The 110,510-nt window shown below is 67.6% G+C and carries 105 protein-coding genes and 1 tRNA gene (1 of these 106 only partly in view); 67 read left to right on the top strand and 39 right to left on the bottom strand.

Going from position 1 to position 110,510, the window contains the following annotated elements; genetic code table 11:
• The 3 genes in view from CA234_RS04650 to gspL are tightly spaced (each overlapping or abutting the next) and all read right to left on the bottom strand, a layout consistent with a single transcriptional unit that may run on beyond the window.
• On the bottom strand, positions 1-154 hold the beginning of the coding sequence (locus tag CA234_RS04650) for an ATPase, T2SS/T4P/T4SS family (protein ID WP_125971946.1). Its footprint begins 1,313 nt before the window's first position; 154 of the gene's 1,467 nt are visible here — the first part of the coding sequence; the start codon lies at positions 152-154; its stop codon lies off the left edge, out of view.
• A complete protein-coding gene (gspM, locus tag CA234_RS04655) occupies positions 151-651 on the bottom strand; it encodes a type II secretion system protein GspM (RefSeq protein WP_126001029.1) in 501 nt (166 codons plus the stop codon). The genes CA234_RS04650 and gspM overlap by 4 nt, the downstream gene beginning before the upstream one ends.
• On the bottom strand, positions 648-1,763 hold the full coding sequence (gene gspL, locus CA234_RS04660; RefSeq protein ID WP_126001030.1) for a type II secretion system protein GspL: 1,116 nt from the start codon (positions 1,761-1,763) through the stop codon (positions 648-650). The genes gspM and gspL overlap by 4 nt, the downstream gene beginning before the upstream one ends.
• Before the next feature lie 45 nt (positions 1,764-1,808).
• Here gspL and gspG point away from each other — a divergent pair, with 45 nt between their 5' ends.
• The 5 genes from gspG to gspD are packed head-to-tail and all read left to right on the top strand — an operon-like array spanning position 1,809 to position 6,023.
• Positions 1,809-2,279: a type II secretion system major pseudopilin GspG gene (gspG, locus tag CA234_RS04665; RefSeq protein WP_125971940.1), complete on the top strand. Its 471-nt coding sequence runs from the start codon at positions 1,809-1,811 to the stop codon at positions 2,277-2,279.
• Positions 2,279-2,782: a prepilin-type N-terminal cleavage/methylation domain-containing protein gene (locus CA234_RS04670; protein WP_126001031.1), complete on the top strand. Its 504-nt coding sequence runs from the start codon at positions 2,279-2,281 to the stop codon at positions 2,780-2,782. Before gspG ends, CA234_RS04670 begins: the two co-directional genes overlap by 1 nt.
• Positions 2,779-3,129, top strand: a complete 351-nt coding sequence (gene gspI, locus CA234_RS04675) for a type II secretion system minor pseudopilin GspI (RefSeq protein ID WP_126001032.1) — start codon at positions 2,779-2,781, stop codon at positions 3,127-3,129. Before CA234_RS04670 ends, gspI begins: the two co-directional genes overlap by 4 nt.
• Positions 3,126-3,920, top strand: a complete 795-nt coding sequence (locus CA234_RS04680) for a type II secretion system protein N (RefSeq protein ID WP_125971935.1) — start codon at positions 3,126-3,128, stop codon at positions 3,918-3,920. The genes gspI and CA234_RS04680 overlap by 4 nt, the downstream gene beginning before the upstream one ends.
• Before the next feature lie 15 nt (positions 3,921-3,935).
• Complete coding sequence (gene gspD / locus CA234_RS04685) at positions 3,936-6,023, top strand: type II secretion system secretin GspD (protein WP_241213242.1); 2,088 nt, start codon at positions 3,936-3,938, stop codon at positions 6,021-6,023.
• Here gspD and CA234_RS04690 read toward each other — a convergent pair.
• From CA234_RS04690 to CA234_RS04700, 3 genes are read right to left on the bottom strand one after another with little or no spacing between them, the layout of a single operon-like run.
• Complete coding sequence (locus CA234_RS04690; RefSeq protein ID WP_126001033.1) at positions 6,017-6,448, bottom strand: hypothetical protein; 432 nt, start codon at positions 6,446-6,448, stop codon at positions 6,017-6,019. The two genes, gspD and CA234_RS04690, sit on opposite strands and share 7 nt — an antisense overlap.
• Positions 6,445-6,900 (bottom strand): hypothetical protein, encoded by a 456-nt coding sequence (locus CA234_RS04695; RefSeq protein ID WP_125971931.1) that lies wholly within the window; start codon positions 6,898-6,900, stop codon positions 6,445-6,447. Before CA234_RS04695 ends, CA234_RS04690 begins: the two co-directional genes overlap by 4 nt.
• Complete coding sequence (locus CA234_RS04700) at positions 6,897-7,451, bottom strand: hypothetical protein (protein WP_125971929.1); 555 nt, start codon at positions 7,449-7,451, stop codon at positions 6,897-6,899. The genes CA234_RS04695 and CA234_RS04700 overlap by 4 nt, the downstream gene beginning before the upstream one ends.
• 160 nt (positions 7,452-7,611) lie before the next feature.
• On the opposite strand from CA234_RS04700, the gene CA234_RS04705 reads away from it, so the two are divergent.
• Entirely contained in the window at positions 7,612-10,077 is a 2,466-nt protein-coding gene (locus CA234_RS04705; protein WP_126001034.1) for a PhoX family phosphatase, read from the top strand.
• A 77-nt stretch (positions 10,078-10,154) separates the two neighbouring features.
• Here the strand turns inward: CA234_RS04705 and CA234_RS04710 are convergent, their stop codons facing one another.
• From CA234_RS04710 to CA234_RS04720, 3 genes are all read right to left on the bottom strand, one after another.
• On the bottom strand, positions 10,155-10,523 hold the full coding sequence (locus CA234_RS04710) for a hypothetical protein (protein WP_125971925.1): 369 nt from the start codon (positions 10,521-10,523) through the stop codon (positions 10,155-10,157).
• Positions 10,524-10,632: 109 nt separating this feature from the next.
• The gene (locus CA234_RS04715) at positions 10,633-11,943 is read right to left on the bottom strand and encodes an amidohydrolase family protein (RefSeq protein ID WP_241213243.1); all 1,311 of its coding nucleotides are present in this window, start codon (positions 11,941-11,943) and stop codon (positions 10,633-10,635) included.
• On the bottom strand, positions 11,940-13,340 hold the full coding sequence (locus CA234_RS04720; protein WP_125972165.1) for an amidohydrolase: 1,401 nt from the start codon (positions 13,338-13,340) through the stop codon (positions 11,940-11,942). Before CA234_RS04720 ends, CA234_RS04715 begins: the two co-directional genes overlap by 4 nt.
• A gap of 263 nt (positions 13,341-13,603) precedes the next feature.
• Between CA234_RS04720 and CA234_RS04725 the strand changes: the two genes are divergently transcribed.
• Together CA234_RS04725 and CA234_RS04730 are read left to right on the top strand one after the other, a co-directional pair.
• Complete coding sequence (locus tag CA234_RS04725) at positions 13,604-16,270, top strand: PAS domain S-box protein (protein WP_125971923.1); 2,667 nt, start codon at positions 13,604-13,606, stop codon at positions 16,268-16,270.
• Positions 16,270-16,884: a response regulator gene (locus CA234_RS04730; RefSeq protein ID WP_125971921.1), complete on the top strand. Its 615-nt coding sequence runs from the start codon at positions 16,270-16,272 to the stop codon at positions 16,882-16,884. The genes CA234_RS04725 and CA234_RS04730 overlap by 1 nt, the downstream gene beginning before the upstream one ends.
• Position 16,885: 1 nt before the next feature.
• Here the strand turns inward: CA234_RS04730 and CA234_RS04735 are convergent, their stop codons facing one another.
• The 3 genes from CA234_RS04735 to CA234_RS04745 form a co-directional block, all read right to left on the bottom strand.
• Positions 16,886-17,233, bottom strand: a complete 348-nt coding sequence (locus tag CA234_RS04735) for a hypothetical protein (RefSeq protein WP_241213244.1) — start codon at positions 17,231-17,233, stop codon at positions 16,886-16,888.
• 120 nt (positions 17,234-17,353) lie between these two features.
• Positions 17,354-17,635, bottom strand: a complete 282-nt coding sequence (locus CA234_RS04740; RefSeq protein WP_125971919.1) for a hypothetical protein — start codon at positions 17,633-17,635, stop codon at positions 17,354-17,356.
• Positions 17,636-18,231: 596 nt separating this feature from the next.
• Positions 18,232-18,618 (bottom strand): flagellar biosynthesis regulator FlaF, encoded by a 387-nt coding sequence (locus tag CA234_RS04745; RefSeq protein WP_125971917.1) that lies wholly within the window; start codon positions 18,616-18,618, stop codon positions 18,232-18,234.
• 113 nt (positions 18,619-18,731) lie between these two features.
• On the opposite strand from CA234_RS04745, the gene CA234_RS04750 reads away from it, so the two are divergent.
• The 14 genes from CA234_RS04750 to CA234_RS04815 all read left to right on the top strand — a co-directional run bounded on the left by CA234_RS04750 (position 18,732) and on the right by CA234_RS04815 (position 30,797).
• Positions 18,732-21,152 (top strand): HAD family hydrolase, encoded by a 2,421-nt coding sequence (locus tag CA234_RS04750; RefSeq protein WP_125971915.1) that lies wholly within the window; start codon positions 18,732-18,734, stop codon positions 21,150-21,152.
• A 93-nt stretch (positions 21,153-21,245) separates the two neighbouring features.
• Positions 21,246-22,130, top strand: coding sequence for a flagellar motor stator protein MotA (gene motA / locus CA234_RS04755; protein WP_066720968.1), 885 nt, complete (start codon positions 21,246-21,248; stop codon positions 22,128-22,130).
• On the top strand, positions 22,105-22,425 hold the full coding sequence (locus CA234_RS04760; protein ID WP_066720975.1) for an STAS domain-containing protein: 321 nt from the start codon (positions 22,105-22,107) through the stop codon (positions 22,423-22,425). Before motA ends, CA234_RS04760 begins: the two co-directional genes overlap by 26 nt.
• A complete protein-coding gene (locus CA234_RS04765) occupies positions 22,422-22,787 on the top strand; it encodes a response regulator (protein ID WP_064313997.1) in 366 nt (121 codons plus the stop codon). Before CA234_RS04760 ends, CA234_RS04765 begins: the two co-directional genes overlap by 4 nt.
• Positions 22,784-25,069, top strand: coding sequence for a chemotaxis protein CheA (locus tag CA234_RS04770; RefSeq protein WP_126001035.1), 2,286 nt, complete (start codon positions 22,784-22,786; stop codon positions 25,067-25,069). The genes CA234_RS04765 and CA234_RS04770 overlap by 4 nt, the downstream gene beginning before the upstream one ends.
• Positions 25,066-25,560, top strand: a complete 495-nt coding sequence (locus CA234_RS04775; RefSeq protein ID WP_125971911.1) for a chemotaxis protein CheW — start codon at positions 25,066-25,068, stop codon at positions 25,558-25,560. The genes CA234_RS04770 and CA234_RS04775 overlap by 4 nt, the downstream gene beginning before the upstream one ends.
• Positions 25,557-26,435 (top strand): protein-glutamate O-methyltransferase CheR, encoded by an 879-nt coding sequence (locus CA234_RS04780; RefSeq protein ID WP_125971910.1) that lies wholly within the window; start codon positions 25,557-25,559, stop codon positions 26,433-26,435. Before CA234_RS04775 ends, CA234_RS04780 begins: the two co-directional genes overlap by 4 nt.
• Positions 26,436-26,440: 5 nt before the next feature.
• Entirely contained in the window at positions 26,441-27,493 is a 1,053-nt protein-coding gene (locus CA234_RS04785) for a chemotaxis response regulator protein-glutamate methylesterase (RefSeq protein ID WP_125971909.1), read from the top strand.
• A 2-nt stretch (positions 27,494-27,495) separates the two neighbouring features.
• Positions 27,496-27,885 (top strand): response regulator, encoded by a 390-nt coding sequence (locus CA234_RS04790; RefSeq protein ID WP_064314002.1) that lies wholly within the window; start codon positions 27,496-27,498, stop codon positions 27,883-27,885.
• A gap of 1 nt (position 27,886) precedes the next feature.
• Entirely contained in the window at positions 27,887-28,411 is a 525-nt protein-coding gene (locus CA234_RS04795; protein WP_125971908.1) for a chemotaxis protein CheD, read from the top strand.
• Positions 28,411-28,743 carry a hypothetical protein gene (locus CA234_RS04800; RefSeq protein ID WP_125971907.1) on the top strand — a complete coding sequence of 111 codons (333 nt, stop codon included), beginning with the start codon at positions 28,411-28,413 and terminating at the stop codon, positions 28,741-28,743. The genes CA234_RS04795 and CA234_RS04800 overlap by 1 nt, the downstream gene beginning before the upstream one ends.
• Before the next feature lies 1 nt (position 28,744).
• Positions 28,745-29,590 carry a flagellar motor protein MotB gene (locus tag CA234_RS04805; protein WP_125971906.1) on the top strand — a complete coding sequence of 282 codons (846 nt, stop codon included), beginning with the start codon at positions 28,745-28,747 and terminating at the stop codon, positions 29,588-29,590.
• Between the two features lie 10 nt (positions 29,591-29,600).
• Positions 29,601-30,047, top strand: a complete 447-nt coding sequence (locus CA234_RS04810; protein WP_125971904.1) for a hypothetical protein — start codon at positions 29,601-29,603, stop codon at positions 30,045-30,047.
• 108 nt (positions 30,048-30,155) lie between these two features.
• Positions 30,156-30,797 (top strand): PilZ domain-containing protein, encoded by a 642-nt coding sequence (locus CA234_RS04815; protein ID WP_125971902.1) that lies wholly within the window; start codon positions 30,156-30,158, stop codon positions 30,795-30,797.
• Positions 30,798-30,871: 74 nt separating this feature from the next.
• Here CA234_RS04815 and CA234_RS04820 read toward each other — a convergent pair whose 3' ends face one another.
• The gene (locus CA234_RS04820; RefSeq protein ID WP_125971900.1) at positions 30,872-31,288 is read right to left on the bottom strand and encodes a flagellar assembly protein FliX; all 417 of its coding nucleotides are present in this window, start codon (positions 31,286-31,288) and stop codon (positions 30,872-30,874) included.
• An 84-nt stretch (positions 31,289-31,372) separates the two neighbouring features.
• Here CA234_RS04820 and CA234_RS04825 point away from each other — a divergent pair, with 84 nt between their 5' ends.
• The 4 genes from CA234_RS04825 (at position 31,373) to CA234_RS04840 (ending at position 33,997) form a co-directional block, all read left to right on the top strand.
• Entirely contained in the window at positions 31,373-32,476 is a 1,104-nt protein-coding gene (locus tag CA234_RS04825; protein ID WP_125971898.1) for a flagellar basal body P-ring protein FlgI, read from the top strand.
• Positions 32,476-32,787 (top strand): rod-binding protein, encoded by a 312-nt coding sequence (locus tag CA234_RS04830; protein WP_126001036.1) that lies wholly within the window; start codon positions 32,476-32,478, stop codon positions 32,785-32,787. Before CA234_RS04825 ends, CA234_RS04830 begins: the two co-directional genes overlap by 1 nt.
• A complete protein-coding gene (locus CA234_RS04835; RefSeq protein ID WP_126001037.1) occupies positions 32,784-33,209 on the top strand; it encodes a flagellar protein FlgN in 426 nt (141 codons plus the stop codon). Before CA234_RS04830 ends, CA234_RS04835 begins: the two co-directional genes overlap by 4 nt.
• A 278-nt stretch (positions 33,210-33,487) precedes the next feature.
• Positions 33,488-33,997: a PEPxxWA-CTERM sorting domain-containing protein gene (locus tag CA234_RS04840; RefSeq protein ID WP_126001038.1), complete on the top strand. Its 510-nt coding sequence runs from the start codon at positions 33,488-33,490 to the stop codon at positions 33,995-33,997.
• Positions 33,998-34,081: 84 nt separating this feature from the next.
• On the opposite strand, the gene CA234_RS04845 is transcribed toward CA234_RS04840, so the two are convergent.
• Complete coding sequence (locus CA234_RS04845; RefSeq protein WP_125971890.1) at positions 34,082-34,498, bottom strand: flagellar basal body protein; 417 nt, start codon at positions 34,496-34,498, stop codon at positions 34,082-34,084.
• A gap of 3 nt (positions 34,499-34,501) precedes the next feature.
• Positions 34,502-37,291, bottom strand: a complete 2,790-nt coding sequence (locus CA234_RS04850) for a hypothetical protein (protein ID WP_125971888.1) — start codon at positions 37,289-37,291, stop codon at positions 34,502-34,504.
• A gap of 90 nt (positions 37,292-37,381) precedes the next feature.
• On the opposite strand from CA234_RS04850, the gene CA234_RS04855 reads away from it, so the two are divergent.
• The 3 genes from CA234_RS04855 to CA234_RS04865 all read left to right on the top strand — a co-directional run bounded on the left by CA234_RS04855 (position 37,382) and on the right by CA234_RS04865 (position 40,240).
• Positions 37,382-38,416: a flagellar motor switch protein FliG gene (locus tag CA234_RS04855; protein WP_126001067.1), complete on the top strand. Its 1,035-nt coding sequence runs from the start codon at positions 37,382-37,384 to the stop codon at positions 38,414-38,416.
• Between the two features lie 13 nt (positions 38,417-38,429).
• Positions 38,430-39,077, top strand: coding sequence for a FliH/SctL family protein (locus CA234_RS04860; RefSeq protein ID WP_126001039.1), 648 nt, complete (start codon positions 38,430-38,432; stop codon positions 39,075-39,077).
• 68 nt (positions 39,078-39,145) lie between these two features.
• Positions 39,146-40,240: a catalase family protein gene (locus CA234_RS04865; RefSeq protein WP_125971884.1), complete on the top strand. Its 1,095-nt coding sequence runs from the start codon at positions 39,146-39,148 to the stop codon at positions 40,238-40,240.
• 43 nt (positions 40,241-40,283) lie between these two features.
• On the opposite strand, the gene CA234_RS04870 is transcribed toward CA234_RS04865, so the two are convergent.
• Positions 40,284-41,057, bottom strand: a complete 774-nt coding sequence (locus tag CA234_RS04870; protein WP_125971882.1) for a polysaccharide deacetylase family protein — start codon at positions 41,055-41,057, stop codon at positions 40,284-40,286.
• A 193-nt stretch (positions 41,058-41,250) separates the two neighbouring features.
• On the opposite strand from CA234_RS04870, the gene fliF reads away from it, so the two are divergent.
• The 6 genes from fliF to CA234_RS04900 all read left to right on the top strand — a co-directional run bounded on the left by fliF (position 41,251) and on the right by CA234_RS04900 (position 48,855).
• Positions 41,251-42,855, top strand: a complete 1,605-nt coding sequence (fliF, locus tag CA234_RS04875) for a flagellar basal-body MS-ring/collar protein FliF (protein ID WP_125971880.1) — start codon at positions 41,251-41,253, stop codon at positions 42,853-42,855.
• Between the two features lie 11 nt (positions 42,856-42,866).
• Positions 42,867-43,226, top strand: a complete 360-nt coding sequence (fliN, locus tag CA234_RS04880; protein ID WP_125971878.1) for a flagellar motor switch protein FliN — start codon at positions 42,867-42,869, stop codon at positions 43,224-43,226.
• Positions 43,226-44,557, top strand: coding sequence for a sigma-54 dependent transcriptional regulator (locus tag CA234_RS04885; RefSeq protein WP_125971876.1), 1,332 nt, complete (start codon positions 43,226-43,228; stop codon positions 44,555-44,557). Before fliN ends, CA234_RS04885 begins: the two co-directional genes overlap by 1 nt.
• A gap of 23 nt (positions 44,558-44,580) precedes the next feature.
• Positions 44,581-46,662, top strand: coding sequence for a flagellar biosynthesis protein FlhA (gene flhA / locus CA234_RS04890; RefSeq protein ID WP_125971874.1), 2,082 nt, complete (start codon positions 44,581-44,583; stop codon positions 46,660-46,662).
• A 76-nt stretch (positions 46,663-46,738) separates the two neighbouring features.
• Positions 46,739-48,178: a flagellar hook-length control protein FliK gene (locus CA234_RS04895; protein WP_125971872.1), complete on the top strand. Its 1,440-nt coding sequence runs from the start codon at positions 46,739-46,741 to the stop codon at positions 48,176-48,178.
• Positions 48,179-48,195: 17 nt separating this feature from the next.
• Complete coding sequence (locus CA234_RS04900; RefSeq protein WP_126001040.1) at positions 48,196-48,855, top strand: flagellar hook capping FlgD N-terminal domain-containing protein; 660 nt, start codon at positions 48,196-48,198, stop codon at positions 48,853-48,855.
• A 690-nt stretch (positions 48,856-49,545) separates the two neighbouring features.
• Here CA234_RS04900 and CA234_RS04905 read toward each other — a convergent pair.
• The 6 genes from CA234_RS04905 to CA234_RS04930 form a co-directional block, all read right to left on the bottom strand.
• Complete coding sequence (locus CA234_RS04905; RefSeq protein ID WP_125971867.1) at positions 49,546-49,947, bottom strand: hypothetical protein; 402 nt, start codon at positions 49,945-49,947, stop codon at positions 49,546-49,548.
• A 142-nt stretch (positions 49,948-50,089) separates the two neighbouring features.
• A complete protein-coding gene (locus tag CA234_RS04910; RefSeq protein WP_125971865.1) occupies positions 50,090-50,944 on the bottom strand; it encodes a flagellin in 855 nt (284 codons plus the stop codon).
• A 235-nt stretch (positions 50,945-51,179) separates the two neighbouring features.
• Positions 51,180-51,929: a flagellar basal body L-ring protein FlgH gene (gene flgH / locus CA234_RS04915; RefSeq protein ID WP_125971863.1), complete on the bottom strand. Its 750-nt coding sequence runs from the start codon at positions 51,927-51,929 to the stop codon at positions 51,180-51,182.
• Between the two features lie 11 nt (positions 51,930-51,940).
• Complete coding sequence (gene flgA, locus CA234_RS04920) at positions 51,941-52,369, bottom strand: flagellar basal body P-ring formation chaperone FlgA (protein ID WP_125971861.1); 429 nt, start codon at positions 52,367-52,369, stop codon at positions 51,941-51,943.
• Positions 52,369-53,151, bottom strand: coding sequence for a flagellar basal-body rod protein FlgG (flgG, locus tag CA234_RS04925; RefSeq protein ID WP_125971859.1), 783 nt, complete (start codon positions 53,149-53,151; stop codon positions 52,369-52,371). The genes flgA and flgG overlap by 1 nt, the downstream gene beginning before the upstream one ends.
• 22 nt (positions 53,152-53,173) lie before the next feature.
• Positions 53,174-53,914, bottom strand: a complete 741-nt coding sequence (locus CA234_RS04930) for a flagellar hook-basal body complex protein (protein WP_125971857.1) — start codon at positions 53,912-53,914, stop codon at positions 53,174-53,176.
• Positions 53,915-54,031: 117 nt separating this feature from the next.
• Between CA234_RS04930 and CA234_RS04935 the strand changes: the two genes are divergently transcribed.
• Genes CA234_RS04935 through CA234_RS04950 form a run of 4 tightly spaced genes read left to right on the top strand, consistent with a single transcriptional unit; the run spans position 54,032 to position 56,586 of the window.
• The gene (locus tag CA234_RS04935) at positions 54,032-54,589 is read left to right on the top strand and encodes a flagellar basal body-associated FliL family protein (protein WP_125971855.1); all 558 of its coding nucleotides are present in this window, start codon (positions 54,032-54,034) and stop codon (positions 54,587-54,589) included.
• Complete coding sequence (fliM, locus tag CA234_RS04940; RefSeq protein WP_125971853.1) at positions 54,586-55,599, top strand: flagellar motor switch protein FliM; 1,014 nt, start codon at positions 54,586-54,588, stop codon at positions 55,597-55,599. The genes CA234_RS04935 and fliM overlap by 4 nt, the downstream gene beginning before the upstream one ends.
• Before the next feature lies 1 nt (position 55,600).
• On the top strand, positions 55,601-56,008 hold the full coding sequence (locus CA234_RS04945) for a DUF6468 domain-containing protein (RefSeq protein ID WP_125971851.1): 408 nt from the start codon (positions 55,601-55,603) through the stop codon (positions 56,006-56,008).
• Complete coding sequence (locus CA234_RS04950) at positions 56,005-56,586, top strand: hypothetical protein (protein ID WP_164521708.1); 582 nt, start codon at positions 56,005-56,007, stop codon at positions 56,584-56,586. The genes CA234_RS04945 and CA234_RS04950 overlap by 4 nt, the downstream gene beginning before the upstream one ends.
• Positions 56,587-56,689: 103 nt before the next feature.
• On the opposite strand, the gene CA234_RS04955 is transcribed toward CA234_RS04950, so the two are convergent.
• Positions 56,690-57,106, bottom strand: coding sequence for a hypothetical protein (locus CA234_RS04955; protein WP_126001042.1), 417 nt, complete (start codon positions 57,104-57,106; stop codon positions 56,690-56,692).
• A gap of 89 nt (positions 57,107-57,195) precedes the next feature.
• Between CA234_RS04955 and CA234_RS04960 the strand changes: the two genes are divergently transcribed.
• Both CA234_RS04960 and CA234_RS04965 read left to right on the top strand, forming a co-directional pair.
• Complete coding sequence (locus CA234_RS04960; protein ID WP_241213245.1) at positions 57,196-57,411, top strand: hypothetical protein; 216 nt, start codon at positions 57,196-57,198, stop codon at positions 57,409-57,411.
• Positions 57,411-59,234, top strand: coding sequence for a hypothetical protein (locus tag CA234_RS04965; RefSeq protein ID WP_126001043.1), 1,824 nt, complete (start codon positions 57,411-57,413; stop codon positions 59,232-59,234). Before CA234_RS04960 ends, CA234_RS04965 begins: the two co-directional genes overlap by 1 nt.
• Here CA234_RS04965 and CA234_RS04970 read toward each other — a convergent pair.
• Positions 59,224-61,386, bottom strand: coding sequence for a TonB-dependent receptor (locus CA234_RS04970; protein WP_125971843.1), 2,163 nt, complete (start codon positions 61,384-61,386; stop codon positions 59,224-59,226). The genes CA234_RS04965 and CA234_RS04970 overlap by 11 nt on opposite strands.
• Positions 61,387-61,571: 185 nt before the next feature.
• Here CA234_RS04970 and CA234_RS04975 point away from each other — a divergent pair, with 185 nt between their 5' ends.
• The 7 genes from CA234_RS04975 to CA234_RS05000 all read left to right on the top strand — a co-directional run bounded on the left by CA234_RS04975 (position 61,572) and on the right by CA234_RS05000 (position 67,839).
• Entirely contained in the window at positions 61,572-61,973 is a 402-nt protein-coding gene (locus tag CA234_RS04975; RefSeq protein WP_206431086.1) for a DUF2846 domain-containing protein, read from the top strand.
• Positions 61,974-62,266: 293 nt separating this feature from the next.
• Positions 62,267-62,446, top strand: coding sequence for a transposase (locus CA234_RS24735; protein ID WP_241213250.1), 180 nt, complete (start codon positions 62,267-62,269; stop codon positions 62,444-62,446).
• The gene (locus tag CA234_RS24740) at positions 62,389-62,646 is read left to right on the top strand and encodes a hypothetical protein (RefSeq protein WP_241213246.1); all 258 of its coding nucleotides are present in this window, start codon (positions 62,389-62,391) and stop codon (positions 62,644-62,646) included. Before CA234_RS24735 ends, CA234_RS24740 begins: the two co-directional genes overlap by 58 nt.
• 425 nt (positions 62,647-63,071) lie before the next feature.
• Positions 63,072-63,311 carry an acyl carrier protein gene (locus tag CA234_RS04985; RefSeq protein ID WP_206431087.1) on the top strand — a complete coding sequence of 80 codons (240 nt, stop codon included), beginning with the start codon at positions 63,072-63,074 and terminating at the stop codon, positions 63,309-63,311.
• A gap of 64 nt (positions 63,312-63,375) precedes the next feature.
• A complete protein-coding gene (locus CA234_RS04990) occupies positions 63,376-65,286 on the top strand; it encodes an HAD-IIIC family phosphatase (RefSeq protein ID WP_206431088.1) in 1,911 nt (636 codons plus the stop codon).
• Positions 65,283-66,401 (top strand): hypothetical protein, encoded by a 1,119-nt coding sequence (locus tag CA234_RS04995; protein WP_126001046.1) that lies wholly within the window; start codon positions 65,283-65,285, stop codon positions 66,399-66,401. Before CA234_RS04990 ends, CA234_RS04995 begins: the two co-directional genes overlap by 4 nt.
• Before the next feature lie 4 nt (positions 66,402-66,405).
• Entirely contained in the window at positions 66,406-67,839 is a 1,434-nt protein-coding gene (locus CA234_RS05000) for an MBOAT family O-acyltransferase (protein ID WP_126001047.1), read from the top strand.
• A 97-nt stretch (positions 67,840-67,936) separates the two neighbouring features.
• Here the strand turns inward: CA234_RS05000 and CA234_RS05005 are convergent.
• Both CA234_RS05005 and folK read right to left on the bottom strand, forming a co-directional pair.
• Positions 67,937-68,012: transfer RNA gene (locus CA234_RS05005), tRNA-Lys, on the bottom strand.
• Positions 68,013-68,024: 12 nt separating this feature from the next.
• Positions 68,025-68,501: a 2-amino-4-hydroxy-6-hydroxymethyldihydropteridine diphosphokinase gene (folK, locus tag CA234_RS05010; protein ID WP_125971831.1), complete on the bottom strand. Its 477-nt coding sequence runs from the start codon at positions 68,499-68,501 to the stop codon at positions 68,025-68,027.
• A gap of 23 nt (positions 68,502-68,524) precedes the next feature.
• Here folK and CA234_RS05015 point away from each other — a divergent pair, with 23 nt between their 5' ends.
• Positions 68,525-69,130, top strand: coding sequence for a uracil-DNA glycosylase family protein (locus tag CA234_RS05015; RefSeq protein WP_125971829.1), 606 nt, complete (start codon positions 68,525-68,527; stop codon positions 69,128-69,130).
• On the opposite strand, the gene CA234_RS05020 is transcribed toward CA234_RS05015, so the two are convergent.
• From CA234_RS05020 to CA234_RS05030, 3 genes are read right to left on the bottom strand one after another with little or no spacing between them, the layout of a single operon-like run.
• Positions 69,117-70,022, bottom strand: coding sequence for a flagellin (locus CA234_RS05020; RefSeq protein ID WP_126001048.1), 906 nt, complete (start codon positions 70,020-70,022; stop codon positions 69,117-69,119). The genes CA234_RS05015 and CA234_RS05020 overlap by 14 nt on opposite strands.
• Before the next feature lie 13 nt (positions 70,023-70,035).
• Positions 70,036-72,141 (bottom strand): flagellar basal body rod C-terminal domain-containing protein, encoded by a 2,106-nt coding sequence (locus CA234_RS05025; protein ID WP_125971825.1) that lies wholly within the window; start codon positions 72,139-72,141, stop codon positions 70,036-70,038.
• A gap of 28 nt (positions 72,142-72,169) precedes the next feature.
• On the bottom strand, positions 72,170-73,486 hold the full coding sequence (locus CA234_RS05030; RefSeq protein WP_125971823.1) for a flagellar hook protein FlgE: 1,317 nt from the start codon (positions 73,484-73,486) through the stop codon (positions 72,170-72,172).
• A 197-nt stretch (positions 73,487-73,683) separates the two neighbouring features.
• Between CA234_RS05030 and CA234_RS05035 the strand changes: the two genes are divergently transcribed.
• The 10 genes from CA234_RS05035 to CA234_RS05080 all read left to right on the top strand — a co-directional run bounded on the left by CA234_RS05035 (position 73,684) and on the right by CA234_RS05080 (position 82,659).
• Positions 73,684-74,088, top strand: a complete 405-nt coding sequence (locus CA234_RS05035; protein ID WP_125971821.1) for a flagellar biosynthesis repressor FlbT — start codon at positions 73,684-73,686, stop codon at positions 74,086-74,088.
• Positions 74,089-74,101: 13 nt separating this feature from the next.
• Positions 74,102-75,475 (top strand): flagellar protein export ATPase FliI, encoded by a 1,374-nt coding sequence (fliI, locus tag CA234_RS05040; protein WP_125971819.1) that lies wholly within the window; start codon positions 74,102-74,104, stop codon positions 75,473-75,475.
• The gene (locus tag CA234_RS05045; RefSeq protein WP_125971817.1) at positions 75,472-75,903 is read left to right on the top strand and encodes a hypothetical protein; all 432 of its coding nucleotides are present in this window, start codon (positions 75,472-75,474) and stop codon (positions 75,901-75,903) included. Before fliI ends, CA234_RS05045 begins: the two co-directional genes overlap by 4 nt.
• Positions 75,900-76,970 (top strand): peptidoglycan-binding protein, encoded by a 1,071-nt coding sequence (locus tag CA234_RS05050; RefSeq protein WP_125971814.1) that lies wholly within the window; start codon positions 75,900-75,902, stop codon positions 76,968-76,970. Before CA234_RS05045 ends, CA234_RS05050 begins: the two co-directional genes overlap by 4 nt.
• A gap of 237 nt (positions 76,971-77,207) precedes the next feature.
• Positions 77,208-78,263, top strand: coding sequence for a sigma factor-like helix-turn-helix DNA-binding protein (locus CA234_RS05055; protein WP_126001049.1), 1,056 nt, complete (start codon positions 77,208-77,210; stop codon positions 78,261-78,263).
• Between the two features lie 95 nt (positions 78,264-78,358).
• Entirely contained in the window at positions 78,359-78,835 is a 477-nt protein-coding gene (locus CA234_RS05060; protein WP_241213247.1) for a hypothetical protein, read from the top strand.
• A gap of 237 nt (positions 78,836-79,072) precedes the next feature.
• Entirely contained in the window at positions 79,073-79,729 is a 657-nt protein-coding gene (locus CA234_RS05065) for a dTMP kinase (RefSeq protein WP_125971810.1), read from the top strand.
• Between the two features lie 116 nt (positions 79,730-79,845).
• On the top strand, positions 79,846-80,958 hold the full coding sequence (locus CA234_RS05070) for a fumarylacetoacetate hydrolase family protein (RefSeq protein WP_126001050.1): 1,113 nt from the start codon (positions 79,846-79,848) through the stop codon (positions 80,956-80,958).
• An 8-nt stretch (positions 80,959-80,966) separates the two neighbouring features.
• Positions 80,967-81,764 (top strand): SDR family oxidoreductase, encoded by a 798-nt coding sequence (locus CA234_RS05075; protein WP_125971806.1) that lies wholly within the window; start codon positions 80,967-80,969, stop codon positions 81,762-81,764.
• A 1-nt stretch (position 81,765) separates the two neighbouring features.
• Positions 81,766-82,659 carry an SMP-30/gluconolactonase/LRE family protein gene (locus tag CA234_RS05080; RefSeq protein WP_126001051.1) on the top strand — a complete coding sequence of 298 codons (894 nt, stop codon included), beginning with the start codon at positions 81,766-81,768 and terminating at the stop codon, positions 82,657-82,659.
• Positions 82,660-82,705: 46 nt separating this feature from the next.
• Here CA234_RS05080 and CA234_RS05085 read toward each other — a convergent pair whose 3' ends face one another.
• The 4 genes from CA234_RS05085 to CA234_RS05100 all read right to left on the bottom strand — a co-directional run bounded on the left by CA234_RS05085 (position 82,706) and on the right by CA234_RS05100 (position 88,143).
• The gene (locus CA234_RS05085; protein WP_126001052.1) at positions 82,706-83,338 is read right to left on the bottom strand and encodes a TetR/AcrR family transcriptional regulator; all 633 of its coding nucleotides are present in this window, start codon (positions 83,336-83,338) and stop codon (positions 82,706-82,708) included.
• Between the two features lie 251 nt (positions 83,339-83,589).
• Positions 83,590-85,368: an IlvD/Edd family dehydratase gene (locus CA234_RS05090; RefSeq protein ID WP_241213252.1), complete on the bottom strand. Its 1,779-nt coding sequence runs from the start codon at positions 85,366-85,368 to the stop codon at positions 83,590-83,592.
• A 205-nt stretch (positions 85,369-85,573) separates the two neighbouring features.
• On the bottom strand, positions 85,574-86,980 hold the full coding sequence (locus CA234_RS05095) for a sugar porter family MFS transporter (protein ID WP_126001054.1): 1,407 nt from the start codon (positions 86,978-86,980) through the stop codon (positions 85,574-85,576).
• Positions 86,981-87,096: 116 nt separating this feature from the next.
• Positions 87,097-88,143 carry a LacI family DNA-binding transcriptional regulator gene (locus tag CA234_RS05100; protein WP_125971796.1) on the bottom strand — a complete coding sequence of 349 codons (1,047 nt, stop codon included), beginning with the start codon at positions 88,141-88,143 and terminating at the stop codon, positions 87,097-87,099.
• A 169-nt stretch (positions 88,144-88,312) separates the two neighbouring features.
• Between CA234_RS05100 and CA234_RS05105 the strand changes: the two genes are divergently transcribed.
• Positions 88,313-90,712 carry a glycoside hydrolase family 3 N-terminal domain-containing protein gene (locus tag CA234_RS05105; RefSeq protein WP_126001055.1) on the top strand — a complete coding sequence of 800 codons (2,400 nt, stop codon included), beginning with the start codon at positions 88,313-88,315 and terminating at the stop codon, positions 90,710-90,712.
• Between the two features lie 39 nt (positions 90,713-90,751).
• Here CA234_RS05105 and CA234_RS05110 read toward each other — a convergent pair whose 3' ends face one another.
• Together CA234_RS05110 and CA234_RS05115 are read right to left on the bottom strand one after the other, a co-directional pair.
• Positions 90,752-92,575 (bottom strand): glycoside hydrolase family 9 protein, encoded by a 1,824-nt coding sequence (locus CA234_RS05110; protein WP_126001056.1) that lies wholly within the window; start codon positions 92,573-92,575, stop codon positions 90,752-90,754.
• Positions 92,576-92,591: 16 nt separating this feature from the next.
• Positions 92,592-94,748 carry an alpha-glucuronidase family glycosyl hydrolase gene (locus tag CA234_RS05115; RefSeq protein WP_126001057.1) on the bottom strand — a complete coding sequence of 719 codons (2,157 nt, stop codon included), beginning with the start codon at positions 94,746-94,748 and terminating at the stop codon, positions 92,592-92,594.
• Between the two features lie 113 nt (positions 94,749-94,861).
• Here CA234_RS05115 and CA234_RS05120 point away from each other — a divergent pair, with 113 nt between their 5' ends.
• Together CA234_RS05120 and CA234_RS05125 are read left to right on the top strand one after the other, a co-directional pair.
• Positions 94,862-96,016, top strand: a complete 1,155-nt coding sequence (locus CA234_RS05120; RefSeq protein ID WP_126001058.1) for an endo-1,4-beta-xylanase — start codon at positions 94,862-94,864, stop codon at positions 96,014-96,016.
• 83 nt (positions 96,017-96,099) lie between these two features.
• On the top strand, positions 96,100-97,107 hold the full coding sequence (locus tag CA234_RS05125) for an AAA family ATPase (protein WP_126001059.1): 1,008 nt from the start codon (positions 96,100-96,102) through the stop codon (positions 97,105-97,107).
• Positions 97,108-97,140: 33 nt separating this feature from the next.
• Here the strand turns inward: CA234_RS05125 and CA234_RS05130 are convergent, their stop codons facing one another.
• Positions 97,141-97,491, bottom strand: coding sequence for a helix-turn-helix domain-containing protein (locus CA234_RS05130; RefSeq protein WP_093298762.1), 351 nt, complete (start codon positions 97,489-97,491; stop codon positions 97,141-97,143).
• A gap of 167 nt (positions 97,492-97,658) precedes the next feature.
• On the opposite strand from CA234_RS05130, the gene CA234_RS05135 reads away from it, so the two are divergent.
• Positions 97,659-98,288: an alpha-ketoglutarate-dependent dioxygenase AlkB gene (locus CA234_RS05135; RefSeq protein ID WP_125971785.1), complete on the top strand. Its 630-nt coding sequence runs from the start codon at positions 97,659-97,661 to the stop codon at positions 98,286-98,288.
• A gap of 33 nt (positions 98,289-98,321) precedes the next feature.
• Here CA234_RS05135 and CA234_RS05140 read toward each other — a convergent pair whose 3' ends face one another.
• From CA234_RS05140 to hemN, 3 genes are all read right to left on the bottom strand, one after another.
• Positions 98,322-100,925, bottom strand: coding sequence for a TonB-dependent receptor (locus tag CA234_RS05140; RefSeq protein ID WP_126001060.1), 2,604 nt, complete (start codon positions 100,923-100,925; stop codon positions 98,322-98,324).
• Positions 100,926-101,278: 353 nt separating this feature from the next.
• Positions 101,279-104,593 carry a glycosyltransferase gene (locus CA234_RS05145; RefSeq protein WP_126001061.1) on the bottom strand — a complete coding sequence of 1,105 codons (3,315 nt, stop codon included), beginning with the start codon at positions 104,591-104,593 and terminating at the stop codon, positions 101,279-101,281.
• A gap of 122 nt (positions 104,594-104,715) precedes the next feature.
• Positions 104,716-106,038, bottom strand: a complete 1,323-nt coding sequence (gene hemN / locus CA234_RS05150; protein WP_206431090.1) for an oxygen-independent coproporphyrinogen III oxidase — start codon at positions 106,036-106,038, stop codon at positions 104,716-104,718.
• Between the two features lie 91 nt (positions 106,039-106,129).
• Here hemN and CA234_RS05155 point away from each other — a divergent pair, with 91 nt between their 5' ends.
• The 4 genes from CA234_RS05155 (at position 106,130) to paoC (ending at position 110,343) form a co-directional block, all read left to right on the top strand.
• Positions 106,130-106,384, top strand: a complete 255-nt coding sequence (locus CA234_RS05155) for a hypothetical protein (protein WP_125971779.1) — start codon at positions 106,130-106,132, stop codon at positions 106,382-106,384.
• Between the two features lie 156 nt (positions 106,385-106,540).
• Positions 106,541-107,185 (top strand): aldehyde dehydrogenase iron-sulfur subunit PaoA, encoded by a 645-nt coding sequence (gene paoA, locus CA234_RS05160; protein ID WP_125971777.1) that lies wholly within the window; start codon positions 106,541-106,543, stop codon positions 107,183-107,185.
• Positions 107,182-108,132, top strand: coding sequence for a xanthine dehydrogenase family protein subunit M (locus CA234_RS05165; protein WP_126001062.1), 951 nt, complete (start codon positions 107,182-107,184; stop codon positions 108,130-108,132). The genes paoA and CA234_RS05165 overlap by 4 nt, the downstream gene beginning before the upstream one ends.
• 3 nt (positions 108,133-108,135) lie before the next feature.
• A complete protein-coding gene (gene paoC, locus CA234_RS05170) occupies positions 108,136-110,343 on the top strand; it encodes an aldehyde oxidoreductase molybdenum-binding subunit PaoC (protein ID WP_126001063.1) in 2,208 nt (735 codons plus the stop codon).
• Positions 110,344-110,510 lie beyond the last annotated feature (167 nt).

The following is a 110,510-nucleotide window of genomic DNA, read 5'->3' on the forward strand; positions in this document are numbered from 1 at the left end:
AGCGCGCGCCGGGCGCCAGCCGCTGCACCTCGAGCAGCCCGTCGAGCGGCGCATCGGCGCGGTGGACGCACTCGATCCCCTGCGGCGTCTCGCGCAGCAGCACCCCGTGGCGGCGCGCGAAGCTGTACGGCAAGGTCGGCATTTCGAGGATCATTGGGCGAGCTCCACGGTGGCGGAGACATGGCCAGGCACACCAAGTCGCTGCAGGGTGACGCTGCGGATGCGCAAGTCACTGGTCGTTGTCACGTCCGCCAGCCAGTGGACGAGCGAGTCATAGCTCGCATCCGCCACGCTCGCGCGCACACCACCCGCGATCGGCGCGGTAGTAAGCGCGACGCCGAACGCACTGGCGGATTGGGTCGCGATCCCCTCGGGCGCACCGATGCGGCGCTGCGGCTTGACCGCGCTGAGCGTCCCCGCCGCGCGAATGCGGGCATTGAGCGTCTCATAGGTACGGATATCGGCGAGTGCCGAGGCCCGCGCGCCCTGTATCGGCTTCACCACGCCGTAGACCAGCACGATCGCCGCGAGGAAGACGACGGCGCCGGCCAACATCGCCCGCTCGCGCGCGCTCCGCGCCTGCCACCAGCTGGCGGTGCGGGACAGGCCGGCGTCGAGGGTCGGCAGCTGGGTGCGGAGGAAATCGCTCATGCCGCGCTCGCCGTAATACGGATCGAGCCGTCTGGCGAGGCCGTCGCCTGTCCCTGGATCCGGCCGGCCCGCAGCGCCTCGGCGATCCGCGCGGCGAGATCGGGCGCGCCGGGGTCGCACTCCATCGTCAAGGCGCTGCCTTCGTAGCGCACCGTGCGCACCGCGATGCTCCCGGCAAGCGGGTTGAGCGCGGAGGACACGCGCGCCAGTAGCGGCACGAAGCGATCGGGCGCACGCCCGCCGCCGGTCGGCAACAGGTCCGTGACCTTGGTCTTGAGATCGCCGGTCAGATCGGTGCCCGGCGCTGCCACGGAGACCAGCGCGCGGGTTTCCGCCGCCCTGCGATCCGCGATACTGCGCAGCATTAGCGCATCGCCGCCCGCGATCAGGATGTGTGCCGCCGCACCGATTCCGAGGATCCAGCCCAGCCGTCGCCAGCCATGGGACACCCGCTCGCGTCGTGCGGCGAACAGGCCCTGGCGCAGGTCGAGCTCGGCCATCGCGACCTCGGCCCGGGCCTCGTCGTCGCGCAAATCGGGGGTCGTGGCATGCGCCTCGACACCCCCGCCGAGCGGTTCGCCGAGATGGTGGATGCGCGGCCGCCCGGCTGCTTCCCAGGCCGAGCCGAGCAGCGCGGCCGGCAGCGCAAAGCCCGTCCCATCCGCCGCCAGCACCAGCGCCCGCCCGTCGCGCACCTCCACCGCCCAGCCCTCTACCGGGCGCGGCAGCAGCAGCACGTCGGGGACCATCGGCGCGGCGCCGAGGCCGTTCGCTTCCGCCAGCGCGACCCATTCCGCCATCGTCTCGGCGCGCACGACGCCGACCAGATAGCGATGGGGCGCCTCGGCCGGCGCGACCCGCGCGCCGAGTGCCAAGTGAAGCGATTCGATCGGCTCGGCGACCTGGTCCTCGATCGCGAAGGGCAGCGCCGCCAGTCGCCTAGCGCGATTCGGCAACGGCAGGTCGATGGCGAGCAGCCGTACCCGCTCGGTGGGCACGAGGATGGTTGCGGGTCCCTCGGCGGAGACTATGATCAGGCGGTCGCCCGCCAGCGTCCACACACCCCCGGCGTGCGGCGGCGGCAGGTCCGGCGCTCGGGCACCGTGTGTCACAGAAGCTTCATGGGTAGGACGCATGAGGCAGGGATGCGCATAAGTTTGAAACCATTTTGTGACATCGCATCGCAGCGCGCCCCGCGCAAGCTCCGCCAGATCGGCGAGCACGAAGCCGGGCTGACGCTGATCGAGATGCTCATCGTCCTCGTGATCATTGCCGTGGTCGCGGGCCTCATCACCGCCAACGTGATCAACCGCCCCGACGAGGCGCGGGTGACCACGACAAAGGGCAACATCTCCAGCATCGAAGGCGCGCTGAAGATGTACCGCCTCGACAATGGCGATTACCCCACCACCGAACAGGGCCTGAAGGCGCTGGTGGAAAAGCCCACCATCCCGCCGGTGCCGGCGAACTGGGCGCAGGGCGGCTATCTCTCGGCCGCGCCGCTCGACGCCTGGGGCAAGCCGTACGAATACAAGTCCGAGGGCGGCGGCTTCACGATCCGCTCGTTCGGCAAGGACGGCAAGCCCGGCGGCGAAGGCGTCGACGCCGACATCGAAGGCAAGGGCTGATGCTCCGCGGGGGGGCCGACAGCGCTGCGCGTCGCGCCTCCCAGGCGGGCATGACGCTGATCGAGATGCTGATCGTTCTCGCGATCATCGGGGTCGCCGCCGGTGCGGTGACGCTGGGGATCGGCGCCGCCAGCCGCAAGCCGAGCGTCGAATCGGAAGCTCGCCGCCTCGCCTCGCGGCTGCAGGCCGCTGCCGATGACGCTATGCTCGGCGATCGGCTGGTCGCCTTCACCGCGGAGAAACACGGCTATGGCTTTGCGACGATCGGTGCGAACGGCCGGATGGCGGCGCGTACCGAGGGTGCGCTTGCACCCCACACCCTTCCCGGCGGCATCACGCTGACGCTCGACACCCGCCCGCCGGTGGTGCTGGGGGTCGACGGATCGGGCAAGCCGATGGCCGCGTCGATCGACAATGGCAGCCAGCGCTGGCTGGTCCGCTATGACGGACTGAGCGCCAGCGCCCTCCCCGCCCCGACGCCTACGCCTACGAAGCCCCGATGAACGACGAGCGCGGCTTTTCGCTGATCGAGGCGCTGGTGGCGCTGGCGGTGCTCGCCATCGCCACGGTGGGGCTGATGCGCACCGTGCAGACGCATATCGACTCGACTCGCGGGGTCGAGCGCCGCGCCGCCGCGATGTGGGTGGCCGAGAACCGGCTCGCCGAGTTGGAAGCCGGCATCGATGGCAAACCACAGGTGGAGATGCTGGGCGAGCGCTGGCGCATCGCGGTCGACAAGCGCAGCACCCAGGATCCGGAAATTGTCCGCGTTCGCATCAACGTGTTTCCGCTCGCCGAGAAGACGCCGCTTGCATCACTCGACGGCTTCGTGGACGGACGCAAGGGATGACCCGCCTCGCTCTCACCCCGCGCCAGACCCGCACCGCGCTCGATCTGCTGACCGGGGCGATGGTCGTTTCGGTCGCGGTGGCGCTCGCCAGCCTCACCTGGCGGATCGCAGGCCATGCCGGCACCGGCGCGATCACCGTACCCTCGGGCCGCAGCGGCCCCGCCGTCGCACCGGACATGGCGCCCGCGATCGCGCTGGCGCCGTTCGGCAAGCCGATGGTGGTCGATGCCCCGCAGCCGACCTCGCTGCCGCTGGAACTGAAGGGCATCGTCGCGGCGATCCCGGCGGAACTCTCCACCGCCTTCATCGCGGTGAGCGGCGCGCCCGCCACCGGCTTCCGCGTCGGCCAGCAAATCGAAGGGGCGACGATCGCCGCGATCCAGCGCGACCGGGTGCTGTTCGACAATGGCGGCCGCCGCGAATTCCTCGCCTTCCCCGATCCCAGCCTCTCGCCCGAGCAGCGCCAGGCCGCCGCAGCGGCGCCCCCCGCAGGCGAGGCACCCCCGCCGGGTGCCGGCCCGGGCGTCCAGCCGCCGCCCGAACTGCCGGACAACAGCGCCGCCGCGCTGCAGAAGCTGGGCGCCACCCAGACCGCCGACGGCTTCCGCATCGGTGCCAACGGGCCGCCGGGGATGCAGCCGGGCGACGTAATCACCTCGGTCAACGGCACCCAGATGACCGATACCCAGGCGGCCAACGCCGCCTTCGCCGCCGCGCAGGCCGCCGGCTCGGCCCAGATCCAGATATTGCGCGACGGACGGCGGATCACGCTGACCGTCCCGCTGCGCTAGATGAGAGAAAACCGCGTGAAGATTCGCCCCGCCCTCGCCTGCCTCGCGCTTGCGCCGATGCTCCTGGATCCGGTGCTGGTCGCCGCCCAGACCGCCGCTGCGCCGCAGGACGCCGCCGACGTGGTGATCAACATGCGCGGGGTGGAGATCGCCGACGTCGCCGACCAGATCTCGCGGATCACCGGCCGCACGCTGATCCTCGACCCCGCCGTGAAGGGCGTGGTGACGGTCACCTCGTCGAGCCCGCTGACGCCGAACGGCGTGTGGGACCTGTTCCAGTCGGTACTGCGCGCCAATGGCTATGCGGCGGTGCGCTCGGGCCGCGCTTGGCGCGTCGTCCCCGCCGCCAACGCGGTGCGTGACGGCGGCCTGCCCGCCCGCGGGATCGCCGGGCAGGAACTGATGACGCGGATGGTGCGCCTCTCCAACGTGCCTTCGGCCGATGCCGCGCGCATCGCCCGGCCGCTGGTCGCGAGCTTCGGCAGCGTCGAGCCGCTGACCGCACCCAACGCCCTCGTCATCACCGACTATGCCGACAATGTCCGCCGGATCGAATCGATCATCCGCCAGCTCGACGGCGGCGGCGGCGCGACCTTCGCGGCGATCGCGCTCAAGAACGGCAGCGCGCCGGCGGTGGCGCAGGCGGTGCAGAACGTGCTGGGCGGCGACCAGGGCGGCGGCACCCGCGTCGCGGCCGACGAGCGCAGCAATACCGTGATCCTGCGCGGCACCCCTGCCTTGGTCACCGAAGGCCGCCGGATCGTCGCCTCGCTCGATCTGCCGGGCGGCTCGACGCCGATCACCCGCATGTTCCGGCTCAACTATGCCGATGCCGAGACGGTGACCGACGTGCTCCGCGGCGTGCTCGGCCTGGGCGACAGCACCGACAACCCGGTCGCCGACAGCCTGTCGAACAACCCCACCAATCCCTTTGCGCGGCTCTCCAGCCAGAGCGCGCTGTCGGGTGCGGCGACCGGCATGTCGAACGGCACGCCCGGATCCTCGGTTCCCACCGGCACCGGCGTGCAGGCGGCCACCGGCACCACCACGCCGATGATGCAGTCGACCAAGCCGCAGACGCCCAAGGGCTTCGCGACCCCCGACCTGACGGTGCAGCCCGCGCCCGAGCTCAACGCCATCGTCGTCCGCGGCGCACCGAGCGCGATCGCCTCGATCGAGCCGCTGGTCCGCGATCTCGACGTGCGTCGCCCGCAGGTGCTGATCGAAGCCGCCATCGCCGAGATCACCGGCGACGATGCCGAGCAGCTGGCAGTGCAGATCGGCACCAGCGGTGCGGTGCTCGACCGGGTGACCGGTGCCGGCACCTCTTTCGATTCCGGCGGCGCCTCGCTCGGCGCGATCCTCACGGCGCTGGGCGTGCCCGCGGGTTCGCTGCTCGGCACCGGCGCGAGCGGGCTGACTGGCAACTTCAAGATCGGCGACAGTTTCTCGGTGCTGCTCCAGGCGCTCGGCACCTCCAGCCGCGCCAATCTGCTGTCGACGCCGCAGATCACCGTGCTGGACAATGTCGCAGGCGAGTTCATCGCTGGCCAGAACGTGCCGTTCGTCACCGGCTCGATCCTCACCAATTCGAGTGCGGCGACGCCCTACAACACGATCGAGCGCAAGGACGTGGGCATCACCCTGCGCGTGCTGCCGCGGATCAACGCCGGCGACACGATCCGCCTGCAGGTGAACCAGGAAGCCTCGTCGATCGCCAGCACCACGGTCTCGCGGGCGAGCGACCTGATCACCAACAAGCGCGCGATCAACACAACGGTGCTCGCCGACAACGGCTCAACGATCGTGCTCGGCGGCCTGACCAGCGACGATTACCAGGACGTGCGCCAGCAGGTGCCGGTGCTCGGCAACATCCCGCTGATCGGCGAACTGTTCAAGGGTCGCAAGGAACAGCACCAGAAGCGCACGCTGTTCATCTTCCTCAAGCCGACGATCCTGCGCGACGGCGCCGATGCGAGCGCGGCCGCCAAGGATCGCTACGCCCGCCTGCGCGCCGACGAGGCGGACAATGCGAGGCGCAACAGCCTGCTCCTTGCCCCGCCGCCCGCGCGGCTGAAGGTGGAGATAGACGGGATCTACTGAGCCATCGTCTCGGGGTCGGCGGCGGGCAGCGGGACGCGGGCGCGCTGCCCGCCCCGGCTGAACAGCGCCGCGTCGATCGACAGCGATTCCAGGCGCCAGCCATCGACGCTGTCGCCGATCGCAAGACTGCGGCCGGTGCCCTGCGCGGTGCGGACCAGCGCCACGGCATCGCTGCCGAGCCGGCCGACGATCCCGGTCAGCTGCGGCGCATCTGCGGGTAGCGTTTCGCTCTCGCCCCCAGGTGCGGTGAACAGCGGCCGGCCGAAGACATGGCCGAGCGGCGGTTCGTCGGGCGCGGACAATGGCGGCAGCGCATGCTGTGCCCGCACCGCTGGTGTCGCGCTTGGCCGAAGCAGCGCGACGGGCAGCGCCACCGCGGATAGCGCCGCCGCGGTCAAGGCGATGATTTGCGCGCGCGGGATCATCGTACCGCTCCGACCAGTGCGCCGCTGAGGCGCACCCCGCCGCCCTCCGCCGCTTCAACGCGCCAGGTGCGGAAGCGCAGCAGCGGCCGCTCGCGCTCGATCGCATCGGCGAACGCGAGCACCGCCTTTTCAGGGCCCGACACGCGGACCTCCATCATCACCAGCGGCGCCGGTGCGGTCGTCGGCGTGATCGCCTCGACCAGGACGCCGCCGCCATGCGCCAGCCGCTCGATCCGCGCGCGGATGGCGGCGGCGGCGCTGGCGCGGGGGAACGCCAGTTCGGGCTTGAGCACCGGCGCGTCGGAACGCGGCGCAGCCGCAGCGGCGGCCGCTGCCGCCCGTGCCGCCCGCGCCTTGGCCAGACGACCGAGCGCAGCCCCCGTCCAGGGGGCGAGCAGCGCCACGAGCAACAACCCGGTCAGCATGCCCAACAGGATCGGCCGTCGGCTCATGGCGCGACCTGCCGCAGCAGCACCATGGTACGCCCCTCGCCTTCCTGCTGCCGGACGTCGCGCAAGCCCGCCAGGGCAGGCACGCGGCGCACCGCGCTGCGCAGCGCGTCGGGATCGCTGACCGACACTTCCAGCGCCAGCGCACCGTCCACGCTCCGCTCCGCACGAACCAATGCCGCATCGGCAGGCAAGGCTGCCGCTACGCCGTCCAGCAGCGCGGCGGGGCCGGGGCGCATCATCGCGCCAGAGAGCGCCACATGCGCCGCCTCGCGCCGCGCTTCGGCGATCCGGCGCGGCGCGCGCAATGCCTCCATCCGCCGCGTCTCGCGCTCGACGGCACCGGCCAGCACCGTTGCGCCGAGCAGCGTCGCGAACGGGCCGGCCGCGATCAGCCCCGCCAGTACAGGCATCGCCCAGCGGCGACCGGGCACCTGCGGCACATCACGATCCGCCATCGCCAGCCCGCGACGCCGGTCGCGAACCCAGCCGCCCAAGCGGCTGGCGAGGCTCGGTGGCGGCGTAGGATCGCTATTGCCCACATCGGAGGTCATGCTGCTGCGCTTAGCTTCGGATGCCACCTTGGCAAGTGTCACATGCACGCCGCCATGGCGCCGCCGATCCGTCACACGAAGTGCATGACCGTTTCACACGCGGTCCCCATGGGCGGGCACGAACCGGGACTTGCACGCCCGGCCAACAGAGGGGACCCCAATGACCGACCTGATCGAGTCGCCGTTCGGCTATAGCGATGGCGATGTGGATACCAATCGCAGCGACGCCGTCACGCTCAACGAACTCGCCGACCAGCGCTATTCGCGCCGGACGCTGCTGCGCGGATCGAGCGCGATCGTGGCGGCGACGATGGGCGGTTCGCTGCTGGCGGCGTGCGACAGCAATGACAGCTTTCGCGCGGACGTGCCGCCCACCGTTACGGCGGGCGGTGCCGTCACGACCAGCGGCGGTCGGTTGGTTACCCTCACCGGCACCGCATATGACGACAAGGCTATCACGGCGGTCGCCTGGACGCAGACCGCGGGCCCGACCGTCACCCTGAGCAATGCGAATCAGGATATCGCGACCTTCCTCGTGCCTGCCGTCGCACAGCAGACCGTCCTGACCTTCCAGTTTGCGGCGACGGACAATAGCGGCCACACCTCCACTGCTACCACGACCGTCACCGTGAACCCGCCTGCGCTGGGCTTCACCGCCGTCGCCAAGAACAAGCTCGACGTCGTCACCGTGCCGACCGGCTATACCGTCAGCGTGATCAACCGCACCGGCGACCCGATCGCCGCGGGCGTGGCCGCCTACAAGAATGACGGGACCGACACCAATTTCGCCCAGCGCATCGGCGACCATGGCGATGCGCTCTACTGGTACGGCCTGAGCGCCACCGGCACCCGCGATCCCAACAGCTCGACTCGTGGCCTGCTCGTGCAGAACCACGAGAACATCAACGATCAGTATCTGCATGTCGCCGGTGCCACCACCGTCAACGGCGCACGCCCCGAATCGGAAGCGCAGAAGGAAATCGACTGCCACGGCGTTTCGGTGACCGAGCTGGTGGAAGGGGCGAACCGGGCCTGGACCGTCAAGCAGGACTCGACGTTCAACCGCCGCATCACGCCTGCCACCGCCATGGCGTTCAACGGCCCGGCCAAGGGTTCGGATCTGCTCAAGACCGCCTTTTCCCCCACCGGCGTGGCTGGTCGCGGCACGATCAACAACTGCGCCAACGGCACCACGCCCTGGGGCTCGGCGCTGACCTGCGAGGAGAACTGGGCCGGTTATTTCCGGCGCAGCGGCGACAATGCCAATCGCAGCGCCAAGGAACTGACCGCACTCAGCCGCTACGGCGTAACCAGCAGCACGGGCAGTTACGGCTGGTCGACGGTGGTCGCCGCCGACGCCGCCAACACCCTGTTCCGCCGCTGGGACGCGCGCGCCGGCACCGGCGCGGCCACCACCGACTTCCGCAACGAACCGAACCAGTTCGGCTGGGTCGTCGAGTTCGATCCCTATTCTCCGACGTCCACGCCGCGCAAGCGGACCGCGCTCGGCCGCATGGGGCATGAGGGGTGCTGGCCCGGCGCATTCGTCGTCGGCAAGAAGCCGGCTTGGTACATGGGCGACGATTCCCGGCGCGAATATATGTACAAGTTCGTGTCGGCGACGGCCTGGGTGGCTGCCGATGCGGACGCCACGGACAGGCTCGCGATCGGCGACAAGTATCTGGACAGCGGCACGCTGTATGTCGCCAAGTTCAACGCGGACGGTTCCGGCACCTGGCTGCCCCTCGTCTTCGGCCAGAACGGGCTCGACGGCAGCAACGCGGCCTATCCGTTCGCCGACCAGGCCGACATTCTGGTCAACACCCGCCTTGCCGCGGACAAGCTGGGCGCGACGCCGATGGACCGCCCGGAATGGACTGCCAGCAATCCGGTGACCGGCGAGATCTACCTCACCCTCACCAACAACAACGCCGCCGGCCGGCCGCTGAACGGTACCGACGCCGCCAATCCGCGCCATTACAACGACCCGAAGGGCAGCACGGCGCAGTTCGGCAACCCGAACGGCCACATCATCCGCATCAAGGAAGCGGATACCGAAGCCACCAGCTTCACCTGGGACATCTATGCCTTCGGTGCCGGCGCCGACCTCGACAAGACCAACATCAACCTCTCGTCGCTTGACGCCAGCAACGACTTCTCCAGCCCCGATGGCCTGGTGTTCGCCCGTGCGACCCATGCCGGCGGTCAGGTGAAGCCGATGATGTGGCTGCAGACCGACGACGGCGCCTATACCGACGTGACCAACTGCATGATGCTCGCCGCCCAGCCTGGCACGGTGGGCGACGGCGGCGCGCGCACGATCACCAACACCGGCTCGGGCGGCGCGACCGCGACGCAGGCGACCCGCATCGGCGCCGCGCCGGGCGCCAATCTGCGCCGCTTCCTGGTCGGCCCGATCGAGTGCGAGATCACCGGGGTGGACTCGACGCCCGATGGCCGCACGCTGTTCGTCGGCATTCAGCATCCGGGCGAAGGCGGCACCCCCGCCGCCCCGACCAGCCACTGGCCGGACAGCCAGGCCGGCGGCGCCGTGGCGGCAACCATCCGCCCGCGCTCGGCGGTGGCGGTGATCACCAAGAACGACGGCGGCGTCGTCGGCCTCTGAGGGCGGAAGCCGCCGAAAAGGAAAAGGGGAGGCTTCGAGGCCTCCCCTTTTTTTGTTCGGCTAAGAACGTCGCGTCGTCACCGGTCGGTGCGGCTGACGATCTTGGCGGTGCCGTCGGGCGTGATGGTGACCATGTGCGCGACGCCGCCGCTGCAATTGGCCCGCCACATCGGGTTGCCGTCTTGGTCGTCCAGGCGCTGCGAGCTTTCGACATGGTCGCACTTCAGCCCGGCATCCATGATCGCGCGGATGAACACGACGTTGCGCTGCGCGTCGTTCATCGCGATCACCTCGGCCGCGACATTGTTGCCGACCGCACCATTCTCGACCACCGCATTCGCCTCGGCGGCATTGTCCGCCGCAGCGTTGCCGGTCGCCTCGCCGCCCTGCTGGCATGCCGCCAGCGCCAGCGCCGCGAGGATGGGCAGAAGGATATGCTTTCTCATTGTTCGATACTCCTGATCGCCCGGCGCGCGCATCGCGCTGCGCCGGGCCCGTTCCACCTGACCGCCAAAGTTTCCGCGATCGTGAAGGTTCCGTATTGAACGCATCTGATCAGCGTTGATACGCCTTGGGCAGCGCGCCTTCCTCGGGCTTCCAGTAGCGATCGCGCAGCCGGGTCTGGCGGGTGGTGAGCGGCTGCTCGATCCCGTCGACATACAGCTTCACCGGCATGCTGCCGATTTCCAGCGGATCGCCGTCCCACACCACCACGTCACCGACTCGACCGGCCTTGAGCGAGCCGTACGCCTCGCCCATCCCCATCGCCTCGGCGGGCTTGGAGCTGATCGCCGCGAAGGCAGCGTCCCAGCTCAGCCCGGTCGCGCCGGGCACGCGGGTGAGCGCCACCAGGTTGCCGGCGAACTGCTTCTCCAGCCGCGCCTGGCGCGCCTCGTCGTCGTTGATCGTGCCGACGCCGACCAGCACGCCCGCCGCCTGCATCCGGCCGATGTTCGACTGGGTGGCGGCCAGTTGCTCGAAGCTTGCGGGCAGATCGTTGAGCGCGTTGGCGAGCACCGGCACGCCGGCCGCAGCGATCTCCTTCGCCACCGTCCAGCCCTCGGTCGCGCCGACCAGCACCAGCTTCAGCCCCGGCGTCTCGCGCTTGAGCTGGAGCAGCACAAGGATGTCCGACGCACGCTCGACATGCACGAGCAGCGGCACCTTGCCCTGCACGACGGCGGCGAGCGCCTCGGCATCGGCGCGGGTGAGCAGCGCGTCCTTGCCGCGATCGGCGAAGCTCGTCGGATTGCGGGCATAGTCGCGTGCCTCCAGCATCGCGTTGCGGAGCATCGCGATCGCCGCCGGGCGGCTGCCGCCGGCGACGCGACCGCCGCTCTCGCCATATTCCATGAACTGGAAGGCGCGCGGACGGGCGACCGCGTGGAGGTCGCTGCGCGTGTCGATCACCGCGCCCTGGCCGGCGAAGATCGAGCCCTTGCTGACGTCCGGCGCGACCACGGCGCGGGTGACGCCGTCGGCGCGGTTGATCGAGATCGGGGTCGCGCGCGGGTTGACCGCCGGCGATACGTCGAGCGCGGCGTTGAACGGCGAGCTGCCCGCCGCCGCATCGTTGGTCACGCCGACCCCGTCGACCTCGACAATGCCCATCCGGGTGAAGCCGGCGAAGATGCCCGGCGTCACATAGCGCCCGGCGGCATCGACCACCGTCACGCCGGCGGGCACCGCCACGCCGCGGCCCGCCGCGACGACCTTGCCGCCGCGCACCACCACCGTGCCGCCCTCGACGGGGGCCGAACCGTCGCCGATCACCAGCTTGGCGTTGGTGATCGCCACGTCCTGCGCCATCGCAGGTGCCGCGAGCGCCACACAGGCCGCCGCGGCGAGAAATAGGGTCTTGCTCACTTCACATCCCCCTCGCCCGGCTGGCCGAGCTCGAAATCGGAAACCGGACGGCGCTTGGGATCCTTGGCGTCGTAGAGCAGCGCCCCGTCGACCCACACCATTTCCGGCCGGGTATAGACGCTGAACGGATTGCCGTTCCACAGCACCACGTCCGCCATCTTGCCGGCCTTCAGGCTGCCCGTCTTGTCGGCGATGCCCAGCGCGATCGCCGGGTTGATCGCAAGCCACTTCCACGCCGTCGCCTCGGACACGTCGAAGCCGCCGCGGATTGCCGAGGCGCGCGCCTTGGCGACTTCCTGGTTCAGCCGCTGGATGCCGTTGGCGTCGTCCGAATGGATCATGCCGCAGGCGCCTTCCTTCTCGAGGATGGCAAGGTTCTCCGGCACCGCGTCGTAGGATTCCATCTTGAAGCCGTACCAGTCGGCCCAGACCGCGGCGCAGGTATTGTTGGCCTTCAGCAGATCGGCGATCTTATAGGCTTCCACCGCATGGTGGAACGCCGAGACATGGTAGCCGAACTCCTTGGCCATATCCATGACGTTGGCCATTTCGTCGGCGCGATAGCAGTGGTTCTGGACGCGGATCTCGCCTTCTAGGACGCCGCGCAGCGTGTCCATCGCGATGTCCCGGCCCGGCGCCTCGCCGCCGTCCTTCTCGTACTTGTCCCATTTGCGCTTGTACTCGACCGCCTTGGCCCAGGTCTGGCGATCGACGGCGATGTTGCCCATCCGGGTGGAGGGCTCGCGGCCGCGGCTACCATAGACGCGCTTGGGGTTCTCGCCGCACGCCATCTTGAGGCCATAGGGCGCGCCCGGGAACTTCATGCCCTGCATGGTGCGGGCATAGACGTTCTTGAGCACCACCGAACGGCCGCCGAACAGGTTGGCCGAGCCCGGCAGGATCTGCAGCGTCGTCACGCCGCCATTGGCCAGCGCCCGGCTGAAGCCCGGATCCTGCGGCCAGACGCTGTGCTCGGCCCAGACGTCCGCGGTGACCGGCGAGGTCGCCTCGTTGCCGTCGGACAGCGCATCCACGCCCGGCGAGGGATAGTCGCCGAGATGGCTGTGGATGTCGATCACGCCGGGGGTGACGTACTTGCCCTGCCCATCGATCACCGTCACGCCGGCATCGGCCGTGAGGGTCTGGCCCACCGCGACGATCTTGCCGTCGCGGAACAGCACCGCGCCCTTGTCGATCCGGCCGCCCTCGCCGTCGAGGATGGTGACGTTGGTCAGCAGCGTCGGCACGCCGGGATAGGGCCGATAGGTGGAGGGATAGGGATCGTGATTATACCCCTTGCCCGGCCCCGGCCCCTTTTGCGCGGGGGTGGAGGAGGCGCTGGCGGGCTTGCCGCCGCTTCCCCCACAGGCGGTTAGGGCGACGCAGGCGGCCGCCATGGCGAAGCTTCGGATCAAGCGTGACTCCCTGATGTTCTTGTGATGGTCCCCATCCAATTGATTGCCCTGCCCATGGCTTTTGGCAAGCACCTGCTGGAAACACTTCCGGGAATCGACGGAATTCCGTGCATCTCCCTATGGCTTTTCGTGGAAAATTAACCGATGCTGAGCACATCGTGGCCTCGGCTTCGACCTGTGCAGGGGCAGGTGGTTTGCACGTTGGAAGAATAGATAGAACCGTGGCGCGCCGAAGCGCCCCGTCCATGAACGTCACCACGGCCATTGTTCTGGCCGGCATCGCGTTATTGTGTGGTCTCGCCACGCTGGCGGGCTGGGCGCTCGACATCCCGATCCTCCACCGCTTCCTGCCCCGCGCCTATCCGATGTGGCCGGTGGCAGCGATCGGCTACATCTTCGTCGCGCTGGGCGTGCTGTCCGATCATACGCGCCGTCCGAGCTTCGCCATTGCCGCCTACCTTGCGGCGATGGCGGTGGGGGTGATCGGTACCCTGCAACCCGTTCTGGAGCCGTGGATCGACCTGGGACAGCTGGTCTACGCCGACCGCGTCCTCGCACTCGGGCTGCAGCATGCCGGGCGACCGGGCGTGAACGCCATCGTCTTCCTGCTGATGCTGCCGATCGCGGCCTTCGCCTCGCGCAGCAAATGGCGACTGCTGCGCGAGGTCGCCCCGCTGGTGGCGATCGCGCCGCTGGCGCTCGCGCTGGCATCGGCGACCGGCATGATGCTGTCCGACAATCCCGCGTCGGTGAACCTGAGCCTTCGGGCCTCGGTGCCGGGCACGATCATGGCGCTGTCGCTGACCGCCGCCATCCTGCTCGGGCACTGGCGCGTGGATGCGCAGCGATCCAGCCGGATCGAACGCTCCGACCCGGTCGCGATCAAGACGGTGGTAGCCGGCGCGATCCTGCTGCCCGCCCTGCCCGCCACGATCGAGCTGCTGCTGGAGCGGGGTGCCCATGGCGAGCCGATCACCAGCCACCTGGTGCTGGGCGTGTTCAACATCCTCGCAATCGGCCTGATCGCCTATTGGGCAGTCAATCGCGTCGGCCGGGAGCAGATCGCCCGCGCCGAGCTGAGCCTCGCGCTCGACGGTGCGACGGTGGTGATGACCGACGCGCGTGGCCGGATCATCCACTGGTCGCTCGGCTGCCAGCAGCTCTATGGCTGGACCGAGGCGGAGGCGCTGGGCGAGAATCTCTACATGCTGCTCCGCGCGCAATGCCCCAACTGGAACAGCAGCTATGCCCTGCCCGACGCGGACGGGGCGCAGGAACTGATCGAGCAACGCAAGGACGGCAGCCAGCTGCACGTGATCGAACGGCTGCTGCGCTCCGCCACGCCCACCCGCGGGGCGATCGTCGTCCACAGCATCCTCGACATTTCCGAGCGCGTCTCGGCGCTGCGCGCGCTGCGGGCGAGCGAGGAGCGGCTCGCCCAGGCGACCGCCGCGCACGAGCTCGGCATCTTCGACTGGGATGTGGGCGGCGATCACATCAACTGGTCGCCCGGCACCGAACAGCGGCTGGGATTGCCGCTGGGCTCGCTCTCCAGCTTCGAATCCTGGAAGCAACTGATCGAGCCGAGCGACCTGGAGAGCCTGCGCGCGACCGTGGTCGAAGCCGTTGCCGAACGCGCCGAGCGCTTCTCCTTCCGCTATCGCCTGACCGGCTGCAAAGGCACCGAACGCACGCTGGAGGGCTCGGCACGCTGCTTCTACAACGCCGCCGGGGACCTGATCCGCGTGGTCGGCGCGGCGCTCGACATCACCGAGCGCGACGAACACGAAGCGGCACTGCGCCGGCGCGAGGCACAGCTGCGGACGGTGCTGGAAACCGTGCCGGACGCGATGATCGTGCTCTCCGGTGACGGATCGATCCTGCAGTTCAGCGCCGCCGCCGAGGAGCTTTGGGGCTATCGCGCCTCGGAAGTCGTCGGCCGCGACTTCACCATGCTGATCCCCGCCGACGAGGTGGAGACCGATCAGGAAGTGCTGCACCGCTTCGTCCAGACCGGCGAAGGCCTGGTCGGCGAAGTGCTCGTCGGCACCGCGCAGACCGCCGACGGGCGCCGCTTCCCGGCCGAGATGCGCGCCGGCGCCGCGCGCAGCGACGGCCATCTGCTGATCACGGTCTTTGTCCGCGACCTCACCGAGCGCGTCGCCACCGAGCAGCGGCTGAGCGAGCTCAACAACGAGATCGCGCATGTCTCCCGCCAGAGCGCGATGAGCGAGATGGCCGCCGACCTCGCGCACGAGCTCAACCAGCCGCTGAGCGCCACCGCCAACTTCCTCGCCGCCGCGCGCATGCTGATCGAACGCGGCGAAGGCGGGCCCCGCGTCACCGATCTGCTGCGCATGGGGTCGGAACAGACCCAGCGCGCCGGCGAGATCATCCGCCGCCTGCGCGCCTTCGTCGCCCGTGGCGAAGTGGAGATGCGGGTGGAATCGGTCGAGCGCACGGTGCGCGACGCGGTCGAGCTGGTGCTGGTCGGCACCGGCCACTTCAACCTGCGGGTGAGCTTCCATCTCGATCCCACCGCGCGCTTCATTCTGGCCGACCGCATCCAGGTACAGCAAGTTCTCGTTAACCTGTTGCGCAATGCCGTGCAGGCATTAAAGCTTGTCGAGCCCGATGATCGACAGATCACGATCACGTCCGAGAAGCTGCCCGACCAGATGATAGCGATCACAGTGACGGATAGCGGACCCGGCCTCCCCGAACATGTCTTGGAAACACTGTTTTCACGGTTCAGCACGACAAAGGGAGGTGCAGGCGGAATGGGGATTGGACTTTCGATCAGCAAACGCATTATCGAAGGCCATGGGGGGATGCTGAGTGCGGAAAATGCGCCGGGGGGTGGCGCGTCGTTCCGCTTTACGCTTCCCGGTATCGAAGAAGGTGAAGAATAATGACCCGAACGATCTACATCGTCGACGACGACGATGCCGTACGCGCTTCGCTGCACAGCCTGCTCTCGGTCCGTCCGGACCTGATCGTGCGCGGCTATCGCTCGGGCGATGCGTTTCTGGAGCAGGAGGCCGAGCTCGATGCGGGCGTGGTGCTGCTCGATTTTCACATGCCGGGCTCGAGCGGGCTCGACGTGCTGCTCAAGCTGGATCGCTCGCCCAAGTTCGTGCCGATCGTGCTCACCGGCCAGGGCAATGTCGGCCTGGCGGTGCAGGCGATGAAGGCCGGCGCGCTCGACTTCATCGAAAAGCCCTATGAGGCCGAATTCCTGCTCAAGGTGATCGACCAGGCCTTTTCCAAGCTGGAAGAGGATGGCGAGGCCGCCGCGCGGACGGCGACTGCGGAGAGCAAAATCGCGAAACTATCGCCGCGTGAGACCGACGTGCTCAAGGGGCTGATCGAAGGCCGATCGAACAAGATCATCGCCTATGAGCTCGACATCAGCCCGCGCACGGTGGAGATCTACCGCGCCAATCTGATGGAGAAGCTGGAAGTCCGCAGCCTGTCCGAAGCGCTGCGAATCGCCTTTGCCGCGGGGCTGTTCCCCAAGGGATGACTTAATGCACCGCGCCGCCGTCGCGCAGCAGCGCAGCGATGGCGGTGGCGGGCTCCTCGGCGGTGACATGGTGGAGATGCGGTGCCGTGACCGCTTCGTCGCCGCCCAGGATGATCAGCCGATGCCACAGGGGATCGGCCGCCAGCGCCGCGAGCCCACCGGGATGGTCCTCGGTAGCCGCGGCATCGGCGACCAGCACCGGCGCAGCACCGCCCAGCCGGGCGATCCGTCCCGCATCCACCTGCTCCATGCTCACCACATCGATACCGGAAAGCGCCAGTCGCGCGGCGAGCAGGCTGCGCAGGCTGGCCTCCCGGACCATCAGGATCACCAGCACGTTGAGCACCATTGCCGTCAACCTTTGTTACGCGTTTGTTTCCGACCATATTCCGGATCGTCGCAGATGGCCACAGGTATCGCTTTGGTCCGATCGTACGGCGTTCGAACCTTGAACACCAGGTCAGCATACTCATAGCGCGCGGCGTACGCGCACTTCGACGTTGGTGCAGACATCGCGACCCACGGCGGTGATGGTGAAGAGGTCGGTCCCGGTGGCTGGCCAGAACCCATACGCGGGGCCCACCGAGCCGGGCCGGTTGCAGCGCTTGGCGCCAATATGGAGACACAATAACATCAGATTCGCGAGACCGATCGGCTCGAACAGCGATGCGGGATTGTTATCGGCCCGGCGGCCATCGTTGAGCGAGTCGAACCAGCCATCGGCAGCACCGCCGCCGCGGTCATGGTCCAAAAGACGGTCATGCCCGCCATTCCTTTCGTCGCGATCGTCTGCCCGCCTTCGATATGGACGACCCCGACGCGAAACGGCAGGCGGCTGGCGGCTGGCGGCTGCCCGACGCATGCGGAGACCGACGGTCATCAGCCGCGGATCGCGGGTCTGGTAACCGGGGCGACCTTGCCCACCCGAAGCGGTGGGCATAACCACCCGCGCTAAGCGTGAGGCCGCTATCGCCCAGACTGCCGTCGGCGCCGTAGAACGCCGTGCCCTGTGGACGTGATCGCAAGTGACCGCATTACCGCAGATTTGGTCGCCCGCGTCGGAACGCGTGTCAATGGTATGCGTCCAAAACAGGACCATTCATCCCTGGCCCTCGTGCGATACGCGACGCGGCCGCCACGACAGGGGGCCGAAAAGGGTGGCTGCGGCGGCCAGCAGCACGGTGCAGCGCGCCGGCAAGGCGATCAGCTCGCCGCGTCGGGCTGCGACGCCGTGCACGCGCTGCCCCGCATTTCCGAATGGGCGATGGGCATCGCCAGCCCCCGCCAGATACGAAAAAGCCCCGGAGATCATCCCGGGGCTTTTCTGGTCCCTGCTGCGACGACGGCTCAGGCGGCGGCGGCGGTCGCCTGCGGCACCGGCGCGCGATCCTGGAAGCCCAGGCCTTCCATGATCGTGCGGTTCACCTGGATCAGCTCTATGATCGACTCGCGCCCGGCGACCACGTCGCTGGTAAAGCGGTCGACCCACAGGCCGAGCGAGATGATCTTCGCGCGCAGCTCCACCGGCAGGGTGTTCCCGCGGGCGCCGCAGTCGGTCATGAACGCGGTCCACATCTCGCGGTTGCGGTACAGCGACGGCATCAGCAGCGCGCCCTTCAGACCGGCCTCGTGCGCCGTCAGCATTTCCCCCGTGATCTCGCGCATCAGCCGCAGTTCCGCAGCACGCGGCGTCTCGGCCCGGCTCCGGGCAGCCTGATAAGCATTGATCGTCATTGTCGCTCCTTTGCTCCTGCCGCCATTGTAGGAAGATTTTGCCGGGTTGGTCCGTCCCCTTCCTATAAGATTCCTGCGTCCCCTCGGTGCGGGCGCTTTCCAGGGACAGTGCCGTGACCGACTTCATCCTTCCGCATGCCTTGCCGTCCGCGCTCGACGGGCGCGCGAACGTCAAGCTGCTCTCGCTCGACTGCTTCGATACGCTGCTCTGGCGCGACAGCCACGCGCCGGTCGACATCTTCGGCGCGCTGCCGGGCATGACCGTGCTCCAGCGGCAATGGGCGGAAACGCGCGCGAGGACGGCGGTGATGATGCAGCATCGCCACAAGGAAGTGTCGATCGAGCAGATCTATCGCGAGATGTATCCGAACGCGCGCAAGGCGGAGATCGCCGCCGCAGTCGCGCACGAGCTAGACGCCGAGGCGCGGCACTGCTTCGCGTTCCAGCCCACCGTCGCGCTGATCCGCGAGGCCAAGCGCCGGGGCATCGGCGTGATCATCGTCTCCGACACCTATCTCGACCAGAAGCAGCTGCGCGAACTGATCGCGCGCGCCGCCGGCGCCGAGGTCGCAAACATGATCGAGCGGATCTTCTGCTCGTCCACCTATCACAAATCCAAGACGGACGGCCTCTATGCCGATGTGCTCAAGGCGCTGAAAGTTCGGCCGGAAACGATCCTGCACATCGGGGACAATCCGGTCGCGGACATCGCCGGGGTGGCTCCGTACGGCGTGCAGACGCTGCACCTCAAGCAGTTCGCCGAGGCAACCGAGCAGCGGCTGCGCCAGGAGTCCTCGATCAGCGCAATGCTGCACCCGCTACTGTCCGGCACGATCGCCGCGCAACAGCCGCATCGCGCTGCGCTCGCCGTCGGCGAGCCGCGGATCGAGGATCCGGCCGAGTCGCTCGGCTTCTCGGTGATGGGCCCGGTGTTTCATGCCTATGAACGCTGGCTCCAGCAGGAGGCGGCAGCGCTGCAGGCCGAGCGCGGCGGCACCGTCCACTGGCTGTTCATGATGCGCGACGGCCTGCTGCCGATGCGCGTCCACCAGGTGGCGCAGCCGGACAGCCCGGCGCATGCGGTTGAAATCAGTCGTTTCACCGCCATCGCCTCGTCGCTCACCACGCCGGAGGCGATCGAACGCTATGTGCAATTCGACATCGGCAGCGATGTGCGGAAAATCGCGCAGCAGCTGCTGCTCCCGCAGCACGAGACGCGGGCACTGCTGAAAAACCTGCCCGAGGATCGCGGCCGCATCCCGGCATTCGTCGCCGAAATCCGCAAGCCCCAGCGGGTGAAGCAGATCATCAAGGCCGGACAGGGTTTCGCGGACCGGTTGATCGCGCATGTCCGCAGCGCGGTCGATCCCGCGCCGGGCGATACGCTGATGCTCGTCGACCTCGGCTATAACGGCTCGGTCCAGAACGAGGTCGACGGGCTGCTGCGCGATCGCTTCCAGGTGCACGTCGCCGGTCGTTACCTGCTGCTGCGCGAGCAGTTCCGCACCGGCTGCGACAAGAAGGGCCTGATCGGCGAAGACGATTACGATTGCCACACGCTGGAGGCGATCGCCACCAACGTCGCGGTCCTCGAGCAGATCTGCACCGCGGCGCAGGGCTCCACCGTCGACTTCCAGGCGGACGGCACCCCGATCCGGGCCGCGAACAGCATCAAGGGCCGCCAGAGCGCGACCCGCGAGCGCATTCAAGAAGGCACGCTGCGCTTCGAGCGCGAGCAGGCCGCGGCCCGGCTGCGCGGCACCGCGATCGACGAGATGCCGCTGTGGCGCCATGCCGCCGCCGCCGTGCTCGGCCGGCTGATGTACCTGCCGATGGCGCACGAACTGGCGGTGCTCGCCGAATTCGAGCACGACATCAACGAAGGCGTGAGCGACACCGTCGCGCTGTTCGATCCCGCCATCGCCCGGCATGGCCTGCACCAGCGCGGCCTGTTCTACATGAAGGGCTCCGAGCGGATGTACCTGCCCGCCGAGCTGCATGGCGAAGGCCTGCCGGTGAAGCTCGCCCTGCTCGCCCAGAAGCGCTTCGGGCTGCCGCTCAAATATGCCGATTTCGTCGACAGCACGATCTCGGTGCCGGTGATCGTGGCGGACGGGACCAACGTCTCGACCGGTAACGTCACCGCCACGCCCACGCACAACGGCTATTATCTGGCGCCGATCCCGATCGGCGACTGCCGCTTCTCGGTGGGCGTGCAGTTCGGCCAGCTGTTCGACTGGGTGCAGGTGGAAAGCGCGGTGTTCATGCCGGTGGAGCGCTTCCTCTCGGACATGCAGCGCCCCGGGCTCGACGAAATCGAAGCCGCGCCCTCGCTGGAGGGCATCCAGCAGGTCGCGCCGAACCTGTTCCACTGTGCCGACGAGTTCGGCTTCATGATGGTCCCCCCGCCACCCCGCGCGGACGACCGGCCGATGATGCTTGCACTGGTGTTCCGCCCCATCGCGAACCGCGAAATCGCGCCCGTGGAAACGGTTCGGCAACCATCGCCGGTGCATGCACCCGGCGTGCGGTGAACCCGCACCTAAGCATTATCCCCGAAGCGACCGGTACCCCCGGAAACCGTCCTATAATTCTGGAAAGATCCAGGGAAAGATTTTGGGCCCGTCATGCTGAACGCCGTTGGTTTCGTCATCATTCTCGTCTGCGTGTTCGGGAGCTTCATGATCTCGGGCGGCAAGTTCGAGATCATCATGCACGCGCTGCCGCACGAGATGATGGCGATCGGCGGTGCCGCGATCGGCGCCTTCATCGTCGGCAACTCGATGCCGACGGTGAAGAAGGCCGGTGCCGGCATCATGCGCGCGTTCAAGGGTGGGCGCTGGAAGGCCAGCGACTATACCGACCTGCTGACGCTGATGTTCACCCTGCTGACGCTGTTCAAGAAGAGCGGCGCGACGGGCATTGAGCCGCACCTGGACAAGCCGGAGGAGAGCGATCTCTTCAAGCCCTATCCGCGGCTGCTCAAGGACCATCACCTGATCGAGTTCCTCTGCGACTATCTGCGGATGATGACCGTCAATTTCGAGGATCCGCACCAGCTGGAATCCGCGATGGAAGCGGACATCGAGAAGCATCACCACGAGGAAACCCATCCGCAGCACTCGCTGCAGCTGATGGCCGACGGCCTGCCCGCCATCGGCATCGTCGCGGCGGTGCTCGGCGTCATCAAGACCATGGGCTCGATCGACCAGCCGACCGAGATCCTGGGTGCGATGATCGGCGGCGCGCTCGTCGGTACCTTCCTCGGCGTGCTTCTGTCCTACTGCGTGGTGGCGCCGCTTGCCGGCAAGCTGCTCGAGACGATCGAAGCCGACTCCCAGCCCTTCACCATCGTGAAGACCGCCATCGTTGCCTATGCCCAGAACCAGCCGGTGCAGGTCGCGATCGAAATCGCCCGTCGCATGACGCCCTCCGCGTATGCGCCGAGCTTCCAGCAACTCGAAACCGCTCTCGACGAGGCCAAAAATGGACTTTCCCCTGCCACCGCTTGAGGCCGGCGCGGACAACGCGCTTGCGCTCCCCGCGCACGGTACGACCGTGACGGCCGCGGATCTTCAAACCCGCCTCATCCAGGCGGTCGACGGCGACGGCCCGGTCGAGATCGATGCCTCGCAGGTCGAGAGCGTCGGCCAGGCGGTGCTGCAGCTGCTCGTCGCGGCCAAGGCCGAAGCCGACAAGCTCGGCAAGGCCTTCACCATCCTCAACCCCAGCACTGCCTTCACCGATCGTGTGAACCGTTGCCAGCTCGCAGCGGCGGTCGGCATTGATACCGGAGAACTTCTGTGACCAAGCTGATCCTTACCGTCGATGACTCCGCGAGCATGCGCATGCTGCTCAAGACGTCGCTGACCTCGCAGGGCTTTCGCATCGAGAGCGCGAACGACGGGCAGCATGGCCTGGAGCGCATGCACGAGGTCAAGCCCGACCTGCTCATCACCGACATCAACATGCCGAAGATGGACGGGTTCGAGCTGATCGAGGCCGTGCGCCAGGTTCCCGAGTTCAAGGGCGTGCCGATCCTGGTGCTCTCGACCGAATTCTCGGACGAGAAGAAGCAGCGCGCCCGCTCCGCCGGTGCCACCGGCTGGATCACCAAGCCCTTCGAGGCTACCAAGCTGGGAGCGGCGATCCGCCGCGTCTGCCCGTGAGCGACGAATTCGACGATATCCAGGCAATCTTCTTCGAAGAGTGCACTGAAGGCCTCACGACGGCTGAAGAAGGGCTGTCGGCGATGCAGTCGGGCGATCTGTCCGGCGAAACCATTGCCGGCGTGTTCCGCGCGATCCACTCGATCAAGGGTGGCGCTGGCGCCTTCGGCCATTCGGACCTGACCGCCTTCGCGCACAAGTTCGAGAACGTGCTCGACGAAGTGCGTGCCGGGAAGATCGTCCCCACGCCCGGCGTGATCCGGGTGATGCTGAGCTCGTTCGACGTGCTGTCGGACCATGTCGAGGCGGCCAAGGGCAATGCGTCCCGGCCGAACGACGGGGCCGCGCTGAGCGCGCTCGAACAGGTGCTCGCCAACAAGGGCGTGCCGGAGGGCGACGCACCGGCTGCGGCCGCGCCTGCCGCGGCAGCCCCCGCCCCCGCCGCCCCGGCGCCCGCGCCGGCGATGGAGGAAGAGGAAGACGAGTTCGGCTTCCGCCCGGTGGGCGTGTCGCTCGACGATCTGGACGGCCCGGACGAGTCTGGCGGCTGGACCGTGCGCTTCAAGCCGTCGCGCGCTGCGCTGGCGAATGCCGGCGAGCCGCTGCTGACGGTGCGCGAGCTGGAGGGCCTGGGCGCGCGTGTCGTGTCGGTCGACCTCAGCACGCTGCCGGCGCTGCGCGAGATCGATCCGGAAGACAGCTACGTCACCTGGGTGATGCAGGCACCGGCCGAGCTGCCGGAAAGCGACCTCTCCGACTGCTTCGATTTCGTGGCGCCGGATTCGGTGATCGAGATCAAGCGCGACAGCGAAGACGTGGTCCTGCCCGAGGGCGCGGGCGAAACCGAGATGGACGGCGACGAGATCCCGTTCGTGCCGGTGACGGCCACGGTCGACGACTTCATGGATCTGGGCCCTGCCCCGGCGGCGCCGGCTCCCGAGCCCGTGCCCGCTCCGGCGCCTGCACCGGTGGCCGCGGCTCCCGAAGCAGCCCTTGCCCCCGCCGCGGCGGCAGCCCCGCCGGCCGGCGGTGGCGGCACGCCCGGTGGCCCTGGCGGCGGTGGTGCCGGTGCTGGCGGCGGCGGTCCGGCCAAGCCGGTCAACGAAGCCGCGCAGACCATTCGCGTCGACCTCGTCAAGCTCGACCTGCTGCTCAATCTGGTCGGCGAGCTGGTGATCCGCAACTTGATCCTGGCCGACCGGCTCTCGCCGGCCGATCGCCAGCGCGTCGAACTGCCCGAACTGGCCCGCCTCACCCGGCAGATCCAGGACAACGTCATGTCGCTGCGCGCCCAGCCGATCCGGCAGGCCTTCAGCCGCGTGCCGCGCATGCTCCGCGATCTTTCGGTGGAAACCGGCAAGCAGATCAACCTCGAGACGATCGGTGAAACGACCGAAGTCGACAAGGGCGTGATCGAGAAGATCGGCGATCCGCTGACCCACATGATCCGCAACGCCGCGGACCATGGGCTCGAAAGCGCCGAGGAGCGGATCGCGGCTGGCAAGGACCCCGCCGGCACGATCAAGCTGTCGGCCGAGCAGAAGGGCGCCCGGATCTTCGTGCGCGTCGCGGACAACGGCCGCGGCATCAACCGCGAACGCGTCCGCGCCAAGGCGGTCGAAAAGGGCATCATCAGCGCCGATGCGGTGCTGACGAACGAGGAAATCGACCAGCTGATCTGCGCGCCGGGCTTCTCCACCGCGGAGAAGATCTCGAACATCTCGGGGCGCGGCGTCGGCATGGACGTGGTGCGTTCGAACGTGGAAGCCCTGGGCGGCCGCGTCGAGATCCACTCGGTGCCGGGCGAAGGCACGACCTTCACGATGATCCTGCCGCTCACGCTGGCCATTCTGGACGGCATGATCGTGCGGCTCGCCGGCCAGCGCTTCGTCCTGCCGCTGACGCACGTGCTGGAGACGATCCAGCCCGAGCCCGGCCAAGTGAAGCGCACCGCGCCCGACCACGAAGTGATCGACATGCGCGGCGAGTATCTGCCGGTGAAGCGTGCGACCGAGATCTTCGGCCTGAACGACGACCGCGCCATCGAGGACTCGCTGGTGGTGATCGTCGAGAGCGAAAGCTCGGGCAAGGTCGGTCTCGTCGTCGATACCATCGATGACCGCCGCGAAGTGGTGATCAAGAGCCTGGATCAGAACCTGCATCCGATCCGCGGCCTGGGTGGCGCCACCATCCTGGGCGACGGCTCGATCGCTCTCATCCTCGACATCGAGGCGCTGGTTTCCTCGCCTACCCGTTTCACGCCCAAAGGACTGGCAGCATGAGCACCCCCGACACCGCCAATGATCGCAAGATCGTAACCTTCTCGCTGGCCAAGCAGATCTTCGGGATCGACATGAGCGCGCTCATCGAAATCCGCGAATGGGACGAGCCGACGCCGCTTCCCAACGTGCCCAGCTTCATCAAGGGCGTGACCAACCTGCGCGGCAACGTGATCCCGGTGGTCGGCCTGGCCGAGCGCCTGGGCTGGGAGCCGAGCCAGCTGCATGCGCGCTCGTGCATCCTGGTCGTGAACATCATGGGCAAGCAGGCGGGCTTCCTGGTCGACGAAGTCAACGACATCGTGGGCATCAACGTGGGCGAGATCCAGCCGGCACCGGCGGTCGAGACCACGCTGGAGGAAAGCGTGATCGCAGGGCTCGTCCGCATCGCCACCCGCGCCAAGGACGGGACGCGCGACGAGAATGGCAGCATGGTCCTGCTGCTCGATCTCAATGCGCTGAGCCTGACCAAGCACCTGGATCTCGCAGCATGAGCCCCGCCGGGGGCGCCGCCGCGGCGTCCGCCGGCGCCGGTAACGCGATGGCACCAGGCCAGAACGCGGAGCTCACGCCGCGCGATTTCCAGGCCATCGCCGCGATCATGTACGACGATGCCCGCATTTCGCTGAGCGAGGCGAAGACCACCCTCGTGCAGTCGCGCCTCGCGCGCCGGCTGCGCAAGTTCGGCCTGAACCGCTTCTGTGACTATGTCGACCTGGTGCACAGCGATGCGGAGGAACGCAGCGCGATGGTAGTGGCGCTGACCACCAACCACACGCACTTCTTCCGCGAGCCGCATCACTTCGACCATTTCCGCGAGACCGTGATCCCCACGCTCCAGCGGAAACAGGGTCCGATCCGGATCTGGTCGGCGGGCTGCTCGTCGGGCGAGGAGGTCTATACGATCGCGATGTGCCTGCTGGGGCCCAGCCGCAGCAGCGCCTCGTGGTTGCGCAACGCCGACGTCCGGCTGCTCGCCACCGATATCGCCCCCCATGTGGTCGAGTCGGTGCAGCGCGGGGTCTATGCGGAGAATGTCGCGGCGGGGGTGCCCGAGCCGTATCGCTCGACCTGGATGAAGCCGACGCAAGGCGGCTTCGTGATGGCCGAGGAAGCCCGGCAGATGGTCACCGCGAAAGTATTGAACCTGTTCGAACCGTGGCCACTCAAGGCCGCCTATGATGTGATTTTCTGCCGTAACGTCATGATCTATTTCGGAGATCCCGCGAAGGAAGAGCTGGAGCATCGCTTTGTCGAGCAGCTCGCACGGGGGAGCTTCCTGTATATCGGTCATTCGGAACGGCTGATCGGCCCGGCCGCGAGCAAGATGCGCTCGTGCGGGCACACTATTTACCAGAAGCCGGAGTAATGGGCATGAAACCAGTCCGCACGCTCATCGTCGACGACAGCGCATCGATGCGCGCGACGCTGAAGCGGATGCTGTCGGCCGATCCCGACATCGAAGTGGTCGGCATGGCGCCGGAGCCGTTCGCGGCCCGCGACATGATCAAGGCGCTCAACCCGGACGTGCTGACGCTCGACGTCGAGATGCCGGGGATGGACGGCCTGTCGTTCCTTGAGCGCATCATGCGCCTCCGGCCGATGCCGGTGGTGATGTGCTCCACCCTCACCGCCCGCGGTGCGGAAGTGACGATCGAGGCACTGCGCCTCGGCGCGGTCGACTATGTGACCAAGCCGAGCGGCTCGCCCGACGACATCGAGCGCGACGCCGGCCTGCTGTGCGAGAAGGTGAAGAGCGCCGCGCGCTCGGTCGCCCGCGCCGGCCCGCAGCGCCTGCCGGCGCAGCCGAGCGTCGCCTCGGCCGGTGGCGGCGGTGTCGCGGCCCAGCTGATTGCGATCGGCTCGTCGACGGGCGGCGTGGAAGCGCTGTTCTCGCTGCTGCCGGCACTGCCGGAAGATTCGCCGCCGATCCTGATCGTGCAGCACATGCCGGCGACCTTCACGCGCAGCTTCGCGCAGCGCCTGAACGCCGAGTGCCGGGTCAACGTAGTGGAAGCTACGGATGGTGCCCAGGTGACCCCGGGAACCGTCTATATTGCACCTGGAGGCGAACGACACATGGAACTGCAGGGCGGTGCCAATGGCCGGATCAAGCTGATCGCCGGCAATCCGGTCACCGGCCATCGTCCCTCGGTGGACGTGCTGTTCCGCTCGGTCTCCAAACTGGGCGCCGGTGCCGTCGGCGTTATCCTCACGGGGATGGGCAGTGACGGTGCGCAGGGCCTGCTGGAAATGCGTCGGGCCGGTGCCCGCACGCTTGGCCAGACCAAGGAAACCTGCGTGGTGTGGGGCATGCCCCGCGCCGCCAAGGAAGCGGGTGCGGTGGAGAAGGAGGTCGGCCTGTCGGCGATGCCGGAGGCCATCCTGAAAGCTTGTCGAGAAACGGTTAAGGTTGGGAGCGCATAACAATGCCCGCTGCATCACAAATCAAGGTGATGGTCGTTGATGATCAGACCAGTATGCGGGCGATGATCCGTCGTGCGCTGCAGGACCTGGGGTTCAAGGACGTTCGCGACAAGGCCAGTGCCCCCGAGGCGCTTTCGGCGATCAAGAGCGACCGTGTCCACCTGGTGATCTCCGACTACAACATGCCCGAGATGGACGGGCTGCAGTTCCTGGAGGCGGTTCGCGCCGATCCGGTGATCGGCAAGACCGTGTTCATCATGCTCACCGGCTCGTCCGACCGCGAGGTCGTGCAGAAGGCGGCGGCGCTGGGCGTGAACAACTATGTCGTCAAGCCTTTCGCGCCGGCGGCGCTGAAGGAAAAGATCGAACGCGTCTTCGGCGAGCTGACCTGATATGCGCAGAGTTTCCATCGTACAGGGCGAGAACGCGGTGATCGCGGAGCCCCATGTCATGATTTCGACCCTGCTCGGGAGCTGCGTGGCCGCATGCCTCTACGACCCGGTCGCCAAGGTCGGAGGGATGAACCACTTCCTGCTCGGCGAGCCGGGCGCGGACCACAAGGTCTCGGGGTCGGACATGGCGCGCTACGGCGTGCATGCGATGGAACTGCTGATCAACAGCATGATGGCCAAGGGCGCCTCGCGCCAGCGGCTGCAGGCCCATCTTTATGGTGGCGCCAACATAATTTCGGGCCTGGGGAACATCGGCGCCTCCAACGGTGCCTTTGCCCGCCGGTTCATGGAGACTGAAGGCATTTCGATCGCGCATTGCGATCTCGGCGGCACGCTCGCCCGCAAGGTCGAGTTCCTGCCGCACGAGGGCAAGAGCCGCTGCACCAAGGTGGCGGAGCGTGTCCAGGAACGTCCGGTCGCCCCCCTGCCTGTTGCCGCCCCCGACGGAGAATTGGAGCTTTTCTGATGTCGTGCCTGCCCATGTCGGAACCGTCGAACCCGCAAGTCCTGCCCGGCTACGACCCCTTTGCGGGCGTGCTGCACAGCGTGATGGCGGGCGAGATCCGCGAAATCAGCAAGAAGCTGGAAGGCCTGGCCGAGGTGCTCGTCTGCGACGAGCATTTCGCGGCCAATTATCTCGAGCAGCTCCAGGCGTTCGATTATCTGATCCAGCACGCCGATGAGTGCGTGAACCTGCTGGACCGGATCGCGGGCGGCGAGGATTCGCTCTCGGCGATCAGCCATGTCCGCCTCGGCGCCGTCCAGGAACGCCTGCGCAACGCGTTGAAGGGGCAGTAACATGGCCCGCGGGGGGGACGTTCGGCCGATCATCGTCAAGAAGGTCAAGAAGGTCGCGGGCGGCCATCACGGCGGCGCGTGGAAGGTGGCCTATGCCGACTTCGTCACCGCGATGATGGCATTCTTCATGCTGCTATGGCTGCTCGCCAACCCGGACAAGGACCGGCTGAAGGGCCTCGCCAAATATTTCTCGCCCACCATCGCGGATAGCGGCCCCTCCACGCCGGTGAGCAATTCCGCGCCCGGCGCCGGCGGCCCGACCCGCCGTTCCGAAGCCGATCCCAGCGCCGCCAAGGGCCAGCCCACCTTCGAGGTGACCACCGCCGGCTCCGCGCGCGGCGGCACCGCCGACGTGCCCGCGACGATGCGCGTCATGGCCTCCGAACTGATGGTGGCGCTGGAAGCGACGCCGCAGTCACAGGGCAAGAAGAATGTCGATGTCCAGCAGGACCGCCAGGGCCTGCGCATCACGCTGATGGACACCGATCAGCAGCCGATGTTCAAGTCGAACACGGCCGAGCTCAATCCCTATGCGCGCACGCTGCTGACCAAGCTGGCGAAGAAGATCGCCACGGTCGGCGCGCAAATCGCGATCGAGGGCCATACCGACGGCGCCGGCGGACAGAGCGACGCCAACTGGCAGCTTTCCGGCGAGCGCGCGCTTGCCGCCCGCTCGGCGCTGATCGCCGGCGGCGTGACGCCCGATCGCTTCGCCGAAGTGGTGGCGATGGGCGCCACCCAGCCGGTCTATCCGGACCAGCCCAACCGCGCCGAGAACCGCCGCATCAGCATCGTCCTCAAGGGCCAGACCTCGGCGCTGCCGAGCGACTCCAGCTTCAAGTTCTGAAGGGCGCATCGTGAAGAAACTGCTGTTCCTCATCGTCGCGCTGCTCGCCGGCCTCGCCGCCGGCGGCGGTACCGCCTATGCGATGGTGAAGATGCTCGGCATCGGCGCGCCCAAGCAGGTGGCCAAGGCCGAGGAGAAGGAAGTGCCGGCCAAGTTCGTGCCCACCGGCAAGGTGCTGGTGCCGCTCGTCTTCGCCGACGGCCATCTCGCCGGCTATGCCGCGATGGAAGTGCAGCTGGAGGTCGACGAGGCCAAGGCCGATTTCGTCACCCAGCGCATGCCGCTGCTGCTTCACGCCATCAACATGCGTACCTATCGTACCCCGATGGCGGCGGGCCCGGACGGGATGCTGCCGGACCTGGAAGGCTTCCGCAAGCTGGTCGACGCCTCGGCCACCGAAGCCTTCGGCGCCAAGGTTGTCCGCAAGATCGCGGTGACCAACGCAAACCCCGCCTGATAGTCGTACGCGACATTCGTACGACTACCGAAGCCAAGCTGAACGTCCGTTCATCCTATAATATGCATAGGGACTGCCGGTTCGCAGTCGAACGGGGAGAAAGACGCCGTGGGCGCAGCCGAACATCAGTTTGACCACAACGCCAGCGATCCCGGCCCCTGGGCCGCGCGTGCCCCGCGCACGGTGACGACGCTGATGGTGGGCAAGCTGATCTGCACCGGCGCCGGCGAACAGCTTTGCCGCGTTCGCAACATCTCCGCCAGCGGCATGATGCTGGAAACCCCCTTTCCCTTGCGCGAAGGCGATCGGATCGTCGTCGAGCTGCGCGGCGGGCCGGTGCTCGAAGGCCAGATCATGTGGGTCAGCGAGGGGCGCGCCGGCGTGCAGTTCCACGAGGCGATCGACGTCGAGGACGTCCTCGCCGCGGCCAAGGGCAGTTCGCCCGCCGCGCGCCTGCGCCGCGCCGTGCCCCGTGCACCGCGCTTCGCGATCGCCGGCAACGCCCGGCTCGTCTGCAACGGCGTGTCGCACAACGTCGTAATGGAGAATATCTCGCAGAGCGGCGCGCGCGTGCGCCTGTCCAACCAGCCCGATCTCGATCGCGTCATGACGCTGGTGGTGCCGGGCCTGAGCCCGCGCAGCTGCACCGTGCGCTGGGCCGAAGACGACTCCGCCGGCGTCGCCTTCATCGAGATGATTCCCTATGCCGAGCTCTCTGCCTGGCTGAACGCGGCACAGCCCCCGCGCTGAGCGGGTCACGCTGAGCCGGCTGTCGGGCCCTGCCGCACGGGCGGGCCGTGCCCTGCTTCCCGAGGACGCGGCGATCAGACCTGGATGTCGAGCTTCGCCAATTCGACGCGCACGCGCACGTCGATGTCGCGCATCAGTGCGGCCAGTTCGGGCTCGGCCGGCGTCGGCACCGTCTCGGACCATTGCACAATCTCGCGCAGCCGTGCGACGTTCGGCGTGCCCGCAACCAGTTCCTTGTGCAGCCGATCGAGCGCATCGATGCCGCGCTCGACGTCGCGCGCCTGCTTGCGGCGGCGTTCGGCGATCGGATTGTTGGCGGCGATCGCCACCAGCATCTGCACGCTGGTCGCCGGCACCGTGCCCGGCACGGGCTGCGGATGCGGCGCGGCGGCAACCTGTTCGTCGAGGCGGCTCGCCAGGCCGGGCACGGACTTGGGCAATGCCGCCAGCAGGTTGCGCGCCATCATCGGTGACAGGCTGTCGATACGCACGAAATCAGGTCCTCGCGAGCCGCCTTGGCTCTCCTCTTCCTATAAGACGAGTAGCGTTAATTTTCCACTTGGCCCGAGAGGTTTATGTATCGTCTCTCCGCATCGTTCCTGGCGCTCGCGCTGGCCTGTTTCGGCGCGCCCCAGGCGATGGCCCAGACCCGGATCAAGGACATCGTCGACGTCGAGAATGTCCGCGAAAACCAGCTGGTTGGCTATGGCCTCGTGGTCGGCCTCGCCGGCACCGGCGATCGCATCCGCAACGCCCCCTTCACCGAGGAATCGATGCAGTCGATGCTCGAGCGGATGGGCGTTAACATTCGCGGCACGCAGATGCGCACGCAGAATGTCGCCGCCGTCTCGATCACCGCGACGATGCCGCCCTTCTCACGCAGCGGTTCGCGGATCGACGTGCAGGTCTCCGCGCTCGGCGACGCGACCAGCCTGCAGGGCGGCACGCTGATCGCCTCGTCGCTGCGCGCGCTCGACGGCGAGATCTATGCCGTGGCGCAGGGTCCGGTGGCGGTTTCCGGCTTCAAGGCGCAGGGCGCAGCCGCCAATGTCAGCCGCGGCGTGACCACGTCGGCGCGAATCGCCGGCGGCGCGATCGTCGAGCGCGAGGTGCCCTATCAGTTGCGATCCGCCAACAGCCTCAAGCTCGCGCTGAAGAACCCCGATTTCTCCACCGCCGACCGCATCGCCCGCGCGATCAACGGCCGCTATCCCGGCGCCGCGCAGATGCTCGATCCGGCGACGGTCGAGCTGCGCCCGACCGGTCAGTTCGCCGGATCGGTGATCGATCTCGTCACCCAGGTCGGCGACATCGAGGTGAAGGTCGACCAGCCGGCCAAGGTGGTGATCAATGAAGCCTCGGGCACGGTGGTGATGAACAGCGACGTGCGGATCACGCCGGTCGCGATCGCACAGGGCGGCCTGACCATCTCGGTCACCGAAACCCCGCAGGTCTCGCAGCCCGGTCCCTTCGCGCAGGGCCAGACGACGGTGGTGCCACGCACCCAGGTACAGGTGAACGACGGCAACGGCGCCAGCCTGGCCGTGATCAACGGCTCCTCGCTCAAGGCGCTGGTGAGCGGGCTCAACACGCTGGGTGTCTCGCCGCGCGACCTGATCACCATCCTCCAGGCGATCAAGACGGCCGGCGCGCTCCAGGCCGAAATCGAGGTGCAGTGATGAACGACACGACTCCCCTGCCCCAGCCAGCCCTTGCCGGGGCGACCACGCCCGCCAAGCCGCTGCCCAAGGTGGACGCGAAGAACGCCAAGACCGCGCAGGAATTCGAAAGCGTGTTTCTGGGTCAGATGACCCAGCTCATGATGCAAAGTGTTCAACAAGACGAACAGTTTAGCGGTGGCAACGGCGAAGAGATCTTCCGCGGCGTCCTCGCCGAGAAGCTCGGCGCCGCCATGGCGCGCCGCGGCGGAATCGGCCTCGCGCCGGCCGTCCTCGACCAGATCCTCAAGCTTCAGCAAGGACAGAAATGATCACGCAACTCGTCGATGCGATGCTTTCCCTCACCGCCTTGATGGAGGAAGAGAGCGAACGTTTGGCGCGCACGCCCTACATCCGCGAACTCGGCGAGATCGCCGATGCCAAGTTGCGGCTCGCCGGCCGCATCGAGGCGGAAGTCGCGCGGCTGAAGCGCGAGAATCCGGAAGACTGGCTGGAGACGCTGGAGCCGGAAGCACGCGAACAATTGTCGGATGCGAGCCGCGCGCTGCGCGACGCGTCGATCGTCAACTCACGGATACTGTCGCGACAGATCGAGTTGTCTGCCGAGATGATGGCCGCCATTGCCTCGGAGGCACAGCGCCTCACCGGAAGCCGTAGCACGACATACAGTGCTTGCGGTGGGCTTTACGGCATGGATGCGCCCGCACCGATCTCTGTAAATGCACGCTTGTGAGGTATTTTTGATTCGGTGCACGGCCGGCCGTCCACGCTGCGCCGCGGAATGTTTCTGTATCATTTTCCGCTCTCACGCGCACCGCAACACGTCAATAGAACACCATAACATTTTGTTTAAACGTGATTTTTTATTGGTTTATTTGCACTTAACTATGGAGTGGCAAATTCCGCGCGTTTGTTTATAAATAAAGGGACAGCGCGTATGGGAAGAAGAGGGTTTCCTGCCTGAAGCATCGGGCAGCTCCCAGCGGCTGTGCATGCTTTAGGGAGGTGTGGATGAACAAGCTCAAGACTCTGATCGCGGCTGCCTCGGCGGCTGGCGCTCTTACCATGGCGGACACTGCGCAGGCGACGACGGTCGTGTGCGTCGACTCCGCTGCTGCGGTTTGCAGCTTCGACGGCTCCGGCGGTGGCTGGAACAACGTCAAGGTCGCCAAGAAGACGACCGCGACCCAGTCCTTCGCGCTCACGCTGAACGCACCGGGCGAGCTGCACGTCAGCGTCTCGTCCTTCTATCTCGATCTGGTGAGCCTGTCGTTCGGCGGCGTGACGCTGACCGGCCTCACCAAGGGCGACGTCTATACGTTCGCGGTGACCCCGTCGAACACGCCGCAGCTGCTCACCGTCGTGATGCAGAACACCAAGACCAAGGACTATGGCTACAGCGCGCAGCTGGACTTCGCACCGGTTCCCGAACCGGCTGCGTGGGGCCTGATGATCGCCGGCTTCGGCATGGCGGGTGGCACGCTGCGTCGCCGCCGCACCGCGCGCGTCGCGATCGCCTGATCGCACGCCACGGCGGGAACAACGAAAAGGGCCGCGAGCACCCGCTCGCGGCCCTTTTTGTCGGCCATAAAGGCAGCTGCCAGTTCAGCCGCCAGCCTTGCCCAGCGCGGTCTTCAGCAGCACCATCTGCTTGCGATAGATGTTGGTCATCGCACTGAAATCGGCCTGCACCTTGCCCATCTTGAGCAGCTGGTCTTCCAGCGTGACGTTGTTGCCGTCGGGCTTGGTCTCGGTCACGTCCTTGTCGAACACGAGGCCGCTGCCCATCGGCTGCACCGCGCCCAGATTCTTCATCGTGCCGGTCAGCTCGACCCGCGGCTTGGCGACACTGATGCCGCCGGCGCCCTGCAGCAGATCACCGAAATTGGGCTCGGACACGTCGCGCGACTTGTAGCCGGGCGTTTCGCTGTTCGCGAGATTCTGCGCGATCACCTGCTGGCGCTGCGACAGATTCTGCATCCGCATCTGGATGGCGGAGAAGATGGTGGGCATTTCGGACATGGTTCAGAATCCCAACAGGCTGGTGGTGCTCGAGCCGGACTGCAGCCGCGACAGCGCCGCCTGGTAATTTTTCAGCTGGGCCTGCTCCACCGCCGTCGAAGCCCCCTTCTTGCCCGACTTGGTCGTGCCGGTGCTGTCGACGATGGTCGCCTTGCCGTCATCCCAATATAGAGAACGATAGGCGGTCTGGGTCATCGAGATCGCATCTTTGATCTTGCCGAGCGCGGCCTTGGCATTGTCGATCGAGGCCAGGCTCAGCGCCTCGCTGAGTTCCAGACCATAGGCTCCGCCCGGCTTCACCTTCGGCGCCGTACCCACCACCGCGGCCGCGTTGGCAATGCGCTGCGGCTCCAGCCCGAGCTTCGAGAGCGCATCCGCATCGGCGCTGCCTGCAAGCAGTTCCATCTCATGGCCCTGCTTCATCGAGATACGCAGTGACTGCACGCCGTCGATCGTGGTGGCGGTCACGGTCCCCTTCGAGGCGCCGATCATGCCCTGCATGCGCTCGGCGATGGACTTCAGCGTGTCCCCCTTCTCGATCGTCACGCGGCGCACGGCGAGATTGTCCGCCTTGATCGAGAAATAGTCCCCTTCGCGCAGCGTCGTCTGGGTGGTGACCCGGTCGGAAACCGTCGGATTGAGCACGCCGCGGCCGAAGCCAAGCGCCGACAGCGCATTGGCGCCGCCCGTATCGGCGGCGACGCGCACCGGCTCGGTCCGCGTCTGGATCTGGCCGAACTGCGTGGTCGTGCCGACCGTGCCGGTCGCGGCGTCGATCTGGGTGACGAAACCGTCGACCGGCCCCCGCCGCGCTGCGCCGAGGTTGCCGGTCGTGCGGCCGCCCGCATAGATCTTGCCGCCCATGAAGGCGACGCTGTCGATCTGATCGTCCTCGCCGGTGCCGACATAGCTGGTCGAAGCCGTGGAGAGCGCGGCATCGATGCGGGTGACGAAGCCGTCGCGGCCACCGGTGAGCGCATTGGCCTGGGTGCCGGCGATCGCGGTGCTGGTGGCGCCGCCAACGGCGATGCTGCCGTCGGCCGCCACCGCCAGCGCACGCGCGTCGGCCGTGCCGAGGCTGATGCTGCCCAGCGTGTTCGACAGCGAATCCGCCTGCATCTTCACCACGCTGGCCACGCCCTGGCTCGAGACGAGGGCGAGCAGATTGCCGTCCTTGTCGGTTGCCAGGCTGGTGATCGTGTCGCTGCCGCCGGTATCGATAACGCGGCGTTCGGCGATCTTGCCGGCGGCATTGATGCGCACCACCATCGCGTCGCCGCCATCCTTGTTGGAGACGCGGCCGGCGACGAAGACGGAGCCGTCGGCACCGACGGTCACCGCGCGGGCGGTATCGGCATCCTTGGAGACGACCAGGGTGGAAAATTGCTCGTCGCCATTGGCGGCATATTTCGCCACCGCCATGTCGCCGTCAGCGGTGATGCCGTTGAAGCTGCCCGTCACCGTGCCGGCGACGACCACGCTGCCGTCCTGCCCCAGCGACACCGATGCGCCGGTCGCCGCGCCGGTGGCACCCAGATTGCGCTGCCACACCACCTTGCCCGCACTGTCCATCTTGGTGAGGAACAGATTGTCATTGCCGGTGGAGAGGTTCGCGCCCAGATCGCCCTTGGTGGTGCCGACCACGTAGGTAAAGCCCTGCGCGTCGGTGACGCTCGCCGCCGCCGTGGTGCTGGCATAGACGTCGCTGGTCTTGGTGGTCTCGAGCTTTACCTTGCCGTCGGCGTCCTCGACCGCCTTGGTGACGCTGGTCGTCTTGCCCGCGGCGACGTTTTGCGCGGTGCCCTGGCGATCCAGCGCCTCGATCGTACCCATCGTCACCTTGGTGTTGTCACCGGCGGGATCGTTGAGGCGGAACACCTGGGTGGCAGTCGGCGAATCGAGGGGCGTCTGGCCGGTGGTGACGACCAGCGAATCCTTGGCGCCCACCTGGTCGAGGCTGACCTGCTCGATGCCATCGGGCGTCTCGAGGTTCAGACGCCACATGCCGTCGCTGGTCAGCTCCGGCTGGAACCGCGCGTTCCACTTGCTGACCGGCTCGCCCTTGCTGTCGGTCAGCACGGTGCCGTCGTCCTTGTAGACGAGCGCCGACTTGATCTGGGCGTTGAGCGCCTCCGCGACCGAGTTGATCGTCGGCGGCTGGGGGCCGGTCGACAGGTCGACGGTGAAGCTCTGCGACTGGGTGCCGCGCTTGATGCCGATGATGAACTGTTCGTTGCCGGTAAGCCCGGGCAACGGATCCGATGCCTTCTTTACCAGCGGCTTGCCATTGGTCTCGTACAGGTCGGTGGCGGCGAGTTCGCTGGTCTTGACCGTGGAGGTCGCCTTGCCGAACGCGAGCTTGACCTTGTCCGACGGCGATGAAGCCAGATAGTTCTGCAGATCGGCCATGCCTTTGGCGAAGGCCTTCTGATATTGCGCGCGCTGCGCATCCGACGTCGTCTTGTCGGCGGCGCCTTCGGCAAGCACGCGCAGCTTGTCCAGCGCCTTGAAGGCGGTGAAGGTGGTCTTCACGTCGTCGGGCAGCAGATTGCCGCTGCTGTCGCTGGTCGCCGGCTGGACCAGGGTGCGGGAGGCGAGGATCGAGGTCAGCTGCGACGAGGTGGCGTTGCCGTCCTTGTCCTTCCAGGGCGGGGCGGTGACGGCGGTGGTGAATTGCGCCTTGGCGATCTTCACCGCCTTGCTCTCGAAGGTCGGCAGCGCCCCCACGGCCGAAAATGCATCCTGCCCGGTCAGCACGCTCAGTCCGATTAGATTTGCGGCTAAATTAACCATGATCCGATCCGTCCCTTCCCCATTTACTTCTATAATAGAGGAGAGCGCGGCCTTGCGGGTGCGCGCGGACCATTTTCTGCAGGGATGAGCATGGCTTCTGTCGCCACGGTGGGCGAACCGCCCGAACTGAAGAAATTCTCGGGGCCGCAGCGCGCGGCCGCGCTGATGCTCGCGCTCGGCAAGGAACATGGCGCGCCCATCTGGGACCAGCTCTCCACCGACGAGATCAAGGAACTTTCCTCCACCATCTCCAGCCTGGGGCGCATTCCCAGCGTCGTCGTCGAATATCTGCTCGTGCAGTTCACCGGTGAAGTCGCGAGCATGGCCTCGCTCCACGGCAGCTATGAGACGACCGAGCGTCTGCTCGCCGGCATCCTGCCGAACGACAAGGTCAAGGAGATCATGGAGGATATCCGTGGTCCTTCCGGCCGGACGATGTGGGACAAGCTGTCCAACGTCTCCGAAACCGTGCTGGCCGGCGCGCTCAAGCAGGAATATCCGCAGACCGTCGCGGTCATCCTCTCCAAGCTGCGCCCCGACCACGCCGCGCGCGTTCTCGCCGAGCTTCCGCGCGACTTCGCGGTCGACGTGATCATGCGCATGCTGCGGATGGACACGGTGCAGAAGGAGGTCATCAACCAGGTCGAGCAGACGCTCAAGACCGAGTTCATGACCAACCTCTCCCGATCGCAGAAGCGCGATCCGCACGAGAGCATGGCCGAGCTGTTCAACTCGCTCGATCGCTCGACCGAGGAAGCGATGCTCACCGCGCTCGACGCGAAGGCGCCGGAAAGCGCCGAGCGCATCCGCGCGCTGATGTTCACCTTCGAGGATCTCGCCAACCTGCTGCCGCCGGCGATCGCATCGATCGTCCGCAATGCCGACAAGCGCGAGATGGCGCTGGCGCTGAAGGGCGCTCCGGACCAGCTGAAGACGATGTTCTTCAACGCGATGACCGAGCGCGCCGCCAAGCTGATGCGCGAGGACATGGCGGGCATGGGCCCGGTGCGTGCCCGCGATTGCGAAGAAGCCCAGTCGAGCCTCGTCCGCCTGGCCAAGGACCTTGCCGATCGCGGCGAGATCCTGCTGGTCGATCCCAAGTCCGACGACGCGATGATTATCTGAGGAGCATGGCAGCATGAGCATCCATGTCGAACGTTTCGCCTTCGACCGCGTGTTTTCGGCGCCCGTGCCGGACAAGAAGCTGGTCAACGAGGACGCGCTGATCGAACTCGCTGCGCTGCGCGCCGAACTCGCGCTGCTCAAGGCCGATCAGCAGGCGGTGATCGATCGCGCGCGGGCCGAGGGCTTCGAGGCCGGGCTCGCCCAGGCGCGGGCCGAGCGCGAAGTGGCGCTGCTCAGCGCGGTCGACGCGCTGCACGCCGGCATCGAGGTGATCGACGCCCAGTTCACCGAAATCACCGAGCGAGTGACGAGCGAAGCCACCGAAGTCGCGCTCGCCGCCGCCGACCATATCGCCGCGCGCGCAATCGAGCGCGCGCCCGGCGATGCAATCGACGCGGCGATCGGTCGCGTACTCGGCCAGGTGGCGCGCGGCACCGAGTTGCAGGTGCGCGTCCACCCCGATCTGGTCGACGACATCGAGGCCAAGATCGCCGATCGCCAGTCCAAGGATCGCCGCAAGCTGAGCCTCACCGTCGCGCCAGACGCGACGCTGGCAATGGGCGATGCGCTGATCAACTGGGACGAAGGCGGCCTCGCGCTCAACGCGCAAGCGCGCCGCGAAGCGATCACCGCCGAGCTGGAAAGCCTGCTGCTCCACTGAGCACTGCCGACGGAACGGCAAAACGGGCGGACGGTTGAGCTCCTTCGAACCTTCGAAGGAAATCAGCGATGCCGCAGCCCGTCCGTTTCTCGCCGTCCGTCGAACAGCCGCAGCCCGACGAGGCCGACACCGTCGCCGGGCTCAAGGAACAGTTCCAGAAGATCCTCGACACGACGTCCGAGGATTACCAACACGCCGTCCGCTCGGTGCATGCCAAGGGCCACGGCCTCGCGCGCGGCACCTTCACGATTGCCGACGAGCTGCCGCTCGAACTCGCCCAGGGCATGTTCGCGACGCCGGGCAGCCATGAAGCGATCCTGCGTTTCTCCACCAATGCAGGCGACATTCTCGACGATTCGATCCGCCTGCCCCGCGGCGTCGCGCTCAAGGTGCTCGGCGTCGAGGGCGAACGGCTGCCGGGCAGCGAGGGCGACACGACGCAGGACTTCGTGATGGTCAACGCGCCCGCCTTCGCCGCGCCCGACGCCAAGAAATTCCTCGGCAATCTCAGGCTGCTCGCCGGCACCACCGATAAGGCGGAAGGCGCGAAGAAGCTGCTCTCCGCCGTGCTGCGCAGCTTCGAGGCGACGATCGAGGCGGTCGGCGGCAAGTCCGCGCTGCTCAGCAGCCTGGGCGGCGCCAGGCCCGTGCACCCGCTGGGCGCCACCTATTACAGCCAGACGCCCTATCGCTATGGCGACCATATCGCCAAGTTCCAGCTGGTGCCGGTCTCGGGCATCCAGGACTTCGCCGACGCGACGATCAACGCCACCGGCCGCCCCGACGCGATGCGCGAGGCGGTGAACGAACTGCTCGCCGAGCAGGGCGGCACCTGGGAACTGCGCGTGCAGCTGTGCACCGACCTCGAGAAGATGCCGGTCGAGGATGCCTCGGTCGCATGGGACGAGGACGAGAGCCCGTATCGCACCGTCGCGACGCTGCGGGTGGAACCGCAGGCCGGCTGGGTGTACGGCGAGAGCGAGAAGATCGAGGACCGGCTGTCCTTCGCGCCTTGGCACGGCCTTGCCGCGCACCAGCCGCTCGGCGGGGTGAACCGCGCGCGCCAGGAGCCCTACAAATTCTCGGCAGACTATCGCGGCCGCTTCAACGGCTGCCCGATGCACGAGCCGCGCGCGCTCGACGAGCTGAACGTCAAGGCCTGACCTGGCCTGGGTCGCCCAAGCGGCGGCCCCCTCCCCGGCGCAATCAGCCCGAAGTGAGACGCCGCATCTGTTCACCGACGGTGCGCACCGCAAGCCCGGCGGCCAGCACCATGTCGAGCAGCGCCTCGTGCTGCGCGGCGGTCACCGCGCCGTCGCTCTCGGGGCCTGCGCCGACCTGGTGGAACACCAGGATCGCCCAGCGCCGCTCGTGCCGCGCGCGCTGCAGATAGTTGAACACGTCGAGCGGCTGGGCGTCATAGCCGACCGCCAGCGCCTGCAGCCGATAGGGATGCCGCCGTACCCAGGTCGCCGGGTTGGGCGGCCCCTCGCTGTTGCGCGCGCTGATCATGCCCAGCCGCTTGAGCAGCGCCTCGTAGCGCGCCCGCTCGATATTCGCGCTGCCGGGGCCGAGATCGGTGACGTCGCACGGATAGGCGAAGTCGTGCGGCCGCGCCGCCCCCGCCACCTTGTCCAGCCACGCCTCCAGCGGGCGGAACTCCTTGTCGGCAAAGGGCTCCGGACCAAGCGGGCCGATGTTGCACGGGTGGTGCATGGTATGCGCGCCGAGCTCGTGGCCGCGCGCCGGCATCTTCTCCCAATCGCGCACCCGGTCGACGATATTGTCCCAGGTGACGTAGAAAGTGCCGTGCAAGCCCCGCCGCTCCAGCGCGGGCGCGGCCACGTCGAGATGCGAGGGCAGCCCATCGTCATAGGTCAGGCTCACGGCCCCGCCTTCGCCGTCTGCCGCCCGGGCGCACGGCGCACCGAGCACCAGCGTCGCCAGCCCTGCCGCGAAGTGCCGCCTGTTCACCCGCATGTCGTCTCCATCCGTTGGCGACGCCCTTGGCCGCAGCCGCAGGCGCGCGCAACCATGCTTCCGTAGGTTCGCGTAAGTCGAACGACTGCTAGGCAAAAAATTCCCACCCGGCAGAAACTGCCGTTCCGCCCCCTTCCTATAAGACCATTAACAAGGGGCATTCCGCGCCCCGTAGCTACTGCATGGGGCGGCTTTGGAAGCGATCAAGAATCTGGTGGCGCAACTCGGCACCAAGCGGCTCGCGATGATGGGGGGCGTGGCCTTCGCCCTGCTCGCCGCGCTGACGTTCGTGGCGATGAGCAGCTCCAAGTCGAACATGGGCTATCTCTATACCGATCTCGATCCCGCCGCGGCCTCGACGATCACCGAGAAGCTGAAGTCGCAGAACGTGCCCTACACGCTCTCCGCCGACGGCACGGCGATCATGGCGCCCGAGGACAAACTGGCCGAACTGCGCATGAGCATGGCCAGCGAGAAGCTGGGCGGCAAGATCGGCTATGAGGTGCTCGACGAGGAGCAGCCCTTCGGCGTCTCCGCCAGCCGCGCCAAGATGAACGAGACGCGCGCCGTGGAAGGCGAGCTCGCCAAGTCGATCCAGACGATCCAGAGCGTCACCGCCGCGCGCGTCCATATCGTGATGCCCGAGCGGGCGATGTTCGCCAACGAGAGCCGCAAGGCGACCGCCGCCGTCACCGTCAAGACCAAGGGCCATATCGGTTCGGAGCAGGTCGCGGCGATCCGCTACCTCGTCTCCTCCTCGGTCCCCGAGCTTTCGCCCGACGCCGTCTCGGTCGTCGACCAGACCGGCGCGCTGCTCGCCCGCGCGGGCGATCCGGACACTGCCGCCGCTGGCGATGCCGATGAGCGCCAGCAGGCCGTCGAAGGCAAGCTGCGCGACGAGATCGAAGCGCTGCTCCAGCCCATCGTCGGCGAGGGCAAGGTCCGCGCCGAGGTGTCGGCCCAGATCGACCGCGACCAGACGCGCGAGGAATCAAACGTCTACGATCCGGACAAGCAGGTCGTCGCCCGCCAGGTGAGCGTCGAGACCGGTGACCAGAACCGCGAGACCGATGCCGGTCCGCAGACCGCCTCGGTCGCCAACCAGATGCCCGACGCCAAGGCCAATCCAGCCGCCCCGGGCAGCTCGCGCCAGTCGGCCAGCAACCAGACATCGGAAGACACCACCTATTCGAACAGCTCGACCCGCACGGTCACGCTGCGCTCGCCGGGCAAGGTGACCCGCCTCACCGTCGCGGTGATGGTCGATGGCGGCCCGAAGGGCCTGCCGGCCGACCAGGTCCAGCGCCTGCAGCGCCTGGTAGAAAATGCCGTCGGCATCGATACCCAGCGCGGCGACAGCGTCGTCGTCGAGAGCATGCCCTTCTCGGCCGTGCCGGTGGACGATGCCAAGGAGAGCATCTTCTCCAAGCTGCCGATGGACCGGATCTGGACCTTCCTGCAGCTCGCGCTGATCGCCGGTGTCGGCCTGCTCGCCCTGCGCATGCTCAAGCCCAAGCCCGAGCCGCTGCCGATCGAGCCGGAAATGACTCAGCTGGAGGCGCAGCAGCAGTCCGAAGAGATGCGCCTGCTCACCGCCCGCGCCGCGGACGGCGACCCCGACGCGCTCCAGCAGCTCGAGCAGATGCAGGTCAGCGAGACGGCGCTGCTCGATCAGGAAATCGCCCTCGCCCAGGTGGATGGGCGGATCAAGCTCTCCGCCCTCAAGCGGATCGGATCGGCCATCGCGGCCAGCCCCCCCGAGGCGGCCTCGGTGATCCGCCAGTGGATGAACGCATAGGATTTTAGCAGATGACGATCGATCCCCACGACATCATCCCGTCGGACGGCAGCGAGCCCCAGCCCGCCCCCGCCCCCGATTTCCAGGATTTCGAACTGCCGGGCAGCATGCCCGAGGGCAATGGCGCCAGCGGCGGCCTGGAGGCGGTGCACGACGTGCCGGTGAAGGTGCAGGCGGTGCTCGGCCGCGCGCGGATGCCGATCGGCGATCTGCTCGCGCTCAGCGCGGGCACCGTGCTCGAGCTGGATCGCCGCGTCGGCGAACCGGTCGACATCTTCGTCAATGACCGGCTCATCGCGCGTGGCGAAGTCGTCCTGATCGACAACGCGCTGGGCGTGACGCTCACCGAAATCGTTCGGCCCGACCGCTGATGAACAGCGCGATCCGCATGCTTCTGATCGGCGCGCCCGGCAGCGAGTTCCGTCTCGCCGCCGAGCTCGCCCGCAGCGCCGGCGCCGAAGTGGCGATGGCCGACACGCCCGGCGAAGGGCTGGTCGAGCTGCGCCAGGGAGGTGCCGATCTGGTGATGATCGACGTCGAGGCGGACATCACCGCCTTCATGGCGAGCATCCGCGCCGAGCGCTTCACCATCGCCGTGCTGGCCTGCGGCATCGACGCCCCCGCCGAGCGCGCGGTGGCGGCGATCCGCGCCGGTGCGCGCGATTACGTCCCCCTTCCCCCGCAGCGCGAGCTGATCGCCGCCGCCATCGCCTCGGTGGTCGAGCGCAAGGCCCCGGCCTGGATCGGCGGCCACCCAGCGCTCGCCCGCGCCCTCTCGCTCGCCGCCGGCGTGGCGCCCAGCGCCGCCCCGGTGCTGATCACCGGCGAAAAGGGCAGCGGCAAGGAAATGATGGCGCGTGCGGTGCACGATGCCTCCGGCCGTCCGCAGCCGATGCTCGTCGCCGAGTGCGCGGGGGTCGCGCCCGACGTGATCGAATCCGAACTGTTCGGCCATGAGGCCGGCGCCTTCCCGGGCGCGGTCGCCCGCCGCATCGGCCGGCTCGAAAAGGCCGGGCACGGCACGGTGCTGCTCCGCGAAGTCGGCATGCTCTCGCCCGCGCTCCAGGCCAAGCTGCACGACGTGCTGCAGAAGCAGCAGTTCCGCCGGCTGGCGGGGCATGAGACCATTCCGTTCCACGGCCGGCTGATCGCGACCTCGAGCCTCAACCTCGACGCGCTGGTCGAAAGCGGCACGTTCCGCGCCGACCTGCTGGTGCGGCTGGGGCTGGTGCGCGTCGAGGTGCCGCCCTTGCGCGCTCGCGGCGAGGACATCATCGCCCTCGCCCGCTATTTCGCCAAGCGCCACGCCGAAGTCGACGGGCTGCCGCCGCGCGCCTTCACCGACGAGGCGCTGGCGCTGCTCCAGCGCTATGTCTGGCCGGGCAACATCCGCGAGCTGGACGAGACCGTGCACCGCGCCATCCTGCTCGGCCGAGGCGCCGCGATCATGCCGGGCGACCTGGTGCGCGCCGACGGCACGCCGCTCGCCGAACTCAACACAGAGACCAATCCCTTGGACATCAACAGCTTGGTCGGCCGCACGGTCGAAGAGGTGGAGCGCGAACTGATCCTGCAGACGCTCGAACGCTGCCACGGCAACCGCACCTCGGCCTCGAACATCCTCGGCATTTCGGTGCGGACGATGCGCAACAAGCTGCGCAGCTTCATCGACGCCGGCATCGCCGTCTCGCCCGCGCCCTGACCTCCAGTTTCCGGTAGCAGCCCATGCCTCCCGCCGTCCTGAAATTCCTCGACCGCATCGGCGCCAACCGCGACATGGCGCTGGCGGGCGGCGTGATCGCGATCATCGCGATGCTGATCCTGCCGATGCCGGGCTGGATGCTCGACATGGGGCTTGCCCTGTCGATCACCGTCTCGGTGATGATCCTGATGACGGCGCTGTTCATCGAGAAGCCGCTGGAGCTCAGTGCCTTCCCGACGATCCTGCTGATAGCGACGATGCTGCGGCTGGGCCTCAATCTTGCCTCCACCCGCCTGATCCTCGGCCACGGCCACGAAGGGCCCGATGCCGCCGGCGGCGTGATCGGCGCCTTTGGCGAGTTCCTGATGGGCGGCGAGACCATCATCGGTCTCACCATCTTCATGATCCTGGTGGTGATCAACTTCGTCGTCATCACCAAGGGCGCCGGCCGTATCGCCGAAGTCGCTGCGCGCTTCAGCCTCGACTCGATGCCTGGCAAGCAGATGGCGATCGACGCCGACCTCTCCGCCGGCATGATCAACGAGGAGCAGGCCAAGGCCCGCCGCGCCGAAGTGGAGGCCGAAAGCGGCTTCTACGGCGCGATGGACGGCGCCTCCAAGTTTGTGAAGGGCGATGCCGTCGCCGGCCTGCTGATCACCGCGATCAACATCGTCGTGGGCCTCGGCATCGGCGTGATCGAGCACGGCGTGCCGATCGGCGAGGCGTTCCGCACCTATACCGTGCTCACCGCCGGCGACGGCCTGGTCAGCCAGATCCCGGCACTGATCGTGTCGACCGCGGCGGGCCTGCTCGTCTCCAAGGGCGGCGTCGCCGGCAAGACCGGCGCGGCGCTGGGCGACCAGCTCGGCCGGTACCCCAAGGCGTTCGGCATGGTGGCGTTCCTGATGGGTGCGCTGGCGCTGATGCCCGGCCTGCCCTTCATCCCCTTCGCCGCCTTCTCGGCGCTGTCGGGCTGGGTCGCCTGGGAGATGTCGCGCCGCTCCACCGCCAAGGCCGCCCGCGAGCGCATCCAGGCGGCGCAGGAAGTCGCGCAGTCGCAGGCGGTCGAGCAGCCGATCTCCGAGACGCTGGCGATCGACGCCGTCCGCATCGAGATCGGCTATGCGCTGCTGCCGATGATCAACGACGATACCCGCGAGCCGCGGCTCGACGACCAGGTCCGCGCGCTGCGCCGCCAGATGGCGACCGAATACGGCTTCGTGCTGCCGTCGGTACGGATCATCGACAATATGGGCCTCAAGCCCAACGAATATGTCATCTCGATCAAGGAGACCGAGGCGGCCCGCGGCGACATCCGGCTGGAGAAGCTGCTGCTGATCAATCCGGGCGGCGGCTCGGTCGGGCTGCCGGGCGAAGTCACCAAGGAACCGGTGTTCGGCCTGCCCGCCCTCTGGATCGATCGCGAGCTGCGCGACGAAGCCGGCTTCCGTGGCCTCACCGTAGTCGATTGCGGCACGATCATCGCCACGCACCTGACCGAGCTGGTGAAGGAAAACATCGCCGATCTGCTGTCCTATACCGAGACGCAGAAGCTGCTGACCGAAGTCCACAAGGAATCGGAAAAGCTGGTGGCGGACATCATCCCGTCGAAGGTCTCGGTGTCGAGCGTCCAGCGCATCCTGCAGAACCTGCTCGCCGAGCAGATCTCAATCCGCGACATCCCGACGATCCTGGAGGGCATTGCGGAGTCCGCGCCGCTGACCAGCAATCTGACCACGATCACCGAGCATGTCCGCAGCCGCCTCGCCCGCCAGATCAGCGCTTCGCAGGCGCGCGGCGACGCGATCCCGGTGGTGACGCTCTCGGCCGACTGGGACCAGGCCTTCGCCGACAGCATCCTCGGCGCCGGCGACGACCGCCAGCTGGCGATGGCCCCTTCCGCGCTCCAGCAGTTCATCGGCGCGGTGCGCGAGACCTATGACCGGCTGGCGCAGGACGGCGAGATTCCCTGCCTGCTGACCAGCCCGTCGATCCGGCCGTTCGTCCGCTCGATCATCGAGCGCGTCCGCCCGGCGACGGTGGTGCTATCGCAGAACGAGATTCATGCCCGCGCGCGCATCCGTGCGCTCGGCGTAATTGGCTGACCCGCAACGATCGTTCCGACGATCGTCCTATAATGGTTTGGAACGGCCTCTTGTCGGCCGTGCAAGAGGCGACTGCATGAACGTCACGAACATCGGCTCCCCCTTCGCCGCCCTCGTTCCCCAGGAGGGCGCTGCGAATGCGGCCGCCGGCATCGGCTTTGCCGGATTGCTGGGCGGTCTAGGCGGGCCGACCGGGTGGGGTGCGCAGGGGCTCGTCTTCGCCGGCGGCGGCGCGACCGGACTGCTCGGCGCGCAGACCGGCGCACCACTGCTGCCGGCGACCCCCGATGCGAACGCGCTGCCGGGCGACAAGCCGCAGGTGGGCATGACCCAGCTGCTCGCCACCGCCGCGCCGGGCACCGTCACCCCGCCGGTGGCAACCGGCGGCAACCCGCTCGCCGATGCCATCGCCAAGGCGCTCGCGGATGCGCGCGGCAAGACCGATGATGCTTCCGCGGAACCGGCAACGCCGGTGGCTGCCAAGCCGACCGCTGGCGAGGCACAGCCCGAGACCACCGACCCGCTCGCCGCACTGCTCGAAGCCGCCGCACCCAAGCCGACCGAGTACGCCGAGCCCGCACGTCCGGCGGTGGCGGAGAAGGTCGCCAAGCCCGGACGCGGTGTCGGCGGCGACAAGAACGGCCTCGATCCCGCCAGCGCCCCGCTGCCCGCGCCGGAAGCGGCCACGCCGGTGGTCGTCCAGCCGATCGCCGTGCCCGTCGCCCAGCAGCAACAGCCGACCGCCCAGCCCGCCGCCGCGCAGCAACCCGCCGCCCAGAGCAAGACCGGCGCCGTCACCGGCCCGCGCTATGCCAAGGCGGACGCCATCACCGGCAACGATGCCGCGCCCGCGCAGACCACCAACGACAAGCTCGCCGACGCGGTAGCGGCCCGCCCCCATGGCGGCGGCGGTACCGATGGCAGCAGCGCCGGCGACCATGGCCAGCAGAATTTCGGCCAGCAGCTTGCCGCCGCCGATACGCGCCATGGCGGCACCAGCGCCGTGCCCTTCCCCACCACCTCGGGGCATGTCGCCCCGGCAGCGAACGCAGCGCCCGCCACCCCGGCGACCGAGCCCGTGCTCAACGCGCGCGCCGGCGAACTGGGCCGCAGCCTCGGCGTCGAGATTGCCCGCAAGGTCGATGCCGGCGAGGACATGCTGCGCGTTCGCATGAATCCGGCCGAGCTCGGCCGAGTCGAAGTCACCCTCGCGTTCGACGACAAGGGCCGCGTCCAGGCGACGATGCGCGCCGAGAGCCCGCACACGCTCGAGCTGCTCCGCCAGGAAGCCCCCGATCTCGGCCGTGCGCTCGATCAGGCCGGCATCCGCAGCGACGCCAGCAGCTTCCGCTTCGAAAGCCGTGACGGCGGCGCGGGCAACAGCGGCGGCAACGGCCAGCAGGCCTCGCAGCAGCAGTCGCGCGGCGGCAACCAGCAGTTCCACGACGAACCCGACGCCCAGACCGCGGCCTATCGCCCGATCCGCGGCGACGGCCAGGTCGACCTCATCGCCTAACGCTCAGGAGTAGCGCCATGACTCTCGTCTCTTCGGCCACCGCGGGTACGGGGCAATCCGCCACGACCGAATCGTCCACCAAGCTGACGGCGGACTACAACCTGTTCCTCAAGCTGCTGACCACGCAGCTGCAGAACCAGGACCCGACCAATCCGATGGACAGCTCGCAATACACGCAACAGCTGGTCCAATATTCGCAGGTCGAGCAGTCGATCACCCAGAACAAGACGCTGAATACCATCCTGTCCAGCCTCAACATGACGTCGCTGACGACGAGTTCGTCGATGATCGGCCAACCGGTGCAGCTGAACTCGGACAAGGCCGGCCTCAGCACCACCGCCCCGGCGCAGTGGCAGTGGGATTCGACCAACGCGATCGACAAGCTCAAGGCAACGATCACCGATGCCAAGGGCAAGACGATCGAAACCTTCGATCTCGACGTAAAAGGCACCTCTGGCCAGTTCAGCTGGGACGGCAGCACCAAGAGCGGCACCAAATATACCGACGGACTGTATCAGCTGACGCTTTCGGGCACGACCGCTGCCGGCGCCAAGATCAGCACCACCGCCACGGCCATGGGCAAGGTGGACGACGTCCAGATGCTCAATGGATCGCCGGTAGTATCCATAAATGGCGCCCAATACCCCACCAACATGATCTTGAAGATTGCAAAGTAACTTCCACTCTCCGTAGCATCACCTAAGGAGAGAGGCTTAAGTACAAATCCTGTAGCTGATTAGTGCCGGATTCGTTTCTCTCCCAACCGATTCTGCGATATAACGAAATCAGAAGCAGCGAGGACGTTCCGATCCCCTCACGATCCTCGCGCTTCCATATTTGCCGAGCCCCCCCGCTCGGCATAGCGGCAGGCCAGTTCCCCCCAACTGGCCTGCCGCTCGCATTTTGAGGGACCGCGTCCCGGCCCCGCCGCATCCGCGTCCGCCATTGCCGGCACGACCGACGGCAGGGTCCCGGCGCTGCCACGCTCTCGAACCGCGCGCTCTTGCCCTAACCCCATCGCACGATCCTTCCGCCGCTGCGCTGCGGACCTCCAGGCTCCGGCAGGCGCACGCAGCGCCCTGCTCGTGCCGTGACGCTCCTGGATCCTGCTCGCGGCGCTCCTTGCGCGGAGCAATGGCGGGCGCACCCCCACGCAGCCGGGGGCAAGCGCCTAGACGGTGGAAGGTCGGCAGCGCGGCAAAAAACCATCGTCCTTCCCGCCAGGAAGGGAATCCACTCGCCTGCACGCCCGGGGCAAGAACCAAGAAGCAAGATTTCAGCGCCACTGCCCCCGCCGTCGCGGAGAGGACGAGGTCCGGTGGACATGCGGAATCATCCCGCCGCAGCGGGCCCATGACCGGCGTTGCTCAGTGGATGCGGGCCTCGGCGCGGCGGGTCAGCTCGCGCGCATGGGCGGCGACGATGCAGAGTTCGGCATAGAGCCGGTCCCAGAAGGGTGCGGCGATCTCGAGGCCGGCGGCGCCCTCCTGGCTCAGCACCAGCGCGGCGGTGGGGTCAAGCTCGAGCCGGAAGCGCGTCGCGAACGTGCCGTCGACATGCTCGTCGGGCAGCCCCTGCGGCACCGAGAGCCGCGCCGACATGATATAGCCGGCGAGTACGTCGACGCCGTAGCCATCGAGCAGGATCCGCGGCCGTCCGCCCAGATCGGGCCGTTCGACGACGATCAGCGCGCCCGAGGGATGCTCTTCGACGCTGACGCGCAGGCGTCCGCCAAAGGCATCGGTGATTTCGCGAATCCTCGGAAACAACGCCGATCTCCCAGTTTCCCATCATTATAGAAGCGGAAACCATATTACCCGCGATGAACGCGGGCAAAAAAAGAGGGCCGGGATGGCGTACCATCCCGGCCCCCGCAAGCCTTCGGCCCCCCAGGGTTGGGGCCTAGGGCTATTAGCGGAACAGCGAAGTGATCGTCTGCGGCGCCTGGTTGGCGATCGACAGAGCCTGAACACCGAGCTGCTGCTTGACCTGCAGAGCCTGCAGTCGAGCCGATTCCTTCGCCAGATCGGCGTCGACGAGGTTGCCGATGCCGCCGTCGATCACGTCCGACAGCTTGCTGGTGAAGGTCTGCTGAGCATCGATCTTGCGCGAAGCGGCGCCGAGCGTGCTGAGCGTGGTCTTCAGGTTGCTCTTCGTGGTTTCCAGCGTGTCCACCATCGTCTGCGCAGCAGCCTGGGTGTTGATCTGGCCGGTCGAAGCGACGGTGACCGTCGAGCCGCCGAGGTCGAGACCCTGGTTCGCCACGCTGAGCGAGTCCGGGTTCCAAGCCGTGGTGCTCGTGTTCGAGTCCTGCAGCGACTGCAGTGCGGTCACGGTGCCGCCCGAAGCCTTCAGGAGGTTCGTGCCGTTGAAGTCCGACGCGTTGACGATGGTGGTGATCTGGTCACGAAGCGCGGTGAAGTCCTTGTTCAGGGCGTCGCGAGTCGAGGTGTCGATACCACTGTCGGCAGCCTGGCGGGCCTTCGCCTGCATCTGGTTGACGATGTCGGAGATCTGCTCGGCGCCGGCAACGGCGACGTCCGTCACGCTCTTGGCGCGGCTGAGCGACGAAGAAACCGCCTTCAGGCCGCCCAGGTCGCCACGGAGGCCCTGCGCGATGGTGTACGAAGCCGAGTCGTCCTTGGTCGAGGACACCGACAGGCCGGTGTTGATGCGGCTCTGCGTGGTGGCCAGGTCCTTGTTGGTCGCGTTCAGGCTCTGGAGAGCCGCCATCGCGCCGACGTTGGTGTTAACCGAAAAAGCCATGATGATTTCCTTCTTGGAAGTAGAGCCGCTTCTGCGACCCGGGTCGGAACCGCCGACCCGCGACCGGGCGTGAATGCCCTGCACGTCCATTGTGGGAAGAAAATCGAACTGACCAAAATTCTCGTGAAAATTTTGATGGTTACCGGATGATTAAGCTAAACATCCGGTAAATGCGAAAAGGGCCCGCCGGGTTTTCCGGCGGGCCCTTTCTTGTACCTTGGCCTGGTTCTAGGCGTCAGAACGGGAACAGCGCGTCGTAGATCTGCTGGCCCCAGCGCGCCTGCTGCGCGTCGGTCAGCTGGCCCTTGCCGCCATAGATGACGCGCGCTTCGGCGATCTGGCTATGCTGGATCGAGTTGTCGCGGGCGATGTCCTCGGGCCGGATGATGCCGGTGACGATGAGCTCGCGCATCTCGAAGTTCACCCGCACCTCCTGGCGGCCGCGGATCATGAGATTGCCGTTGGGCAGCACCTGGGTGACGATCGCGGCCATCGTCATGTTGATCGTCTCCGATCGCACCGTGGTGCCGCCACCCGAATATTTGGAACCCGAATTGGTATCGACCAGCTTGGACGGATCGGTGCCGGTCAGCTTCTTGATCGGCGTCTGCAGGCCCAGCAGGCTGGAAATGCCGCTGGTCTCGGTGCCGCCGCGGGTCCGCGAGGTATTATTGCCGATATCGGCCTTGTCGGCGATGGCGATCTTGATCGTCAGGATGTCGCCCACCCGCCCCGCGCGCTGGTCGCGGAAGAAGGCGCCGGCGCCGGTGCGGAACAGCGAAGCGGTCGGCGCATTGGCCGGCTGCTCGGGACGCACGCGGTTGGAACGATCGAGCGGCGACGCGAGCGACGGCTCGACGTCCGGCGCGTCGACCGGATCCATCGTCGTCAGCTTGGGCGCCTTGCCCACGGATTTGAGTCGACCGACTGCACCGCAGCCCGAGAGCGTGGCGGTGAGCGCCAGCGCGAGAATGACCTTACGCATGTACCTATCCCTCAGGGAGTGGAGATCCGCACCGTTCCCGATCCGTCGACAAATCCGTCGAGGGTGCGGTTGGTGGCAGTGACGACGATCCGCACCGGATCGCCCTGGGCGCCGCTGCCGAGCGCGCGGCCGGCGGCGGTGATGACCATACCGCCGGAGACGATCCTGGCCGTCACCGGCTCGCCGCGCTTGACCAGCTGCGGCTTCATCACGTCGCCGCGGCGGAGCAGGGTGCCGGGTGTCAGGGCGCGCGACGCGTCCATGCCCACGGCGTCTTCCGGGCGCAGCGCGCCCCGCGCGCTCGCCTCGGGGCGGGTTTCGATCGAGAGGTCGCCCATCTCGATCCGTTCGCCGCGCGCGACCGGCTGCTGGACCACCGCCACCGGCACGTCCTCGGCAGGCACCACCACGCGCAGCAACAGGCCCAGCAGCGCGGACATCAGCGCAGCTGGCTGGTCGTCGCCAGCATTTCGTCCGCTGTCTTGAGCACGCGACTGTTCATTTCATAGGCGCGCTGCGCGGTGATCAGCGAAGTGATTTCGGACACGGGATTAACGTTCGAGCCTTCGATGAAGCCCTGGGTCAGCGTGCCGATCCCCGTATCGCCCGGCGAGCCGACGGTCGGCTGGCCCGAGGCGGCGGTTTCGAGGAAGAGGTTGCCGCCCTTCGCTTCCAGGCCACTCTCGTTCATGAAGGTGGCGAGCTGGAGCTGGCCGAGCTGCTGCGGCTGGGTGTTGCCGGCGACGGTCACTTCTACCAGGCCGGTCTTCGAGATGCTGACGTCCAGCGCACCCTGCGGGATGGTGACGCCGGGCTGCACCGGATAGCCGTCCTGCGTCACCAGTTCGCCCTGGTCGGAGATCTGGAACGAGCCGTCCCGGGTATAGGCGGTGGTGCCGTCGGGCATCGTCACCTGGAAATAGCCCTTGCCCGTCACCGCCATGTCATAGGGGTTGTCGGTCTGCTGCAGCGAGCCCTGCTGGTTGATGCGGTAGACGCCGCCGGTCTTCACGCCCGAGCCGATCTGGATGCCGGCCGGCACCTTGGTGTCGCCGCCGGTCGACGAGCCGGGGCGCGAGACCTGCTGGTAGAGCAGGTCCTGGAACTCGGCGCGCTGCTTCTTGAACGCGGTGGTGTTCATGTTGGCGATGTTGTTCGAGATCACGTCGACATTGGTCTGCTGGGCCAGCATGCCGGTCGCGGCGATGGAAAGCGTACGCATGGAGTTTATCCCTTCGTGAAAGTCAGCTGACGCGGCCGAGCTTGTCGATCGCGCTCTTGCGCAGGTCCGACATCGAGTTGGAGAGGCTCTGGCTGGTCTGATAGGCGCGCAGGATCTGCATCATGTCGGTCGTCTCGACGATCGCGTTGACGTTCGATCCCTCGACGCCGCCGCTCACCAGCTTGGTCTGCGCCGCCGGCAGCTCGCGTCCGCCCGTGCCCGTGAACATGTCGTTGCCGCGCGGATCGACGACCGCCTCGTTGTCGAACACGGTCACCGCGATGCGGCCGAGCGGGCCGTTCTCGCCCATCACCGTGCCATCGGCATGAACGTTGACCTTGCCGGCTTCCTCGGGCGGGATCTTGATCGGCTTGCCACCCTCGCCCAGGATCACCTGGCCGCCGGAGGTGGCGAGCTCGCCACTCTCGAGCACCTTCACATAGCCCGCGCGCGTATAGGCGGTGGTGCCGTCACCGGCCTGCACCGCCAGATAGCCCGGCCCGTCGATCATCACGTCGAGCGGATTGCCGGTCGGCTGGAACGCGCCGTTCGAGGCATCGTGGACCGCGCCGTAATCGAGCACGAACGAGGTCTTCTCGGCGGCCTTCACCGCGCCGTCGGTCTGTTCCACATATTCGCGGAACACCGGCTGCTCGCGCTTGAACCCCACCGTATTCATGTTGGCGATGTTGTTCGCCACCACGTCCATCCGGCGCCGCAGCGCCTGCTCCTGGCTGAGGAGCACGTAAGAGGAGATGTCCACCGGACCGTCCTTCGAAAAATGGTCACTAGGCAGAAATTGCCGGGTGACGGTTCTATAATAGAGGGAAATCGGACGTGCGGACGCCGCGGCCGATAAATCGGAAGGTCCAGGGTTATTATGTCGGCCGAGATCGTCGAGGATAAGAGCGCGCAGGAGACCCCGGCGCCCAACAAGAAGAAGAAGCTGATCATCATCGGCGCCGCCACCGTGGCCGCGCTCACGCTGGGTGGCGGCGGTGCCGCCTTCTTCATGGGCGGCAAGAGCGCGACCAAGACCGAGGCGCATGGCGAGGAAACCGCCGCTGCGGACGAAGGGCATGGCGAAGGCGATGCCAAGGAAGGCGAAGGCGGCCACGGCGAAGGGGAAGGCAAGGGCAAGTTCGTCGACGTGCCCACCGTCTCCGTGAATCTGCGCTCACCCGACGGCGCGCCGCGCTTCCTCAAGCTGCACCTGATGCTCGTACCCGGCCCCAAGACGACCGACGCGGCGCTCAAGGACAAGCTGCCGGTGGTACTCGACGCCTACCAGCCCTTCCTGCGCGAGCTGCGTCCCGAGGATCTGGGCGGTTCGGCGGCCGTGTACCGTCTGAAGGAGGAGCTGATGGTGCGCGCCACCCGCGTCCTCGGCCCCGGCATGGTCAAGGAAGTTCTCATTCAGGACCTGATCCAGCAATGATCGACCTAGACGATTTTGATCTGCCCGATCCGCCCGCGGCTCCGTTCGGCGACGATATCGGCAATTTCGGCCAAGCGGACATCGACGCGCTGTTCGGCGGCAGCGAACCGGTTCTAAAGAAGAAGGGCCTGCGCGCCGTTCTGGAATCGAAGGTCATCAGCCACGAACGGCTGCCGATGCTGGAAGTCGTCTGCGACCGCGTGGTCCGCAGCTTCGCCAGCTCGATGCGCAACATGACCTCGGACGCGATCGACGTGAGCCTGGAGGAAGTGACCTCGGCGCGCTTCGGCGAGTTCATGAACCGCGTGCTGCTGCCGGCGATGGTCGGCGTGTTCAAGATCGCGGAATGGGAAAGCTATGGCTTGATCACGGTGGAATCAGGCCTGATCTACTCGGTGGTGGACGCACTGCTCGGCGGCCGCGGCAGCAACACCCCGACGGTGATCGACGGCCGCGGCTTCACCCCGATCGAGACCTCGCTGGTCTCGCGCGTGCTGGAGACGGCGCTGCGCGACTTTGCCGATGCCTTCGCCCCGATCGAGCCGGTGAACATGAAGCTCGAGCGCATCGAGACCAACCCGCGCTTTGCCGCGATCGCCGCCACCTCCAATATCTGCGCCATCGCAACCTTCCGCGTGGACATGGACGGCCGCGGCGGTTGCATCACCATGGTGTTTCCCTACGCCACGCTGGAGCCGGTGCGCCACAAGTTGCTCCAGCGCTTCATGGGCGAGAAGAGCGGCCGCGACAGCATCTGGGAGGCGCATATGGCCTCCGAGATCCGCAAGACCAACGTGACGGTCAACGTGCTGCTCGGCGAAAAGGCGCTGCCGCTCTCCGACCTGGAGGAGCTGCAGGTCGGCCAGACCATCGCCTTCGACAAGAGCCCCGACGACGCGCTCGACATGGCGTGCGGCGACATCAAGCTCGCCCAGGCCCAGATCGGCCAGCGCAGCGGCCGCGTCGCCGTGCGCCTGGTCAACGACGTTTCCCGCACGAGGAAGAAGTAACATGAGTATCGCGCTTTTCGCCAATGTGCTGACGATCATCCTGTGCGTGGCCGTGCTCGTGCAGAGCATGCGCATGATGCGCAGCCTGCGCGCCGTGAAGGACGGCGCCCTCACCGACGTGGTGAAGGCGCTGGACCATGCGACCGTGCAGGCCCGATCGGTGCTTTCCGACATGAAGCAGACGCTGGGCACCGATTGCGCGCGCCATGCGCGGCTGGTGGAGCAGGCCCGGGATCTGCGCGACGAACTTTCGGACATGATCGGCATCGCCGACAGCGCCTGCGAGCGCATCGTCTCGGCGGTGAGCCTGGCCAACGCGCTACGCGTCGCCGGCGAGGAAGCCGCCGCCCAGGGAGCCGAAGCCGAAGCATCGGCCGACGAGACGCCTGCCACGCGTGAGGCCGCATGATGGCGCGCCCCTCCCTGCTGCTGCTGATGGCGGCGGCTTCCGCGATCGCCGCGGTGGCCAATGCCGCCAGCATCGCCACCGGCGATCAGGACGGCACCGCCAAGACCCGGCTCGGCAATTCGATCGAGCGCGACCTGAGCGCGCGCGACCAGGATGCCGCCAAGCGCCAGCGCGCACTCGACCTGCGCGAGCAGGCGGCCAAGGCCGCCGAGCAGCGGCTGGCAGCGAGCGTCGAGGCGCAGCAAAAGGATGCCGCCGGTGCGCCGGGGACGCCCGGAGCCCCCGCCGCCGCCGAAATCCAGTTCGACGAACTCGCCCGCATCTACCAGGCGATGAAGCCGGCCAAGGCCGCGGCGGTGTTCGAGCAGCTCGACATGGAAGTGCAGATGAAGGTGGCGCAGCGCATGCGCCCTGCCTCCACTGCGGCGATCCTGGCGGCGATGTCGCCCAAGGGCGCGGCGTCGCTCAGCATGGCACTAGCACGCAAGAGCGCCACCAAGCCGGTGGCGGCGCCGGTCGCGGCACAGGCAGGTCCGGCGGTTGCCGGCCCCGCCGGCCCGGCCCGCAAGCCGGGCTGAAACGCCCTTCTTCGAACGCAAAAACGCCGTCGTCCCGGGCCGATCCGGAACGACGGCGTTTTTGTGCACGCAGTAGACGACAGGAAGCGTCCGCCGCGGACGATCAGTTCTGCGAGGCGCCCACTTCGACGATCAGCACGCGGCCCAGGTCCGGCGCGACGGTCTTGAGCGCACCGGTCAACGTCTTGTCGAGATCGGCGACGTTCACCGCGCGCAGCGCCGAGGCGTCCAGTCGTGCGAACTCCACGCCGCCGGCGATCGCCGCCATCCGCAGGTTCGGCATCGCTGCGGTGAGCCTTTCGGCGCTCGCGGAATCGTGCGCCTCGATGACCAGCTGAAAATTGAGCGTGCCGGCGACTCGGTCCGAATCGACGATCGGCACCGCGATGGGCTCCATCTTCACCAGATGCAGACCCTCGCCTTCGCCACCGCCGCCGGAGGCCAGCGCACGCTCCGCAGGCAGCGGCGAAACCGCAATTGCCACCAGTCCGAGCATCGCCAGCGTCTGCTTGCCGAGCACCAAATTTCTCCTGCTAATCATATGGGTGCGGCGGCCGCTGCGGCCGCGCACGTCCTATAAATAAGGGACAAGCACTTAACGGATTACAAATGAGCCACGATCAACGCCCCGCCCGGATGCGCGTCGTCGCCGATGCGGGCGCCCGCGGCAATGCCGTCGACACCAGCGAGACGCAGAACGGCCAGGCCGGGCGGGCGGAAGCCGCCGCCGCGGGCGGACTGCCGATCGTGCCTGCCATGATCTTCATCATCGCCTGCATTATCGGCGGCGCGGTCGTCACCTATCTCATGGCCGGAGCCCATTGATGCGCCGTTTGCTGATCGTCGCACTGCTCGCCAGCACCGCCGCCGCGCCGCCCAGCGATCCCGCGCACGCGCCCGCCGACCATGGCGCCGCCCCCGCGGCACCTGCCGCCGATGCCGCGACCCCGGCGGCGGCCCCCGCCGGCCGCCCGGTGCTGCCGCCCTTCGCCGCCACCCTCGCGCAGATGCCGATCGTCACTGACAGCCGCGACTGGCCCGAGCTGAGCGAGGAAGCGGCGTGGGACGAGATCATCCACGCCAAGCCCGAAACCCGCCAGCTCGCGCGCTGGCACTATGTCGGCTCGCTGATCCGCCGCGGCATGGGCGCCGAGGCGCTGGGCGTGCTGGAGACGATGGAGTCCGACGACGAGGATTTGGCCCTCGTCGCGCCGTTCCAGCTCGCCACCGGCGCCGCGCTGGTGATGATCGGCCATAATCGCGACGCGGTCGAAGCACTGTCGTTGCCCGAGCTCGAAGGCAATGCCGAAGCCTGTGCCTGGCGGGTGCGGGCGCTGGCCGGCACCGGCGACGCCAAGGCGGCCGCCCGCCAGATCAATTGCGCCGTCCCCGCGATCAACGGCCGCACGCCGCAGGAGCGCAAGCCCTTCACCCTCGCCGCCGCGCGCGGTGCGATCGCGATCGGCCAGGGCCAGCCCGCGATCGCCTGGCTCAAGCTGTTCGGCGAACAGGACCCACAGGCAAATCTGCTGCGCGGCAAGGCGCTGCTCGCCTCGGGCGATCCCGCCGAGGGGCTGTTCCGCCTGTCGCGCGCCGAGCTGAGCGGTTCGCCCGAAATCCAGGCCGAAGCCAAGCTCGCGCATATCGAAGGCGACCTCAAGCTCCACCGCATCGATCCCTCAGAAGGCGTCAAGCGGCTCGAGGCGCTGCGCTATGGCTGGCGCGGCGACGAGATCGAGGCGAGCGCGCTCCGCCTCGAATATCAGCTGGCGCTGGAGACCAACAACCGCCGCGCGGCACTGCGCAGCGCCGCCACGCTGTTCCGCTTCTATCGTCCGGACGGCGATTCCGGCCCGATGCTCAAGCAGATCCAGACCTGGCTGGCCGAGATGCTCGCGCCCGACAGTGGCACCCCGCTGCCGGAGGCCGCAGGCCTTTACTGGGATTACAAGGAACTGGGGCCCGCCGGTGCCGAAGGCGACGCGCTCGCGCTGCGCCTGGCCGAGCGGCTGCAGAACGCCGGCCTCTATCCGCGCGCGGCCGAGCTGCTCCAGTACCAGCTGATGCAGCGCCGGCAGGACGTGGCGCAGGGCCCGCTCTCGGTGAAGGTGGCCTCGCTGTTCATCCTCTCTGGCGATCCGGTGAAGGCGCTAGACACGCTCCACGCCACCGAGCAGGCGAGCTATTCGGACGCGATGCGCTTCGATCGCAAGCGGATCGAAGCGGTGGCGCTGTACAAGCTGGGTCGCGAGGATGCGGCGATGGCCGCGCTCGACGGCGTGCCCGGCGGCAGCGGCGTCCGCAGCGAGATCCACTGGCGCACGCGCAACTGGGGCTCGTTCATCACCGAGAACGAAGCCACCCTGCCCGCCCCCGGCGCGATGACGCCGCCCGCCCAGGCGATCGTGCTCCGCCAGGCGGTGGCGCTGGCGATGCTCAACCAGGAAGCCAAGCTGCAGGCGCTGCGCGCCCGCTATGGCGCGGCGTTCAAGGCGCTGCCCAGCGCCCAGGCGTTCGACCTCCTGACCCAGCCGTCGCCGACGGTTGACCCGGCGCGGATCAGTGCGGCGATGGCCGCGATCCCCGAAGCGAGCCCGACGGGCGCGATCGGGGACCTGATGGACGCGACGAGCTCGACTACAGGCTGAAGCGCAGCGTCGCGCGCAGGTCGCGGCCTGCGAGCGGCGCATAGTCCTTCAGATAGCTGCTCGCGCGCCGCGCCTCGACGTCGAACAGGTTGTTGGCGGACAGCGTCAGCGTCGTCCCCGGCATCGTCGGGAACGGCTTCAGGCTGAGCGTGGCGTTGACCATGGTGTAGGGTGCGGTGCGCGTCTCGAACGCGGCGATGCGGTTCTGCACGAAGACATGCTCGGCCTCCAGACGGCCGGTGATCCGGTCCGACTGCGCCTCGATGCCGCCCAGCACGCGCGGTGCCGGGATGCGCGGTGCGGGCCCCTCGTCGACGATGTTGGCGTGGACATAGTCCCCCAGCGCATCGAGGTTGATGGCGTAGCCGCCGAGCTGGGCCAGCCGCACCGACCCTTCCGCCTCGAAGCCATAGTAACGCGCGTCGCGCTGGGTGAACCGGTAGCAGGGCAGATCGACGGTGCGCCCGCTGGGGGCCGCTGCCGCCTCGCAGACCGCCTGCGGCGCCTGGTTGTCGCTGATATAGTTGGAGAACCAGTTGTAATAGGCCGAGGCATCGAAGCTGTAGCCGTCGCCATGCGCGTGCACGGTGGCTTCCAAGCCCCAGCTCTTCTCGAGCCGGAAATCGGGGCTGCCCAGCTCATAGGCTTCGGTGCCGGCATGCGCGCCGTTGGCGAACAGCTCCTCGGCCGAGGGCGCGCGCTCGGTGTGCGACAGATTCAGGCCGATCCGCACGTCGCGGGCAACGCCGTAGGAGGCGCCGACCGAGCCGGACAGGGCCTGGAAGCTGCGCTTGCCGTTGAAGAAGCGCGTATCCTCCAGCACGGGATTGGCCGAGAGATCGGTGAATTCGTAGCGCAGCCCCGCCTCGGCCTTGAGCGCGCCCATGTCGAGCTGCTGGAGCGTGAACAGGCCGGTCTGCTGGGTCTTGTTCTTGGGCAGGAAGGCCTCGTCGCCCTGCACGTCAAAGTCGCGCGCGAAATACTGCACGCCGCTCGCACCCCGCCACGCGCCGCGATCGGCCTGGATCAGTTCGAGCCGGCCTTCCAGCCCCTTGTTGTAGAAGGCGGTGCCAACCGCGCCGTCTTCCTCCAGCTCGAAATGGCGATAGGCGGCATAGCCGGCGCGGAGCCGTACCTTCTGGAGGAAGCCACCGCCGGTATCGGCCTCGGCGCGCAGATCGAGCCGATTCTGGACGACGCTCAGTCGCGGCCCTTCCTGCTCCTGACCCGGCTCGGTCGCGAAGCGGATCGGCACGCCGTACAGGCTGTCATAATGGCTGTAGGCGATACCCAGCGTGCCGGTGTCGGTGATGATCGATGCGCCTGCGCCGGCCGTCCAGGTCTTGGCGGCGCTGTTCGGCAGCCGGTTCCGCACGGCCGCATTGGCGGCGAAGTCAATCGGCTCTTCCGCATCGGGGTCGACAGGGAGCGCGGCGCTCGCCAGCGCCTGGCGACGCTTGTCGGCGGTGAGCGCATAGCCGCCGATCTTGAGGTCGCTGGTCTTGGTATAGGAACCGTCGGCGTGCAGCACGAGATGGCTACCCACCGCGACGTCCCCCGCCCCGCCGACCGAGCGCTCCTCCGCGGCCGAGCCATAGGTGCCGATGCCGCTCAGCCGATAGCCCTTCTCCGGCACACTGCGCGGAATGCGGCTGTCGATCACGTTAACCACGCCGCCCATCGCCGACGAGCCGAACAGCAGCGCCGAGGGACCGCGCAGCACCTCGATGCGCTCGGCGAGCAGCGGATCGATGATCACCGCGTGATCGGCCGAGGTGTTCGACACGTCGATCGAGCCGATCCCGTCGGTCAGCACGCGGACGCGCTCGCCCTGGAAGCCGCGCAGGATCGGCCGCGAGGCGCTCGGGCCGAACGAGCTGGCCGACACGCCCGGCTGGCGCGCCAGCGTCTCGCCGATCGTCGGCCGCAGGTTGCGGGTGAGTTCCTCGCCGGTGACCACCGAGGTGCCGGACAGCACGTCGGTCTCGCTCAGCCGATAGGGCGCGGTGACGATGATCGCCGGCGGCTGCTGCGCGGGCGCATCCTTCGCCTGCCCGGATTCGGCGGGCGCAGGCGTTGCGCGGTCGGGATCCGCGAACGCCGAGACCGGCAGCAGCACGAGCGAGGAGGAGAGGAGAAGGACGCGACGCATCGAGATTCCACTTTCTGAAGGGAGCGTGACGCGGGGATGTATCGGGTATGATATATGGTATCAAGACAAATATGGTGCACTGCGAGGAAGAAGTCGCAGCGCTTCGAGCGCCCCCTGCCGACCGATTGACATGCGAAACGAAATCGTCGCACCGTTTCGCCCTTAACAGGGGGAAAGTACCATCAATGCTATTGCCATATCTCGCCACCGCCCTGCTCTCCGCACTCGGTCAGGACGCCGCGCCGGCGGTACAGGAGCGTGGGACCATCATCCTCTACCGGCCCGAAAGCATCATGGGTGCGGCGGTCGCCTGCCCCATTCGTTACAAGGGCGACGTCCTCGTCGAGTTGGGGCGCGGCAAGTACGCAGAATGGTCCGTGCCAAAAGGCAAATACACGCTGGAGAACAAGGTCAGCAGTGTCGACGTCACTGTCGAAGCGGGCGAAAAGCGCTATGTGCGGTGCTCGATCAAGATGGGCTTCATGGCCGGACGCGCCTCGCTACAACTGGTCGACCAGGCGGACTTCGATAAGCATGGCAAGGATTTCGAGAAGAAGGACGTGGCGGCGATCGACCCCGCCCCCTGATCGGTGCGTCACCGGGCTCGCCCGAGCGAGGCCGGCATGCGCTGCCGAGAACCCCTCTCCGGCTGATAGAAGTTCCGCAGATTTTCGCTATCCAAGGAACGTTCGCAATTGGCAGAGGCCAGATGATCACGCCCAAAGCTGGCTTGCCTGTATATAGAGGGATGCGTTAGGCTGCGTTGACAAAGTGGATTCCCAAGCGACCTGATCTTTGATTGAAGGCTGCTCTTTGCGGGGAGCAGCAATGTCGCGTGGCGATCTGACGGACGAGGAATGGGGCGGTCCTTGAAGGGCTGCTGCCGCCCGAGCGCGGCCGAAAGGCCCGCCCTGCCCATGACAATCGGCGATTTCTGAACGGCATGCTGCATGTCTTGCGGGTCGGTTGCCCCTGGCGCGACATGCACGAGCGTTACGGCAAGTGGACTCGGTTTATGTGCGGTTCCGGCGCTGGGCAGAACAAGGCGTCTGGGATGTGATGCTGGCCACGCTGGTCGAGTTTGGGTTGACCGACGACTGGCAGCACATGATCGACAGCACCACGGTTCGCGGCCATGTTTCGGCAGCGGGCGCTAAAGGGGGACTCATAAGGAGGCTTTTGGTCGATCACGCGGCGGCTTTACGTGCAAAGTCCACGCCCGCTGTGACAGTCAAGGACGCCCTCTCGGCTTCCTCCTGACCGGCGGCGAAGCGTCGGATTACGACGCTGTCGAGGGCCTCATGGCGCTACCGGTCAACAAGATCCAGGCTTCTCGGGTACGATAACGCTCGGCCGAACGAACGGGGCGACTCAGGAACTTGAAACCTATGCCATCACGCGACGGCGAGAACGGGGCAATGCCTGTCCGACGACTCGATGATCACGAAGCCCGCACGGCAGCGAAAAGGACCAGGAGCGCGCCCTTTCGTTCTCGCTCCGCACCTGGGCTGGCCCTTGGCATCCTGCCGACCACATCCAAATCGCCGCACTGCAGCAAATTTATGCCGAAGCGATGCCTCCGCCACCTTGACGGCGCGAAAGCCTTACCGTTAACAAACGGTTAAATTCGCTGTGGGCGCTTCGACTTTTGCACCAGGCAGCAAGTTCAGCCGAGGAATATCGCTTTGCAAGACATTTACGACAAGCTGACCGAAATCTTACAAGACGTGTTCGACGATGACGAAATTGTTGCGTCGCCCGAGCTCGCCGCCGCCGACGTGGACGGGTGGGACAGCTTGGCGCACGTCCGCTTCATCCTCGCCATCGAGCGCGGTTTCGGCGTGAAATTCTCCGCCGCGGAGGCCAGCGCCTTCGCCAATGTCGGCGAACTTGCCAACGGAATCGCTGCGAAGCGTAGCGCTTAACGTCGCCTCGCGCGCGCCGCGAACGGCCGCAGTCGGCGACGGATTACTCTGGGGGGCTTTGGCCGTGAGCGAAGATATTCTGAAGGATTTGTCGTGGCTGCCGCGCGCGCCGGATGACTTCCGCAAGCAGCGCCGGGCGTTGAGCGACAAGGCCGGCCCGATCGGGCAGGACCTGCGCTTTCTCGCAACGCACCAGCTCAGTGACAGCCAGCTGACGCAGCTGGCCCAGTCGATTGCCGACTTGCGATCGGCCGGCGCGGATCTGTCGCCGCTGGTTCCCTTCCGCCTCGGCCTCGTCGGCAACGGCACGCTGGACCTGCTCGCGCCGCTGCTGGTGGCGAGCGCCGTGCGGCACGGCATCGCGCTCGAGGTCGTGCAGACGGAATATGGCCAGCTCATGCAGGAGGCGATGTCTCCGCAGTCGGGCATCAACAGCGGCAAGTGCGACGCCGTGCTGCTCGCACTCGATTACCGCGCCCTGCCCGGCCTCGGTTCGCCGACCTCGGTGAACGACGCGCTCGCCTTCATCGGCGCGCTGCGGGAGGGCTTCCGGCAGAATGGCGGCGCGATCTCGATCGTCCAGACCTTTGCCCCGCCGGCGGAAGCGCTGTTTGGCCATATCGATCGCGTGCTCGATGCCTCGCCGCGCGGCGCGCTCGACCGGATCAACACCGAACTGGCGCGCAGCGTCGCCGCCAGCGATGACGCGCTGTTGGACGTCGCTGCGATCGCCGAGCTGGTCGGCCTCGCAAACTGGCATTCGCCGCAGCAGTGGAACCTGGCCAAGCTGCCGTTCGATGCCGCCTATGCGCCGTTCTACGCCGATCATGTCGCGCGGCTGATCGCCGCCATCAAGGGCAAGTCGCGCCGCGTGCTGATCCTCGACCTCGACAACACCGTCTGGGGCGGCGTGATCGGCGACGATGGACTGGAGGGCATCCGCATCGCCCAGGGCGACGCGGTCGGCGAAGCCTTCCTTGCCGTGCAGGCGAATGCGCTGGCGCTCCGCGCGCGCGGCGTGGTGTTGGCGGTATCCTCGAAAAACACCGACTCGGTCGCCCGCGGGCCGTTCCGCGAGCATCCCGAGATGCTGCTGCGCGAGGACCATATCGCCGTCTTCCAGGCGAACTGGAGCGACAAGGCGACCAACATCAAGTCGATCGCGAACGAGCTCTCGCTCGGCCTCGACGCGATGGTGTTCCTGGACGACAACCCGATGGAGCGTGATCTGGTCCGTCGGATGCTGCCGCAGGTTGCCGTCCCCGAACTGCCGGCCGACCCCGCGCTTTATGTGCGGACCTTGATGGCCGCCGGCTATTTCGAGACGATCGCCTTCTCCGAAGAGGATCGCAAGCGCGCCGATTTCTATCAGGACAATGCCAAGCGCGTCGCGCTCCAGGCATCGGCGGGGGATCTCGATTCCTATCTCGCCTCGCTCAACATGGAGATCTTCTTCGCGCCCTTCGACGCGATGGGACGGAAGCGGATCGCGCAGCTGATCAGCAAGTCGAACCAGTTCAACCTCACCACCCGCCGGTACACTGAGGCCGATGTGGCGGAGCTGGAGGAAGACCCCGATGTCTTCACCCTGCAGGTCCGCCTCACCGACGCGTTCGGCGACAACGGCATGATCTCGGTGATCGTCTGCCGGCCGCACGGCGACGATGCGTGGGAAATCGATACCTGGCTGATGAGCTGCCGCGTGCTCAAGCGCCGGGTGGAGCAGATGGTGCTGCGCGAGCTGGTCGAGGTTGCGCGGCGGCATGGCAAGAAGCGCCTGGTCGGCGTTTACATTCCCACCGATCGCAATGCCTTGGTCGTCGAGCATTACGCCGAGCTGGGCTTCACGCAGGTGGCCACGGATGCGACGGATGGCCGAACCGTCTGGGAGCTGGACACCGCGACCGAGGTGCCCGAGGCGCCGATGACGGTGCACCGCGCCGCACAGCGCGCCGAAGCGGAGGCGGCGCAATGACGGCGCCTGCCCGGCGCCTTCCCAAACGTGATCGCTATCTGCTGCCGCTGGTCGTCCTGGCGGTCGCGCTGACGATGGTAATCGGCAGCGAAGTCGCGGCACGCTGGTGGATGCCCGAGCAACCCAACGACGCCTGCCTCGCGGACAATGCCTTCTTCGGAAAGCTGCCGCGCAAGAATTGCACCTCGCGGACCAAGGTCGCCGAGGGCGACTGGACCACCTATCGCTATAACGAATGCGGCTACCGTTCGGAGACCTCGTGCGCGCCGGTGCCGGCATCGACGATCCGGATTTCGGTCATCGGCGCCTCGACCAGCTGGGGCTATCGCATCCCCACCCCGCAGACCTGGTGGCATCGCACCTCCGACGCGCTGTCCAAGATCTGCGGCCGGCCGGTCGACGTGCAAAATCTCGGCGGCGTGTACAATCTCAACCAGGTCGCCCGCACCGTCCAGCCCGCGCTCCAGCTGAAGCCCGACGCGGTGCTGATGATCGTCACCCCCTTCGATCTGCAGCGGCTGCCGCCGGGCGACTTCGACATGGCCTGGCAGCCCGAGGCGGTTCCGGCCGCGCCCAAACGCGAGCTTCTCGGCAAGATCAAGGACAGCCTCGAGGTCAGCCGCTTCGCCACCTTCGCGCAGCACATGCTGTACCGCCAGCCCGAGAGCTATCTCAACGGCTTCCTCACCTCCGGGGATCGCGCTGGCTTCCTGCGCCCGCCGTTCAACGGCGAATGGCAGCGGCGCCTGACCTTCGCCGATCACGCGCTGGCACACATCGCTGGGCAGGTGCACGCGCAAGGGGTACCGCTGATCCTCGCCTTCGTGCCCCACCAGGCCCAGGCGGATATCCTGACGCTGCGCAAGGCCTATCCGGGCGTCGATCCGTACGCGATCGATCGCGCGCTGGGTGCGATCGCGGCGCGGCACGGGATCATTTACCGCGACCTGACCGCGAGCTTCGGCAATCGGGAAGATGCGGCGTCGCTCTACATGAACGTCGACAGCCACCCGACCGGCGCGGCCAACAGCCTGATTGCCGACGGCATGGTCAGCGGACTGCTCGCCTCCTCGCTGCGCGACGGCAAGTGCAGCGCATCCGCCGGGAAGGAATGAAGCGATGAACGTCCCCTCCTTTCCCTTTCTCGGCTTCGCCGTCCTCGGTGCGATCCTGTACAACCTGCTGCCGGCCGGCATTCTGCGCCGCGGGCTGCTGCTGCTGATCAACCTGATCTTCCTGTCGACCTTCGTGCATGGCTGGCAACAGGCGCTGCCCTATGCGGGCTTCCTGCTCACCGGGTTCCTCGGCACCAGGCTGCTGATGGCGCAGGGTCCGCGCTGGCGCCTGCCGGTGCTGATCGCCGTCATCCTCTTCGCTTTCTTCTGGCTGAAGCGCTACACCTTCATCCCGGCCGCGATCAACCTTCCGTTCCTCTACACCACGGTCGGGCTGTCCTACGTCTTCTTCCGCGTGCTCCACCTGATCATCGATGCCGGACAGGGGCAGATCAAGGAGCGGATCTCCCCGCTCGACTATCTGAACTACACGCTCAATTTCACCGCGCTGGTCTCCGGCCCGATCCAGTTCTACCAGGACTATCGCGAGCAGGAGCGCAACGGCGAGAAGGTGGACCTGTTCGCTGCGGGATGGGCGGCGGAGCGCATCATCGTCGGCATGTTCAAGGTCGCCATCGTCTCGACCCTGCTGATGCAGGGGCAGAAAGCGGCGATCGCCGATCTCGCGGTGGCGCCGACCTTCCCGATGCGGGTGCTCTATTGCGCGCTGATCGGCGCGATCTATCCGCTGTTCCTCTACGCGAACTTCTCCGGCTACACCGATTTCGTGATCGGCTGCGCGCGCCTGTTCCGCATCCGCCTGCCCGAGAACTTCCACCATCCGTTCATCGCGGAGAACTTCATCGCCTTCTGGTCGCGCTGGCACATCACCCTGTCCAACTGGCTGAAGGTCTATGTCTACACGCCGTTCCTGATGACGGCGATGCGGCGGATACCGTCGCCCGCGATCGAGCCCTATCTCGCGGTCGCTGCCTATTTCGTCACGTTCTTCCTGGTCGGCGCATGGCACGGCCAAACCAGCATGTTCCTGTTCTTCGGCGTGCTGCAGGGCGGCGGCGTGGCGATGAACAAGCTCTACCAGGTCGCGATGACCAAGCGGCTGTCGCGCAAGGGCTACAAGCAACTCTCGGCCGAGCCCTGGTACCGGGTGTTTTGCCGCGCGCTGACCTTCACCTGGTTCGCCTTCACGCTGCTGTGGTTCTGGTCGACCTGGGGGCAATTGGGACAGTTCATCCAGCAGGCGGGCTGGCCGGCGGTTGCCTGCGGCTGGGTGCTGGTACTGCTGGTCGCGATGCCGGCACTCAGCCTGCTCCGGGCAGTGCAGGGGCCGATCGAGGCGCGCAAGGTCGATCCCGTCGCCGTTCCCGCATCGCGCTACTGGCGCACGGCGCTGTCGACCGCGATGCTGATCATCCTCATCGGCACTACGGTGTTGCTGAACGGCCCGGCGCCGGACGTGGTGTACAAGACCTTCTAGTACAGGCGGTCAGAACGCCACCGCTCTCCACACGGCTTCGAGGGAGCACTCCGGGGAAGGATGCTTACTGAAGGAAGTCGGGGACGTGGAGAGGCGGTGGTGGGTCCGCCGGGATTCGAACCCGGGACCTCTCGATTAAAAGTCGCTTGCTCTACCGACTGAGCTACGGACCCACATCCCGCCACCTAGGCGCAGGGGCGCCGCCGGTCAACCGCGTGCAGCAACGGAAGCGTCGTCCGCCCCGTCACCGGGTCGCGCCAATGCGGCGCCACCTCCGCCAGCGGCGCCAGCACGAAGCGGCGGGCACGGTACTGGGGGTGCGGTATCGTCAGTACGGGACTTGCCCAGCAGCCGCCCGACCAGAGCACGATATCGAGATCGATCACCCGCGCGCCCCAGCGCTGCCCCCGCCGCCGGCCGAAGGCGCGCTCGATGCTCTTGAGCCGGCGCAGCAGCGCCTCGGGCGCCTCGTCGGTCTCGATGATGGCGGCGGCGTTGGCAAAGCGGCGGATCGAAGGGCCTAGCGGCGGCGTCTCGTGGATGCGCGACACCGCCCGCGCGCCGCCGATCGCCGCCAGCGCCGCCTGCACCTCGGCACGCGGCCCGCCGTGGCGGCCGCGACGGTTCGAACCCAGGGCGAGGATGTAGCTTGTGACAGACACGCCCCCGCGCCTATCGCGGGCGCATGTCCACGCCAAGCCCCGAACCCGATCGCGACTGCCCGCGCTGCCCCCGCCTCGTCGCGCTGCGCACCCAGCTGCGCGCCGAGCAGCCCGAATGGTGGAACGCGCCGGTGCCGATGCTCGGCGATCCGGACGCACCGATCGCGATTGTCGGCCTGGCCCCCGGACGGACGGGCGCGAACCGCACCGGCCGCGCCTTTACTGGCGACGATTCGGGATTGCTGCTCCTCACGGTGCTGGAGAAGCTCGGGCTGGCGGAAGCAGGCGAACCGAAGGGCGTGCAGATCCTCAACGCGGTGCGCTGCCTGCCGCCGGAGAACCGCCCCACGCCGGCCGAAATCCATGCCTGCCGCCCGTTCCTCATGGGCCAGTTGCGCGCGCCGATCGTGGTAGCGCTGGGCGAGATCGCCCACCAGTCGACGGTGAAGGCGCTGGGCGGCAAGCTGCCCAAGGCGCGTTTCACACATGGCGCCGAGCACCGCCTGCCGAAGGGGCAGACGGTGCTCGATAGCTATCACGTGTCACGGTACAATCAGAACATCGGCCGGTTGACCGAGCCGATGCTGACTGCGGTGTTCGCGCGCGCGATCGCGCTCAGAGATACTTGACGAGGCTCAGGCTGGAGAGCTGCGAGAACACCGAATAGCTCGCCTCGAGCACGGTCTTCTGCTGCGACAGGTCGATCGCGACCTGGCCGAGATCCGCGTCCTCATTGTCCTGGATCACCTGCTGCAACAGCAGCGAACGCTCTTCGCCGCGCTTGGTCAGGTCTTCGACCTGGCTTTGCTTGCGGCCGTTATCGGCGTTGACGGTGCCGAGCTGCTTCAGGCCCGCATCCATTTTGGAGACGACGCCCTGGAGCGCAGTCATCTGCGCGTCGGTGAGCTTGTCGCCGATCGGGCCGATCTGCGCCATCGCCCGATAGGCTTCGTACAGGCCGGAACCGAACGAACTGGCGTTGACGCCATATTGCACGTCGAGGCCGTCCGCAACGCGGGCGCTCGCGAGCACATTGTCGTCATGGAAGGCCTGGTCCGCCGGCACCGTCGCGGCATCGGCGAGCGTCGCTACCGAGAAGGGCGCGCTGTCCGTCTGCGAGCCGCCGAACAGCGGCACGCCGCCTTCTGCCGCGTTCAGCGACGAGCGCATCTGGGAGAAGCCGTTCTCCATCGCCTGCTGCAGGCCCGCCGACTGGCCCGTGCCGATCGCCGACAGGATCTGCTTGCGCAAGTCGGTGTTGGTGGTCTGCACCCCCTCGATATGGCCCTGGTACAGCGACATGGTGATGCCGACGCGCTTGGCGACGTTCGACTGCGCCTTTTGCTGCTCGAGCAGCGTGTGCGCCGACAGGTTGCGCACCGCCTCGGTGCCGAGAGACGCGAAGTCGGTCGCCTTCTTGCCGGTGGACAGCTGCTTCTGGGTGATCGCGAGCTTTTCCTGCGCGGTCGAAATGGCGCTGGCCATGGTGCGCTGGAGCGGAATGGTGGCAACACGGGTCATGGGTCAGCTCCCCTTAACGGACCATCTGGAGAAGGGTGTCGTACATCTGCGTGGCGGTGCTCATCACGCGTGCTGCAGCCGAATAGCTGTTCTGCAGGACGACCATCTGCGAGAGTTCCTCGTCGATGTTGACGCCAGAATAGCTGTCGCGGCGGTTGACCGCGTCGGACTTGCGCGCGTCGGCATCGTCGAAGCGGTTCTGCGCCTGGCTGGCTTCCAGGCCAGCGCGGCCGAGCAACGCCGTCGAAAAGCGGCCCACCGTGATCACGCCGTCCTTGCCGAGATCTAGCGTGCTCGCCAGCTTGTCGGCAAAGGCAGTGGCGCCGCGGGTATCACCGGCGCCGATCGCCTTGCTGCCCACCGCGACGCTGGTGTCGACCCGGGCGAGCGGCAGCTTCGACGGGGTGCTGGCGATGTCGTTGCGGACCTGGGCCACGTCGAGGCCGCTGTTGATTCCGCTGAGGCCCGACAGCGACGAGAAGCTCCGGCCGCTACCGAAGCGGTCGGTCGAATCCGAAGCGATCGTCAGCGACGCACCCGATAGCCCGCTCGCCGGGTCGAAGCGAACCCGTCCGCGACTATCGAGCGAGAAGGAACCGAACTTGCCGAGATTGCTGCCGTTGAGCTGCGTGATGACGTCGCCCATCGTGCCGCCAGTGGTCGGCTGCAGCGTGTAGCTGGTCAGCGCCAGGCCGGACGAGTCGCGCAGGATCACCTGCGCGGTCTGGCCGGTGGTGAAGCCGTGCGGATCCGCCGCCGTGAAGCCGGTAGGCACCAGCGTGCTGCTGTCGCTGCGGATCAGATCGTTCATGCCGAAATATTGCGACACACCGACGCCGGCGCGGCTGCTCGGCGTTGTCGAGGATTGCGAGATCGCCACGCCGTTGCCGGCACCCGCAGCGGTGAAGCTCAGCACACCGTTGGTGAAGTTTGCGGTCGCCGCGCCGCCCAGCCCGGCGTTGATCGCGGCCACCATGTCGTTCACGGTCGCGCCGGCGCCCAGCGCGTCGAAGTCGATCTCGGTCTTGGCGACGAGCGTGCCGGAGGCGCTGGCCACCGAGAAGGTCGCCTTGCCTGTGAAGCCCAGCCGGTCGGTGCCGGTAAGGCCGCTCTGCCGGCCGGTGAGGCTGGCGGGCGGCGGCATGGTGGTGCCTTCGTTCGATACCGCGTTGAGCGCCTCGGAAAGACCGCTGAACGTCACGCCCAGCTGCTCGGAGAAGGAGGGCAAGGTGCGATCGCGCAGGTCGAGCAGGCCGCCCAGTTTGCCGCCGACCGCTGCCGATTCCAGCTTCTCACCGGTCAGCGCGCCCTGATTGCCGTTCTTGTCCGAAAAGCGGATCGAGATATCCGGGTAGGTCGCCAAGGCGTTGCCGACCCCGCTGTCCTTGTTCGGATAGTCGAGCTGACGCAGGCGCGAGTCGAGCAGCATCTGGCCCGAGGTGGTCTCGATGATCACCCGGCCGTCCGGCTGGTCGCGAACGTTGACCGAAAGCATGCCGCTCAGCTCTTCGATGGCGCTCATCCGCTGGTCGGCGGCACCGCTGGCGTTGCGGCCGAGGCCGGTCGCCTGCGATACGGTGCCGTTCAGGTCGTAGATGCGCCGGAGCAACGTGTTGATCTTGTCGACCGAATAGCCGACCTCAGACTCCACGTCGCTGCGCAGCCCTTGGACGTCCTTGGTGAGCTGCTGCATCGACGAGATAGCGTCCGAGACGTTACCGATGAACACGGCGCTGGTCTGGGTGGAGGATTGCGAGCCCGTCATCGCGATGGCCGAGGCGTTGATCGCATCCAGCCGTGCCGGCAGGCCGGACTTGGCGCCGGGCTCGCCGAGCAGCGACTGGAGCCGGTCGAGATAGCCGGAGGTGACCTCCGCCTTTCCATAGTCGCCGGCCCGCCGATAGACGGTGGCTTCCAGGAAGCGGTCGGCGACGCGTTCGAATTCGCCCACCGAAACGCCGGTGACGTTGCCCGACATTACCGACGTGGTCAGGTTGACCCGTTCGCGGGCATAGCCGGTGACGCCGACATTGGCGATGTTGTTCGATACCGCCTTCAACCCGGCCTGGGCAGCTGCCAGGCCGGAAGCGGCGGTTCCTAGGATATCGTTCAGCGCCATGTCGTGCGTCCCCCGGCCTCAGTCGTCGTCAGCGCTTCAGATCACTGACTTCGCGCAGCATGTCGTCGACGGTCGTGATGATCTTCGACGATGCGCTGTACGCGCGCTGGAAGCGGATCATGTTGGTGAACTCGCCTGCCAGATCGACAGTCGAGGCTTCCAGCGTGCTCGACGAGATCTTGCCCGCGCCGAGCTGGCCCGGCGGGTTCATCGTCATCGAGCCCGACGCGCGGTTCGACGAATAGGCATTGCCCGAGATGCGGGTAAGACCGTTCGGGTTCGGGAAGGTCGCGATCGGCAGCTGGAACACCTGGCGGCTCGCACCATCGTCGAAGATCGCGCTGACCACGCCGTCCTTCGAGACTTCGGTCGCGGCGATGTTGCCCAGCGTACCGCCATTGGTGCCACCGGTGACGAGCGACGAGGGATCACCGAACGAGGTGAGGCCGTTGGTGGCGCCGTCCTTGCCCATGTCCAGCGTGATCGGAACCGAGCTGGAGCTGTTGGTATAGGTGATGGTGAGCGGGTCGAAGAGATTTGCGGTCGATGCCCCCAGATTGAGGCTGCCGTCGCCGTTGAACTTGACCGTGCCGGAGCGCAGCAGGCCGTTGGCGGCGGTCACGTCGCTCGCCGGAACCGCATAGGCTTCCATCTGCCACTCGTTCGCGGCCGTCTTGAGGAACGACATCTTGATCTCGTGGCCGCTGCCCTGCGAGTCATAGACGGTGAACGAGCGCGAAAACTGCGGCGTGATCGTGCCGTCCGCCATCTTGCCGGCCGCGTAGGGACCTGACGGCGAGGTCGGATCGTAGTTCGCCGCACTCGACTGGAGGTTGATGTGCGCCTGCAGCTTGTTGGTAGGCGCCGCGGTGCCGACCAGGTCGGTCAGGCGGACCGGGGTCAGCTGGTCGAGATTGCCGGTGTTGGTGTAGCCACCAGTCGCATCTAGACGCCAGCCATAGAGGTAGAGGCCGGCCGAATTGCGCAGATAGCCTTCTTCGTCGGGCTTGAACGAGCCCGCGCGGGTATAGGCGACAGGGTCGTTCTCGGCCAGACCGGTGCGGGTGATGAAGAACCCGCCGCCGTCGATCGCGAGATCGGTGCTGCTGCCCGAGGCCTGGAGCAGGCCCTGCTTGGAAACCTGTGCGAGCGGCGCGGCCGCGACACCACCTGCCGAATAGCTCGCCGAGGTGCGACCATCAGTCACCAGCGTGCGGAACTGGGCTTCGACGCCCTTATAGGCGACGGTATTGATGTTGGTGATGTTGTCGGCGACGGTGGCCATGGCACTCGACTGCGCGCTCAGCCCGGAAACGCCAGCGTAAAGAGCGGAATAGAGGCTCAAGTTTAAAACTCCTCGAATGCCCGCGCGATCCCCACGCCGGCGACATCCTCATTGTAGAGGGGTGAGCAGTTCGCCCAAATCGGCGGGGCGATTTTTGCCGCATCCGCGCATGGGGCGGCAAAATTTGCCGGGTGTTTGCCCACCCGCGCCTGCAACGCACCTATAAGTTGAGGAACGCTTATCGAAAGGCCTGTGCCATGCTTCGCATCACGCTCCGGGACGGTGAGAAGGCGATCGTCAACGGCGCAGTGCTGCGCGCCGTCGGCCGGACCCAGATCGCCGTCGAGAATATGGTATCGATCCTGCGCGGCCGCGAAGTGATGCGGCCCGAGGAAGCGACCACCCCTGCCCGCCAGCTCTACTTCGCGACGATGCTCGCCTATATCGATCCCGCGGGCCGCGACGCGCATCATGACGCGGTCGTCCAGCTGCTCAGCCTGCTGATCGCCAGCCTGGGCACCGCCGAGGCGCGCGAGCTGTGCATCCGCTTCGCCAACGACCTCGCCCAGGCCGAATATTACAAGGCGCTCGCCGCCGCCCGCGAACTGATCGCGATGGAAGACGCCGCCGCGGCCGACACCGCCACGACGCAGGCCGCCTGAAGGAGCCCGCGCGATGCAGACGCTCGCCAGTGCCGCCCGCGCCATCAAGGAGATGGTCCCCGACCGTCGCTTCGGGCGCGTGGTGGCGGTGCGCGGCGCGCTTATCGAAGTGGAAGGCCTGACCGGCGTCGCCCAGATCGGCAGTCGCGTCGAGATCCAGTCCCCCACCGGCAAGGTGGAAGCCGAGGTCACCGCGCTCGACCGCGGCGTGGCGCTGTGCCTGCCCTTCGTCGATCCGCAAGGCGTGGGCCTGGGCGCGATCGCCGAGCTGGGCGCGGGCCAGTTCACCGTCCGCCCGTCCAAGGCCTGGCTCGGCCGCATGATCAACGGCCTCGGCCGCCCGGTCGACGGGCTCGGCCCGCTGGTCAACGGCGCCGATCCGCAGCCGATCAAGGCCTCCCCGCCCGCCGCCGCCGGCCGTTCGCGCGTCGCAGAGCGGATCGAGACCGGGGTGCGCTGCCTCGATACCTTCGTGCCTTTGTGCCGCGGCCAGCGCCTCGGCCTGTTCGCCGGCTCCGGCGTCGGCAAGTCGGTGCTGCTGTCGATGCTCGCGCGCTGGACCCAGTGCGACGTCGCCGTCATCGGCCTGATCGGCGAACGCGGCCGCGAAGTACAGGAATTCATCGAGGACGATCTGGGGCCCGAGGGCATGGCCCGCTCGGTCGTCGTCGTCGCCACCTCGGACGAGCCGGCGCTGATGCGCCGCCAGGCCGCCTGGACCACCCTCGCCGTTGCCGAGCATTTCCGCGATCAGGGCCTCAACGTGCTGTGCCTGATGGACTCGGTCACCCGCTTCGCGATGGCGCAGCGCGAGATCGGCCTCGCCTCGGGCGAGCCGCCGGCGACCAAGGGCTACACCCCCACCGTCTTCGCCGAGCTGCCGCGCCTGCTCGAGCGCGCCGGCCCGGGCGCGCCCGGCCAGGGCATGATCACCGGGCTGTTCACCGTCCTGGTCGACGGCGACGACCATAACGAGCCGGTCGCCGATGCGGTGCGCGGCATCCTCGACGGCCATGTCGTGATGCGCCGCGCAATCGCCGAGCGCGGCCGCTATCCGGCGATCGACATCCTCAAGTCGGTCTCGCGCACCCTGCCCCATTGCCTCGAGCATGAGCAGAACGAGGTCCGCCTCGCCGCGCGCAAGCTGCTGTCGACCTATGCCGACATGGAAGAGATGGTGCGGCTCGGCGCGTACAAGGCGGGCTCCTCGCCGGACGTCGACCGCGCCGTCGCGCTGGCGCCCCGCATCGAGGCGCTGCTCAACCAGGGCAAGAACGACCAGGGCCATGCCGAGGCGGCGTTCGCCGAGCTTGCCGCGATCCTCTCCGGCGAGGCCGCGGGCGATCCGGACCATGGCCACGGCCATGACGTGGGTCTCGCCGCATGAGGACGCCGTTCGATACCGCGCTGCGCATGCAGCAGCGCACCGTCGACGACCTCAAGGTCCGGATCGGCGCGGCGATCGAGCGCATCGCCGAACTGGAGCAGCAGGGCCGCGACCTCGTCGCGCGCATCCGCGAGGAGCGCGTGCTGGCGCATGCCCTGCCCTTCGCCTCGGACGCGTGGCTCGCCACCGCCAAGCACGCCCAGGCACGCATCGCCGAGGAAGTCGTGGCCGAACAGGCCCGCCTGCTCAATCTTCGCGAGCTGGCGCGCGAGGCCTATGGCACCTGCCGCGCGATCGAGAGCGCCGCCGAGCGTTTCCGCGCCGAGGCCGAGCGTGAAGCCGAAGCCGCCGAACAGGCGGCGATCGACGACATCGCCGCGGCGCGTTTCCTGCGCGAGCGCAAGCGGATGCTGGTGAAGGCCGCATGATCCACCGTACCGACCTTGCCGCGCTCACGCCGGCGCAACGCGCCAACGTGATCTACGCGCAGGCCCAGTCCGAACTCTCGACCCGCCTATGGCGGGCCGCGATCGGCGATGGCGAGCGCGACAACGACAAGACCCGCTCGCCGCTGGGCGGCGGATCGGACATGGCGATGGATTCGCTGCTCGAACTGCTCGGCACCCAGGCGCCGAAATCGGCCAAGGGCAAGTGCAAGTGCCAGTGTTCCTGCTCGTGCCATGACGAGGACGCGCCGGACGATATCGCCGCGCTCGCCAAGCGCGCGCTCAACCCCGGCGCCGGCCGCACGCCGGCCGTCGCCGAGCATGCAACCCTGCCCGCCTCGGGTTCGGTGGTGAGTGCGCTTTCCGGCGCAAACGGCTTCCCGAAGACGGGCGGCTTTTCGGGCGGGCTCGCGCTGGGCAGCAACGCCCGTTACGCCGACACCCTCGCCGCCGCCGAGGCGCGCAGCGGCATCCCGCGCTCCGCGATCGCCGCGATCGTCGATGCCGAGGCCGGCAAGGGGCAGGACGGCAGCTGGAACCCGCTGTCGCGCAACCCGCGTTCGAGCGCGGCCGGGCTCGGCCAGTTCCTCAGCGGCACCTGGCAGACGCTCGCCGAACAGAGCGGCACCTGGCTGAACGAAGTCGCCCAGGCCCGCGGCTGGCTTACCGCGAAGGGCAAGATAGATCCGGCGCGCCGCAGCGAACTGCTCGCGCTCCGCTACGATCCGCAAGCGTCAATCCTGAGCGTCGCCGACATGGCGAAGAACAATCTGCAACATTTCGAATCGGCGGGCCTCAACGTGCGCGCCGATTCGGAAACGCTCGCCAAGGCGGCCTATCTCGGCCATCATTTGGGCCTCGGCGATGCAAAGAAGTTTCTTGCGGGCAATATTGATGCAGAGCGTGCGCGCACGTTACTTGCCGCGCAGGTCGGCGGATCGGCGGCCGATCAGCGCATCGCCAGCGCCGGCGATGCGACCAGCGCCCACCGGAAATGGTTACTCGATTTCATCGATCGCCACGTCCAGCCGGACAAATTCTCCTCCTGAAACAGCCATTTAGTCCGTTTTCTCACTTGTTCGCGACACCGTTGAACAGTGATTAACCATCATTTTTTCAAGCACTTGGCTCGCCAAGCGAATCGGCGTTGCTATAAAGCTTGGGAGTGCGTTTGCGGAAAACTACCTAAGCTCGCGATTAGCACTCCTTTAAAGGTTTCAGACGAAATGTGTCTCCTGTCGACGGCGCCGAAACGATCGGACCGGCGCTGAACCAGGGGAATACAGATGTCGAAGATCACGATCGCTCTCGAGGCCGCAGTCCAAACCGTCATCGAAAACGCGCCCAAGGACGGGAAGCAGACCAACCGTCAGCGCGCTGAAATCGATCGCGCCTTTGCCCGCATCCTGAAGCTGATCGCTCCCCGCATCCGTCACTTCATCCGCCAGTATGGCCTGACCGCCCACTGGGACGACGCCGAGCAGTACTGCGCCATTGCCGTGCACCGCGCCATCCAGGCCTATGAGCCGGAAAAGGCCCAGTTCACCACCTTCGTCAACTGGCAGATCCGCGGCGAGCTGCAGAGCCTGCGCTTCCGCCTGATGACCGACCAGCGCCCCTCGGCGAAGAAGGTCGAAGCCACCACCGTTTCGCTCAGCGCGATGGTCACCTCGGCGGACGGCGACGAAATGTCGCCCGAAGCGATGATCGAGGACGAGGACGCCCTGGAGCGCACCGAGAGCGCCGCGTCGGACTATCTCGCCGATGGCGCGATCGCCTCGCTGATCGAGGCCTATGTCGATCACCTCCGCAAGGTGGGCATCGAGCAGCTCCGCCGCCGTCCCCGCCCGAAGCGGGAAGAAGCCGCCCTGCGCCGCGAAGGCCCGCGTCTCCGCACCGCCACCCACGGCATCGATCCGGCCGAGCTGGAGAAGCTGGAAGCCAAGCTGGAGCGCGACCGCGAGATCGTCGCCCGCCGCGTGTTCCAGACCGCCACGCTCGACGACCTGTCGATGGAAACCGGCGTGACCAAGGAGCGCGTCCGCCAGATCACCAAGCGCGCCGCCAAGGTGATCGCCGAGATCGCCGCCGCCGATCCGCGCTTCTCGGTGATGGCCGAATATGGCGAGCCCGCCACCGCCAAGCGCCGCCAGCCGGCGGCTGCCCGCAACGCCACGCCGATCCTGCCGGACGCCAGCCAGCCGCACAACCTGCTCTCCAGCGTCGTCGCGATCGACGCCGCGAGCATCGACACGGTGGTTGCAGCCGAGGCGAACCGCGAGACCGTGGAGGCGATTGCGATCGCCGCCGCCCCGCTTGCGAACCGCGCTGCGCTGCATTGATACCCGATCGGGGCAAAAGCGTTCTATAAGGGAAGGGTACCCCTTCCCGGAACGATCCGATGCCCCGAAACCCCCAGATACTCGGCCGAGGTGCGATGCAGATGCTACCCCGGTCGAACTACAAGCTGACCGAACTGGCCGAGGAAATGGTGCGCTGCGCGCAACCGTTGCTTCCGGCGGGCGGTCGGCTTTTTCTGGGTCTGCAGCAGGAGACCGATGGCTCGCTGCGGATGATCTGGTGGCGCGGCGACGATTTCCGCCTGGTGGCCGAGATCGACGCCACCCCCGAGGGCTTCTGCCCCGAAGACAGCGACGAAGGCGCGCTGCAGGACGCGGCCGCTGCCTGCATCACCTACCTCTCCGGCCGCTGGCCCACCCCGCCCCGCCGGCTCGGCGTGATCACCGACGGCATCGGCGTCGCCTTCTCGCCCGAGCGTCCCGCCGTGGCCGAGCCCGGCTGGCTGATGGACCATGCCGGCGGCAAGGCCGCGCTCACCGCGATCCTGCCGCTCGACGGCGAAGGCCCCTGCGCGCTGCTCTGCGCGCCGCCGGAGACGGCGTCGTTCCATTGAGGGGAGCCACTCCCTCCGGCGGTTGCGGCAAAAAGGGAATCGGCATTCATACACCCAACGTCATCCCCGCCAAGGCGGGGATCCATTGGCGCTGAAGCTGTGGTTCCTGCCTCCAGCGCCCTGGCAAATGGATTCCCGCCTTCGCGGGAATGACGATCGTTGTGCCGCGGCGCTTCCCTCCTGCCGAGCGCAGGGGAGTCTTGATGACAACCCATCGGACCATGCTATGGCGCCCGCATGGGTGAACTCATCGCGATCGAGGGCGCCGACGGCGTCGGCAAGAACACCGCGTCGCGCGGGCTGTGCGCGACGCTGCAGGCCGCGGGCCGCACTGCCACCGTGCTCGGCTTCCCGCGCTATGGCGAGACCGTCGCCGGGGTGACGATCGGCAAGATGCTCGCCGGCGAACTTCCCGTCCCCGTCACCCCGCACGCAGCGGCCGTGCTCTATGCGCTCGATCGGTTCGAGTGGCGCGACGCGCTGCTCGAGGCGCAGGCGACCCACGACGTAGTCGTGCTCGATCGCTACATTGCCTCGAACATGGCCTATCAGGGCGCCAAGCTGGGCGGCGACGAGGGCCGCGCGCTGATGGACTGGATCCTCGCGCTGGAAACCGGCCAGTTCGCCCTGCCCCGCCCGCGGCTGTCGATCTATCTCGACACCCCCTGGGATCTTGCCCGCGCGCTGATCCTGCAAAAGGCGCAGCGCAGCTACACCGATCGCAGCTTCGACGAATATGAGGCCGACATCGCGCTCCAGCAGCGCGTGCGCGGCAATTACGAGACGATCGTCGCCGCCGATCTGCTGGGGCCGTGGAAGGTCGTCCGCGCCAGCGAAGACGGCGCGATGCGGGCGCCCGAGGCGATCGTCGCCGAAATTTTATCTTATATTTGAAACGGCGCTGAACCCGGCTATGCCCTTCTTGACATTTGCCTTGGCCGAGCGCCAATGGTAGCGCTATCACAATCCGAAACGAGTTGGTGAGAGGTCCCTTGGAAGCGCTTAGAGACATGCTGCCTGCCGATCATGCGCAGGCGATTCTGGTCGGTCGTGTGCAGACCGCTGCCGGCCCCAGCCCCGTGATCCTCCGCGACGGCCAGGTGATCGACGTGTCGGCCACCGCGCCCACCGTCGCCGACCTGCTGGAGCGTGACGACATCGCCACGCTCGGCGGCGAGCTGCTGTGCAGCGTCGAGGCGCTCGGCACCGAATCGGCGCCGGCGATCCTCGCGCCGGTAGACCTGCAGTGCGTGAAGGCCTGCGGCGTCACCTTCGCCGTCTCGGCGCTGGAGCGCGTGATCGAGGAGCGCGCCCGCGGCGATTCGGCCAAGGCGGCCGAGATCCGCGGCGACCTCGAGGCCAAGGTCGGCTCGGGCATCCGCGCGGTCGTCCCCGGCACCGAGGAAGCCGCCAGCCTCAAGGCCGCGCTGATCGATGCCGGCATGTGGTCGCAATATCTCGAAGTCGCGATCGGGCCGGACGCGGAAGTGTTCACCAAGGCGCCGGTGCTGTCGGCGATGGGCTGGGGCGCCGAGATCGGCATCCGCTCGGACAGCGACTGGAACAACCCCGAGCCCGAAATCGTGCTCGCGGTGGACCGCAATGGCAATATCAAGGGCGCGACGCTCGGCAACGACGTCAACCTGCGCGACTTCGAGGGCCGGAGCGCGCTGCTGCTCGGCAAGGCGAAGGACAACAACGCCTCGACCTCGATCGGACCGTTCATCCGCCTGTTCGACGACAACTTCACCATGGACGACGTGCGCGGCGCGGTGGTCGACCTCACCATCGACGGGCCGGAGGGCTATCGCCTCTCGGGCACCAACAAGATGAGCGAGATCAGCCGCGACCCGACCGAGCTGGTCCGCCAGACGCTGAGCGAGCACCAGTATCCGGACGGCTTCGCGCTGTTCCTCGGCACGCTGTTCGCGCCGGTGCAGGATCGCGACCATCCCGGCCGCGGCTTCACCCACAAGCCGGGCGACGTCGTCCGCATCTCGACGCCGAAGCTCGGCACGCTCGTCAACCGCGTCACCACGTCGAAGGCCGCCGCGCCCTGGACGTTCGGCATCCGCGATCTGATGCGCAACCTCGCCGCCCGCGGCCTTCTCTCCAACGCGTAAGGGTGTCCATGTCGCAAGCCGATCTCCAGCAGGGCCCGATTCCGGCCGCTGAGCGTGCCGTCTATCCGAGCCTGAAGGGCAAGCGCATCCTGATCACCGGGGGTGGTTCGGGGATCGGCGCCGGACTGGTCGAGGGGTTCGTCCGCCAGGGCGCCGACGTGACCTTCTTCGACATCGCCGAGGACGATTCCAAGGCGCTGGTCGCCAGCCTGTCGGGCGCCGCGATCGCGCCGCGCTTCTACAAGGTCGACCTCACCGACGTCCGCGCCGCGCAGGCGCAGGTGCAGGCGCTGATCGACGCCGAGGGCGGCTTCGACGTGCTGCTCAACAACGCCGCCAACGACGACCGCCACACGATCGAGCAGGTGACCCCGGAATATTGGGACAACCGCATCAACGTGAACCTGCGTCACCAGTTCTTCATGGCGCAGGCGGTGATCCCGGCGATGAAGGCGAAGCGCGCCGGCGTGATCATCAACCTCGGCTCGATCTCCTGGCACCTCGCCCTCGAGGAACTGACGCTCTACCAGACTGCCAAGGCGGCGATCGAAGGCCTCACCCGCAGCCTCGCGCGCGAGCTCGGCCCCGACGGCATCCGCTCGGTCTGTATCGTCCCCGGCAACGTCAAGACGCCGCGCCAGATGAAGTGGTACACGCCCGAGGGCGAGGCCGAGATCGTCAAGGCGCAGTGCCTGCCCGGTCGCCTCGTCCCCGACGACATCGCCGCCGCGGCGCTGTTCCTTGCATCGGACGACGCGCGCCTGATAACGAGCCACGAATTCTTCGTGGATGCGGGCTGGAGATAAGATGACCGACACAGTGGTGGTATCGGCGCCGGAGAGCGTGTGGGGGCTCGCTGCCCCGCTTCTCGAAGGCCCCGTCTGGGTGGAGCGCGACGCCGCGCTGTGGTTCGTCGACATCAAGAGCCACAAGATCCACCGCTATGATCCCGCCACCGGCGCCAAGCAGAGCTGGGATGCGCCGGCACAGGTGGGCTTCGCGCTGCCCTGCGCCAGCGGCGGCTTCGTCGCGGGGCTGCAGACCGGGCTCGCCAAGTTCGACCCCGCCGACGGCAGCTTCACCCCGCTGGTCGACCCCGAGCCCGGCCTGCCCGGCAACCGGCTCAACGACGGCACCGTCGATTCCGAAGGTCGCCTCTGGTTCGGCACGATGGATGACGGCGAGAGCGAGGCCAGCGGCACCATCTATCGCCTCGCCGCCGACGGGACCTGCGTGGCTTCCGCCCCCAAGGTCTCGATCACCAACGGCCCGGCGGTCTCGCCCGACGGCCAGATTCTCTACCATGTCGATACGCTTGGCCAGGTGATCTATGCCTGCGACATCGACGCGGAGGGCGCGCTGGTGAACCGCCGCGAGTTCGTCCGCATCGCCGAGGGCGAGGGCTTCCCCGACGGCCCGTGCGTCGACAGCGAAGGCTTTGTGTGGGTGAGCCTGTACGCCGGCTCTGCGGTGCGCCGCTATTCGCCGGCGGGCGAGCTGGTCGAGACGGTGCCCTTCCCGGTCGATGCGATCACCAAGATCGCGTTCGGCGGGCCGGACCTGAAGACGGTCTATGCCACCACGGCGAACAAGCACCTCTCGGCCGAGGACAAGGCCGCACGGCCGGGCTCGGGCGACCTGTTCCGCTTCCGGGTGACGGTGGCCGGGCAGAAGGGCACGATGATCCGCGTGGGGGCGTAAAGCCAAATTCCTCCCCGGGCGAAGCTCGGGGAGGAAACGCTTGCGCTTACTGAAACATCGCCTTGGTCAGCTCGGCGATGCCGCCGCGAACCCGCTCCCAGCCGGCTTCCTCGCTCAGGTCCAGCCCGAGGAACCGCCCGCTCTGCGCCCCCGACAGCACCAGCTGCTGGATCGCGGCGATCAGCAGCGCATTGAGCACCGGCGCGTCGATCCCGGTCGGGCGCTGCAGCGTGCCGCGCTCGCGGGCGATCCAGGCGCTCAGCGCCTTGCCGCGTGCCTCGGTGAAGGCGGTGGCGAGCTTGGAGGGGGCGGAGAGCTCCCAGGCGAGAATCTTCTGCGCCAGCGGATCGCTGCGCAGCGCATCGAGCAGCGCCACCGCGACGCGCGCCATCATCTCGGCATAGCTGGCCGGCGGAGGCACGTTCTCGGGGCGCACCAGCGCGGTTTCCATCCAAGCGGAAACATCGGTAGCGATCGCCTCGGCGAGCCCATCCATGCCGCCGAAATACCGGTAGATCAGCTGCTTGTCATAGCCCGAGGCACGCGCGATCGCGTTCACGCCCCAGCGGGCAAAGCCCTGTTCGGCGAGCAGCGCCTTGGCTGCCGCCAGAATCACGCCCCGCGTATTCGCCGCATTGCGCGGCCGCTTCGCCGGTGCCGTCTCGTCCACCCCGTCCATCCCCCTGTTGTTGGCGATGGTTAACTATCACTGGCGAGTGACACTTTCCATCTCCGGAATGGGCCGGAGGTGCGGTTGGGTCGCAGACAAGCGGACGCCGCTCGCCACACCACCATCGTCATCCCCGCACAGGCGGGGATCCATTGGCGCTGATGCCGAGGCTCTTTCCCCCGGCGTCCTGGCAAATGGATTCCCGCCTGAGCGGGAATGACGGAGGACTGGAGGAAAGGGTGACCCCCACCCCTTCCCGATCAATGATTATGCCGCGGCACCTTCAGCCCGGTGCCGCGATACTTGGTCGCGAACTCCAGCACGCCGCCTTCGTGCAGCTGGCCCGACTTCTCGCGGTACAGTTCTTCCCACGGCGTGTTGCTCGGCGGGATCGGCGGCGCCGGCTCGCCCTTGCGGCGGGCGATCTCGTCGGCCTCGACCAGCGCGTCGACACGGCCCTGGTTGAGGTCGATCCGGATCACGTCGCCGGTGCGCAGCCAGGAAAGGCCGCCCCCCGCCGCGCTCTCCGGCGAGGCGTTGAGGATCGAGGGGCTGTCCGACGTACCCGACTGGCGACCGTCGCCCAGCGTCGGCAGGCTCTGGATGCCCTTCTGGAGCAGCGCGTCGGGCGGCTGCATGTTGACCACCTCGGCCGAGCCCGGCCAGCCCAGCACGCCCGCGCCGCGGATCACCAGGATGCAATTGTCGTCGATGGCGAGCGCCGGATCGTTGATCCGGTGGTGATAATCGTCCGATCCGTCGAACACGACCGCACGGACCTCGAACACGCCCTCCTGCCCCGGGGTGGAGAGGTAGCGCGCGCGGAACTGCTCGGAGATCACGCTGGTCTTCATGATCGCCATGTCGAACAGGTTGCCGGTGAGCACCAGGAACCCGGCCTTCTCCATCAACGGCTTGTCGATGGGGAAGATCACGTCCGCGTCGAGCACGCGTGCGTCGGCGACATTCTCCGCCATGGTGCGGCCGGTGCAGGTCGCGACGCTGCCGTCGAGGATGCCGGCATCGACCAGCAGCTTGAGCACCGCCGGGATGCCGCCGGCGCGGTGGAAGCGCTCGGACAGATATTGCCCCGCCGGCTGCATGTTGACGATCAGCGGCAGGTCATAGCCGGTCTGCCAGTCCTCGGGCGTGATGGTGATGCCGGCATGCGCCGCCATCGCGTTGAGGTGCGGCTGGGCGTTGGTCGAACCGCCGATCGCGGTGAGCAGCTTGATCGCGTTGAGGAAGCTCTGCTTGGTCAGGATCTTCGACGGACGCAGATCCTCATAGGCCATCTCGACGATGCGCTTGCCGGTCTCGTACGCGATCTGCCCGCGCTCGCGATAGGGCGCCGGGATCATCGCGCAGCCGGGGAGCGACATGCCCAGCCCCTCGGCCATGCTGTTCATCGTCGAGGCGGTGCCCATGGTGTTGCAATGGCCCGAGGACGGCGCGCTCTCCATCGCGCGGCGGAGGAACTCGGCCTCGTCGATCTCGCCCGCCGCCATCTTCCGGCGCGAGCGCCAGATCACCGTGCCCGAGCCGACCAGTTCGCCTTCGTGCCAGCCGTCGAGCATGGGCCCGCCCGAGAGGACGATCGCCGGGATGTCGACGGTGGAGGCGGCCATCAGCGACGAGGGCGTGGTCTTGTCGCAGCCCGTGGTGAGGATCACCGCGTCGATCGGATAGCCGTTGAGGATCTCGACCAGGCCCAGATAGGCGAGGTTGCGATCGAGCGCGGCGGTCGGACGCCTACAATTCTCGAAGATCGGGTGGAGCGGGAATTCCATCGGGATGCCGCCCGCCGCGAGGATGCCTTCGCGGGCGCGCTTCACCGTCTCCAGGTGAATGCGGTTGCACGGCGCGATGTCGCTGCCGGACTGGGCGATGCCGATGATCGGCTTGCCCGAGGTCAGCTCCGCCGGCGTGATGCCGTAGTTCATGAAGCGCTCGAGATAGAGCGCGGCCATGTCGGCGCGGCCGGGGGCGGCGAACCATTCGCGCGATCGGAACGGACGGGCAGGCGTGCGGGTCACGATATTCTCCCAAACCAAAACTCGAAGGGTACTCGCTGGTCGCGCCGGTCAGGGCCCCTCGCTTCCCCGAAGACGTCACCCCGGCGAAAGCCGGGGTCCATTGTGGTCTCCGTCGCCGCTCTTGCTTCGACCGAGAGGCGAATGGATCCCGGCTTTCGCCGGGATGACGGCGTAACGAAGGCCGGGTCCCAATCGACGCGCCTTCGTCTTACCCCTCCATCGCCTCGAGTTCCTTGCCCTTGGTTTCCTTGATGAACTTCAGGACGAGGAAGAAGCTGACCGCCGCGCAGACGGCGTAGAAGGTGTAGCTGGCGGCCAGGCCGAGCTTGGACGCCATCACCGGGAAGCTCTGCGCGATCAGATAGTTGGCGAACCACTGCGCGAAGCCGCACACGGCAAGCGCCGAGCCGCGGATCTGGTTCGGGAACATCTCGCCGAGCATCACCCACATCACCGGGCCCCAGCTGACGTTGAAGAAGATCACGTAGAGGTTGGCGGCGATCACGGCGATCTTGCCGAGCTCGGGCGAGAGCACCAGCTTGCCGGTCGCGTCGAGCGAGCCGTGGCCGAAGGCATAGACCAGCACGAACAGCGTCACCGCCATGCCCGCCGAGCCGATCAGCAGCAGCGGCTTGCGGCCGATCTTGTCGACCAGGCCGATGGTGACGAGGCAGGCGGCGATCGAGACCGCGCCCGAGACGATGTTGATCAGCAGCGAATCCGCTTCGGTGAAGCCGGCCAGCTGCCACAGCGTCGAGCCGTAATAGAAGATCACGTTGATGCCGACGAGCTGCTGGAACACCGCGATCACCAGGCCCGCCCACAGGATGGTGCGGATCTTGCCGGTGCGCGGGTCGATCAGGTCGCGGAAGCTCGGACGGTGATCGGCGGTGAAGCTGGCGCGAATCTCCTCCAGCTTGGTGCGCGCGGTGGCCGGGCCGAACAGGTCGGTCAGCACCTTGGTGGCTTCCTCGGTGCGCCCCTTGGCGACCAAGAAGCGCGGGCTTTCGGGAATGAAGAACAGCGCGACCAGGAACACGGCCGCCGGCAGCGCCTGCATCAGGTACATCCAGCGCCAGGCTTCGAGGCCGGCCCAGAACTTGTTGGTCGAGGCACCGGCCGCGCCGGCCAGATAATAGTTGACCACGAACGCGGCGGTGAGTCCGGAGATGATCATGATCTGCTGCACCGTCGTCATCCGGCCGCGAATGTTCGCAGGGGCGACTTCGGAGATATAGGCGGGCGACAGCACCGATGCGGCGCCGACCGCGATACCGCCGGCGATCCGGGCGATGACGAAGATCGTATGGTCGTGCGCAAAGCCCTGGACGAGCGCGCCGCCGAGGAAGAGGAGCGCGGCGAGCCGCATCACGTTGCGGCGGCCCATCTGGTCCGCCAGCGTGCCGGCGAAGAAGGCGCCCGCGACGCAGCCGATCAGCAGCGAGCCGACGGTGAAGCCGAGCCCGGCTTCATCGAGCGCGAACGCGGCCTGCAGGCCCGGCTGGGTGCCGTTCACCGCGCCGCTGTCATATCCGAAAAGCAATCCGCCGATCGTGGCTACGGCCACGATGGCGCCGATCAGGCCGATATTGGCCCGCTCCGCCGTCTGATTCATCCGATCCCTCTCCTAGCCCGGGAAGTTGGGCCGATTTGTTAGCGGTAACGCTGGCCCGTGCAACCAGGAAAAGCAAGCCGGCAGCTGCGTTCGCGCAAGATTCTGCCAGCGTTGTCCTATCGCTTGGGCGGCGGCGCGCAGGATTCGCGCACGATGAGCTGATGTGCAAGCACTTGTTCGGGCTCGGTGATCTGCCCGCGCGGCCGCAGCTCGTCGAGGAGCATGGTCAGCGCCGCCTCGGCCATTGCGGCGATCGGCTGGCGGACGGTGGTAAGCTCGGGCCACATGGTGGTGGCGAGCGCGGTATCGTCGAACCCGACGACGCTCAAATCCTGCGGCACGTGCAACCCGCGGCGATGCGCGACGCCCACGGCGGCCGCGGCCATGTCGTCGTTGCTGGCGAAGATCGCGGTCGGCGGGTCGGGCAGGTCGAGCAGTGCCTCGCTGGCGACGATGCCGGAGCGGAAGGTGAAATAGCCCTGCTCCACCGGCATCGCGGCCAGGTCGAGCCCTGCTTCCTCGATGGCCGCGCAGAAGCCCCGATAGCGCTCGGCGCTGGAAGTCTGATTGGGATTGCCGCGGATGAAGCCGATATGGCGGTGGCCCATGTCGAGCAGGTGCTTGGTCATCGCGCAGGCGGCGGCGAAATCGTCGATGCGGACGTTGAGGCTGCCCTCGGGCGGCAAGCCCATCGCCACCGATACCCAGGGGATGCCCGCCGCTTCCAGCTCGTCGCGCACCGCCGTCACTTCGGAGAGCGGCGGCGGCAGGATCACGCCCTGCACATGCGTCTGCACGAAGCCGCGGGTCGCCTCGGCCTGCTCCTCGGCGCGCTCGCCTTCGCAGGCCTCGAGCACCAGATGGCACCCTGCCCGCCGCGCCGCGGCCAGCGCGCCGATCAGGAATTGCGACAGATAGGCGGCCGACGGGTTCGAGTAGAGCAACCCGATCTGGGTCGCCTCCCCTGCGGCCAGGCTGCGTGCGGCGCTGTTCGGCGAGTAGTTGAGCTTGGCGATCGCCGCGAGCACGGCTTCGCGAGTCGCTTCGCGCACATTGGTGCCGCCGTTGACGACGCGCGACACGGTCATGGCGGATACGCCTGCCTCGCGGGCCACGTCCTGTACGGTGATGCTGCCCCGGCTGCGCCGGCTTGGTTTGGTCATCCCCCCTCCTGCACGAACGCTTAAGTGCGCGCTATCACGATTGCAATCGTTCGCGTGCCCTTACCCCGCACCGGTTGACCGGCGTCGTTACGCCCCCTTATAGCTGATAGCGCTACCAACATGGCAAGAGGCGACTGCACCAATGTCGCCGGCCTTCAGGGAGAGGAACATGCGCTCATTCCGTCGCGTCGCCGCGCTTGCCATCGCTGCGAGCGCTCTGACCCCCTTCGTCGCCGCGCAGCCCGCCGCCGCGCAGACCAATGTCGCCGGCAAGCCGCTGTACAAGGATGCGAGCCAGCCGGTCGAGGCGCGCGTCGACGACCTCCTCGCCCGCATGACGCTGGAGGAGAAGGTCCAGCAGCTCCAGGCGCTGTGGCTCAACAAGGGGCTGGTCCAGGACGCCAGGGGCGAGTTCGACCCCCTCAAGGCGAGCGCCAACTTCCCCAACGGCCTGGGCATGATTTCGCGCCCATATGACCGCCGCGGCGTCGTCGCAGGGCAGGGGGACGCGGCCGGCGCGGTAGCCGGTGCGGTCAATCGCAGCCCGGAAGAAACCGCGCGCTATGTCTATGCCGCGCAGAAATGGGCGATGGAGAAGACCCGGCTCGGCATCCCGATGCTGATGCACGAGGAAGCGCTCCACGGCCTGGTCGCGCCCGGCGCGACCAGCTTCCCCCAGTCGATCGGCCTCGCCAGCAGCTTCAACCCGAAGCTGGTCGAGAACATCTTCTCGATGGCCGCAAGGGAAGCGCGCGCCCGCGGCGCCAACCTCGTCCTCGCCCCCGTGGTCGACGTGGCGCGCGATCCGCGCTGGGGCCGCATCGAGGAGACCTATGGCGAGGACCCGTATCTCGTCACCCAGATGGGGCTGGCGGCGATCCGCGGCTTCCAGGGCACCACCCTGCCGCTCAAGTCCGACAAGGTGTTCATCACCCTCAAGCACATGACCGGCCATGGCCAGCCCGAGAACGGCACCAATGTCGGCCCCGCCTCGCTCGGCGAGCGGACGCTGCGCGAGGATTTCTTCCCGCCCTTCGAACAGGCGGTGAAGACGCTGCCGGTGATGTCGGTGATGGCCAGCTATAACGAGATCGACGGCATCCCCAGCCATGCCAACAAATGGCTGCTCACCGACGTGCTGCGCGGCGAATGGGGCTTCCAGGGCGCGGTGGTCAGCGACTATTTCGCGATCCGCGAGCTGATCACCCGTCACCACATGTTCAAGGACCCCAAGGACGCGGCCCAGCGCGCGCTCGACGCGGGCGTCGACGTGGAAACGCCGGACGGCGAGGCGTTCACGCACCTCGTCCAGCTCGTCAAGGAAGGCCGGGTCAGCCAGGGCGAGATCGACAATGCCGTGCGCCGCGTGCTGCGGATGAAGTTCGAGGGCGGGCTGTTCGAGAACCCCTATCCCGAGGTGAAGCTGGCGGCGGCGCGCACCAACACGCCCGAAGCCATCGCCCTGTCCCGCCAAGCCGCACGCGAATCGATCGTGCTGCTGAAGAATGCCCAGGGCCTGCTGCCGCTCGACGCCAAGGGCATCAAGCGCATGGCGGTGATCGGCACCCACGCCAAGGACACCCCGATCGGCGGCTATTCGGACCTGCCCAACCATGTCGTCAGCGTGCTCGAAGGCATGCAGGCCGAGGGCAAGGGCAAGTTCGCGGTCGACTATGCCGAGGGCGTGCGCATCACCGACCATCGCGAATGGTCGAAGGACGAAGTGAAGCAAGTCCCCGCATCGGTGAACGACCAGCTCCGCGCCCAGGCGCTGGAGACGGCGAAGAACGCCGATGTCGTGGTGCTGGTGCTCGGCGGCAACGAGGCGGTGAGCCGCGAGGCCTGGGCCGACAACCATCTCGGCGACAGCGAGACGCTCGACCTGCCCGGGCCGCAGGACCAACTCGCCAAGGAGCTGATCGCGCTCGGCAAGCCGGTCGTGGTGATCCTGCTCAACGGCCGCCCCTATGCGGTGAACTATCTGGCGGAGAAGGCACCGGCGCTGATCGAGGGCTGGTATCTCGGCGAGCAGACCGGCACCGCGCTCGCCGACGTGGTGTTCGGCCGCTACAATCCGGGCGGCAAGCTGCCGGTCTCGGTGGCGCGCAATGTCGGCCAGCTGCCGATCTACTACAACAAGAAGCCGAGCGCGCGGCGCGGCTATCTGTTCGGCGACACCAGCCCGCTCTACCCGTTCGGCTATGGTCTGAGCTACACCAGCTTCGACATCGCGGCCCCACGTCTGGGCACGCCGACGATCGGCATCGCCGACAAGGCGAGCATCGAGGTGGACGTGACCAACACCGGCAAGGTCGCCGGGGACGAGGTGGTCCAGCTCTACGTCCATGACGACGAGGCCTCGGTGACGCGACCGGTGATCGAACTCAAGCGCTTCGAGCGCGTGACGCTCAAGCCGGGCGAAAAGAAAACGGTGCGCTTCGAGCTCACCCCGGACGATCTGGCGCTGTGGAACAGCCAGATGAAGCATGTCGTGGAGCCGGGGACCTTCACGATTTCGTCCGGCCCGAACTCGGCGACGCTGAAGAGCGCTACGCTGACCGTGCGCTAACGCGGCTCGGGGAGGGAGCAAGGCTCCCTCCCCTCTGGCTCAATCCTCCATCCACGCCGCCACCCAGAAGAACGGCGCGTTCCAGTTGATGGCGACTTCGTTCAGCGCATAGGCATGGATATCGTCGGCCCAGCAGGTCTGGGCGACGCACTTGCCCTTGAGCTGCATCGCCACCGGGTCGGCCAGTGCCGTGTCGTTCGGTCCGCCCGAAAGGACGCCCGGCGGCGGCCCCGGCAGCTTGGCATCCAGCACATGCGCCCAGAAACGGTGGTGCGGGTTGTCGAGCGACCGCACTCCATGGCCGCTGACATAGGAGGTCCCCATCGGGTTGCGGCCGAGCAGATAGTCCAGCGCGGAGACGATGCCCCCGCGGTACTTCGAGTCGCCGGTCAGGTCGCTCGCCACACCGAGCAGCATTGCCTGGTTCATCAGGTCACCGTTCGATCCCCAGGGATAGCCCTGCGCCTTGTAGGGGATCGCATAGCCGTTCTGGCGGCGCTGCTCGAGCATGCCGTCCGCCGCCGCGATCAGCGTGGCGCGCAGCTTCTGCACCTCGGCATCGCTGAGGCCCGTCTTCACCGTCGCGAGGGTGATCGTGCCAAGCGGCGCGGTGAAGCTCCAGCCAGGCGCGCGGACCGCTTCGCCGAAGTGCGGCGAGCCGGTCACCGCCTTGCGGAATGCCGCCTCGCCGGTCGTCGCGTAGAGCTCGGCAGCAGCCCAGTAGAATTCGTCGCTCAGGCTGTTGTCGCCATAGCCGCCGCTGCCGGTGAAGCTGCTGGTAGCATAGACCTGGGGGTTGCGCTGCGCCGCCGCCCAGGCCCGCCGCGCGGCGGTGAGGCAGCGGGCGGCGAAGGCATCGTCCACCTCGCGCCACAGCCGCGCGCACTGCGCCGCCGTCGCCGCGAGATTGAGCGTCGCCCCCGTCGTCGGCGGATAGAGCAGCCGTTCCTCGCGGTCGTTCTGCGGGGGCATGGGCAGCGCGGTCCAGTTGCGGTCGGCGACCTTCTGGTGCGCCATGCCGCCGGCATCGATTTCGGCGAAGGGCGGGAAGCTCGCTTCCCAGGCCGGGCGGCCGGGCTTGGGCGCGCCGAGCGGGCCCGAAGGCACCTGCGTGCGTACCCCATCCGGGATCTGCATCCGCAACAGGAATTCCATCTCCCAGCGCGCTTCGTCGAGCAGGTCGCTCACGCCGTTGCCGCTTTCCGGGATGCGCAGCGATCCGTCCGGGAAGGCCTTGGGGCGGCGCGCATAGGCGTTGAGCAGTGTCCACAGCGCGATGCCGCCATTGACGACGTACTTGCCGTGGTCGCCGGCATCGTACCAGCCGCCGGTCACGTCGAGCTTGTAGGCGCACCCCGGCCATACAGTGCCGCGCTCGTCGACGCCGGAAAAGCAGCCCGCCACTTCGTGCGCGTGACCCGCAGGGCGTGCCCAGGCGGAACCGGCGAATTTCGCGTCGATCGGGGTGCCGGCGCGTTGCTGGTAGAAGAAGTTCGCCGCGTCGCGCACCAGCGGCCGGTAGAGGCTCGGCGCAATCGCGAAGGGATCGCTGGTCACCCCGGCGACCGACAGGCGATAGCCCTTGCCCGCACGGCGGAAACCCGAAAAGTCGATCCGCTGCACCACCGCACCCGAGCTTGCGTCGGGGCCGTAAACCAGGGTCTCGCCCTTGCCCACCGCCTTGCCATCCGCATCCAGCAGCAGCCAAGGCAGCGCCTTCGTACCTGCGCCCCGCACCACGGCCAGCTTCACGTCGGCCGGCTCGAACCCCAGCTGGTTGAGGTCGATCGCAGGCCGCTGCTGCGCCGCAGCCGCACTCGTCGCCATCAAGGTGGCGAGCAGCCACCCGTTCCGCTTGCGCATCCTGCTCCCCTGTTTCTCATTTGCCGTTGCCGGGCGCGTGGGGCGTCCGGATCGCCTCGTAATAGCTGAGCGGGCGCGGCGGAGCCAGATGACCGGCCGGCAGCGGGCGCTTCGACAGCGACTGCCAATAGGCGATCGAGGCATCCCGCCACCACTGCGCCTCCTGCCGCTGGATGGCGAGGAAGTCGCGCACCTCCTCCCAGCGGCGGGCGTCGACCTTGCCTTCCAGCCCGGCCCAGCGGTGCTGCATGTCCTCCACCGTGGCGATGCCGGTGTCGTAGTGCGCGATCAGGCTGTCCCACAGCGTTTCGCCCGAGCGCAGGCGATAGTCCCAGGGGACATGGTGGAACCAGAGCAGCAGGCTGTCCGGCACCGTCTTCAGGTCGCCCCAGCGCTTCGCCACCTGCGGCGCGTACTGGCCGAGCGCGTTGGTCCCGGTCGGCGTGCGGTCGAAGCCGATCCCGTCCGCATCGGCACGGTGATAATAGGTCGGGTTCCATTCGGGCCGGGCGAGGTCCGACACCCAGGGCCCCGGGCCATAATGGTGGCCGGTCGCCATCACATGGCCGAGGCCGAGCGGCGTCATGTAGTTCACCACCGCCTCGCGCGATTCCAGCATCATCGCGACGATCGGGGTGACCACCGCCGGATCGGGGCTCCAGGTCAGCCGCGCCCAGTCGCGGGCAATATCCTCGGCCTTGGCGTCGGGATCCCAGGCGAGCCGGCCATAGGCGTACCAGTTGGCCTGGTCGAACTGCGATCCGCTCCAGTTCACGTCGGTGCCGATATTGGCGACGCCCGCCATGCCGGTAAGGGCCTTGGGCGCGACCGGCGTCTCCAGCACCTTGGCCACCGTGCTGCCGGCGCGCGGGCGGAAGGTGTCGCTTTCCAGCACCTCCTCCCACATCGTTCCCAGATAGGCGAGGTGCGTGGCGAAGCCGAGATATTCCTTGGTGATCTGCACCTCGAGCATCAGCGGCGTCTTGGGCATCGCGCCGAACAGCGGGTGGAAGGGCTCGCGCGGCTGGAAGTCGATCGCGCCGTTCTTCACCTGGAGCAGCACATTGTCGCGGAACTTGCCGTCGAGGGGCACGAACTCGTCATTGGCCTGCTTGTGGCGATCGGCGTCGTTATGCTCGGAATAGACGAAGGCGCGCCACATCACCACGCCGCCATGGGGAGCGAGCGCATCCGCCAGCATGTTGGCGCCGTCGGCATGGCTGCGCTTATAGTCGGAGGGACCCGGCTGGCCTTCCGAATTGGCCTTGACCAGGAAGCCGCCGAAATCGGGGATCACCGCGTAGATCTCGTCCGCCTTGGCCTTCCACCAGGCGCGCACCGCCGGGTCGAGCGGGTCGGCGGTCTTGAGCCCGCCGATCTCGATCGGGGCGGAGAAGCGCGCGGTGAGGTAGATGCGGATGCCATAGGGGCGGAACACCTCGGCCAGCGCCTTCACCTTCTGGAGGTAGGGCGCGGTGAGGATGTCGGCATTGGCGTTGACGTTGTTCGGCACCACCGCGTTGATGCCGATCGAGGCATTGGCGCGGGCATAGTCGGTATAGCGCGGGTCCTTGTAGCCCGGCAGCTTCTGCCAGTCCCACAGCGACTGGCCAGCATAGCCGCGCTCCACGTAGCGATCGAGATTGTCCCAGTGATCGAGCACGCGCAGCTGCAGCTTGGGGGCGTCCTGCACGTCGAGCGCGTCGATGGGTGCGCGGAGCTGGAGCAGCTTGAGCAGGCGGAAGCTGCCATAGAGCAGCCCGGTGTCGCTGTTGGCCGCGATCAGCGTCACCTTGGCGCCGCCGATCGTCGTCGTGCGGAGCAGGAAGCCCTCGCGGCCGAGCGCGGCCAGCGGCAGCTTCATCCCCGCCAGCAGCGGCGAGCCGGCGGTGGCGAGCACCACCCCGCCCTCGCCCCGCACCGCGCTGGCATGCGCCGGCGCCGATCCGATCAGCCCGGCAAGGCCGCGGTCCAGCTCGTCGAGCGCCGCGCGGATCGTGGGGCGACTGCCGTCGGCCACCACATAGCGAAGCTTGGGCGCCACCCGCTGCACGGTGCTCGCATCGAGCGGCTGATAGCGCAGCCACAGGTCGTAGCCGGTTTCGGCATGTGCCTGATTCGCAAAGGCAAACGTCGCCAAAATCCACAAAATCGCCTGATATGCCGCCCGCATTGCGCCCTCTCTCTGCCGCGATCCTTCGCGTTTGTTGACAAGCGTGTAGCAGGCCGAACATGGTATCGCTACCAAACAAGCGACGCCCCAGGGCGCGATCAGGAGAGGGTTTCATGACCAACGGATTTCCCATCGACCGCCGCGCGCTGCTCGCCGGCGGCGCCGCCACCGCCGCGCTGCCGCTGGCCGCCCGCGCGACCTCGCAGCTGCCGGGGCTGAACACCATCGCCGGGCAGAAGGCCATGCGGATCGGCTCCGCCCTCGCCTGGAGCCCGCCGGGCGCCGATGCCGGTTCCTTCGCCAACCCGCGCTACGCCGCATTGCTCCAGCGCGATTGCGGCCTGCTCGTGCCCGAGAACCAGCTGAAGTGGCAGGCCGTCCGCCCTGCCCCGGACAAGTTCGACTTCACGCACTTCGATGCGATGCTCGACTGGGCCGAGGCGCACCGCATGGCGATGCGCGGCCACACGCTACTCTGGCACAAGAGCGAGTATTTCCCGCGCTGGCTCAACGCCTATGATTTCGGCGCGACGCCGCGGCGCGAGGCCGAACGGCTGCTCACCAGCCATATCGATACGGTCTGCCACCGCTATGCGAATCGGATCGGCAGCTATGACGTGGTCAACGAGACGGTCGACGAGAAGACCGGCGCGCTGCGCGAGACCAGCCTGTCGCGCGCCTTCGGCGGCACCGTGCCGATGCTCGACCACGCCTTCCACACCGCCCGCGCCGCCGCCCCGCACGCCCAGCTGGTCTATAACGACTATATGAGCTGGGAGCCCGGCAACGAGGCGCACCGCGACGGCGTGCTCCGCCTGCTCGAAGGCTTCCGCAAGCGCGGCGTGCCGGTCGATGCGCTGGGCGTCCAGTCGCATATCGAGCCGCTCAGCGATGCCCCCGCCGGCGTGCTGGCGGCGCGGCAGGAAAAGCCGTGGCGTGCCTTCCTCGATGCGGTCACCGGCATGGGCTATGCGCTGCTGATCACCGAATTCGACGTCGCCGACCAGCACCTGCCCACCGACATCGCCGTCCGCGACCGCCAGGTGGCGGACTATGCCGGGGTCTATCTCGACATCCTGCTCGGCTATCCGCAACTGCGCGACATGCTGTTCTGGGGGATGTGCGACAAGTATAGCTGGCTCAACGGCTTCAAGCCGCGCAAGGACGGCAGCGCCCCGCGGGTGGCACCCTATGACCGCGATTTTCGGCGCACGCCGCTCCACACGGTGGTTGCGACGAAATTGATGAAAACCGCCGCGCGGCGCTAACCTCGGTACGCTCCCGTTCAGATTTTGCGCGTATAGGATAGTCCCGAGTGGCTGAGTCGCCGAGGGAATCAGGGAGCAGGGCAATGGCCGCAGCGGCCGCGAAACGGCAAGGACCGGGCGGAGACCTCCCGCTCCCCAGCACGATCGACGTCGCCGCGCTCCATGGCCTCGCCGAGGGGATCGTGCGGACGCATGGCCGCGCGACCGTCACCCCCGCCGGCGCTGCCTTCCGCCAGATGCTGATGGAGCGTGCCCGCACCAGCGCCCAGCGCAGCGCGCTCGCCCTGCTCGGCGCCGATATCGAGCGGCGCGCCCGCGCCGGCCGGGTACGCCGGATCGATGACGGCGCGCCGGTCGACATCCTGTTCGATCTCGCCGGGCCGCTGGCGGCGCTGCTCGCCGAGGGGCGCCCGACCGATGCCAGCATCCTCGCCAATCGCTATCTCGACCTGTCGCCGCAGGGCGCCACCGGCTGGGCGCTGCTGCCGCTGATGCTGTCGCTGCAGACCGACGATCCGGAAGCCGCCGACCGCTTTCTCGAGCCCTCCGCGCCGCAGCTGATCGTGATCGGCGGCCTCTCCGGCACCGGCAAGTCGAGCCTGGCGCGGCTGCTCGGCGGGCTCTATGGCCGCCGCCCCGGCGCGCGGGTGCTGCGTTCCGACGTGTTCCGCAAGCGGCTCGCCGGGCTGCCGCCCGAGACGCGGCTGCCGCCGTCGCACTATACTCGCCTCAACGATGCCGAGACCTATGAGGCGCTGTTCGAATCGGCCGATGACCACCTCGCCTGCGGATCGACGGTGATCCTCGACGCGGTGTTCCTCAACCGCAGCGAGCGCGAGGTTGCCGAGGCGCTGGCGCTGCAGGCGCGCGTGCCGTTCACCGGCATCTGGCTGGAGGCGCCCGATCGCGACCGGATCGCCCGGGTCAACGCGCGCTCTGGCGACGCGTCGGATGCCACGGCGGAGGTGGCGCGGGAACAAGCACGGCGGCCCGTCGGCGACTTGTTCGGCTGGCACCGGATGCGGGCGAACCGCGCGATGGAATGGATCGTCCCCGCTGCACGCGCCGCGATCGAACGACCGCGCCGCTGAACGTGCCCGAGCGGCAACGCCGGCCGGAGCCGCTCAGGCGGTTTCGGCGACCTCGGGCTTGAGCAGGATGCCGCTCACGCTGTCATTGGCGCAGAACAGGTCGTTCAGCGCTTCGAGCATGCGGCGTGCCTCGGGGCTGGCCAGCGAGTAGAAGATCATCTGGCCGGCCCGCCGAGCCGAGACCATGCCCTCGCGGCGCAGCAGGGCGAGTTGCTGGGAGACCGCCGTGTCGCGCGCGCCGGTCAGCCTTGCCAGCTCCCCTACCGATTTCTCGCCATCCACCAGATGGCAGAGAAGCAGCAGGCGGCTGCGGCCGGACAGCGCCTTCAAAAACTGCGACGCGTGGTCGATTACCTCGATCATATCGTTTTTCACGGCGACCATGGCTATGCGTGTATCCTATGCCAAGCAACCCGTCACGAGCCAAAAAATCTAGCGAATTCATAAACCTGGATCAATATGAGACATCATATATACGCATTTTTGCTGGTGTGTGTCCCATGCGACGGCTGCGATCGGGAGCGTACCAGCGCTTCGAAGGTTGAGCCAGCATGACGGCACGCCAGGCGGATTTGTTCGAGGTTCCGGGCCCTTCCGGGCTGCGGACGGGCGAGAAGTTCCTGAATGCTAACGAGGAATCGGCAGCGATCGCAGCGATCGACTCGGCCGGGCTCGAACCCTTCCGATTCCAGGGCTGGACCGGTAATCGCCGCACGACCAGCTATGGCTGGCGCTACGACTTCGAGGACGGGGGCTTTGCCCGCGCCGAACCGTTCCCCGACTGGCTGGTACCGCTCCGCGACCGGGCGGAGGCCTTTGCCGGCCTTGCCCCCGGCGCGCTCGTCCAGGCGCTGCTGATTCACTATCCGGTGGGTGCGGGGATCGGCTGGCACCGCGACCGCCCGGTGTTCGAGGAGGTGGTGGGCATCTCGCTCGGCGCGCCCGCCAGGCTGCGCCTCCGCCATCGCACCGGCCCGCGCGCCTTCGATCGCGCCGAGCAGTTCCTGGCCCCGCGCTCGGTCTACCTGCTCTCCGGCGAGGTGCGCCACGCCTGGGAGCACGGCATCGCGCCGATGGCGCAACCGCGCTGGTCAATCACCTTCCGCGCGCTGTCCGCGCTGGGCCTGCGCCAGACGCAGAACGGCCCGGACGGCGATCCCCGCCCGGGCCGCACTGGTTGACCGTCCCGCCACCGCAGCGGCGGGACGATCACATCAGAACTTGACGCTGGCTTCCACGCCCCAGGTCCGCGGGGGGTTGAAGTTGGCATAATCGCCCAGGATGCCGCCATAGCTGGTCGAGACCAGCTGGCCGTTGGCGCCATAATTGAGGACCGGCGACGAGTTGGCCGACGAGCGGCGGTAGATATAGGTGTGGTCGAGCAGGTTGCGCGACCAGACGGCGAAGGTGACCTTGTTGTGATCCGACACGGCGATGTCGGCGATCGCGATGCGCCCGTTCATGATGAAGGCGGCATCGGTCTTGGTCGGCTCGAGCTGGAAGCTGTACTGGCTGCTCGAATAATTGCCGTCGAGGTGCAGGCGCAGGGTGGCGTCGCCGCCGCCGATCGGCAGGGCATAGTCGATCGAACCCGAGGCCGCGTTCTTCGGCGTGTAGACGATGTACAGCTGCTGCGCCGGCGCCCCCGGGGTCAGCGGGTTCACCGCCGACGGCGCGCGCCAGTAGGTGTAGGCATAGGACGCGGTGAGCGTCAGGCCCTGCACCGGCGCCACGGTCAGGTCGGCCTCGATGCCGCGGATCTTGCTCTGGCCGGCATTGGTGGTCTGCTCGATATGGCTGCCGAGGGTCGGGCTCGCACCGTTCGTGTCGTAGTAATCGAAGTCGAACTGGGTGTTGGACCGATCCATGATGTAGCCCGCCAGGTTCAGGCGTGCCTTGTGCTCCCAGAAGTCCATCTTGGCGCCGATTTCATACGACTTCACCGCTTCCGGACCGAAGGCGTTGAACTGCAGCGAACGATCGTTCGCGCCGCCGGCGCGGAAGCCCGTCGCGTATTTGGCGTAGAGATGGATGTCCTGCGTCGCGTCGAACGCGACGTTGATCATCGGATCGAACCGGCTGATGCTGTTGCTGAAGCCGAACGGCGACACCGTGCCCGCAACCGCCAGGTCCGACCGGTTGTTGATGACATAGAGCGTGCCGTGCCGCTTGTCCTTGGTCCAGCGACCACCGACGGTGACGTGCACTACGTCGTTCAGCGCGTCCGGCGTGAAGGTCAGGTTGCCGAACAGCGAGTAGTTGTGGTCGGTCGCCTGGCTGGCGCGGGTGATGAACTGGCAGCTGTTCGCGAACTGCGGCACGGTCGCCGCCAGCGTGTTGTTGCACGACGGGTCATACTGCTGATAGCCCGAGTTGGCGCCGGTGATCGGGTTGGAATTGCCCGGGATCGGGCTGCGGATCGTGTAGGCGGTGCCGTCCGCATTCCACTGGTTGCTGAGCGGAGTCGCGGCATATTCCGTGGCATGCTCGGTGAAATAATAGGCGCCGACGACATAGTCGAACTGCGGCACGCTGCCGACCGCCTGGAATTCCTGGCTGAACTGGTGCTGGCGCAGGAACGACAGGCTGTAGCGACTGAAGGTGCCGCTGGTGTTGATCGCGGCCGGGTTGGCCGTGTTCGGCACGAACGGCGCGAAGGTCTGGCGCTCCGGACCGCCCGAATTGTCCCACTGGTCGGTGCTGACACCGCGCCAGGCCGTGATCGAGCGCAGTTCCAGCCACGGCGCGGCGGTGTACTTCAGGTTCGACGAGACGCCGTGCGTGATGTCGACACTCGGCTGCTGCGGCACGCCGACATCGGCGACGCGCTGGCGATCCGGGTGCACGCCGACCAGCGGCGCCTTGGGCGCGATGCAAATCGGCGTGGTCGCACCGGCGGTGATGGTGCCACCGCAGGCGGTGTTGGTGCCCGGCAGGACCAGCTTGCCGGCGTTGTACGCGCCGACGGTGTAGCCGTTCGGGTTGTAGTTGACGAGCTGGCTGAACTGCGGGGTGTTCTCGTCCTTCGCATAGTCATAGGCGAAGTCGGCGGTGAAGTTGCTCACCGGCTTCCAGCGCGCGGCGACGCGGCCGCCCTTGCGGTCGTAATAGTTCCAGCCGGTCGCGCCCGTCAGCGGGTTGTCCACCGTCGGATCCTGGTGCTGGTAGACGCCGTCCAGCTTGATCGCGACGTCGTGGAAGGCGGGCAGGTCGAGATGCGCGTCGACGCTGCGGCTGCCATAGTTGCCGACGCCGCCGTTGACGCGGCCGCCGAACTCGCCGGTGGGCGCGCGCGAGACGAGCGACAGCGCGCCGCCTTCGGTGTTGCGGCCGAACAGCGTGCCCTGCGGGCCCTTCAGCACTTCGATGCGCTCGATGTCGAACAGCGCGGCGTTGAGGCCCTGGGTCTTACCCAGCGCAACGCCGTCGATGTACACGCCGACGCCGCCGTCGCGCGCGGTCTGGTTCTGGTCGTAGGGAACGATGCCGCGGATGCCGATGGTCAGCGCCGACTGGCGCGCCTCGAAGGTCGCGACGCGGAGCGACGGCACGGTACCGTCGGCGAGGTTGAACAGGCTCTGGACGTGGCGGTCCTCGAGCGCCTGCGTGCTCAGCACGCTGATCGAGATCGGCGTCTTCTGCAGGTTAGTCTCGCGCTTGGTCGCGGTGACGACGATGTCGGCCAGACCTTCCGGCTGTTCGGTACCGGCGGCCGGTGCATCGGCGGTCTGGGCCTGCGCCATCGCCGGGGCCGCGGCAAGGGCGAGCGACGTGGCGCCGGCCAGCAGCGCGAGGCGAATAGTAGAGCGATCTGACATTCTGGAATCCCCGAGGAGTTCAGTTTGGTTCGGGGGCGCCCCTAGGTACAGGATTTGGCAGGATTGTTACATCAACTGCCACATAACAGTCCTCGTTAAATCATCCTCGCTTCATCTTAAATAATAGCATTGGAAAACCAAGCATTTTCACTCAACAGGACGATGGACTAGACTTGGTCAATTCCCCACCCTTGCATCCCATCGGTCGGAAAAATCCAAAGTGGTGCAGAAATAACACAGCTCGATTTGTATCTCGCCGATGCTGTTCGAGAGCACGGAAACGCAAACCGCCCGCCTCGCCGGTACGGCAAGGCGGGCGGTGTGACGCCGCGTTCTTCGAAGGGGTGGCGCCGCTATTCGGCCGCCGCCGCGCCGGCGGTGCCGACTCGGCCGGTGCGCTCCAGCTTGCCCCAGCCGACGAACCAGCCGCCGAGCGCCGAGCTGATCGCGCGCAGCACCACCCAGTACATCAGCTGGCGGTAGACGAAGCGCTGCGCCACCAGCAGCAGCGCCGGATAGCGGATGCGCCGGCTGTTGAGCCGGTAGGCGACCCAGCCGCAGCCCACGTCGATCGTGGTGAAGGCCACCCAGTAGATCGCCATGGTGCCGACGTCGCCGCGGGTCTGCTCCCAGCCATGCTGGGCGATCCGCACCCCCGTGGCGAAGATCGCCGAGATCAGCGCGAGGTCGATCAGCGGCGAGATCGCGGCGAAGACGATCTGGAATACCCAGGCCTGGGGCAGCCCGATCCAGGCGAGCCCGCGCGCGCTCTTGTCGCGGTAGAGGCCGCGATGCTTCCACAGGCACTGGAGCGTGCCGAACGCCCAGCGATAGCGCTGCTTGGCGAGCGCGCGGAAGCTCTCCGGCGCTTCGGTCCAGGCGACCGCATCGGGATCGTAGGTGACCCGCCAGCCGGCGCGCTGGATGGCGATGGTGAGATCCTGGTCCTCGGCCAGCGTATCCTCGGGATAGCCGCCCACCGCATCGAGCGCCGCGCGGCGCCAGGCGCCGACCGCGCCCGGCACCACCGTGATCGCGTTGAACCCGGCGAGCGCGCGTCGCTCGAGATTCTGCGCGGTGATATATTCCACCGCCTGCCAGCGGGTGACGAGGTTGACCCGGTTGCCCACCTGCGCGCTGCCCGCCACCGCGCCGATCTTGTCGTCGGCGAACCAGCGCGCGAGGCGGCGGATCGTCTCGGGCTCGAACTGGGTATCGGCGTCGAGCGCGATGATCACCTCGCCCCTGGCCTGCTGCAGCGCGCGGTTGAGCGCCGCCGCCTTGCCGCCATTGACCAGCGTCAGCAGCGTCACCCGCGGATCATCGCCGAACGCCGCCGCGACGATTTCGCTGGTGCGGTCCTTCGAACCGTCGTCGGCGACGATCAGCTCGATCGCCGGATAGTCGCTGGCGAGCACGCGGCGCACCGAGGACTCGATCACCCGCTCCTCGTTATAGGCGGGGATGATCACCGAGACGGTGGGAGTGTACACCGGGGCCTCGCCGCGCTCGCGCAGCCGCTGGCGCAGCGCCAGCCCGGCGAGGATCAGCGCGCGGGCGATGCCCAGCGTGATCGCGATGAAGAACATCCAGCGCAGCCCCGAGGCGATCGCCGCGAGCACGATGAAGATCGCCACGTCCGCCCGCACCGCGAGCAGGTCGCTACCGCTGATCGGCGGCATCACCTCGTCATAGGAGAGCCCGGCGAGCTTCGAGACCGGCACGAAGCTATAGCCGCGCGCGCGCAACTCGCGGATGATGATCGGCAGCGCCTCGATGGTCTGCTCGCGGTTGCCGCCGCCATCGTGGAGCAGCACGACATTGGTGGAATGGTCCGGTGCGGCGCCTGCCACGTCGTTGAGCACGCCCTGCACGATCGCATCGACGCCCGGCCGCTTCCAGTCGTCCGGATCGACGTGGAGGCCGACCACCGTATAGCCCTGTTTCTGCGCCACCACGGCGGGATCGAGTTCGTCGGGCGTGGTCGGCTCGGCATCGCCGAAATAGGGCGCGCGGAACAGCCGCATGCCGCGGCCGGTATAGGCCTGCACCAGCCGCTGGGTGGCGTTCAGCTCCAGCGCGGTGCTCGCCGCCGAGGTGGTGGCGAGGTTCGGGTGGGTATAGGTGTGGTTGCCCAGCTCGTGCCCCTCGGCGACCAGCCGGCGCAGCAGCAGCGGATGCTGCAGCCCGTTCTCGCCGATGATGAAGAAGGTTGCCGGCACATGCTCGGCCTTGAGGATGTCCAGGATGCGCGGGGTGTAGGTCGGATCGGGGCCGTCGTCGAAGGTCAGCGCGATCTCGTGCTTCGAGGCGCCGGTGCGCATGACGACATAGGGCGTCGGCAGCACCGGATATTGCACGTCGCGGATCATGTTGGCCGCATCGAAGCTGATCGCGCGCTCGCCCACCGTCGGCGTCCTGGTTACGCGCAGGATCTCCCCAGGGCCTTCCACGTCGACGTTCGTCGCCGGCACGATCCGGCTCAGATCGGGCCGGCCGCCATGGCGATAGGCGAGCAGCGCGGTCCACACGCCGGCATCCTCGGTGCCGAGCCGCCACAGCGCGACGCTGCCGACGCCGGCCGCGCGCACCGCCTGTAGCTGGTTCCAGGTGGCGGTAGCGTCGACCATCCAGACTTCGTGGTGCTTGCCGTCCTCGTCATAGGCGAAGGCGCTGTTGCCGGTGGTCTTGTCGAAGGTCACCTTGGCCTCGCTGTCGCGCGCCGCCGACCAGGCTTCTTCGATGCTCAGCGCGTCGGTGCCGTCACCGTGATAGTCATAGGCATAGCTGGCCAGTGCGACGATCAGCTTGCCGGCGCCGACCTTGGCCACGGCGCGGCGCAGTTCCTCGACGAACCAGGGCTGCGAGGCGATCGGCCCGGCGGTGCCGCCCTGCCAGTGCTCGTCATAGTCCATCAGGATCACGCGATCGGTGACCGCGGCGAAGCGCTTGAGGTCCCAGTTGGTGTCGCCCGCCGGCACGGTGACCGCGAGCGTCTTGTCCTTCGGCATCGCCTTGTTGATCTGATCGAGGAGCTGGACATAGCCGGGGAGCGAGCCCGGTTGCAGGCTCTCGAAATCCAGCACCAGCCCGGCGAGGTTGCGTGCCTTGACCATCGCCGCCAGGTCGCGCGCCAGCTTCGCGCGCGCCGCCGGGCTCGCCATCAGCTTGGCGGAACCCGCCGTGTCCCAGGCTTCGTCGGAAACATTCTGCACCATCGGCAGCACGCGTGGACGGCGCGGCGCATTGGCGACGATGCTCGCGAACTTCGGATCGTCCATTACCTGCATCGCATGGTTCGGCCCGGTGACCGAGATGAAGGCCGGCACCACCCAGTCGAGGTCACCGATGTTGCGGCGAAGCGAGTCGGCGCTCGCCGGGTCCCAGGGCACGTAGAAGCCGACGGTGAGCGGAGCGCCCGGCTTCTTCGCGGAGCCGCCCGGCAGCCAGCGCTGCGAGCGCGGCTGGCCGCGCGCGCTCAGCGAGCGCAGCGCCGCCGGCTTGGCATTCTCCCACCGCACCGGCAGGTCCTGTGCGGGCGGCACGTTGACGATGGTGGCGGCGAACACGATTGCGGTGACGAGAATGCCGCCGATCAGCGCGAATACCGTGCGCATCGTCCAGCGCTTGCGGCTGCCGGTGGGGTCGAAGAATACGGGACGCGACATCGATGCTCTTTCGAAACGCGCGATCGTTTCCCCGGCGCGTGACGGGCCCGCGCCTTATACGGGTCGAAATTAACCGAAGCTATACACCCAAGGTTGGGTAGATTCCCTGAGCAGGGATAGGGTCACACCGCACTGCTGAAGCGTGTGGCGGCCGGTCCGCGGTGGCCGTCGAGCGCGCTGGCGATCACCCGCGCATAGGGGAGCGCCTCGGGCGCGAGCAGCAGCACGCTGCCTTCCCAGCGCACCAGATCGAGCGCCGCGAAGCGCGCCAGCCGCAGCGCGATCGCCGCGCGGCCGGCGATGCCGCCCAGATCGGCGCGCCCCTGGCAGAGCAGTTCCTCGATCGCCGCCGCCCGCCACTGGTCGTCGACCGAGCGCCGCACCCCGCGCGCCGCCGCGAACCGGCCGGAGGAAATGGCCATATGCCAGCGGCCGGCATTCTTCTCGTTCTGCACCAGCAGATCGGGGAACTGGCTGATCGCGCTGGCGCCCAGCCCGATCAGCACCTCGGCCTCGTCCTCGGTGAAGCCCTGGAAGTTGCGCCGCAGTCGGCCCTCGCGCGCCGCCACCGCGATCGCGTCGCCGGGCTGGGCGAAATGGTCGAAGCCGATCGCGGCGTAGCCGTCGCCCACCAGCATCTCGTGCGCCCGTGCTGCCTGGGCGAAGCGGGCTTCGGCGTCGGGGAGCGCGGTCGCATCGATGCGGCGCTGGCGCGGGATCAGGTGCGGCACATGGGCATAGCCGAACACGGCGAGCCGATCGGCGCCCATCGCCACGCTGTCGTCGATCGACTCGGCGAGTGCCTGGTCGGTCTGGCCGGGCAGGCCGTACATAAGGTCGAAATTGATCGACTCGACCCCGGCGTGGCGCAGCAGGTCGACGGTGATCGCGATGTCGGCGCGCGGCTGGACCCGGCCGATCGCCGCCTGGATGGCAGGATTGAAGGTCTGCACGCCCAGGCTGACGCGCGACGCTCCGGCTTCGGCCAGCGCGCCGGCCCAGGCCGCGTCGAAGCCGCGCGGATCAACCTCCACCGACAGCACCGGGCTTCCGGCACCGAACGCAGCCTTGGCCTGCGCGACCAGCCGGAGGAAGGCCTGCGGGGTGATGGCGTTGGGGCTGCCGCCGCCGAAGGCGATGCGCCCCACCCGCCCGCGCCCGCCGAGCCGCCGCGCGACCTGCTCGATCTCCTCCGACAGCCGGGAAAGATAGGCATCGAGCCGCGCGGTGCGGTTGGCAGCACCCGTATTACAGCCGCAATACCAGCAGATCTCGTGGCAGAAGGGGATGTGAAGATAGAGCGACAGCTCCGCATCCGCCTCCACCCGATCGAGCGCGGCGGCCATGTCCGCTGGGCCGACGCCATCGTGGAATTCGGCGGCGGTGGGATAGCTGGTGTAGCGCGGCACCGGCGTGGCGAGCAGATCGGGATGATAGGTCCACATGCCCACGCGCATGCACCGCTGCGGCAGGCGCGTCGCTTGGGAATGTCCCGTATCCTTGCCGCCCGCGCCGCGCAGGCGTAGGCGCGAGGCCATGCAACTCGACGACCAGCTAGTCCGCTATTTCGGCACCGCCGATCTCGGCGCCCTCACCCCGCCTGCACTCGCCTCGGGCATCGAACGGATGAAGGTCGATCTCGGCCTGGAGACCGATCGCGCCCGCCGCTTCGCGCTTTGGGCGCTGCTGTTCATGCTCGGCAGCGCGCCCGACCTCGACGTGACCTTCGAGGACGAGGCCGATCGCGAGGCCGCCCGCAACTTCATGGACTTGTCCGACCAGCAGGACTGAGTACCTCCGGCCGGGCTTCCCCCGCAGACATTTGCTACCGCTCGGTAAAGCCGGTAGGGTTGCCGGGAAATCACACCGCCGCGCAAGTCGCCGCCGGAACCAGAAGCACGTTCAGGCGATGGAATTGCGGGAGCATGCAGACAGGGGATGCCCAAGATGGATAGTCCAAGCGATATCGGCGTATCGCGGCGGGGGTTGCTGACGAGCGGCGCAGGCTTTGCCGCCGTGACGGCCCTGCCCGCGAGCGCCAGCAACAAGGAACCGGTAGCGCCGATGGAGACGCCCCCCGCCCTGCCCGTCCAGCTCAAGGTCAATGGCAAGCCGGCGGAGCTTACCGTCGACACGCGCACCACGCTGCTCGATGCGCTGCGCGAGCATCTCCACCTCACCGGCACCAAGAAGGGCTGCGACCATGGCCAGTGCGGCGCGTGCACGGTGATGGTCAACGGCCGCCGCATCAATAGCTGCCTAAGCCTGGCGGTGATGCACGAGGGTGACAGCGTCACCACCATCGAAGGCTTGGGCACGCCCGAGGACCTGCACCCGATGCAGGCCGCCTTCGTGAAGCATGACGGCTATCAGTGCGGCTATTGCACGCCGGGGCAGATCTGCTCGGCCGTCGCGGTGCTCGACGAGATCAAGGCCGGCATCCCCAGCCATGTCGCCGCCGACGTCGCCGCCTCGCCGGCTTTCTCCGAGATGGAGATCCGCGAGCGGATGAGCGGCAACATCTGCCGTTGCGGCGCCTATTCCAACATCGTCGAGGCGATCCGCGAGGCCGCGGGGCGGAGGCAGGCATGAAGGCGTTCCACTATACCCGCGCGAGCAGCCCGGCCGATGCCGCCGCGCTCGCCTCAAAGACCCCCGGCGCCAAGTTCATCGCCGGCGGCACCAACCTGCTCGACCTGATGAAGCTCGAGATCGAGACGCCGGCGCATCTGATCGACGTCAACAAGCTCGCGCTCGACCGGATCGAGGAAACCCCGGACGGCGGGCTGCGCATCGGCGCGCTGGTGCGCAACACCGATCTCGCCGCCGACAAGCGCGTCCGCCGCGACTATGCGGTGCTGACCCGGGCGATCGTGGCGGGCGCGAGCGGCCAGCTGCGCAACAAGGCGACCACCGCGGGCAATCTGCTCCAGCGCACCCGCTGCCCCTATTTCTACGATCCCAACCAGCCCTGCAACAAGCGCAAGCCCGGCAGCGGCTGCGCCGCGATCGGCGGGTTCAGCCGCCAGCTGGCGGTGATCGGCACCAGCAAGGCGTGCATCGCCACCTATCCGGGCGACATGGCGATCGCGATGCGGCTGCTCGACGCGACGGTGGAGACGGTAAAGCCCGACGGTGCCACGCGGAAGATCGCCATCGCCGACTTCCACCGCCTGCCGGGCGACACGCCGCACCTCGACAACACGCTGCAGACCGGCGAGCTGATCACCGCGGTCACCCTGCCCAAGCCGCTGGGCGGCAAGCATTTCTACCACAAGGTGCGCGACCGCGCCTCCTACGCCTTCGCGCTCGTCTCGGTGGCGGCGGTGGTGCAGAAGGATGGCACCGGCCGCGTCGCCTTTGGCGGCATGGCGCACAAGCCGTGGCGGGTCGAGGCCGCCGAGGCTGCGCTCCCCAAGGGTGCTGCCGCCACCGCCAGGATCGCCTTCGCCGGCGCCACGCCGACGCACGACAATGCCTTCAAGCTGCCGCTGGCCGAGCGCACGCTCGCCGCGGTGCTGAGCGAAGCAAGGGGCTGAGCCATGAAGTTCGATATCCCCGCCACGACCAACCCGATCGACCGCCTCAAGGTGGTCGGCAAGGCCACCGACCGGATCGACGGTCCGCTCAAGACCACCGGCCGCGCGCCCTATGCCTATGAGCGGCACGATGTCGCGCCGGGCGCGGCCTATGGCTATGTGCTCGGCTCGGCGATCGCCAAGGGCCGGATCACGGGCATGGACCTGAGCGCCGCCAAGGCAGCGCCGGGCGTGCTCGCGATCGTCACCGCCGAGAATGCCGGCAAGCTGACCAAGGGCAATTTCAACACCGCCAACCTGCTCGGCGGGCCGGAGATCGAGCATTACCACCAGGCGATCGCGCTGGTGGTGGCCGAGACCTTCGAACAGGCGCGGGCCGCATCGTCGCTGATCCGCGTCGATTATGCGCGGGGCAAGGGCCGGTTCGATCTCGAGGCGGAAATGGCCAGCGCCACGCTGCCGAAGGAAGGGTTCGGCGGCGCGGCCGAAAGTAAGGTCGGCAATTTCGACGGCGCCTTTGCCAGCGCCCCCGTCCAGCTCGACGCGCGCTACACCACGCCCGATCATTCGCACGCGATGATGGAGCCGCACGCCTCCACCGCCAAGTGGGAAGGCGACCAGTTGCTGCTCTGGACCTCGAACCAGATGATCAACTGGGGCAAGGGCGATGTCGCGCGCACGCTGGGGCTCCCCAAGGAGAAGGTGCGGCTGATGTCGCCCTATGTCGGTGGCGGGTTCGGCGGCAAGCTGTTCGTCCGCACCGACGCGATCCTCGCGGCGTTGGGTGCCAAGGCGGCGGGGCGGCCGGTCAAGGTGTCGCTCCAGCGCCCGCTGATCGCCAACAACACCACCCACCGTCCGGCGACGATCCAGCGCATCCGCATCGGCACCACCAGCGACGGCAAGATCACCGCGATCGGCCATGAGAGCTGGTCGGGCGACCTGCCCGGCGGCGGCCAGGAGACGGCGGTGAGCCAGACCCGCCTGCTCTACGCGGGCGAGAACCGGCTGACCGCGATGCGGCTGGCGGTGCTCGACCTGCCCGAGGGCAATGCGATGCGCGCGCCGGGCGAAGCGCCCGGCATGATGGCGCTCGAGATCGCGATGGACGAGATGGCGGAGAAGCTGGGGATGGACCCGGTGGCGTTCCGCGCGCTGAACGACACCCAGGTCGACCCCGAGGCCGCCAACCGTCCCTTCTCGCAGCGCCAGCTGATCCAGTGCATGCGGATCGGCGCGGACAAGTTCGGCTGGGCCAGGCGCGCCAAGGCGCCGGGTGCCGTCCGCGAAGGTCGCTGGCTGATCGGCATGGGCATGGCCGCCGCCTTCCGCAACAACCTCAACGGCCGCTCGGGCGCGCGGGTGCGGCTGGACGGCAAGGGCGTCGTGACGGTCGAGACCGACATGACCGATATCGGCACCGGCACCTATACCATCATCGCGCAGACCGCGGCGGAGATGATGGGCGTGCCGCTGGAGACGGTGGTGGTGCGGCTGGGCGATTCCAGCTTCCCGGCCTCGGCGGGCTCGGGCGGGCAATGGGGCGCCAACAGCTCGACCGCGGGCGTCTACGCCGCCTGCGCGATGCTGCGCGACAAGGTGACCGCGGCGCTCGGCTTCAACTCGGCCGATGTCGTGTTCGAGGACGGCAAGGTCCGCGCGGGCAACCGCAGCGTCGCGCTGGCCGATGCGGCCAAGGGCGGTGAGCTCGTCGCCGAGGACTATATGGACTATGGCGACCTCGCCAAGAAGTACCAGCAATCGACCTTCGGCGCGCATTTCGTCGAGGTCGCGGTGGATGCGGCCACGGCCGAGGTGCGGGTGCGCCGGATGCTCGCGGTGTGCGCGGCGGGGCGGATCCTGAACCCCAAGTCGGCGCGCAGCCAGGTGATCGGGGCGATGACGATGGGCGTCGGCTCGGCGCTGATGGAGGAGCTCGCGGTCGACAAGCGCTTCGGCTTCTTCGTCAACCACGACCTCGCCGGATACGAAGTGCCGGTCCATGCCGACATCCCGCACCAGGAAGTGATCTTCCTCGACGAGACCGATCCCACGACGTCGCCGATGAAGGCGAAGGGTGTCGGCGAACTCGGCCTGTGCGGCGTTGGCGCGGCGGTGGCGAACGCCATCCACAATGCCTGCGGGGTGCGGGTGCGCGACTATCCGGTGACGCTGGACAAGCTGCTGCCGGGGATGCCCGCGTTCGCGTGAGCTAGATCCTCCCCGGAACGGGGAGGGGGACCAAGACGCGCAGCGGCTTGGTGGAGGGGGATCGCCGCGAGGGACGTCCCTTGTGGAGATCCCCCTCCACCACCGCCTTCGGCGGCGGTCCCCCTCCCCGTGCCGGGGAGGATCTTGGGCTGGCGCTCCCCTCCCTC

The sequence above is a fragment of the Sphingomonas sp. ABOLE genome (assembly GCF_003950455.1).
GTDB classification, from domain to species: Bacteria; Pseudomonadota; Alphaproteobacteria; order Sphingomonadales; family Sphingomonadaceae; genus Sphingomonas; species Sphingomonas trueperi.

Coding starts and splice junctions, on each gene's coding strand:
- CA234_RS04790 (WP_064314002.1), top strand. CDS start 27,496: ATGCCCGCTGCATCACAAATCAAGGTGATGGTCGTTGATGATCAGACC.
- CA234_RS04935 (WP_125971855.1), top strand. CDS start 54,032: ATGTCGGCCGAGATCGTCGAGGATAAGAGCGCGCAGGAGACCCCGGCG.
- CA234_RS05080 (WP_126001051.1), top strand. CDS start 81,766: ATGACCGACACAGTGGTGGTATCGGCGCCGGAGAGCGTGTGGGGGCTC.
- CA234_RS04950 (WP_164521708.1), top strand. CDS start 56,005: ATGATGGCGCGCCCCTCCCTGCTGCTGCTGATGGCGGCGGCTTCCGCG.
- fliN (WP_125971878.1), top strand. CDS start 42,867: ATGACGATCGATCCCCACGACATCATCCCGTCGGACGGCAGCGAGCCC.
- CA234_RS04900 (WP_126001040.1), top strand. CDS start 48,196: ATGACTCTCGTCTCTTCGGCCACCGCGGGTACGGGGCAATCCGCCACG.
- CA234_RS04835 (WP_126001037.1), top strand. CDS start 32,784: ATGATCACGCAACTCGTCGATGCGATGCTTTCCCTCACCGCCTTGATG.
- CA234_RS05095 (WP_126001054.1), bottom strand. CDS start 86,980: ATGAATCAGACGGCGGAGCGGGCCAATATCGGCCTGATCGGCGCCATC.
- CA234_RS05145 (WP_126001061.1), bottom strand. CDS start 104,593: ATGTCGCGTCCCGTATTCTTCGACCCCACCGGCAGCCGCAAGCGCTGG.
- CA234_RS04830 (WP_126001036.1), top strand. CDS start 32,476: ATGAACGACACGACTCCCCTGCCCCAGCCAGCCCTTGCCGGGGCGACC.
- CA234_RS04730 (WP_125971921.1), top strand. CDS start 16,270: ATGACCCGAACGATCTACATCGTCGACGACGACGATGCCGTACGCGCT.
- CA234_RS04760 (WP_066720975.1), top strand. CDS start 22,105: ATGGACTTTCCCCTGCCACCGCTTGAGGCCGGCGCGGACAACGCGCTT.
- CA234_RS05020 (WP_126001048.1), bottom strand. CDS start 70,022: ATGACCCGTGTTGCCACCATTCCGCTCCAGCGCACCATGGCCAGCGCC.
- CA234_RS04695 (WP_125971931.1), bottom strand. CDS start 6,900: ATGAGCCGACGGCCGATCCTGTTGGGCATGCTGACCGGGTTGTTGCTC.
- hemN (WP_206431090.1), bottom strand. CDS start 106,038: ATGTGGACCTATCATCCCGATCTGCTCGCCACGCCGGTGCCGCGCTAC.
- CA234_RS04775 (WP_125971911.1), top strand. CDS start 25,066: ATGAGCACCCCCGACACCGCCAATGATCGCAAGATCGTAACCTTCTCG.
- CA234_RS04780 (WP_125971910.1), top strand. CDS start 25,557: ATGAGCCCCGCCGGGGGCGCCGCCGCGGCGTCCGCCGGCGCCGGTAAC.
- motA (WP_066720968.1), top strand. CDS start 21,246: ATGCTGAACGCCGTTGGTTTCGTCATCATTCTCGTCTGCGTGTTCGGG.
- CA234_RS04975 (WP_206431086.1), top strand. CDS start 61,572: ATGCTATTGCCATATCTCGCCACCGCCCTGCTCTCCGCACTCGGTCAG.
- CA234_RS04865 (WP_125971884.1), top strand. CDS start 39,146: ATGCCGCAGCCCGTCCGTTTCTCGCCGTCCGTCGAACAGCCGCAGCCC.
- CA234_RS04850 (WP_125971888.1), bottom strand. CDS start 37,291: ATGGTTAATTTAGCCGCAAATCTAATCGGACTGAGCGTGCTGACCGGG.
- CA234_RS04710 (WP_125971925.1), bottom strand. CDS start 10,523: ATGAGAAAGCATATCCTTCTGCCCATCCTCGCGGCGCTGGCGCTGGCG.
- gspM (WP_126001029.1), bottom strand. CDS start 651: ATGAGCGATTTCCTCCGCACCCAGCTGCCGACCCTCGACGCCGGCCTG.
- CA234_RS04725 (WP_125971923.1), top strand. CDS start 13,604: ATGAACGTCACCACGGCCATTGTTCTGGCCGGCATCGCGTTATTGTGT.
- CA234_RS04945 (WP_125971851.1), top strand. CDS start 55,601: ATGAGTATCGCGCTTTTCGCCAATGTGCTGACGATCATCCTGTGCGTG.
- CA234_RS04785 (WP_125971909.1), top strand. CDS start 26,441: ATGAAACCAGTCCGCACGCTCATCGTCGACGACAGCGCATCGATGCGC.
- CA234_RS04870 (WP_125971882.1), bottom strand. CDS start 41,057: ATGCGGGTGAACAGGCGGCACTTCGCGGCAGGGCTGGCGACGCTGGTG.
- CA234_RS05115 (WP_126001057.1), bottom strand. CDS start 94,748: ATGCGGGCGGCATATCAGGCGATTTTGTGGATTTTGGCGACGTTTGCC.
- CA234_RS05125 (WP_126001059.1), top strand. CDS start 96,100: ATGGCCGCAGCGGCCGCGAAACGGCAAGGACCGGGCGGAGACCTCCCG.
- fliM (WP_125971853.1), top strand. CDS start 54,586: ATGATCGACCTAGACGATTTTGATCTGCCCGATCCGCCCGCGGCTCCG.
- CA234_RS05165 (WP_126001062.1), top strand. CDS start 107,182: ATGAAGGCGTTCCACTATACCCGCGCGAGCAGCCCGGCCGATGCCGCC.
- CA234_RS04805 (WP_125971906.1), top strand. CDS start 28,745: ATGGCCCGCGGGGGGGACGTTCGGCCGATCATCGTCAAGAAGGTCAAG.
- paoA (WP_125971777.1), top strand. CDS start 106,541: ATGGATAGTCCAAGCGATATCGGCGTATCGCGGCGGGGGTTGCTGACG.
- CA234_RS04700 (WP_125971929.1), bottom strand. CDS start 7,451: ATGACCTCCGATGTGGGCAATAGCGATCCTACGCCGCCACCGAGCCTC.
- CA234_RS04965 (WP_126001043.1), top strand. CDS start 57,411: ATGCGCCGTTTGCTGATCGTCGCACTGCTCGCCAGCACCGCCGCCGCG.
- CA234_RS05085 (WP_126001052.1), bottom strand. CDS start 83,338: ATGGACGGGGTGGACGAGACGGCACCGGCGAAGCGGCCGCGCAATGCG.
- CA234_RS04680 (WP_125971935.1), top strand. CDS start 3,126: ATGACCCGCCTCGCTCTCACCCCGCGCCAGACCCGCACCGCGCTCGAT.
- CA234_RS04895 (WP_125971872.1), top strand. CDS start 46,739: ATGAACGTCACGAACATCGGCTCCCCCTTCGCCGCCCTCGTTCCCCAG.
- CA234_RS04705 (WP_126001034.1), top strand. CDS start 7,612: ATGACCGACCTGATCGAGTCGCCGTTCGGCTATAGCGATGGCGATGTG.
- CA234_RS04845 (WP_125971890.1), bottom strand. CDS start 34,498: ATGTCCGAAATGCCCACCATCTTCTCCGCCATCCAGATGCGGATGCAG.
- CA234_RS04795 (WP_125971908.1), top strand. CDS start 27,887: ATGCGCAGAGTTTCCATCGTACAGGGCGAGAACGCGGTGATCGCGGAG.
- flhA (WP_125971874.1), top strand. CDS start 44,581: ATGCCTCCCGCCGTCCTGAAATTCCTCGACCGCATCGGCGCCAACCGC.
- CA234_RS04690 (WP_126001033.1), bottom strand. CDS start 6,448: ATGATCCCGCGCGCGCAAATCATCGCCTTGACCGCGGCGGCGCTATCC.
- CA234_RS05045 (WP_125971817.1), top strand. CDS start 75,472: ATGAGGACGCCGTTCGATACCGCGCTGCGCATGCAGCAGCGCACCGTC.
- fliI (WP_125971819.1), top strand. CDS start 74,102: ATGCAGACGCTCGCCAGTGCCGCCCGCGCCATCAAGGAGATGGTCCCC.
- CA234_RS04800 (WP_125971907.1), top strand. CDS start 28,411: ATGTCGTGCCTGCCCATGTCGGAACCGTCGAACCCGCAAGTCCTGCCC.
- CA234_RS05015 (WP_125971829.1), top strand. CDS start 68,525: ATGTCCACGCCAAGCCCCGAACCCGATCGCGACTGCCCGCGCTGCCCC.
- CA234_RS04720 (WP_125972165.1), bottom strand. CDS start 13,340: ATGGCGGCCGCCTGCGTCGCCCTAACCGCCTGTGGGGGAAGCGGCGGC.
- CA234_RS04670 (WP_126001031.1), top strand. CDS start 2,279: ATGCTCCGCGGGGGGGCCGACAGCGCTGCGCGTCGCGCCTCCCAGGCG.
- CA234_RS05135 (WP_125971785.1), top strand. CDS start 97,659: ATGACGGCACGCCAGGCGGATTTGTTCGAGGTTCCGGGCCCTTCCGGG.
- flgA (WP_125971861.1), bottom strand. CDS start 52,369: ATGTCCGCGCTGCTGGGCCTGTTGCTGCGCGTGGTGGTGCCTGCCGAG.
- CA234_RS05105 (WP_126001055.1), top strand. CDS start 88,313: ATGCGCTCATTCCGTCGCGTCGCCGCGCTTGCCATCGCTGCGAGCGCT.
- CA234_RS05035 (WP_125971821.1), top strand. CDS start 73,684: ATGCTTCGCATCACGCTCCGGGACGGTGAGAAGGCGATCGTCAACGGC.
- CA234_RS04840 (WP_126001038.1), top strand. CDS start 33,488: ATGAACAAGCTCAAGACTCTGATCGCGGCTGCCTCGGCGGCTGGCGCT.
- CA234_RS04970 (WP_125971843.1), bottom strand. CDS start 61,386: ATGCGTCGCGTCCTTCTCCTCTCCTCCTCGCTCGTGCTGCTGCCGGTC.
- CA234_RS05065 (WP_125971810.1), top strand. CDS start 79,073: ATGGGTGAACTCATCGCGATCGAGGGCGCCGACGGCGTCGGCAAGAAC.
- CA234_RS04745 (WP_125971917.1), bottom strand. CDS start 18,618: ATGACGATCAATGCTTATCAGGCTGCCCGGAGCCGGGCCGAGACGCCG.
- CA234_RS04910 (WP_125971865.1), bottom strand. CDS start 50,944: ATGGCTTTTTCGGTTAACACCAACGTCGGCGCGATGGCGGCTCTCCAG.
- CA234_RS05075 (WP_125971806.1), top strand. CDS start 80,967: ATGTCGCAAGCCGATCTCCAGCAGGGCCCGATTCCGGCCGCTGAGCGT.
- CA234_RS05060 (WP_241213247.1), top strand. CDS start 78,359: ATGCAGATGCTACCCCGGTCGAACTACAAGCTGACCGAACTGGCCGAG.
- CA234_RS04825 (WP_125971898.1), top strand. CDS start 31,373: ATGTATCGTCTCTCCGCATCGTTCCTGGCGCTCGCGCTGGCCTGTTTC.
- CA234_RS04735 (WP_241213244.1), bottom strand. CDS start 17,233: ATGGTGCTCAACGTGCTGGTGATCCTGATGGTCCGGGAGGCCAGCCTG.
- CA234_RS05120 (WP_126001058.1), top strand. CDS start 94,862: ATGACCAACGGATTTCCCATCGACCGCCGCGCGCTGCTCGCCGGCGGC.
- CA234_RS04960 (WP_241213245.1), top strand. CDS start 57,196: ATGAGCCACGATCAACGCCCCGCCCGGATGCGCGTCGTCGCCGATGCG.
- CA234_RS05025 (WP_125971825.1), bottom strand. CDS start 72,141: ATGGCGCTGAACGATATCCTAGGAACCGCCGCTTCCGGCCTGGCAGCT.
- CA234_RS04885 (WP_125971876.1), top strand. CDS start 43,226: ATGAACAGCGCGATCCGCATGCTTCTGATCGGCGCGCCCGGCAGCGAG.
- CA234_RS04860 (WP_126001039.1), top strand. CDS start 38,430: ATGAGCATCCATGTCGAACGTTTCGCCTTCGACCGCGTGTTTTCGGCG.
- flgH (WP_125971863.1), bottom strand. CDS start 51,929: ATGCGTAAGGTCATTCTCGCGCTGGCGCTCACCGCCACGCTCTCGGGC.
- CA234_RS05100 (WP_125971796.1), bottom strand. CDS start 88,143: ATGACCAAACCAAGCCGGCGCAGCCGGGGCAGCATCACCGTACAGGAC.
- flgG (WP_125971859.1), bottom strand. CDS start 53,151: ATGCGTACGCTTTCCATCGCCGCGACCGGCATGCTGGCCCAGCAGACC.
- CA234_RS05000 (WP_126001047.1), top strand. CDS start 66,406: ATGAACGTCCCCTCCTTTCCCTTTCTCGGCTTCGCCGTCCTCGGTGCG.
- CA234_RS05140 (WP_126001060.1), bottom strand. CDS start 100,925: ATGTCAGATCGCTCTACTATTCGCCTCGCGCTGCTGGCCGGCGCCACG.
- CA234_RS05130 (WP_093298762.1), bottom strand. CDS start 97,491: ATGGTCGCCGTGAAAAACGATATGATCGAGGTAATCGACCACGCGTCG.
- CA234_RS05070 (WP_126001050.1), top strand. CDS start 79,846: ATGCTGCCTGCCGATCATGCGCAGGCGATTCTGGTCGGTCGTGTGCAG.
- CA234_RS04995 (WP_126001046.1), top strand. CDS start 65,283: ATGACGGCGCCTGCCCGGCGCCTTCCCAAACGTGATCGCTATCTGCTG.
- CA234_RS05055 (WP_126001049.1), top strand. CDS start 77,208: ATGTCGAAGATCACGATCGCTCTCGAGGCCGCAGTCCAAACCGTCATC.
- gspI (WP_126001032.1), top strand. CDS start 2,779: ATGAACGACGAGCGCGGCTTTTCGCTGATCGAGGCGCTGGTGGCGCTG.
- CA234_RS04855 (WP_126001067.1), top strand. CDS start 37,382: ATGGCTTCTGTCGCCACGGTGGGCGAACCGCCCGAACTGAAGAAATTC.
- CA234_RS05155 (WP_125971779.1), top strand. CDS start 106,130: ATGCAACTCGACGACCAGCTAGTCCGCTATTTCGGCACCGCCGATCTC.
- CA234_RS05050 (WP_125971814.1), top strand. CDS start 75,900: ATGATCCACCGTACCGACCTTGCCGCGCTCACGCCGGCGCAACGCGCC.
- paoC (WP_126001063.1), top strand. CDS start 108,136: ATGAAGTTCGATATCCCCGCCACGACCAACCCGATCGACCGCCTCAAG.
- CA234_RS05110 (WP_126001056.1), bottom strand. CDS start 92,575: ATGCGCAAGCGGAACGGGTGGCTGCTCGCCACCTTGATGGCGACGAGT.